Source organism: Variovorax sp. PBL-H6, from assembly GCF_901827155.1.
Lineage (GTDB): Bacteria > Pseudomonadota > Gammaproteobacteria > Burkholderiales > Burkholderiaceae_C > Variovorax.
The window spans coordinates 4611647-4724310 of sequence record NZ_LR594659.1 but is presented as its reverse complement, the minus strand read 5'-3'; the positions used below and the strand labels follow the sequence as shown (position 1 = coordinate 4724310).

The following is a 112664-nucleotide window of genomic DNA, read 5'->3' as shown; positions in this document are numbered from 1 at the left end:
TGATTGCATGGGTCAGGGTTTCGCTGGCGAAGGTGCCGCCGTAGATGCCGAAATGGCCGCTGGGATCGGGTTGGTCGTAGCTGTTCATGGTCTCGATCGGTGGGCGGGCCGCCGGACGATCGATGCCGGGCGACACGCTAGGTCAATGCATCGGCCGCCCGCACGGCGGCCACGAATTCGCGGATCTTCGCGGCGTCCTTGATGCCCTTGGCGGCCTCGACGCCGGAGCTCACGTCAACGGCCAGCGACTTCGCGGCCGTGCGCAACCGGCGAATGCCATCGCCCACGTTTGCAGGTGCGAGCCCACCACTCAAGACGAGGTGAGCGTTGACGGCGGGTGGAAGAAGTGACCAATCGAATGCCTTGCCGCCACCGCCATAGGCTTCGACATGGGCGTCGAGCAGGATGGCCAGGGCGCGAGAGTAATCGGAGGTGTATTTTACGAGGTCGAAGGCGGCGCCGGCAGCGCCGAGCGGAATGCGGGCCGCGCGCATGAAGCGGTGGGCACCGCCGCCGCTGGATTCCCAGCATTGCTCCGGCGATTCATCCCCGTGGAACTGGGCCATGGCGCCAGGCACGCCTCGCAGAGCCGCCAAGGCTGCAGCCGTGGGCGCGTTGACGAACAACAGGACCGGCGTGACGAAGGGTGGCAGCCGCGAGGCCAACTGGCTTGCGCGGTCCGCAGTCACCGCGCGCGGGCTGGCCGGGTAGAGCACGAAACCCACGGCATCGGCACCCGCCTCGACGGCTGCATCGACATCCTGCTCGCGCGTGAGTCCGCAGATCTTGATGCGAGTACGCCGGGCTTTGCTCATGGCGGACCATCATACGGAGCACCGCCTGCCTGCAGAGTGGCCTCGGGCGGAAGACCCCATCCGGCGTCGTACAGCGGTCCGAGGAAGTAAAGGCCGCTCGGCGAGAAGGTCGGCGCGGCGACGAGGCGGCTGCGCGCCTCCAGCACTTCGCGCATCCATTCCGGCGGGGCCTTGCCATTGCCGATACGGACCAGGCAACCCATGATGTTGCGGATCATGTGGTGCAGGAAGGCATCGGCCTCGAATTCGAAGTGCCAGCGGCAGCGGTCGTTCTCGCCCCTGCGCGTGATCTCGATGCGCCGCAGGTCCTTGATGGGCGACAGCGCCTGGCAGGCGGAGGCTCGAAAGGAGCTGAAGTCGTGCCGGCCCAGCAGCATGGCCGCGGCAGCGCGCATCGCGTTCCCATCGAGCGGGTAGATCGACCAGCCGACCCGGCCTGCGTCGAGGCTCGGGCGTACCGGCGATTGGGACAGCACGTAAAGGTAGCGCCGAGTCAGGGCGCTGGCGCGGCAATGGAACTGGCTCGGCACGGGCTGCGCCCATTGCACTGCGATGTCGTCGGGCAGGAAGCGATTGGTGCCGCGGACCCACGAGACGGGCTTGCGCTCGATCGAGGTGTCGAAGTGCACCACCTGCATCAGCGCGTGCACGCCGGCGTCGGTGCGCCCGGCGCACAAGGTCGAGATGGGCTGGTCGGCGAGACGGCCCAGCGCCGCCTCCAACTTGTCCTGGACGGTGCGGCCCGAAAGCTGGCTCTGCCAGCCTTCGTAGGCTTCGCCCTGATAGCGGACACCGAGGGCCAGTCTCACTGGGGGATCGGCGCCAGCGCCGCTCAGCGCAATTGGCCGAGCAGTTGCTTCGCTTCGGCCTTCACATCGCCCGAACCCTCGGCGGCCACTTCCTCGACCAGCGAGCGGGCTCCTTCGACATCACCGAGCGCCTTCAGTTCGCGCGCCAACGACAACTTGATGGCATGCGGGCTGTCGCCGCCTTCTTCGGCCAGGGGCTCCAGACGGCCGCGCTCGGTGTCGGCGGGTGCGCGCAAGCCGGCCAGGGAGCTCATGTCGAACTCGATAAAGCCCGAGTCGCCCGGCAGGCCGGCACGCAGGGTTGCCGGCTGGGTCATGTCTTCGTTCGAGGTCAAAGGGGCGCGCACCGTCGTCGGCTCGAGAAAGCCGGGGGCCGTGTCGAAATCGTTGTGCAGGTCGAGCTTGGCGCTCGGGGCGGCAGGCCCTGAATGGCTTCCATTCGTCAGCGTCGTACGCGGCGCCGGCGCGGGCACCTGGGCGTGCAATTGCGGCAAGCTGGCGCTGACGGGAGCGGGCGCAGGTGGCTTGCTCAGGTCCAGGTCGAAATCCAGCGGGGCGACCGAAGGCACGAAAGCCGGAGGCGGCGCGGCGACCACCGGAGCTGCCGCCGGTGCAGCAGATGGCGCTGCAGGCGCCGCCGTTGCGGCAGCCAGGGTGCCGGCGAAGGCGGCGGCTTCCGCCGAAGTGACGTTCCGGCCCTCGAATTCGTACAACGGATTGCCAGGATCCAGCTCCTTGCCCATGTCCGCCACCCGGTTCCAGTCGCTGCCGGTGCCGCCGGTCAGCTTGTGCACGTCCGACGCGAGTGCCTCGTAGGCGCGCAGATCGCGTCGCTTGGCGTGGATCTCGAGGAGCTTGAGGTGGATGGCGGTGCGCTCGGGCGTGACGCGCAGGGCTTCGCGCAGGATTTCCTCGGCCTGCAGGTCGCGGCCGTAGGCCAGGTAGACGTCGGCCTCGGCGACGGGATCGACATCGCCGGCGTCGAGCTGGCTCGGCGAATAAGACAGAGAGGAGACAACCGAATTGCCCCGGTTCTTCGTGTCCACAGACTCGCCGCCGCTGGCACCGAAGAACGAATCCCTGGGGATGCGGCTCTCGAGGAACACGCTTTCGCCGGCTTCGCGACGCTTGCGGCCGAGGACGCGGTACAACAGGAAGCCGACCAGCAGCGCAATCAGCGCGGCGCCGGCGAGGATCAGCGGGTTCGCGAGCAGTTCGTCGAAGAAACCGGGGGCGGGAGCAGGGGCTGGCGCTGGGCCCTTGGCAGCGGTCGACGCCGAGGCCGGAACCGCGGCAGGGGCGGGTGCTGCGGGTCCTGCTGCGGCGGCGGAAGCTGCTGCCCCGGGCGCGAGCGCAGGTGCGGCCGTGGGCGCCATCTGCGCGTTCGCTGCAGGTGCAAGCGCCGCCGGCAGCGCGGGCGCCACCGGACTCGCGGTGGCCGCCACGGCGCCAGGTGCCGGCGCTGGAGCCGGTGCCGGGGTGGCGGGTGCGGTCGAAGCGGCTGCAGGCGCAGCTCCTTGTGCCGTGCTTCCGGTAGCGGGCGGGCTGCCGCTTGCGGCTTGCAGCTTGTTCAGTTCGGCGATGTTCTTCGACAGTTCGGCAACGCGTGTGCTGCTGTCCTGGGCTTGGCGGCTCCGGGCCAACTGCTCCTCGGTTTGCCGGCCCGCACCACCCTGGGTGACGCGCAGCTTGTCGGCTGCGGCGTTTGCGGCGTTCCGGTCCTCGACATTGGCCTGCAATTGGCCTTTGGCCTGCCGGTCGGCCTCGGCGACCTGTGAACCCGGGGCATTTTCGGCCAAGCGGCGGCGGTAGTCGCCGAAATCGCGGCTTTGCGCCGTTACCGTGCGCTTGGCCTCGTCGCCGGGAACAGCGCCCGCCTGAGCTGCGCTCGGCACATCGAGCACGGCGCCGGCCTTCATTCGATTGACGTTGCCGCCAATGAAGGCACTGGGGTTGGCTCGCAGGAGGGCCACCAACATCTGATCCAGCGATACATCGGCCGGCTTGTAGATACCCGCGATCTTGCTCGCGGTATCGCCGGGCCGGACCGTCACCTGTTGGTCTCCTGAGCCGGTGCGCACGCTGCGCTCGCTCTCCAATGACGCTGCCGGAGCGGCTACGGCGGCAGCAGGCGCGCGGCGCGGAGACGGCTGCGTGACCACCGGGGCGCTGCGCGGTGCGGGGGCCACGCTGATTTGCGGTGCGGTGGGTGCAATGGGCGCGGTTGCGGTGGCGGTGCGGGTTCTTGGCGGATCCAGCAGCACCGTGTAATCGCGCACGATTCGGCCAGAATTCCAGTTGGCCTCGACCAGCAGGTCGATGAAGGGCTCGCTCAGCATGCGGCTGCTTGTGAGACGCACCACATAGCGCCCGTCGGCCCGCCGCTGCAGGCTGGTTCTCACATCGGCCAGCGCCGGGTTATAGGGCACGCCGGCGGCATTGAAGGCCGCGGCGGAGGCGATGCTGACCTTGAGCCCGTCGGCTTCGGCCGAAGTGATTTCGGTGACTTCGATCTCGGCCCGCAGCGGCTCGCCCAATGCCGACTGCACATTGAGCCGACCGAGCGCCAGCGCCGCGGCATCGACACTCACCAGCCCCAGCCCGAAAGCCACCGCCGTACTGAGAAGGGAGAGCTGGCCGCGGGCAGGAAAGCGCGAGGTCGGGCGACTGGCCGGGAGTCGAGCCGCAGGCAACTGGTGACGTGTCATGCTGGTAGGGGCGAGCGTGGCCCAAAAATGTAAGAGGACGTTAACATCATCACCCTGCACTGACAAGGCGACAGGCCTTCTCTACCCAGTGCGCGCCAACTTCGGCGCCTTTTTACCGTTGCAGTGTCGCAACGTTGGGCGCCCGGACCTCCCAGCGCCGCCTCAGGCGTCGAGCAGGATCCGCAGTATGCGACGCAGCGGTTCTGCGGCTCCCCATAGCAACTGATCGCCGATGGTGAAGGCGCCCAGGTATTCCGGCCCCATTGCAAGCTTGCGCAAGCGACCGACAGGGATATCCATCGTGCCGGTCACTGCGACTGGCGTCAGGTGCTGAATCGTGGCTTCGCGGGTATTAGGCACAACCTTGGCCCAGGGGTTGTCGTTGGCGATCAGCGCCTCGACGTCCGCCAACGGCACATTCTTCTTGAGCTTGAAGGTCAGCGCCTGGCTGTGGCAGCGCATCGCGCCGACGCGCACGCAGAAGCCGTCGACCGGTGTGGCGGCAGTTCCGAAGGCGGCGCCCTGGCCGAGAATCTTGTTGGTCTCGGCGCCGGCCTTCCATTCTTCCTTGCTGGTGCCGTCACCCAGGTCCTTGTCGATCCAGGGGATGAGACTGCCACCCAGCGGCACGCCGAAGTTGGCGGTCTCGCCGCGGCTCAGGGACTGCTGGCGGCCCAGCACCTTGCGGTCGATCTCGAGAATGGCCGACTTCGGGTCATCCAGCAGCGCGCGCACCTCGCCATGAAGGGTGCCGAACTGTGTAAGCAGTTCACGCATGTGCTGCGCACCGCCGCCCGAGGCGGCCTGGTAGGTCATGCTGGTCATCCACTCGACCAGCCCGGCCTTGTAAAGGGCGCCCACGCCCATCAGCATGCAGCTGACCGTGCAGTTGCCGCCGATCCAATTCTTGCCGCCCTTGGCGAGCGCCTTCTGGATCACCGGCAGGTTCACCGGGTCGAGCACGATGATGGCGTCATCGTTCATGCGCAAGGTGGAGGCCGCGTCGATCCAGTGGCCGTTCCAGCCCGCGGAGCGCAGCTTGGGGAAGACCGCGCTGGTGTAGTCGCCGCCCTGAGCCGTGATGACGATGTCGCACTTCCTGAGCGCCTCGATGTCGTTCGCGTCCTTCAGGGTGGTCTCGTTCTTCGCCATCGCCGGGGCCTTGCCGCCGGCATTGGAAGTGGAGAAGAACAGCGGCTCGATCAGGTCAAAGTCGCCTTCAGCCTGCATGCGGTCCATCAGGACCGAGCCGACCATGCCGCGCCAGCCGACGAGACCGACCAGAGGTTGAGTTGCGTTCGCCATTTTCAGTGTGCCCTTGTGAAAAAAAGAAAGTCGTCTTTTTTGGGCCCGGCTCGTCAGAGCCGGGAAGGGCATGACGAAACGGGCTGCGGTTAGCCGGTAATCGTCTTTTTGGTGATGGCTGCCACCACGGCGTCGCCCATCTCGCGCGTGCCGACCTTGGTCGTGCCCTCCGACCAGATGTCTGTGGTCCGCAGGCCCTGCGCCAGCACGTGCTTGACCGCCGACTCGATCCGGTCGGCAGCCTCGGCTTGGTTCAGGGAGAAGCGGAGCATCATGGCAGCGGACAGGATTGTAGCCAAAGGATTGGCGACCCCTTTGCCCGCAATGTCGGGTGCGCTGCCGTGGCTGGGCTCGTAGAGGCCCTGGTCGCTGGCATTGAGCGAGGCCGAGGGAAGCATTCCGATGGAGCCGGTCAGCATGGCCGCCTCGTCGGAGAGGATGTCGCCGAACATGTTGCCCGTGACCACCACGTCGAACTTCTTGGGCGCCTTGACCAGCTGCATCGCGGCGTTGTCCACGTACATGTGGTCGAGTTCGACGTCCGGGTATTCCTTGCCTACCTCGCTCACCACGTCCTTCCAGAGCTGGAAGGTCTCCAGCACGTTGGCCTTGTCCACGCTGGTCACCCGCTTGCTGCGCTTGCGTGCGGCCTGGAAGGCGACATGAGCGATGCGCTCGATCTCCGGTCGTGAATAGCGCATCGTGTCGAAGGCCTCCTCGGCGCCCGGGAAATGGCCGTCTGGCGCGGTGCGGCGGCCCCGAGGCTGGCCGAAGTAGATGTCGCCGGTGAGCTCGCGGATGATCAGGATGTCCAGGCCCGCGATCAGCTCGGGCTTGAGGCTGGAGGCGTCGACGAGTTGCTCGTAGCAGATCGCCGGGCGGAAGTTGGCAAACAGGCCCAGGTTCTTGCGCAGGCCGAGGATGGCCTGCTCGGGCCGCAGCGACCGCTCCAGCTTGTCGTATTTCCAGTCGCCGACGGCGCCGAACAACACCGCGTCAGCCTCCTTGGCCAGCTTGAGCGTGGATTCGGGCAGCGGATGCCCGTGGGCTTCATAGGCCGCGCCGCCGACCAGGGCTGTTTCCATCTCGAAGGACAGATCCAGCGTGTCCAGCACGCGGATGGCCTCGGCGACGATTTCGGTGCCGATGCCGTCACCGGGAAGTACTGCGATTTTCATGAGGTTGTTCTGGAAAGAATGGAAGAACGTCAGGCGATCAGCTGGTGCGCCAGCCAGGGCTTGCGGGCCAGGCGCTCCGCCTCGAAGGCCTGAATCTTGTCTTTGTGCCGCAAGGTCAGTCCGATGTCGTCCAGGCCGTTGATCAGGCAGTACTTGCGGAAGGCCTGGACCTCGAAGGCGATCTCGCTGCCGTCGGGCTTGATCACGACCTGACGATCGAGGTCGATGGTCAGGCTGTAGCCCGGGAAGGCGAAGGTCTCGTCGAAGAGCTGGGCCACCTGCGACTCGGACAACACGATCGGCAACAGCCCGTTCTTGAAGCTGTTGTTGAAGAAAATGTCCGCATAGCTTGGCGCGATGATGGCGCGAAAGCCGTACTGGTCGAGCGCCCACGGCGCGTGCTCGCGCGAGGAGCCGCAGCCGAAGTTCTGGCGGGCCAGCAGGATGGAGGCACCCGCATAGCGTGGCTGGTTGAGCACAAACTCGGGGTTGGGCTTGCGCGAAGCCGGGTCCTGGCCCGGCTCGCCCGGATCGAGGTAGCGCCAGGCGTCGAACAGGTTGGGCCCGAAGCCGGTCTTCCTGATCGACTTCAGGAACTGCTTGGGAATGATGGCGTCGGTGTCGACGTTTTCGCGGTCCATCGGTGCCACGAGACCCTTGTGGACGGTGAATTTCTGCATGATCTTGACTCCTCAGGCGAATTGGCGGACATCGACGAAGTGGCCGTGCACCGCGGCCGCAGCAGCCATGGCGGGACTCACGAGATGGGTTCGGCCGCCGGCGCCCTGCCGGCCTTCGAAGTTGCGATTGCTGGTCGAGGCGCAGCGCTCGCCGGGCTCCAGCCGATCGGCGTTCATCGCCAGGCACATGGAGCAGCCGGGCTCGCGCCATTCGAAGCCAGCGGCCTTGAAGATCTGATCCAGGCCCTCGCGCTCGGCCTGTTCCTTCACAAGGCCGGAGCCAGGCACGACCATCGCAAGCTTGACGTTCTTCGCGACCTTCTGGCCCAGCTTCTTGACCATGGCTGCGGCCTCGCGCATGTCCTCGATGCGGCTGTTGGTGCAGGAGCCGATGAAGACCTTGTCGATGAAGATGTCGTTCATCGCCTTGTTCGGCTCCAGGCCCATGTAGCTCAGGGCGCGCTCGATGGCGCCGCGCTTGCTGGCGTCCTTCTCCTTGTCGGGGTCCGGCACGCGGCCGTCCACCGGTACCACCATCTCGGGCGAGGTGCCCCAGGTGACCTGCGGCCTGATTTGCGTCGCGTCGAGCTCGACCACGGTGTCGAAGTGCGCGCCCGGGTCGGACTGCAGCGTCTTCCAGTATTCGACCGCCTGGTCCCATTCGACGCCGGCGGGCGCCATGGGCCGGCCCTTGACATAGGCGATGGTTTTCTCGTCCACCCCCACCAGGCCGGCGCGCGCGCCGGCCTCGATCGCCATGTTGCAGACCGTCATGCGGCCTTCCATGCTGAGATCGCGGATTGCCGAGCCGGCGAACTCGATGGTGTAGCCGGTGCCCCCCGCGGTGCCGATGCGGCCGATGATGGCCAGCACGATGTCCTTGGCGGTGCAGCCAGCTGCGAGCTTGCCCTCGACTTTCACGAGCAGGTTCTTGGCTTTCCTTGCCAACAGCGTCTGCGTGGCCATCACGTGCTCGACCTCGCTGGTGCCGATGCCGTGCGCCAGCGCACCGAACGCGCCGTGCGTCGAAGTGTGCGAATCGCCGCACACGACCGTCATGCCAGGCAGCGTGGCGCCCGACTCGGGTCCGATCACGTGGACGATGCCCTGACGCTTGCTCAGGAAGGGGAAGAAGGCGGCGGCGCCGAACTCCCGGATGTTGCTGTCGAGGGTGGTGATCTGTTCCTTGCTGATCGGGTCGGCAATGCCATCGTAGCCGCGCTCCCAATGCGTGGTGGGCGTGTTGTGGTCGGCAGTCGCGACCACAGAGCTGATGCGCCACAGCTTGCGACCTGCCTCGCGCAGCCCTTCGAAGGCCTGTGGGCTGGTCACTTCGTGGACCAGATGGCGATCGATGTACAGGATCGAGGTGCCGTCTTCCTCGGTATGGACGACGTGTTCGTCCCAAAGCTTGTCGTAGAGCGTGCGTGCCATGGTGATGGTCTCTTTCGTGGGGATGAAACTGTTTGTCGGCCGGCGTCAGGCCGCCAGCGGATCAGCTGCCGCCTCGGGCGCCTGCAGGTGCTTGACCAGGGTGCGGGCTGCGACGGGGAGTGTGGAGAAGTCGCGTGCCACGAGCCGGATCTCGCGTGCGGCCCAGGCATCCTCGAGCGCGATGCTGCGCAGGCCGCGACCGATCCCGCCCTGCATCAGCTCGAAGGCGCGTTGCGGCATCACGCCAACACCCAGGCCGTTCTCGATCATCCGGCACATCGCGTCCAGCCCGGTGACATGGATGCGCAGCTTGATGGTGCGGCCTGCGGCCAGCGCAGCCTGGTGCATCGCGACGTAGATCGAACTGTTGGTGTGCAAGCCCACGTGGTCGAAGGCGAGCGAATCGGCGAAGTCGATCGCGCCGCGACCCGCAAGCGGATGGCCTGCAGGCGCGATCAGCACCAGGGTGTCATGGCGATAGAGCAGGCTCTGCAACTCGTTCGTGCCCTCGGGCATGTGGCAGATGCCGAGATCGGCCGCGCCCTCGTGAACCGCGCGCACCACCTCGCTGCTGAGATGTTCTTCAAGGTCGATCTTGATTGCGTCGTGCTCGCGCGTGAAGGCGCCGAGGTCCTCGGGCAGGAATTGCACGATGGCCGAGATGTTGGCGTGCACGCGCACATGGCCGCGCACGCCGTCGGCGTATTCACTGAGCTCGCCCTGCATCTTCTCCAGGCTGTAGAGCACGGAGCGCGCATGGTGCAACAGGCTCTCACCGGCGGGCGTCAAGTCGACACCGCGCGCGTGGCGATAGAGCAGGGGGGTGCCGAGAGTGGTCTCCAGATCCGACAGTCGCTTGCTGATCGCGGAAGCGGCGATGAACTCGCGCTCCGCGGCGCGCCCAATGCTGCCGAGTTCGCAGACGGCCACGAACAATTGCAGCGACGTGAGGTCGATGCGGCGGGCGAAGCTTCGTTCGGACGAGGACATAAGGGGCATGCATCTCGTATGGAGATGGAGGCCCCTATTGTCCCTCTGTTTTTATTCCCTGGTCATCGCGAACTGCGATGACATGATTGCCGGTGTGCGATGCTTGTCCAGGTCGCTTATTGACGCTTCTTGGAGGAGTCTTCCATCTTTTCACCGGCCTTCTGCACGTCCTGGCCGGCGCCCCTCCAGGTGTTGCAGCCGTGGAGCGGAACGGCGAGGGTGAATGCGACGGCGATCAATGCGGCAAGCTTCTTCATAAAAGTACTCCTTCGTTAAAGTGCTTCGCAGCCTGCGCTCGCCGCCTGTACGCGTTTGTCAGCCAAAACGCAGAAAAGCTGCCCGAGGGCAGCTTTTCAGGCTGAGCGCCGCGAACGATCAGCGCTTGGCGAGGGGCTGCACGTCGCGCTTCGGCGAGCCTTCGAAGAGCTGGCGCGGGCGGCCGATCTTGTACTCCGGGTCGCCGATCATTTCATTGAGTTGGGCGATCCAGCCGACCGTGCGAGCGAGCGCGAAGATGGCGGTGAACAGTGGCACCGGAATCCCAATTGCCCGCTGCACGATGCCCGAGTAGAAGTCCACGTTGGGGTAGAGCTTGCGCGAGACGAAGTATTCGTCTTCCAGGGCGATCTTCTCGAGCGCCATGGCCAGTTTGAACAGCGGATCGTTCTCCAGGCCCAATTCGCCAAGCACCTCGCGGCAGGTTTCCTGCATCAGCTTGGCGCGCGGATCGTAGTTCTTGTACACGCGGTGTCCGAAGCCCATCAGCTTCACGTTCGAGCTCTTGTCCTTGACCTGCTTGATGAACTCGCCGATCTTGTCGACGCCGCCGGCCTTCTGGATGTCGTAGAGCATGTTGAGCGCCGCCTCGTTGGCGCCGCCGTGGGCCGGGCCCCAGAGGCAGGCCACGCCGGCCGCGATCGCCGCAAACGGGTTGGTACCCGATGATCCGCACAGGCGCACTGTGGAGGTGGAGGCGTTCTGCTCGTGATCGGCGTGCAGGATGAAGATGCGATCGAGCGCGCGCTCGAGGACCGGGCTCACCTTGTATTCCTCGCACGGCGTCGCAAACATCATGTGCAGGAAGTTGCCCGCATAGCTGAGATCGTTCTTCGGGTACATGTACGGCTGGCCGATGGTGTACTTGTAGGCCATGGCCACCAGCGTCGGCATCTTCGCGATCAGTCGGATCGCGGCAATTTCGCGGTGCTTCGGGTTGTTGATGTCCGTGCTGTCGTGATAGAAGGCCGACAGCGCGCCCACCAGGCCGGTCATGATGGCCATCGGGTGCGCATCGCGGCGGAAGCCGCGCAGGAAGAACTGCATCTGCTCGTTGACCATGGTGTGGTTGGTCACGAGCTTTGTGAACGCAGTCTTCTCGCCTTCGTTCGGCAGCTCGCCGTACAACAGCAGATGACAGGTCTCGAGGAAGTCGCAGTTGGTCGCGAGCTGCTCGATCGGGTAGCCGCGGTAGAGCAGTTCACCCTTGTCGCCGTCGATGTACGTGATGGCCGATTCGCACGAGGCCGTCGACATGAAGCCCGGGTCGTATGTGAACATGCCGGTCTGCGCATAGAGCTTGCGGATGTCGATCACTTCGGGACCCATCGTGCCCTTGTAGATCGGCAGCTCGACGCTTTGTCCGCCGTTGCTGAACGACAGGGTGGCTTTGGTGTCGGATGCTTTCATTGCGAGTGTCTTTCAAAAAATGATCAAGATGAGAGGGGGTGCGCGCCCTCGGTACGCATCAGCTGCAACAGTTCGATCACTTCGGCGCCGGCCCATCCGGGCTCGGGCTCCTTTCTTCGAAGCAAGAGGTCGAGCAGATCGTTGTCCGACAGGTCCATCAATGTCTCCATGGCCTGCGCCTGCCCGCAGGTCAGACCTTGCTCGTGCAGCTCGAAGAAACGGGCGATGAACAGGTCGTTTTCGAGCAAGCCGCGCCGGCAGCGCCACTTGAGCTTGCTCAGCGCGCGTTCGCTGATCGGCTGATCGAAGCTGGAGGCCGTTTGCATGGTGTCCGCAAATGGCTAGATGGCGCGGCGCACCATCAGTTCCTTGATCTTGCCGATGGCCTTGGTGGGATTCAGGCTCTTCGGGCACACGTCCACGCAGTTCATGATCGTGTGGCAGCGGAACAGGCGGTACGGGTCTTCCAGGTTGTCCAGGCGCTCGGCCGTTGCTTCGTCGCGGCTGTCTGCGATGAAGCGGTAGGCCTGCAGCAGGCCGGCGGGGCCCACGAACTTGTCCGGGTTCCACCAGAAGCTCGGGCAGCTGGTCGAGCAGCTCGCGCACAGGATGCACTCGTACAGGCCGTTGAGCTCATCGCGCTCCTCGGGCGACTGCAGGCGCTCCTTTTCGGGTGGCACGGTGTCATTCTGGAGGTAGGGCTTGATCGAGTTGTACTGCTTGAAGAACTGCGTCATGTCCACGATCAGGTCGCGGATCACCGGCAGGCCGGGCAGCGGCTTCAACACCACCGTGCCCTTGAGCGTGTTCATGTTGGTCAGGCAGGCCAGGCCGTTCTTGCCGTTGATGTTCATCGCGTCCGAGCCGCAGACGCCCTCGCGGCAGGAGCGGCGGAATGACAGCGATGGATCCTGCGCCTTGAGCTTCATGAGGGCGTCGAGCAGCATGCGCTCGTGGCCGTCGAGCTCGATCTCCACCGTCTGCATGTAGGGCTTGGCGTCCTTGTCCGGGTCGTAGCGGTAGATCTGGAATGTGCGCTTCATCGTGAAAACCTTGTGATGTGTTTTTAGAACGTGCGGACCTTGGGCGGCACGGAGTCGACCGTCAGCGGCTTCAGCTGGACGGGCTTGTACGACAGGCGGTTGTTCTCGCTGTACCACAGCGTGTGCTTCATCCAGTTCGCATCGTCGCGGCCGAGCGGCGCTACCGGATCGTCGGCTGGGCGCTCGTAGTCTTCGACCGTGTGGGCGCCGCGGCATTCCTTGCGTGCGGCCGCCGAGACCATCGTGGCCTGTGCCACCTCGATCAGGTTGTCGACTTCCAGCGCCTCGATGCGCGCCGTGTTGAAGATGCGCGACTTGTCCTTGAGCGTGACGTTGGCGACGCGCGCGCGCACGGCTGCGATCTTCTGGACGCCTTCGTCCATCGAGGCCTGGGTGCGGAACACGGCGGCGTGCTTCTGCATCACCGTGCGGATCTCGCCCGCCACATCCTGCGCATATTCGCCCGAGGTCGAGGCCTCGAGCTGGTTCAGGCGCTCCAGCGTGCGGTCGGCGGCGTCCGCAGGCAGGGGCTTGTGCTCGCGCTGCTTGTCGTTGAACTCGACGATGTGGTTGCCCGCCGCGCGGCCGAACACCAGCAGGTCGAGCAGCGAGTTCGTGCCCAGGCGATTGGCACCGTGCACGCTCACGCAGGAGCATTCACCCACAGCGTACAGGCCATTGATCACAGCGCTGTTGTCCTCGCCCCTCTGCACCACGACCTGGCCATTGATGTTGGTCGGGATGCCGCCCATCTGGTAGTGGATGGTCGGCACCACCGGGATCGGCTCCTTGGTGATGTCGACGTTGGCGAAGTTGACGCCGATCTCGTACACCGAAGGCAAGCGCTTGTGGATGGTCTCCGCTCCCAGGTGGTCCATCTTGAGCAGCACGTAGTCCTTGTTCGGGCCGCAGCCGCGGCCTTCCTTGATCTCCTGGTCCATCGAGCGCGAGACGAAATCGCGCGGCGCCAGGTCCTTCAGGGTCGGCGCGTAGCGTTCCATGAAGCGCTCACCGTTGCTGTTGATGAGGATTGCGCCCTCGCCGCGGCAGCCCTCGGTCAGCAGCACGCCGGCGCCGGCCACGCCGGTCGGGTGGAACTGCCAGAACTCCATGTCCTGCAGCGGAATGCCCGAGCGCGCCGCCATGCCGAGGCCGTCGCCGGTGTTGATGAAGGCATTGGTCGATGCGCCGAAGATGCGGCCCGCGCCGCCGGTCGCCAACAGCACGGTCTTGGCCTGCAGGATGTGCAGGTCGCCGGTTTCCATCTCCAGTGCGGTCACGCCCACCACGTCGCCCTCGGCGTCGCGGATCAGGTCGAGCGCCATCCACTCGACGAAGAACTGGGTGCGGGCTTCCACGTTCTTCTGGTAGAGCGTGTGCAGCATGGCGTGGCCGGTGCGGTCGGCGGCGGCGCAGGCCCGCTGCACCGGCTTCTCGCCATAGTTGGCCGTGTGACCGCCAAAGGGGCGCTGGTAGATGGTGCCGTCCGGGTTGCGGTCGAAAGGCATGCCGAAGTGCTCGAGCTCGTAGACCACCTTCGGGGCCTCGCGGCACATGAACTCGATCGCATCCTGGTCGCCGAGCCAATCGGAGCCCTTGATCGTGTCGTAGAAGTGGTAGTGCCAGTTGTCCTCGCTCATGTTGCCGAGTGAGGCGCCCACGCCGCCCTGGGCGGCGACGGTGTGCGAGCGGGTCGGGAAGACCTTCGAGAGTACGGCCACGTTCAGCCCCGCACGCGCCAGCTGCAGCGAGGCGCGCATGCCGGAGCCGCCGGCGCCGACGATGATGACGTCGAACTTGCGCTTCGTGATTTGTTCTTTGGTATAGGACATGGCGGTCAGACTCTCCAGAGCACTTGAATGGCCCAACCCGCGCACGCCACAAGCCAGACGATCGTGAAAACCTGCAAGACGAGACGGATGCCGACTGGCTGGACATAGTCCATCCAGATGTCGCGCATGCCGACCCACACGTGATAGAGCACCGAGGCGATCACCACGAAGGTGAGCACCTTCATCCATTGCGAGGCAAAGATGCCGGCCCACGCGTCGTAGCCGACCGGCCCGCGCATGAAGAGCACCTGCGCCAGCAGGATGATGGTGAAGAGCGCCATCAGGGCGCCGGTGATGCGCTGGCTGAGCCAGTCGCGCAGACCGTAGTGCGCGCCGACGACGATGCGCTTGGAGCCGTAGTTCACAGACATGAGTCAGTTTCCCAATCAGTTGGAGTCAGAGCCGAAGGTCTGGCCCTCAAAATCAATAAAGACCGAACAGCTTCGCGCCGAGCACGACGGTCAGCAGGATGCTGATGGCCAGCGTGGCGATGGCCGAGCTGTGCCCGAATTCCCTGCTCACTGCGGCATGGCTCACGTCCATCCACAGGTGGCGCAGCCCGGCGATGAAGTGATGCAGGTAGGACCAGATCAGCGCCAGCGCGACAAGCTTCAGGAACCAGCCCGGAACGAAACCAATGCCGCTGTTGAAGGCGGCCTTGAAGCGGACATAGGAGTATTCGGAAGATACCGACGTGTCGAACATCCAGATCACGAAGGGCAGGAGCAGGAACATCAGCGCGCCGCTCACACGGTGCAGGATCGACACGAGGCCGGCCGGCGGCAGCCGGTAGGTGGTGAGATCGGTAAAGGCGTTGATGTTGCGGAACTCGCGCCGCTGCGATCGGGGAGGTTTGGCCAGCTCTGTCATGTGGGCTTTCAGAATTTTTAGAGGGGGCGGCTTGTTCTTTGACGGAAATGCAAACAACGCAAAATTCTATTGCAATGCACCATCGGGCAGTTGAGGCCGAACTGTCACCGCAGCGCGGCGCTCGGATGTTGGCGAGTCGCCGCCTTGATGGGCTGCAGCGTGAAGGCGCTCAGCCGAGTTCATTGCGGTAGTGGTGCGTGTCGGTGCGGTAGAGGCCGCGGCGCAGTTCCATCGGCGTGTCGTGGTAGGTGTGGGCAAGGCGCTCCACGCTCAGGAGCGGCGTGGCGGTGCCGACACCAAGCAGGGCGGCCTGCGCCTCGTCGGGCAGCACGGCGCGGATCTTCTCTTCGGCACGTACCATGCGCACGCCGAACTCGGTCTCGAACATCGCGTACATCGGCCCGTGCCAGGCGGTCAGTCGCTCGGCCGTGAGGCCCTTGAAGGGCGCGCCGGGCAGCCAGAGGTCTTCCAGGATGGTGGGCGTGCCGCGATAGGTGAGCACGCGTCGTACCTGCAGCACCGCGTCGCCGGTGCGCAGCGCGAGCAGGCGCGCAACATCGGCGCTGGCGCGCAGCCGCCGGCAGTCGACGATCTCGCGCTCGGCCGGTCCCTCGCTGTCGACGTCGCCGCTGTCGGGGACCAGCTTCAGAAAGCGGTACTGCACATGCTGCTCGGCGTGGGTGGCGACAAAGGTGCCCTTGCCCTGGCGGCGCACCACCAGGTTCTCGGCCGCCAGTTCGTCGATGGCCTTGCGCACCGTGCCCTGGCTCACGCGGAAGCGCGAGGCCAGTTCGATCTCGCTCGGGATCGGTTCACCCGGCTTCCATTCGCCGGCGTGCAGACTCTGCAGGATCAGGGACTTGATCTGCTGGTAGAGCGGGCTGAACGAGGGCGTCGCCGGCTCGGCAAGCGCGATGGGGGAGGTGGTCATTGGCAGGGCGGGGTGCGCCACGGCGGCGTGTTCGGCGACATCTTATATAAGACACAAGACTGGCGCCATCCAAAGCGCAAATCGGCATAAAATCCGAGCCGGCCTATGCGACCGGGCGCCTCGCCCGGCACCGACCTCCGCGGCCGCAACCGCGACCGCGCACCGTTTTCACCTTTCCTGGAGTTTTTCCCATGAGCAAAAAGCCTGTTCGCGTTGCCGTCACCGGCGCCGCCGGCCAAATCGGTTACGCCCTGCTGTTCCGCATCGCCTCCGGCGAGATGCTCGGCAAGGACCAGCCGGTCATCCTGCAACTGCTCGAGATCCCGGACGAGAAAGCGCAGAAGGCGCTCAAGGGCGTGATCATGGAGCTCGAGGACTGCGCCTTCCCACTGCTGGCGGGCGTGATCCCCACCGGCGATCCGCTGGTCGCCTTCAAGGACGCGGACTATGCGCTGCTCGTCGGCGCCCGCCCGCGCGGCCCAGGCATGGAGCGCGCAGACCTGCTGGCTGCCAACGCCCAGATCTTCACCGCCCAGGGCAAGGCCCTGGACCAGGTCGCCAGCCGCAACGTCAAGGTGCTGGTGGTCGGCAACCCGGCCAACACCAACGCCTACATCGCGATGAAGAGCGCGCCCAGCCTGCCGCGCAAGAACTTCACCGCCATGCTGCGGCTGGACCACAACCGTGCCGCCAGCCAGATCGCCGCGAAGACCGGCACCGCCGTGGGCGACATCGAGAAGCTCACCGTCTGGGGCAACCACTCGCCCACCATGTACGCCGACTACCGCTTCGCAACGGTGAATGGCAAGAGCGTCAAGGATCTCATCAACGACCAGGTCTGGAACGCCGACGTCTTCCTGCCGACCGTGGGCAAGCGTGGCGCTGCCATCATCGAGGCACGCGGCCTTTCGTCGGCCGCTTCGGCAGCGAATGCCGCCATCGACCACATGCGCGACTGGGCGCTGGGCTCCAATGGCAAGTGGGTCACCATGGGCATCCCTTCCGATGGCCAGTACGGAATTCCGAAGGACGTGATCTTCGGCTTCCCCGTCACCACCGAGAACGGCGAATACAAGCTGGTCGAAGGCCTGGAGATCGACAAGTTCAGCCAGGAACGCATCGACAAGACCCTGAAGGAACTGCAGGACGAGCAGGCCGGCGTCGCCCACCTGCTCTGAGTTCGCCCTGTCAGTCACCAGCAATGCTCGACTGGAACCCCGCGCTCTATCGTCGCTACGAGGACGAGCGCACGCGCCCTGCGCAGGAACTGCTGGCGCGGGTTCCGCTGTCCTCGGCAACCCACGCGGTAGACCTGGGCTGCGGGCCAGGCAATTCCACCGAGCTGCTGGTGCATCGATTCCCCGGTGCCGATGTGATCGGCACCGACAACTCCGAAGCGATGCTGAAGAGTGCGCGCGAGCGCCTTCCGGTGGCTCGCTTCGAGCTCAGCGACATCGGGAGCTGGCGACCCGGGTCGCCGCCCGATCTCATCTACGCCAACGCGTCGCTGCAATGGGTGCCCGACCACGAGACGCTGATCCCCCGCCTGTTCGCCGCTCTGGCGCCCGGCGGGGTGCTCGCCATCCAGATGCCCGACAACCGCGAGGAGCCCACCCACCGCCTGATGCGCGAAGTCGCGGCCGAGGCGCCGTGGGCCGAGCCCATCGGCGATGCCGATCGGCTGCGCACCCCGCTGCTGCCCCTGGTCGGCTACTACGACCTGCTGGCTGCCGAGGCGGCGCAGGTCGATGTCTGGCGCACCGCCTACCAGCATCCCATGGCCTCGGCGGCCGCCATCGTCGAATGGGTGCGCGGCACAGGGCTCAAGCCCTTCGTCGATCGGCTGCCGGCCGAACTGCAGGCGAGCTATCTGGCTGCGTACGAGCGGCGCGTGGATGCCGCCTATCCTGCACGCGCCGATGGCAAACGGCTGCTGGCCTTCCCGCGCATGTTCATCGTTGCCCGACGGAAGCCATGAGCGGCATGGCGCGTCCGAAGGCGAATGGCGCACAACCGAAGGCGAAGGTATTCCAATGACCCAATCCGTCCACCCGCAGGAAGTGCTGCTCGGCGCTCAGGCCGGCGCCGTGGTGTTGCCGGTGTGCGACCACTACAGCGGCGTCGAGCCGCGCATGCGCAAGAGCCTCTCGTTGCAGGCCGAGATGGCGCAGGAGTTCGGTGCCTGCGTGTTCGACGTCACCCTCGATTGCGAGGACGGCGCCCCCGTCGGCGGCGAGGCCGAGCACGCCGCGCTGGTCACCGAGCTTGCCCTGGCCGCTGCGCCCGGCATGCGCGTGGGCGTGCGCGTCCATCCGGTCGACCATCCGGCCTTTGCCGGCGACATCGTCACCATCGCGGGCCGCGCCGGCCACCGCCTGAGCCACCTCATGGTGCCCAAGGTCGAGTCCGCCGAGGACGTGCGCGAGGCCGTGCAGGCGCTCAATGCCGCGGGCGCAGAGGCCTTGCCGCTCCACGTGTTGATCGAGTCGCCGCACGCCGTGCACCAGGCCTTCGAGATCGCGGCCCATCCGCGCGTGCAGTCGCTCAGCTTTGGCCTGATGGATTTTGTGTCGGCCCATGGCGGCGCGATTCCCGCCGAAGGCATGGGCGCGGCGGGCCAGTTCACGCATCCGCTGGTGGTGCGGGCCAAGCTCGAGATCGCCTCGGCCGCGCACGCGCACGGCAAGGTGCCTTCGCACTGCGTGGTGACCGAGTTCAACGACGTTCACGCAATGCGAGCCGCCGCCGGGAGAGCGTCCGGCGAGTTCGGCTACACGCGCATGTGGAGCATCCATCCGAACCAGATCCGCCCCATCCTCGAGGCCTTTGCGCCTGATGAGCGGCAGATTCAAATGGCTACAAAAATCATAGCGTCTGCCGCCGCTGCCGATTGGGCGCCGGTCAGTTTTGATGGCACATTGCACGACCGCGCAAGCTACCGTCATTTCTGGCATGTACTTTCGCGAGCGCATGCCACCGGCCGTGCGCTGCCGCCGGAGGCCCAAGCATGGTTTGCGGCGGCGTCCTCCTGAAAACCACACCTCCACAAAGGAACAGACACCCATGAAGAAGTTTGCCCTGATCGCCGCCGTCGCGCTCGCACTGCCGTTGTCGGCGCTGGCCCAGGATTCCACGGCCAAGCCGCCGCTCAAGGAGCGGGCCGCGAAGTCGGCCAAGAAAGTGACGCAGAAGGTGGTGCCCAAGCGCGTCATCAAGAAGATCGAAGAAGCCAAGCCCATCAGCGAAGAGTCCGACGTTGTCCTCTCGCCCGAAGACCTGGAGGTCTCCAAGCGCGTGCTCACCGGCACCATCAAGTGCGAACTCGGCGCCAGCGTGGCGATCGAGAGCAGCCAGAAGAAGCCCGGCTTCTTCGTCCTCACGCACGGGAGCACGAAGTACTTCATGCATCCCGTCAACAGCCGCACGGGCGCGATTCGCCTCGAAGATCCCAAGGCCGAGGCCATGTGGCTGCAGCTGGGCAACAAGTCGATGCTGATGAGCCAGAAGCAGGGCCTGCGGCTGGCCGACGAATGCCAGGCCAACGAGCAGACAGCCGTCGCCGAAGACATGAAGAAGAACCCGCCCAAGAGCCTGTTCGACGGCGCTGACGCTCCCAAGAAGTAAGCAAGACAAGGCGCCGGCGGCCCGCCTTTGCTTCGGCCGCCACACCGGTACCTGATTTCGGAAAAGAGAAGTAATGTTGCAAGCCTACGTTGACCATGTCGCCGAGCGCGCCGCGCTTGGCATCCCGCCGCTGCCCCTGTCGGCCAGGCAGACCAGCGAAGTCATCGAACTGATGAAGACCGCCACTGCCAAGGACGGCGAGTTCCTGCTGAACCTGATCACGCACCGCGTGCCGGCCGGCGTGGACGACGCGGCCAAGGTCAAGGCAAGCTACCTGGCGGCGGTCGCACATGGCACCGAAAAGAGCCTGCTGCTTTCGCGTGCGCACGCCACCGAACTGCTGGGCACCATGCTGGGCGGCTACAACATCGGCCCGCTGGTCGATCTGCTCGACGACGCCGAGGTCGGCGGCGTCGCGGCCGAGGGGCTGAAGAAGACCCTGCTGATGTTCGACCAGTTCCACGACGTCAAGGAAAAGGCCGACAAGGGCAACGCCCACGCCAAGGCCGTGCTGCAGAGCTGGGCCGATGCCGAGTGGTTCACCAGCCGTCCCGAGGTGCCGCAGAGCCTCACGGTCACTGTCTTCAAGGTGCCCGGCGAGACCAACACCGATGACCTCTCTCCCGCACCGGACGCCACCACGCGCCCGGACATTCCGATGCATGCGCTGGCCATGCTCAAGAACAAGCGCGAGGGCGCGCCCTTCGTGCCGGAAGAAGACGGCAAGCGCGGCCCGATCAAGTTCATCGACTCGCTGAAGGAGAAGGGGCACCAGGTTGCCTATGTGGGAGACGTGGTCGGCACCGGTTCGTCGCGCAAGAGCGCCACCAATTCGGTGCTCTGGTTCACCGGCCAGGACATCCCGTTCATCCCCAACAAGCGCTTCGGCGGCGTCTGCCTCGGCACCAAGATCGCGCCGATCTTCTACAACACGATGGAAGACGCCGGTGCGCTGCCCATCGAGCTCGACGTGAGCCAGATGGAGATGGGCGACGTGGTCGAACTGCGCCCCTATGAGGGCAAGGCGCTGAAGGACGGCAAGGTCATCGCCGAATTCAAGGTCAAGAGCGAGGTGCTGTTCGACGAGGTGCGTGCCGGTGGCCGCATTCCGCTGATCATCGGCCGCGGCCTCACCGCGAAGGCGCGTGAGGCGCTGGGTTTGCCCGCTTCCACGCTGTTCCGCCTGCCAGTCAGCCCCGTCGACACCAGGAAGGGCTTCTCGCTGGCCCAGAAGATGGTCGGCCGCGCCTGCGGCCTGCCCGAAGGTCAGGGCGTTCGCCCCGGCACCTATTGCGAGCCGAAGATGACTTCGGTCGGCAGCCAGGACACGACCGGCCCGATGACGCGCGACGAGCTCAAGGACCTGGCCTGCCTGGGCTTCAGCGCCGACCTCGTGATGCAGTCCTTCTGCCACACGGCGGCGTACCCGAAGAAGGTCGACGTGAAGATGCACCACGAGCTGCCTGACTTCATTTCGACGCGCGGGGGCGTCTCGCTGCGTCCGGGAGACGGCGTGATCCACAGCTGGCTCAACCGCCTGCTCACGCCCGACACCGTCGGCACCGGCGGCGACAGCCACACGCGCTTCCCGATCGGCATCAGCTTCCCGGCCGGTTCGGGCCTGGTGGCCTTCGCGGCTGCCACCGGCGTGATGCCGCTGGACATGCCCGAATCCGTGCTGGTGCGTTTCAAGGGCAAGATGCAGCCGGGCGTGACCCTGCGCGACCTGGTCAACGCGATTCCGCTCTACGCCATCAAGCAGGGCCTGCTGACCGTGGAGAAGAAGGGCAAGAAGAACGTCTTCTCCGGCCGCATCCTCGAGATCGAAGGCCTGCCGGACCTGAAGGTGGAACAGGCCTTCGAACTGAGCGACGCCTCGGCCGAGCGCTCGGCTGCCGGCTGTACGGTGCACCTGAACAAGGAACCGATCATCGAGTACATCAACAGCAACATCACGTTGATGCGCTGGATGATCGCCGAAGGCTATGCCGACGGCCGCACCCTCGCCCGGCGCATCGCGGCGCAGGAAGCCTGGTTGAAGGACCCGCAGCTGCTCAAGGGCGATGACGACGCCGAGTACGCTGCGGTCATCGAGATCGACCTCGCGGACGTCCACGAGCCGATCGTCGCCTGTCCCAACGATCCGGACGACGTGAAGACGCTGTCGGACGTGGCCGGCGCTCAGATCGACGAGGTCTTCATCGGCTCCTGCATGACCAACATCGGTCACTTCCGCGCCGCCTCGAAGCTGCTCGAAGGCAAGCGCGACATTCCCGTCAAGCTGTGGATCGCGCCGCCGACCAAGATGGATGCGCAGCAGCTGACAGAGGAAGGCCACTACGGCGTGTTCGGCAACGCGGGCGCGCGCACCGAGATGCCGGGCTGCTCGCTGTGCATGGGCAACCAGGCGCAGGTGCGCGAGGGCGCGACGGTGATGTCGACCAGCACGCGCAACTTCCCCAATCGTCTTGGCAAGAACACCAACGTGTACCTGGGCAGCGCCGAGCTGGCGGCCATCTGCTCTCGCCTGGGTCGCATCCCGACCAGGGACGAGTACATGGCCAGCACCGGTGTGCTCGACGCGTCGAGCGACCAGATCTACCAGTACCTCAACTTCGACAAGATCGAGGAGTACACGGAAGTCGCCGACAAGGTCGCCGCCTGACGCGTCGGCACGCCAGACCAGCCCGCCTGCCCAGGCGGGTTTTTTTTGCGTGTCCCGCGCCTGGCGTCAGCCGCCCCGGACCTTCTCGTGCTCCGCCATTTGCCTTGGCGGATTTCCGGTGACGGCCGAAGCGGCCATCTTCATGAGCTGGACCATCTTGCTGTCCTTCACGTCCCAATACTCGGCCTCGACGATGCTCACCGCGAGCAGACCGAGGTTGGGGTCGGTGGGGCCTTGCGGAAACCAGGCCTTGGACATGGTGTTGAAAAGTGCTTCCTTCCTGGCCTGATCCTCGACGAGCGTGGCCTGCCCGGCGACGGAGACGTAGCTGTCCTTGTCCGTGTTGGCGTAAGACACGTTGACCATTGGGTCGCTCGCGATGTGGCGGGCGATCTCGCCGTCTCTGGGAATGAAGAAGTAGAGCGTCCCCCCTTCCTCCAGGTTCTTGCTTTGGGTGGTGAGAGGGTGGCTGTGCAGCTGGCCATCGCCATGGCGGTGGGTCAGCATGCCGTAGCGCGTGTCCTTGATCAGGTCCCAGAGCTTGGCGTGCTGGTCGGTCGTGGGCATGGGCATCTCCGATGAAGTGAAAGACCGCCACGCTAGACCGCTGCGGGGTGCGAACCGCGACGCGAAAGGCCGCGTTCGCTTGTCGTCCGGCGCCGACCGTCGTCAGCCTGCAGCTTGCTGGGCCAGCGCAGCCAGCGCGGCGGCAGTCGAGGCATCCGCCGGAAAGAACGACTCCACTGCCAGCTCCTGCAGCGTGATGTCCACCGGCGTGCCGAAGATGGTGGTCGTGCTGATGAAGCTCAGCACCCCCTGTGGGGTCACGAACTGGAAGGGCACGGCCACGCCGGCGAGTTCGCTGTTGTTGGCCGGCGTGTCGTGGCTGACCCGCGGCGCGGGGTAGGCCGCGAGCTCGTCGTGCAGCGCGACCAGCGCTGCATCTCCGGTGGCCGCGATCTGCTGCTGCAGCCGCTCCAGCAAGTGGGCGCGCCATTGGCCCAGGTTGGCGATGCGCGGCGCCACCCCGTCGGGATGCAGGCTGAGCCGCAAGACGTTGACCGGCGCAGCCAGCAGCTCCGGCGCCGCGCCTTCCATCAGCAGGGGCACCAGTGCGTTGTGCGCCACCAGGTTCCAGTGGCGGTCGACGGCCAGTGCCGGGAAAGGCTCGTGCCCCTTGAGCACCAGGTCCACCGCTTGCCGGGCGGGCGCCAGCGCTGGGTCGTCCAGCGAACGCTGGCGGTACATCGGCGCATAGCCGGCCGCCACCAGCAAGGTGTTGCGCTCGCGCAGCGGCACCTCCAGCCGCTCGGCGAGGCGCAGCACCATCTCGCGGCTGGGCTCGGCGCGGCCGGTCTCGACATAGCTCAAGTGCCGGGTCGATACCTGGGCCTCGTGCGCCAGGTCGAGCTGGCTGAGTCGGCGGTGCTGGCGCCAGTGGCGCAGGTGGGTGCCGAAGGAATCGGCGGCGGTGGGCGGTGTCGAATGCAGGCTCATGGCCGTCATCGTAGTGAGGCTGCGCGTGGCCACCATGACCTGCGAGGTCATCATCCTTCGGGCCTGACCTCGTCATCGAACCCTGCTATCTTTGAGGTGCCTTCCACGAATCCAAAGGAGTTCCTCATGGCCAGAGAACCGGCGCACGCTTTCGCCCCCATGCTCAAGACCTTCAAGACGGCATCGGGCAAAGCCGGCAAATACTGGTCGCTCAAGGAACTCGCCAGGCAATACCCGAATGTCGACAAGCTGCCGGTCTCGATCCGCATCGTGCTCGAGTCGGTGCTGCGCAACTGCGACGGCAAGAAGGTCGCGCCCGAGCACGTCGAGCAGCTCGCCAACTGGGCGCCCAACGCGGATCGCACCGACGAGATCCCCTTCGTCGTGACCCGGGTGGTGCTGCAGGACTTCACCGGCGTGCCGCTGCTGGCCGACCTGGCCGCGATGCGCAGCGTGGCGCAGTCGCTCGGCAAGTCGCCCAAGACCATCGAGCCGCTGGTGCCGGTGGACCTGGTGGTCGACCACTCGGTCATGGTGGACTATTACGGCACGCCGAAGGCGCTCGACCTCAACATGAAGCTGGAATTCCAGCGCAACAACGAGCGCTACCAATTCATGAAGTGGGGCATGCAGGCCTTCGACACCTTCGGCGTGGTGCCGCCGGGCTTCGGGATCGTGCACCAGGTCAACCTCGAGTACTTCGCGCGCGGCGTCTACAAGAGCCCGCAGGACACGAGCGACACGCCGGTCTATTACCCCGATTCGCTGGTGGGCACCGACAGCCATACGACCATGATCAACGGCATCGGCGTCGTGGGGTGGGGCGTGGGCGGCATCGAGGCCGAGGCCGCCATGCTGGGCCAGCCGGTCTACATGCTCACGCCCGACGTGGTCGGATTCGAGCTCGGCGGCAAGCTGCGCGAGGGCGTGACGGCCACCGACCTGGTGCTCTACGTCACCAACATCCTGCGCAGCGAGAAGGTGGTGGGCAAGTTCGTCGAGTTCTTCGGGCCCGGCGCCGCCTCCATTCCCGTTCCCGATCGCGCGACCATTGGCAACATGGCGCCCGAGTACGGCGCCACCATGGGCTTCTTCCCCGTCGACGAGAGGACTGTCGAGTATTTCCGCGGCACCGGACGTACCGACAAGGAAATCGAGCGCTTCGAGGCCTACTACAAGGCGCAAGGCCTGTTCGGCATGCCGGCGCCCGGCGAGCTCAACTACACCAAGATCGTCAAGCTCGACCTCGGCACTGTCACGCCCAGCCTGGCCGGCCCCAAGCGCCCGCAGGATCGCATCGACCTCGGCCATCTCGCGACGAAGTTCTCCGAGCTCTACAGCAAGCCGAACGAGGCCAACGGCTTCAACCAGCCGGCTGAAAAGCTCAAGGCACGCTACCCGCTGTCGCAGCACGGCGAGACGGCCGAGGAGGCGCCCACCGAGCCTCGGCCCGGCGCGCCCGCGCCGGTTGTCGAGATGGTCGCCAACAAGCCGACCGCCGAGGCCGCGCATGTCGGCGCCACCACGGCCCATGCGCCGAACAACGCGGTGACCATCGGGAACGGCGACGTGCTGATCGCTGCCATCACTTCGTGCACCAACACCTCCAATCCCAGCGTGCTGCTGGCAGCGGGCCTGCTGGCCAAGAAGGCGGTGGAGGCGGGCCTGAAGGTCAAGCCGCACGTGAAGACCTCGCTGGCACCGGGTTCGCGCATCGTGACCGAGTACCTCGAGAAGGCGGGCCTCCTGCCTTACCTCGAGAAGCTGGGCTTCTACCTGGCGGGCTACGGGTGCACTACCTGCATCGGCAATGCAGGCGACCTGGCGCCCGAGATCAACGAGGTGATCACGAAGAACAACCTGGTGGCTGCCGCCGTGCTCTCGGGCAACCGCAACTTCGAGGCCCGCATTCATCCGAACCTCAAGGCCAACTTCCTGGCCTCGCCGCCGCTGGTGGTCGCCTACGCGATCGCCGGCAACGTGATGGTCGACCTGATGACTCAGCCGGTGGGCAAGGGCAAGAAGGGCAGGGACGTGTACCTCGGCGACATCTGGCCGAGTTCCAGGGAGATCGACGAGAACCTGCGCTACGCGATGAACGCCAAGGCCTTCCGCAGGAACTATGAGCAGATCCAGGAGAACCCCGGGAAGCTGTGGAGCAGCATCAAGGGCACCCCGGGCCAGGTTTACGACTGGCCGACGTCGACCTACATCGCCAAGCCGCCGTTCTTCGACGGCTTCAAGATGCAGCCGCACGCGTCGGATGCGGGCTTCAGCGGCGCGCGCATCATGGCCCTGTTCGGCGATTCGATCACCACCGACCACATCTCGCCCGCCGGCGCCATCAAGGAAAGCTCGCCGGCCGGCATCTGGCTCAAGGCGCATGGCGTTTCCAAGGCCGACTTCAACAGCTACGGCTCGCGCCGTGGGAACCACGAGGTGATGATGCGCGGCACCTTCGCCAACGTGCGCATCAAGAACCTCATGATCCCTCCCGGCCCGGACGGCTCGCGCGAGGAGGGCGGCGTGACCTTGTTCCAGCCCGGCGGCGAGAAGATGTTCATCTATGACGCGGCCATGAAGTACATCGAGCAGGGCACGCCCACGGTGATCTTCGGCGGCGAGGAGTACGGCACCGGCTCCTCGCGCGACTGGGCCGCGAAGGGCACGCAATTGCTCGGCATCCAGGCCGTCGTGGCGCGAAGCTTCGAGCGCATCCACCGCGCCAACCTGGTCGGCATGGGCGTGCTGCCGCTGCAGTTCCGCGGCGCCGATTCATGGGAGAGCCTGGGCCTCACCGGCGAGGAGAAGATCGACGTGGTGATCGGCGGCGAGCTCAAGCCGCAGATGGACGTGAAGATCGTCGTCCACCGCGCCGACGGCACGCACCAGGAGGTGACGGTGCGGCTGCGCATCGACACGCCGATCGAAGTCGACTACTACAAGCACGGCGGCATTCTCCCGTTCGTGCTGAGGCAACTGCTGGCCGCCTGAGCGCGCCGTTTTCCTTCAGTCGCTTCCGTGCCCGCTGCGATAGCCTGTCCAGCACGGGCCGGATGCCTTCGCCCCGGCGGAGCAGGGAGTGGGAGTAGCCGTCTTCCTTGTGCGCGGGAAGGGGCCGCTTTCATGGAAGTGCCGGGCGGCGGGCCGGATTGCGGGTCTGCCGTCAACCCGATGATGTCCGTCCGGCAGGGATACTTTGATTCCGATTCGCCCCAAGGTCCGTGTTTTCGAGAATAATTCTCATTTTGTCGATTTTGGATCTTCGGGTGACCACCATGAATCCGGCGGCGAAGGCCGCCATCAGCCTTGATCAGCTTCCCAGTCATGAATGGGCCACCGTGCTCGAGGTTGCGAGGTCCGAAGAAAAGGAAGCGCGCGACCTGGTGCTCCGGCTGACCGAGATCGGTTTCGTGCCTGGCGAGATGGTCCGCATCGTCGCCAGCGGGGTGCCCAATCGCGAGCCGCTGGCCGTGCGACTTGGCCACACCACTTTCGCGCTGCGGCGGCACGAGGCAGCGCTGGTGCGCGTGCTGCCCGGAGGCACGCAGCATGGCTGAGGCCACCCTCCACTTCCAACCCGGCGCCGCCGTCTCGTCCGCGCCGCCGGGGCGCATCGCACTGCTGGGCAATCCCAATTGCGGCAAGACGGCGCTCTTCAACCTGCTCACCGGCAGCCGACAGAAGGTCGCCAATTACGCCGGCGTGACGGTCGAGCGCAAGGAAGGCCTGCTGCGCACGCCGTCCGGCCGGCGCCTGGCCGTGCTCGACCTGCCCGGGGCCTACAGCCTCAATGCGCTGTCGGCCGACGAGGCCGTCACGCGCGACGTGGTGACCGGCAAGAGCGACGAGGCGCTGCCCGACCTGCTGGTGTGCGTGACCGACGCCACCAACCTGCGGCTCAACCTGCGCCTCGTGCTCGAGGCCCGGCGCCTGGGCCTGCCGATGGTGGTGGCGCTCAACATGACCGACATGGCGAAGAAGCAGGGCATCGAGATCGACGTGCCGCTGCTGGCGGCCGAGCTGGGCGTTCCGGTGATCGAGACGGTCGGTGTGCACGCGGGCGGCGCGCAGGGCCTGCTGGCGCAGCTGGATGCGCCGGTCGCGGTCGCCCAGGCTGCGCCGTGGCAAGCCCCAGCCCTGGACGACGTGCTCGCCACCCAGCGCGAGGTGCGCCGCATCCTGGCCGCGGCGGTGCGCGAGCCCGCGGGCAGCCTGGCCGCCAGCGACCGCATCGATCGGGTTGTGATGCATCCGCTGTGGGGCATGCTGGTCCTGGCGGGGACGCTGTTCCTGATGTTCCAGGCGGTTTTCAGCTGGGCCAACGTGCCGATGGATGCCATCAAGGACGCCACGGGCGCCCTCGGCGAGCTGATCAAGCAGTGGGTGCCCGAGGGCATGCTGCAGAGCCTGCTGGTGGACGGCATCATCGCTGGCGTGGGCGGCGTGATCGTCTTCCTGCCGCAAATCCTGATCCTGTTCCTGTTCATCCTGGCGCTCGAAGACTCGGGCTACCTGCCACGCGCCGCCTTCCTGCTTGACCGCGTGATGGGCACGGTGGGGCTGTCGGGCCGCTCCTTCATTCCGCTGCTGTCGAGCTTCGCCTGCGCCATCCCCGGCGTGATGGCCACGCGCACCATCAGCAACTGGCGCGATCGGCTCACGACCATCATGATCGCGCCGCTGATGACCTGCTCGGCGCGCCTGCCGGTCTATGCGCTGCTGATCGCGGCCTTCATCCCGGCGCGAACCGTGGGCGGGGTGTTCAACCTGCAGGGCGTGGTGCTGTTCGCGCTGTACGTCTTCGGCATCGTCTCGGCCATGGCCGTGGCGTGGGTGATGAAACGCTTCCGAGGCTCTCAGCAGCGCTCCCCGCTGATGATGGAACTGCCTGCCTATCGTTGGCCGAACCTGCGCAACCTGGCGCTGGGCCTGTACGAGCGCGGCTGGATCTTCATCCAGCGGGTGGGCACCATCATCCTGACATTGACGATCCTGCTGTGGTTCCTGTCCACTTTTCCGTCGCCGCCCGAGGGCGCGACGGGTCCGGCCATCCAGTACAGCCTGGCCGGCATCATCGGCCGCGGCCTGGAGCACCTCTTCGCGCCCATCGGCTTCAACTGGCAGATCTCCATCGCGCTGGTGCCCGGCATGGCGGCGCGCGAGGTGGCGGTGGGCGCGCTCGGCACGGTGTACGCGCTCTCGGCGACCGGCGACGATGTCGCGGGCCAGCTGGAGCCGCTGATTGCCGGCAGCTGGTCGCTCGCCACGGCGCTGTCGCTGCTGGTCTGGTATGTGTTCGCGCCCCAATGCATCTCGACGCTGGCGGCGGTGAAGCGCGAGACCGGATCGTGGCGCTATGTGTGGATCATGGCAGCCTACTTGTTTGCGCTCGCCTACGTCGCGTGCTGGATCACCTATCGTTTGGCCCTCGCACTCACAGGAGGATGAGATGACGCAACCCATCATCGTCGGACTGATCGTCGCGCTGGCTGCGATCTACGCCCTCTGGCGCTGGATGCCCGCCGGCTGGCGCCGCGCCGCGGCGGCTCGGCTCGCTTCGGGCTCGCAGCGCGCCGGCCTGGTCGATGCGCAGCGCGCACGCCGGCTCGCGGATTCGCTTTCCAGGACTTCGGGATGCGGCTCGTGCGACAGCTGCGGCAGCTGTGGCACCCCGGCCGGCTCCTCGGCGCAAGCAAGGCGCAGCAGCACCGCGCGCTGAGCGGGATGGCTGCCGCTCATATCCTGGTCGCGGGCGGCGGCATTGCGGGCCTTGCCAGCGCCCTCGCGTTGGCCCGACGCCGCCATCGCATCGACTTGTTCGAACAAGCCGTGGCCTTCGCGGAGGTCGGCGCGGGCATCCAGCTCGGGCCCAACGTCGCGCGCCGGCTCCAGATGCTGGAAGTATGGGAGCCGCTGATGCGCATTGCCGCCAAGCCCGAGGCGCTGGTCGTGCGCAGCGCGGTGCGCGGCGATGAAATCGCGCGCCTGCCGCTCGGCAACGCGATGTTGCGCAGCTATGGTGCGCCCTACCTCTGCGCCCATCGCGCCGACCTGCATGCGGTGCTGCTCGCAGCGGTGCGTGGCACCGGCGCCGTCACCCTCAACACCGCCGCGCGCATCACCGATGCCGTGGCGCGTGCGGGCGCGGTCTGCGTCGCGAGCACCGCGACCAGGGCTTGGGAAGGCGATGCGCTGGTCGGCGCCGACGGCCTTTGGAGCACGGTGCGCGCGCGCCTGGTGGAGGACGCATCGCCACCGCGCGCGACCGGCCATACGGCGTGGCGCGCGCTGATCGCGCAGTCCGCATTGCCAGCCGCGTTGCGCAGCACGCAGATCAGCGTCTGGCTCGGCCCACGCCTCCATGCGGTGGCCTACCCGGTTCGGCGTGGCGAGGCGCTCAACGTCGTGGTGTTGGCCGAGGCCGCGCCGACCGGGGATGCACGCGACTGGGACCAGGCCAGCAGCCTGGCCACCCTGCAGGCCGCGACCGGCCACATGCACACCGGCCTGCAGCGGCTGCTGGAGGCAATGCCGTCATGGCGGGCCTGGACGCTGTGCGACCGCCCGCCGCTCAGCGGTCCCGAGCAGATGGCCGGCGAGCGCGTGGCGCTGGTCGGCGATGCCGCGCACCCGATGCTGCCTTACCTCGCGCAAGGCGCCGGCATGGCGATCGAGGACGGCGTGGCGCTGGCCGAGGCGCTGGACGGCTGCGGCGCCGAGGAGGTGCCGCAGCGTCTCGCGCACTACGCGCAAGGGCGCTGGGAACGCAATGCGCAGGTGCAGGCGCGGGCGCGGCGCAACGGCGAGATCTTCCATGCGACCGGCCTGGTGCGCGTGGGCCGTGACGCAGCGCTGCGGCTGCTGGGCCCGCGCTTGCTCGACGTGCCCTGGCTCTACGGGGCGTGAAGGCTCAGAGGCTGAAGCTCTGCAGGTGATCGACGCGCTCCGCCAGGCCCTCGGCACCGAGATAGTGGCTGCGCTTGCCGGTGCGCACTTCGGCCAGCGAGCGCTCCAGGTCGGCCAGCATGTCCTGGCGCACCGTCTCGAAGGCAGCCGGCAGGTCCTCGTGTTGCTTCCGGTAGGCGTCGGCGATCACTCGCGCAGCGGCGGGCGCGCCGCAGGCCACGCATTCGGCGATCGCCGTGGCGCTGGGTTGGGCGCCGCGGTCCAGCAGAAGCGCTACCAGCTCGGGCGAGACTGCGCTGTCGATGGCGTCGAGCGCGTCGGGCGACACGGGCGCCCCCGCGCGCGCGAGCGCTTCCGCCGCATGGTGTGCGCCATGGGCAAGGGCCAGGTCGGTGGCCGGTGCGCTGCCCTGCAGCGGTCCGTCGAGCGGGACGCCGGTGGCGGCGAGGCGCTCGACCAGCGCCGGGTCGTCAGTGGCAACGGCGTGTCGCAGCGCAATGCGTGAGAGCACGGCGTCGCCACCCAGCGTGCCCGCGGCCAGCGGCGTGCGCCAGTCGACCACCGCGCGGCGGTAGAAGGCCACCAGCTTGTCCACCAGCTCGAGCGCAAGGCCGTGCGCCTGGTGCCGTTCGTCGAGGTATTCGAGCAGCGCCTGCCCCGTGAAGTAGTCGCCCGCGGGCTCGAGCGGGTCCTCGTCCAGGTGCAGCATGGCGAAGGCGGCAGGGAGGTCGTGCGCAATGGTGGTCATGCCATCCTCGTGCATCGCGTGCGCCCAGGCCTCGGGGAGGCCCTGCTTCCAGGCCAGGATGTGGCCGTAGTCGGCGCCTTGCTCGACCACCGCATAGACCCGGTCGCTGGACTCGAAGCCGCCGAAGGGCAGGGCAGTGAGCTTGCCATCCCACTGCTGCCCGCGGGTCGCGGCCGCCGCCTGCGCGTTCTGCTGTTCGTGTTCGATCCAGTCCTGGAGGTCATGGTCTGCGCCGCTGCCTTTCCAGAACAGCTCGGCCCAGCTGACGGCCTCTTCGTAGCCGTTGATACGCAGGTGCAGGTCGTAGTCGATTCGACCGCCGCCGGTGCGTTGCCACAGCGAGACCAGCTCGGGCGGGAGCGGCCCGGCGCAGCGCTCCTGCACGGCCGCGATCTGCTCGACTGTCATCGGGGGCTGCGCATCGAAGATCACCCGCTCGGCGAAGAGCACGATGCCGTGCTCGCGCAGAAGGGCCAGTTCGTCGTCGGCAAAGTGATCGCTCATGTCGTCGGTCTCCTGGTCGTGGTCGGCGTGCTCGAGGCAGGTCAGTCGAGCCATGAAAGGAGAGTATCAAGTTCTTCGGGCCTGGTGCACGCTCGTTCGGTGAAGGCACTCGGGATGCGGCTGCAGGGGAAGGCTTCAGGGCAGCGGGGACATTCCGTCAGAAGGAGCGCGCAGCGAACTGCGGCGGCTCGAACGCGGTCACCGGCGGTGGCGATCCGCATTTTTCGACCTGCACCAGGGCTGTCTGGACGACGGTCGATTGCGCCAGCTGCGACGTGCCGCCATCCAGGGTGACGACATTCGGATTGCCGTGCTTCTCGAGGGTGCCGGGCTCGCCGCCTTCGGCAGGGTCGTACCAGGCACCAGTCGAGATCTGGACGACCCCGGGACGAAGATCGTCCGCGACGACCAATCCACCGAGGAACGCGCCACGGTCATTGAAGACCCGCACGATGTCTCCCTGCGCGAGTCCGCGGGTTGTCGCGTCAACGGGATGCATGGCCAGCGCCTCTCGCCCAGCAACCTTCCTGCGGCGGCTCGCGGGAGCGTGGTCGTGTTGGCTGTGCAGTCGCGCTGCCGGTTGATTCGACAGAAGATGCAGTGGAAAACGCGACGCCGTTCGCGACCCCAGCCACTCCGCGGGCTCCAGCCATGTCGGATGCGGCGGGCAGTCCGCATAGCGGTAGCCGGCGATGGTGCTCGAGAAGATCTCGATCCGCCCAGACGGCGTGGACAGCCGGTGCCCGGCAGGATCGCGCCGGAAGTCCTCGAGCAGGACCTTGGCGTCTGGTGGCGGCGGAAACTCGAACACCCCTGCATCCCAGAAGGCCTGGAACTCCGGCGGTTCGAAGCCGAGGGCCCGCGCCTGTGTGCGGGCGCCTTCGTACATGTGCTTCAGCCATCCGAGCTCGTCGCGCCCCTCCGTGTAGGCGTGACCGAATCCCAGGCGGGTCGCCAGGCTCGCCATGATGTCGAAGTCGTTGCGTGCCTGGCCCACGGGCTCGATCACCTGCTTCATCGCGATCCAGAAGGGCGTGTACTCCTGCGCGAGGATGTCGTTGCGCTCCATCGTGGTGGTCGCCGGAAGCACGATGTCCGCGTGCTTGGCGGCCGGGTTCCACCAGGGCTCATGGACGATCACGGTGTCGAGTCGCTGCCAGGCCTCGAGGAACCGGTTGAGGTTGCCGTTGTGGTGGAAAGGGTTGCCTCCGATCGAGTACAGCAGTCTCGTCTCCGGATAGGTGATGGTCTTGCCGTCGTATTCGATCGTCGCGCCGGGGCGCAGCAGCATGTCGCCGACGCGTCCGACCGGCACATAGGTCTTCACGGGATTGGATCCGAGCGGCAGAGTCGGCCGCGGAATGCCCTCGTGGTGCGACCTCGTCGTGCCGTTGACCGCGCCGAAGCCCAGGCTGAAGCCGCGTCCGGGGAGCCCGATCTGGCCCAGCATGGCCGCCAGCGTGATCGTCATCCAGACCGGCTGCTCGCCGTGGTCGGCGCGCTGAATCGACCAGCTCGTCGTGACGAGGGTGCGCGACCGGGCCATTGTTCTCGCCAGACCTTCGATCACCTCTGCGGGCACCTCGGTGATGCGGCTTGCCCAGCGCGCATCCTTGGGTTGGCCATCCTCACGCCCCATGAGGTAGGCCTCGAAGCGCTCGTAGCCTTCGCTGTACGTCGCCAGAAAGGCCCGGTCGCACAGGCCTTCCTTCTCCAAGGTGTGCGCGATGCCCAGCATCAACGCGACGTCGGTGTTCGGCCGCAGCGGAATCCACTCCGCCTTCACCTCCGCTGGCAGGTCCTGGCGCGATGGGCTGATGTTGACGAAGCGGATGCCTGCCGCGGCCGCGCGCCGGAACCAGTCCGGGTTCTCGTGCGCCACGGCGCCGCCGGCATCGATCTGGGTATTCTTCAGCGACGCGCCGCCGAACATCACCACCAGCTCGGCGCACGCCACCAGGTCGGGCCAGGGCACCACCATTTCCGTGATGTCCGAGCGGCCGAGGATGTAGGGTGCGATCTGCAAGGCCGCCCCGAAGCTGTGGTTGCCACGCTTGTCGACGTAGCCCCCATGCAGGCCGAGGAAGCGCTTGAGGACGCTGGGGGAATGATGGAGCCGTCCGGCGCTTGCCCAGCCGTAGGAGCCGCCGTAGATGGCCTCGTTGCCGAACTCGGATTTGACGCGCGCCAACTCGCCGGCGACCAGGTCCAGCGCCTCGTCCCAGCCGATCGGGATGAATGGCTCGCCGCCGCGTTTGCGCGTCTTCTCGCGCTGCAGGTAGCCGGCGCGGACATGCGGCTGGTCGATGCGCAGCGGACTGCGAACCGTCTCCGGCAGGCTCGCCATGTAGCTCGGCGGATGGGGGTCGTACCTGAATGGCGTGGTCCGAACGATCTGGCCGCGTGGGTCGACTTCAACGTTGTAGACGCCCCAATGGGACGCCGTCTGGATCGTGCGATGGCCGCGTGGCATGTTCATGCTGACTCCTTCGTTGTCGCCCGCAGGCAGTCGCGCAGGAGCGCGGCGCATTCGCCGGCCGCTTCCATCGGCAAATGGACGGTGACCGTCGCGCCGTTGCGCACCAGCTCGATGCGGATGTGGCGCTCGCCTATCGGGGCGCCGTGCTTCGCGAGCGCGCGGAGCAGGCGTGGCCCCCAGCCGATCTTCTCCGACCGGAGCGGGGCGGCTTCAGCCCCGATGGCACTTGAGGGGCGTTCGGGCAGTCCCGGCTGCACCGCGCCCGGCTCGGCAAGGGGCAGGGCGGGCGGAGTCGGCGCGGTTTCGGGCGCAACGGGCTCGACCGGTGTTGCCTGCTGCGACTCGATGCGATCTGCCAGCTTCTGCCCGAACTCGTCCCACATGCGGTCCGCCTTGGTCTTCATGATGCTCAGCCCGAAGCTGCCGAGTCGCCCCAGCACGTCGACCCGCACCTTCACGCGCAGCTGAGTGCCGCCGTCCGCCTGTTCGGTCAGGAACATCTCGCTCTGCTGCTTGAGCGAACTGGCCACCGAGGCATCCTCGCCGGTGCCTTCGCAGCGCAGGTAGCAAGGCGCGCGTTGCTCGAGGATGGTCGTCCTCAGCCTGAACTTCGCGCTCACGAAGGCGATCTTCACCGCCATCAGCGCCTTGTATTCGGTGGGACTCACCACCTCGATCGACTGCATGCCAGGAACGCAACCGCCCATCACCTCGGGGTCCAGCAGCAGCGCCCAGATCCGTGTGGGCGGGGCGGCAAAGGCCAGGGTCTTCTCAATTTCCATGAATCTTCTCCGCGGCGTCCAGCACCGACTCAACGATCTGGCTGTAGCCGGTGCAGCGGCACAGGTTGCCGTCGAGGCCGTGGCGCACCTCGTGCTCCGAAGGCGCCGGGTTCTTCGCCAGCAGCGCGCACGAGGCGATCAGGAACCCCGGCGTGCAGTAGCCGCACTGGAGCCCACCGCAGCGCATGAACGCTTCCTGCAGAGGGTGCAGCCGGTCGTCCTGCGCCAGCCCTTCGACCGTGGTGACGGAACAGCCGTCGGCATGCACTGCCAGCGAGAGGCAGGACTTCACGACCTCGCCGTCGATCAGCACCGAGCAGGCGCCGCAGACGCCGGTCTCGCAGCCCCGCTTGGTGCCCGTCAGGTGCAGGTCGTCCCGCAGGAAGTCGGACAGCAGCCTGCGCGCGGGGACGTCCGCCTCCTGCCGTTCTCCGTTGACGACCAGGGCAATGGCGTGTTGGCTCATGGGTTCTCTCCTTGCAGGCCGAACAGGCCCGCGATGGTCCGGCGGCAGGCGACCCTCACCATGTCGCGTCGGAAAGTGGCGGTGCCGCGCGTGTCCGAGATGGGCTCGATGTCCGCTGCGACGATGTCGGCGGCCTCTGCTGCCGTGGCCTGCGTGATGGTCCTGCCGCGCAGGAATTCCTCTGCGCGGTTGACGCGGCCCGGAATGGCCACGGATGCGCCCACGACCAGCCTCGCCTCGCGGCACAGCATGCCCTCCTTCCGCGCCATCAGGGAGACGCTGGCGAGCGGCCGGTGCTCCGCGGCCGTGCGCAGGAAGCGCGTGTAGCGGCCCTCGGCGCCGGATGGCGGCGCCGGGACGCGGATCTCCACCAGCAGCTCGTCGGGCTCGAGAGCGGTCACGTAGTAGTCCACCAGGAATTCCTCGATCGAGAGCACGCGTTCGCCGCGCGCGCTGCCCAGCACCAGCTGCGCGCCGTGCGCCATCAGGCAGCCGGGCGGATCGGTGGCGGGGTCGGCATAGCAGAGGTTGCCGCCCAGCGTGCCCTGGTTGCGCACCTGCGGATTGGCGACCTGCGCGGCCATTGCCGCGAGCATGGGGTAGTGGCGCCGAACGACATCGGAGCGTGCCAGCTCGGCATGCTTCACCAGCGCGCCGATGCGCAAGCCTTGGCGCGCATCGAAGGAGATTGCGCGCAGCCCCTCGATCTGCATGGCCGAGACCACGTGCGACGGCGCCACCATGCGCTGGCGCATGGCCAACAGCAAGGCGGTGCCGCCGGCCATCACCCTGCATTCGTCGCCCAGGTCGGCAAGCATGCGGCTCGCCTCGGTCACGGTGCGCGGCTGCAGGAACTCGAACTCACGCATGGCGCGCCTCCTCTCGCCGGCGCAGCGCAGCCAGCAGCTTCTCGGGCGTGATCGGCAGGTCCGTGATGCGAACGCCCACCGCATCGAACACGGCGTTGGCGATCGCGGCGGGGCCGGGCAGGATCGCCGTTTCGCTCGCCCCCTTGGCGCCGTAGGGGCCATGGGGGTCGTTCGATTCCACGATCCCGCTGCGCAGCATGGGCAGCGCGTCCGGCGTCGGCATGGTGTAGTCGGCGAAGTTGCCGTTGGCGATGCGGCCGTCCTCCAGTTGCAGGCGCTCGTACAGCGTCCAGCCGATCGCCTGCGCGGCAGCGCCGTTGCTTTGCCCGTGGACCGCCTGCGGATTGAGGGCCCTTCCACAGTCGTCGGACACGAAGCTGTCGACCAGGGTGACCTGTCCCGTCTCGATATCGACTTCGACCTCGACCGCCTGCGCAGCGAAGGAGTAGGCCGGCGCGATGTTGCCCATGAGGCTCTTCTTGTCGAACATCTCGGTCCTGGCATCCCAGGTGCCGATGACCTGAATGCCTTCGCCCCCCTGGCGCCAGAGGCGCGCGCGCGCCAGCTCGGCCAGCGTGAGGCTGCGTTGCGGCATCGCGCGCACATGCACCGTGCCCCCCGCGCATTGCAGCTCGTCGACGGGTGCCTGCAGCATGGCGGCAGCTTGCTCGAGCAGCTTGTCCCGCGCGGCGCGCGCCGCCACGATGGCCGCATTGCCCGCCGCCATGGTGACGCGCGAGGCGAGCGAGCCGATGCACCAGGGCGAGCTGTCGGTGTCGGGCGGGGCGACGTGCACATGCGCGAGCGGGATGTCGAGCTCGTGCGCCACGACCTGCGACAGCATGGTCATGGCCCCCTGGCCCATGTCCGCCTCGCTGCTGTGCAGGACGACACGGCCGTCCTCGTCGATCTTCAGCATGACGGTGGAGCCGTCCCAGTCGCCGATGGTCCTGTTGCCGCTCACATGCATGGCCGCGGCCAGGCCGAGCCCGCGCCGCTTCGCGCCCTGCATGGCATCGTTGCGGCTGCGCCTGCCGCTCCAGCCGATCGCGTCGGCGCATTGCGCGAGGCACTCGGTCAGGCCGGTGCTGCCGATCTTCCAGCCATGCACCGAGGTTTCGCCGCGCTCGATCGCATTGAGCCGATGGACCTCCAGCGGATCGAGGTCCAGCCTGCGGGCCATGGTGTCGATGTGGCTGTTCAGTGCGAACAGCATCTGCGTGCCGCCGAACCCCCGAAAGGCCCCGTGCGGCGGCGTGTGTGTGTAGACCAGCGTGGCGTGCGAACGCACGTTGCCGTTGCGGTGCATGTTGTCGCTGCGCATCGCGCTGACATGCATGACCTCCGCCGACAGACCGCTGTAGGCGCCGCAGTCGGCCACGATGTGCACGTCCTTGGCGACGATCCGGCCCGCGCGATCCATGCCGAGCCTGAGCGTGATGCTTTCGGGCACGCTGGTCGCGCAGGCGAGGAAATCCTCCAGGCGGGTGTTGACGAGCCGTACCGGCCTGCCGGTGCGCAGCGCCAGCAGTCCGGCGATCAGGCTGTTGGCGTCCTCGATGATCTTGCCACCGAAGCCGCCGCCGGTGGTCGCCTGGATGACGCGCACCCGAGAGACCGGCAGCTCGAGCACCGCGGCCAGGCGGGCGCGCACCAGGAACGCGGATTGGGTCGAGGTCCACACCTGCAGGCGGCCGTCGGCATCGACCGCCGCCACGGAGGCCATCGGCTCCATATAGCCGGGGTATTGCGCATGCGTGGTGTACGTGGCTTCATGCACCAGGTGGGCTTGCGTGAAGGCCGCATCGACGTCGCCGCGCTCGAAGCGGATCTCGTGCGAGATGTTGCCGGCGCGACCGGGATGGACCGGCGTGGCCTGCGGAGCCAGCGCCTCGTCGGGCGTGAGGAGGGCTGGCAGTTCTTCGTACTCGACCCGGATCAGGTCCAGCGCGTCGCGTGCGATCTCTTCGCTCGTCGCGGCAACGGCGGCCACTTCCTCCCCGGCGAAGCGAACCACGTCGCGTGCCAGCGTGAGCCGTTCCTTGTGGTGGACGCCCCACGGCACCGGCGGCCCGTCGGCCCCCGTCACGACCGCCTTCACGCCGGGCAGCGCAAGCGCCTGCGTCACATCGATGTGCGCGATGCGGGCGTGCGGATAGGGGCTGCGCAGCACCTTGCCGTGCAGCATGCCGGGGAACTGGATGTCGCCGGCGTACAGGGCGCGCCCCGTGACCTTGGAGCGCGCATTGACCTGGGGCACCGAGAATCCCAGCGTGGATGCACTCATGGGAGCCCCGCCTCAGTCGGCCGTGATGGCCAACTCCTTGATCAGCTTGCCCATCACCTGGTATTCGGTTGCGTTGGTCTTCGCCAGCACCTCGGGTGCGCCGCCGACCGGCTGAGCGCCGAAGGTCGCCAGCTTGCTCACCACCTCGGGCGACTTGATGATCTCGTTGAGATGGACGTTGAGCAGGCGCACGACCTCGATCGGCGTGCCCTTGGGCGCGAAGAACCCGTTCCAGGCGCCGACCACGACGTCCTTGTAGCCCAGTTCGGAAAGCGTGGGCACCTGAGGCGCGAGCGGCGAGCGCCTGGCGTCGCCGATGGCCAGGGGGAGGAGCCGGTTCTGGCTGGTGTACTGGCTCACCACGCCGAGCGTCACCCAGGCTGTGTCGACATGGCCGGCAACGACGTCGTTGACCGACGGGGCGACGCCACGGTACGGCACATGCGTGATCTTCACGCCGGCAGTGCGGTTGAGCCACTCACCCGCGATGTGCATTGGCGAGCCGGCGCCCGGGGAGGCGTAGCTGAGCGTCTTGCCGGAGCGGGCCAGTGCGACCATCTCCGGCACCGACTTCGCGCCGACGCCAGGATGAGCCACCAGCACGAGGGGCTGGGTCGCGATCTGGATGATGGGCTCGAAGCCGTGAAGCACGTCATAGCTGGCGGCGGGCGACAGCCGCAGCACCATCGGCGCGGTGGTGAACGGGTTGGGCGTGAAAAGCAGCGTGTAGCCGTCGTGCGCGGCGCGGCTGACGAATGCGTTGCCGAGCGTGCCGCCCGCGCCCGGTTTGTTGTCCACGATCACCGGCTGATTCAGGCGCTGCGACAAGCGCTCGGCGAGCATGCGCGCGATCGAGTCGGTGTCGCTGCCGGGCGGATAGGAAACGATGATGGAAATCGGCTTCGCGGGATAGGTCGTCTGCGCCGTGGCAGGGGCGATGGCGAGGCCGCAGGCGAGCGCGAGGGCTCCGAGCGTGAGCTGACGTCGAAGGGATTTCATGGGGGTGTCTCCTGGGCTCGGGCCCGCTGTGATGGGATGAAGGAAGCGAGCGAATTCTGTGGGGCGGGTCCCGGCGCAGCCAGACATAATTTCACCCAATGAACCAATCGCGCCGCGACAGCTTCCGCAGCGCCGGGCCCGCGCCCGGCGTGAAGTCGATCACCGCGCTGCGCCGCGGGCTCGATGTGTTCTGGTCCATCCAGCAGTCGTCCGCCGCCACGTTGGCGGACCTGCACCGCCAGACCTCGCTGTCGAAGGCCACGCTGCTGCGCATCCTGAGGACGTTGCAGGAGGCCGGGTGGATCGAGCGCAACGAGATCGAGAACCGCTATGTGCCGGCGGCCAGCCCGGGTGACTCGGGATTGGCCGTGGAATGGCGCACTCGACTTTCAGCGCTCGCGACGCAGCCGCGGGAGCAGTTGCAGCGGGTGGTCCCCTGGCCGACCGACCTCGCCGTGCTGGATGGGCTGGCGATGCTGATCCTGGACACCCATCGGCCGATCAACGGACTCGCCGTCAACTACCGTGTGCTCGGCTTTCGCCCGCGGCTGCTGCTGTCCTCACTCGGGCGCTGCTATCTCGCCTTCTGCCCGGAAGCCGAACGGCGCAGCCTGCTGGCCGGACTGGCGCGTTCGCCCTACGAGGTCGACCGTGCCGCCTTGAAGGCGCATGGTGCCGCCGACTGGCCCGCGCGCTACCGGGCGCAGGGCTATGCATCGCGCGACCCGAGTCCGACGAGCCTGGATTCGCCGGAGCGATTCGGCGCCATTTCGGTGCCGATTCAGCTCGGTGATGTGGTGGTCGGGTGCATCAGTTGCGCGTGGCTGCCGGCAGTCGCGACCGAGCAGGAGATCGTGAAGCGCCATCTCGGCGATCTGAAGTCCGCCGTGCAGGCCGTCCAGAATCGGCTGACAGCGGCGAAGTTTCCAGCGGTGCCGCCGGGCCGATCGAGCCGGAACTAGAGATCCGTGCGCAGCTTCCAGATCTCCGGAAACAGCACCACGTCGAGCATCTTGCGCAAATAGCTCACGCCGCCCGTGCCACCGGTGCCACGCTTGAAGCCGATCACGCGCTCGACGGTGGTCACGTGGCGGAAGCGCCAGAGGCGGAAGGCGTCTTCCAGGTCGGTCAACTCCTCGCCCAGCTGGTAGAGGTCCCAGTGCTGCTTCGGATCGCGGTAGATGCTCAGCCAGACCTGCTCCACGCCATCGCTGGATTCGTACGGGCGGGTCCAGTCGCGCTCGACATGGTCGGCCGGGACGGGGAAGCCGCGGCGCGCCAGCAGGCGCAGCGCCTCGTCATAGAGCGAGGGCGCGCGCCAGGCCGCTTCGACCTCGGCCAGCAGCTCGGGCCGATGCTCGTGAGGCTTGAGCATGGCGGCATTCTTGTTGCCGAGCGCGAATTCGACACACCGGTACTGCCAGCTCTGGAAGCCGCTGGAGCTGCCGAGATAGGGGCGCATCGCGCTGTACTCGGGCGGCGTCATGGTGGCCAGCACATCCCAGGCATGCACCAGCTGTTCCATGATGCGCGAGACACGCGCGAGCATCTTGAAGGCACTGGCGAGTTCGTCCTGCGCGACGCAGCCGATGGCGGCGCGCAGCTCGTGCAGCATCAGCTTCATCCAAAGTTCGCTGGTCTGGTGCTGCACGATGAAAAGCATCTCGTCGTGCGCCGGCGAGCGTGGGTGCTGGGCGTTGAGGATGGCGTCGAGGCTCAGGTAGTCGCTGTAGCTCATCGAGGCGCTGAAGTCGAGCTGCGCCTTTTCTTCGTGGACGATTTTTTCGGTGCTCATTGAAAAACCTCCGCCCTGCGGGCCGTGCAATGCATGATGGGCTTCCCTCAGGTCACGGCGAGCTTCTGGTTGAACTCGGGGCGCTTCCATTCCTCGCGCTCCAGCACCTGCACCAGGTGCTCGACGGCGTTCCAGACATCCTCGAAGCCAAGGTACAGCGGCGTGAAGCCGAAACGCAGGATGTCGGGCATCTGGCTGTCGCCGGCGCGGAAGTCGCCGATCACGCCGCGGGCGATCAGTGCCTGAACGATGGCGTAGGCGCCGGGGCCGTTGTCGGCGAGCGCCAGGCAGACCTGCGAACCTCGCCGGGCATGCTCGCGCGGCGTGACCAGCGTGAAACGGCCCGGGCAGCGTTCCTCGACCAGGGCGATGAAGGCATCGGTCAGTGCCAGCGACTTGGCGCGCAGTGCCGCCATGCCGCCTTGATCGCCGTTAAAGGGCTCGGACGCAAGTACGGTGTCGAGTCCGCATTCGAGGGCGGACAGGGCCAGGACTGGCTGGGTACCGCAGAGATACCGCGTGACCCCGGGCGCGGGCCGGTAGTGCGGCGTGAATTCGAAGGGTGCCGCATGGCCGAACCAACCCGACAAGGGCTGCTCGAAGCGGCTGGCATGCCGCTCATGCACCCAGACGAAGGCCGGCGCGCCCGGGCCGCCATTGAGGTACTTGTAGCCGCATCCGATCGCGAAGTCAGCCCCGCAGTCGTTGAGCGCCACCGGCACGGCGCCCGCGCTGTGCGCGAGGTCCCAGACCGTGAGCGCGCCGGCGGCGTGGGCCGCGGCGGTGAGCGCCTTCATGTCGTGCATCGCGCCGGTGCGGTAGTTGACGTGCGTCAACATCAGCACCGCGACGTGCTCGTCCAGCACGGCGGGCAGCTCGCTTTCGTCGATCAGCTTCAGCGTGAAGCCGCGCTCGCGGCACAGCGATTCGGCGATGTACAGGTCGGTCGGGAAGTTGCTGCGTTCGCTGACCACGACGCGCCGGCCGCTGGGCTTCATCTGCGAGAGGGCGGCGAACAGCACCTTGTAGAGATTGACCGAGGTGCCGTCGGTGCAGACCACCTCGCCCGGGGCAGCGCCGATCAGCCGGGCCACCTTGTCGCCCAGGCGCTGTGGCAGGTCGATCCAGCGGGCGCTGTTCCAGGAGCGGATGAGGCCTTCGCCCCACTCCTGCGCGACCACTTCGGCAATGCGCGCAGGCGCGGCCCTTGGCAGCACGCCGAGCGAATTGCCGTCGAGGTAGATCACGCCCTCGGGCAGGATGAATTGGCCGCGCAGTGGTGCAAGGGGGTCTTCGGCATCGAGGCGCCGGCAGTCGTCGAGAGTCATGGTCGTGGGGCGGTGAGTTGGCGCAGGACCGCGCGAACAGGGGAAGCGTCGGCCGTCACCAGCTTGAGCGGCAGCGCGATCAGTTCGTAGTCGCCTTCCGGCACCGCGTCGAGCACAAGGTTCTCGAGCACGCGCAGGCCCAGGCGGCGGATCGCCTGGTGACTGTCGAGGGCCTTGCTGTCGGCAGGGTCGATGCTGGCAGTGTCGATGCCGATGAGCTTCACGCCCAGCGCCGCGAGACGCTCTATGGTGGCGGGTGCGTAGGCCGCGAGCGCACCGTCCCACCGATCGACAGGGGCGCGTTCATAGGTGCGGACCAGCACGCGCGGCGGCAGCTGGTGCACGGCATGCGCGATGTGCACCCACTCGATCAACGGGCCGCGCGCGATCGCGTGGATCACCCGGCAGGGGCCGAGGTAGGGAGAGAGGTCCACCTCGCCGATGGTGGCGCCTTCCGGGTCGTAGTGCAGCGGCGCATCGGCATGCGCACCGACGTGCGGCGAAAGCGTGATCTCGCTGACATTGACGGGGCAGCCCGGCGCGATGGTCGCGGCCCAACGCTGGCGGTACGGTGTGTCGCCGGGAAAGACCGGCGCGCCTTCATGCACCGGCGGTGAGATGTCCCAGATGCGTTGGTTCATGGCGCGAAGTTAGCGCCGTGCACAGCGTCGTGGTGTCGGTTATTTCCAACAGAATGCAAACATGGGCAATGGCGCCGATCACCGAATCAGGCGGGCTGCCGCCCGAGCAGGAGGAACTCCATCAGCGCCTTCTGCGCGTGAAGGCGGTTCTCGGCCTCATCCCAGACCACCGACTGTGGGCCGTCGATGACCTCGGCCTCCACTTCCTCGCCGCGATGGGCAGGCAGGCAGTGCATGAAGAGGGCGTCGGGCTGTGCCGCGCGCATCATGTCCTCGTCCACGCACCAGTCGGCGAAGGCGGCGCGGCGGGCTTCGTTCTCGGCCTCGTAGCCCATGCTGGTCCACACGTCGGTAGTCACCAGGTCGGCGCCGCGGCAGGCTTCCATGGGGTCCTTGAAGACTTGGTAGCTGTCGGCCGAGCGGATGCCGGCGATCGACTGGTCGACCTCGTAGCCGCTCGGCGTGCTCACGTGCACCTTGAAGCCCAGGATCTCGCTGGCCTGGAGCCAGGTATTGGCCATGTTGTTGCCGTCGCCGACCCAGGCCACCGTCCTTCCCTTGATCGAGCCGCGGTGCTCGATGTAGGTGAAGATGTCCGCCAGGATCTGGCAGGGGTGGAACTCGTTCGTGAGGCCGTTGATGACCGGCACGCGCGAGTGGGCGGCGAAGGCCTCGATCTTGGTCTGCTCGAAGGTGCGAATCATCACCAGGTCGACCATGCGGCTGATGACCTTGGCGCTGTCCTCGATGGGCTCGGCGCGGCCCAGCTGGCTGTCGCCGGTGGTCAGGTGCACCACGCTGCCCCCCAGCTGGTACATGCCGGCCTCGAAGCTCACGCGGGTGCGCGTCGAGGCCTTCTCGAAGATCATGGCGAGGGTGCGATCGGTGAGCGGCTGGTGCTTCTCGTAGGCCTTGAACTTCTTCTTGATCAGCGCGGCACGCTCGAAGACATAGGCGTAATCGTCGGTCGTGAAGTCCGAGAACTGGAGGTAGTGGCGCAGCGCCGGAACCGGACCCGTCGTCATGGCGTGGCCTCCGCGAGGAAGGTCTTCACGAGGGGCGCGAGGATGGCGACGATCTCGTCCGCTTCCGCCACGCTGAGGATCAGCGGCGGCACCAGGCGGATCACGCTGTCGGCGGTCACGCTCAGCAGCAGGCCGGCCTCGCAGGCACGGTTCAGGATCACGCCGCAGGGACGATCGAGCTCGATGCCAAGCATCAGCCCCTGGCCGCGGATTTCCTTCACGCCGGCCAGACCGCCGAGCTCGCGCTCCAGCGCGGCCTTGAGGTGCGCGCCCACATTGGCGGCGTTGTCGAGCAGCTTGTGCTCTTCCATGATGCGGATGGTCTCGATGCCGGCGCGCATCGCGAGCGGATTGCCGCCGAAGGTGGTGCCGTGGTTGCCGGGGGCGAAGAGGTTGGCGGCGCGCGGGCCGGCCACCACCGCTCCGACCGGCACGCCCGAGCCCAGGCCCTTGGCCAGCGGCATCACGTCCGGCTTGATGCCGGCCCATTGGTGTGCAAACCACTTGCCGGTGCGGCCCATGCCGCACTGCACCTCGTCGATCATCATCAGCCAGTCGCGCTCGTCGCACAGCTCGCGTACCGCGCGCAGGTACTCCCAGCGCATGGGGTGGATGCCGCCTTCGCCCTGGATGGTCTCGAAGAACACCGCCACCACGTTCGGGTTGCCCTCGGTCGCTTTCTTCAGCGCCTCGATGTCATTGAGCGGCACACGGATGAAGCCCTCGACCAGCGGCCCGAAGCCCTGCTGCACCTTCGGGTTTCCCGTGGCCGACAAGGTGGCGATGCTGCGGCCGTGGAACGCGGCCTCGTAGACCACGATCTCGGGGCGCTCGATGCCCTTGTCGTGGCCGAACTTGCGTGCCAGCTTCAGCGCGGCCTCGTTGGCTTCGAGGCCGGTGCAGCAGAAGAACGCATTGGTGAGGCCCGAGAGCTCCGTGAGCTTCGCGGCCAGCTGCTCCTGGCCTGGCACGTGGTAGTAGTTGGAACTGTGGATCAGCTTGGCGATCTGCTCCTGCAGCGCAGGCACCAGCTCGGGATGGTTGTGGCCCAGGGTGTTGACCGCGATGCCGCCCAGGCCGTCGAGGTAGGCGCGGCCCTCGGTGTCCCACACTCGGCAGCCTTGGCCGTGCGACAGCGCGATCGGAAGGCGGCCGTAGGTGTTCATGACATGGGGCGAGGAGGGGGCGGCATTGGCGCTCATACGATCTCCGAAAAAGGAAAAGGGATTCTAGGGTTGCGTTCGGACAGGGTCATTGAGGATTGCGCATCACAGCAATGCTCTGCACCGAGTCGCTCGCGGGACCCGCCCGGATAGAATCCATTGTGCGGCGCAGCACTCTCCTGCGTCCTCCGCGCAATCCATGGCTTCCCCCATCCCCAAACAAGTTTTCATTCAGGGCATCACCCAAGATGGCCGGACCTTTCGCCCGAGCGATTGGGCGGAGCGGCTGGCGGGCGTGATGTGCTCGTTCCGCCCGGGTGGCCCTCAGCCTGACAGCCACCTGAGCTATTCGCCCTGGTGCGTGCCAACGGTGGTCAATGGGGTCAAGTGCGTGGTGGTGAGCGCTGAATTGCGTGAGGCCGAAGTGATGGCCTGGGACTTCGTGATGAACTTCGCTCGCGATAACAACCTGCAGGTCGCCGAGGCCTGCCTTGTGCCGGACGCTGGGCCCGCCTCAGGCAAGCGCAAGTAAGAAGTACCCGCCCATGAAAAAACCGCCCGAAGGCGGTTTTTTCACTTTGCTGCAGCGCACCCAGATCAAACGGCGGACTGGCGCGATGCCCGTCCGGGCTTGCCTGAAGACGTCAGGCGGCGGCCTTTTCGGCGAGCGCCAGGGTCTTGACCTTGGCTGCCAGGCGGCTCTTGTCGCGAGCTGCCTTGTTCTTGTGGAAGATGCCCTTGTCGGCGATGGTGTCGACGATGCTCTGGGCCTTTGCAAAGAGTTCTGCCGCCTTGGTCTTGTCGCCGGCCACGACGGCCTTCTCGACATTCTTCACAGCGGTGCGGTACTTGGAGCGCAGCGAGGTGTTCGCGGCGTTGAGCTTGGTGTCCTGGCGGACGCGCTTGCGGCCCGACGCGAGGCGCGGGTTCTTTTTCTTGGGCTTGGTGGATGCCATGATGGATGTTCCTTACGGTGTCTGCGGATGATGCGGCAAAGCCCTCCATTATAGGGCCTGGGCGACCGCCCGTCCCGGCCGCCAGGGAGAGCTCGCGCAGCCACATACACTTCCGGCCGTGTCGCTCTTCAAATCCGCCTCCACCGTCTCCCTGCTGACGCTTGCTTCCCGCATCACGGGGCTCATCCGCGACGTGCTCATGACCTCGGTGTTCGGCGTCAGCGCGATGACGGACGCGTTCTACGTCGCCTTTCGCATTCCCAACCTGTTTCGGCGCGTATTCGGCGAGGGCGCCTTCAGCCAGGCCTTCGTGCCGGTGCTGGCGGCCAACAAGACCGAGCACGGCGAAACGGGCGCCAAGGCTCTGGTGGACCACGTGGGGACGCTGCTGACCTGGACCCTCGTCCTCTTGTGCGTAGCCGGCGTGATCGGGGCGCCGCTGATGGTCTGGGCCATGGCCAGCGGCCTGCAGAAGGACCCGCAGAGCTTCGAGGCCGCCGTCGTCATGACGCGCTGGATGTTCCCCTACATCGGCTTCATGTCGCTGGTGGCGCTGGCCGGCGGCATCCTCAACACCTGGCGCAAGTTCGCCGTGCCGGCCGCCGCGCCGGTGCTGCTGAACGTGGCGCTGATCCTCTCCATCGTGGTCGGCGCGCCATGGTTCCGGCGCCTTGGCATCGAGCCGATCTACGCGCAATGCGCAGGCGTGATGGTGGGCGGGCTGCTCCAGCTGGCGCTGCAGATTCCAGCGCTGCGGGGGCTCGGGATGATGCCGCGCATCGGCCTCGGCCTGGGCGCGATGCGCGCCGCCTGGGCCGACCCGGGCACGCGCCGCGTGGCCCGCCTGATGCTGCCCGCGCTGATCGGCGTCAGCGTGGCGCAGATTTCGTTGCTGATCAATACGCAGATCGCCTCGCACCTCGCGACCGGCAGCGTGAGCTGGATCACCAATGCCGACCGGCTGATGGAGTTCCCCACCGCGCTGCTGGGGGTGGCGCTCGGGGTGGTGCTGATGCCGCAGCTCGCCGGTGCGCGCGCGGCCCACGACGACGCGCGCTACTCGGCCATGCTTGACTGGGGCCTCCGCCTGGTGGTGCTGCTGTCGGTGCCCTGCGCCCTGGCCCTGCTGGTCTTTTCGAGACCGCTGGTGGCCGTGCTGTTCCATAACGGCGCCTTCACCGAATTCCATGTGCAGCGCACCAGCCTGGCGTTGATGGGCTACGGCGTCGGGCTGGTCGGCCTTGTCGCGGTCAAGGTGCTCGCGCCGGGCTACTACGCCAAGCACGACACGCGCACGCCGATGCTGATCGCGGTGGCCGTGCTGGTGCTGACGCAGCTGCTCAACGTCGCCCTGGTGCCGCTGCTTCAGCATGCGGCGCTGACGCTCACCATCGCCATCGGCGCGATGATCAATGCGCTCTGGCTGCTCGTCGGCCTGCTTCGTCGCGGCAGCTACCGCCCCGAGCCGGGCTGGGGCCGCTTCCTGCTGCAGGTGCTGGCGGGTACTGCCGCACTGACCGCCTTGCTGGTCTGGGGCAACCAGCACTTCGACTGGATCGGGCTGCAGGCGCAGCGCCTGCACCGCATCGGCCTGCTGGCAGCGCTGGTGATCGGCGGGGCCGTGCTGTACTTCGCTGTGCTGGCGCTCGCGGGTGTCAAGCTGCGCACACTGGTGCGTCGCTGATCCACGGCGCAAGCCCTGCCTTGACGCTCGGCGCGGGCTCCTCTACAAAGACACATGACGTTCAGCTTCCAGGCGCCCACCGCACTCGAGTACTTCGAGTCGCTTGTCAAGAGCGACGACCACTTCCCGCTCCTCGAAGCCGCTGCCAGCCTCGCCCAGGACGAATACCCCGATCTCGATGTTCAGCAGGTGCTGGGCGACGTCGACCAGCTGCTTGCCCGCCTCAAGCGCAGGCTGCCCGCGGATGCTGCGCCGCTGCAGCGGCTGCGCGCCCTCAACCAGTTCTTCTTTCACGACCTGAGTTTCGGCGGCAACGTCAACGACTACTACGACCCCGACAACAGCTATCTCAATGCGGTGCTGCGCACGCGCCGCGGCATCCCCATCTCGCTGGCCGTGCTGTGGATCGAGCTGGCGCAGGGCCTGGGACTGCAGGCGCGCGGCGTTGGCTTTCCGGGGCATTTCATGCTCAAGATCACGCTTCCCAAGGGGCAGGTTGTGATCGATCCCTTCACAGGAAAATCGCTCTCGCGCGAGGAGCTCAGCGAGCGCCTCGAGCCCTACAAGCGCAGCAGCGGGTTGGTCGGCGACTTCGACGTGCCTCTGGGCCTGTACCTGCAGCCGACCTCACCGCGCGAGATCATCGGGCGCATGCTGCGCAACCTGAAGGAAATCCACCGGGCGCAGGAAGACTGGCAGCGCGCGATCGCGGTGCAGGACCGCCTGGTCACGCTCTTTCCCGAAGCATGGGGCGAGCACCGCGACCGCGGGTTGGCTCATGCGGAGCAGGGCAACACCGCACGTGCGGTGCGTGACCTGGAGACCTACCTGATGCATGCCGAGGATGCGCTCGACATCGATGCCATCGCCGAGCGCGTCGCCGCCTTGCGCCGGGCGGAGAACTGATGGCGCAGGAGAGCAAGACCGCGGCCGCCGACCTCGGCACGCTGCACGAATTCCACGGGGTGCAGCCGGTGCTGCCGGTCGCCGATGCGGCCCGCGCCGCGCGCTATTTCTGCGATGTACTCGGCTTCGAGCTCGACTTCATCGCCGGCGAGCCGCCCAGCTACGCGCGGGTGAAGAAGGGCGACCGCAGCTATGGCGACCCGGTCTACATCCGCCTGTGGCAATGCCGCCGAGGCGAGGCCCAGGCGTGGCGCGGCGAAATCGTGATTCACGTGGGCCAGGACGTCGACGGCCTGCATGCCGCCTATGCGAAGCGCGGCGTCAACGTGGTCGAACCGCCAACCTCGCAGCCATGGGGCCTGCGCGAATTCGCGATTCGCGAGCCCGACGGGCATGTGCTGCGCTTCTGCGGCTATCTTTGAGCGCCGCTCGCAATCTCGCTTCGCGGCTCTTCAAGCGTCACATCTTCAGCGACAGCGTGACCGGTGACGGGCCCTCCTGCGAGTCGATGAATGCAACCACCCGCTCGCCCAGGCGCTGAAAGCTCAGGTCCAACTTTTGGGTGCCGAGCTGCAGATGCCGGACCTGCAGATGGTCGATGCCATCCGGCAATCGGGGTTGCTCGACACGAATGAGGCTGCGGTGGGCATCGAGCTGCAGGCCCAGGGAAGCCTGCAGCAGCATGAAGACCGAGCCCGCCGCCCACGCCTGCGGCAGGCAGGCGACCGGGTAGGCGATGGGCGCTTCGCCCGGGGCGCGCTCGAATCCGCAGAACAGTTCGGGCAGCCGCATGCCGAAGTGGGTGGCGGCCTCGAACAGGCCATTCAGGAGCCGCACCAGTCCGTCGCGTTCGCCATAGCGCGCCAATCCGGCGCCGCAGAGGACGACGTCATGGGGCCAGACGGAGCCATTGTGGTAGGACATCGGATTGAAGCGCAGCGTCTCGGGCGGCAGCGTGCGAATGCCCCAGCCGGAATTGAACGCGCGCGACAGCAGTTGCGCCGCGACCGCCCGTCCGCGCTCGGCACGCGGAAGGCCGGTGTACAGCAGATGCCCGACGTTCGATGCCCGTACCCGGCAGGGCTGGCCTTGGCCGTCCAGCGCCAGCGCGTAGAACTGCATGTCTTCCTGCCAGAAATGCTGTTCGACTGCGGCCTGCAGTGCCACGGCGCTGTGCTCCCAGTGGCGGGCCGCGTCCGCATCGCCGCGCAGGCGCGACAGTTCGGCCATGACGGCGTAGGCGCGGTAGGCGTAGCCCTGGACTTCGATCAAGGCGATCGGCCCCTCCGGCGTACTTCCATCGGCATGGAACACGGAGTCGTTGCTGTCTTTCCACCCCTGGTTGGCCAGCCCCGTCAACTCGCCGCGCGCGTAGCTCAGGAAACCCGTGGGGTGCCCGGCCGCGTTCCGCTCGATCCAGCGTGCCGCGGCCTCGAGCGCAGGCCAGAAGGCATCCAGCGCACGGACGTTGCCCATCCGCTGCGCGTAAGCGCCCGCGAGCATGACGAACAGCGGCGTGGTGTCGACACCGCCGTAGTACTTGGCAAAGGGAAGCTCGTTGACCGCCGCCATTTCGCCCTTGCGCGTCTCGTGCATGATCTTGCCCGGCTCGGAGTCGCGGAAGGTCGAGGTCTGCTGCGCCTGATTGTGCGCGAGGAAAGACAGCACGCCGTGCGCCAGGCCTGGATCGAGCCACAGCGTCTGCAATGCAGTGACGATCGCATCCCGCCCGAACGGGGTCGAGAACCAGGGGATGCCGGCATAGGGGTAGGGGCCGGTGGGCAGGTCGGTCGTGAGCAGGGCCAGGTCGGCACGCGACTTGTCGAGCCACGACTGGAACAATCGGCCCGAGGCCAGCACGCGTGCGCCGCGCCGCTGGCGCGTGCGCATGCTGCGGCGGGCAGCGGCAGCGGCAGCTCGATAGCGCGAGCAGCCAGCGTCGGTGGGGCAGGGCCCGATTTCTGCATGCAGGGTCCAACGCTGGTGCGGCTCGAGTTGCACGATGAACGCGGCGTGCCGTTCGTCCAGGCCCTGCGGTTGCTCGGAGAATTCGATGCACATGCTGCGGCGCAGGCCATCGAGGCCTTGATAGCGCAGCTCCACGCCGCGCTCCTTCAGGAGCGACGGCTCGCGGGCGCCACGCTGCTGCCGACGCTGGCCGCGCACCTCGAACATGTCGTGGAAATCGGCGGCGAAGTGCAGCGTCAGTGGGGCCTGTACGCGCTGGTCGCCATAGTTCAGCACGCTGATGCGCTCGAAGATGCGGTTATCCCAGAGGAAGCGTTTGCGCTCCAGATGGATCACCCCTTCCGGCGTGGCCGGATTGCCGAGCAGCGGCAGCGGGTGATTGGTCATGTTCGCCGTGAAGAACAGGTTGTCCTGGCTCACGGCGCCAGACAGCAGCGACGGCCTGCGGCCACCCATCTGCAAGAGGAAGGTCGACAGCATGCGCGTGTCGTTGTGAAACAACCCGTCGGCTTCTCCTGTGATGTCGCCATAGACGTCGGCCACCAAGAAAGTGTCGCCTTCCTTCAGGACAAAAAGCCGCTGGGGATTGCGCTCGAGCACCGCCTCTACATCGAGCTCCGCGAGCGGCGGTTCAGTCGTCATGCCTTGACTCATGCTCAAGCCGCCTGGGGGTAGGAAGTGTCGTCTTTGCCGTGTGCCGGGAGCCGACGATACAGCTCCACGTAGGACTTGGCCATCGTTGCTGCAGAAAAACGCCGCTCGAAGGTGGCGCGGACCTCGTTGCGATCGAGTGCGCCGATCTGGTGGACGGCTGCAATCGCCTCGACCTCGTCGTCGACGATCAGGCCGCTGACGCCGTGATCTACCACCTCGGGCACCGAGCCGCAGCGCCAGGCGATGACCGGCGTCCCGCAAGCCATGGCCTCGATCAGCACGAGGCCGAAAGGCTCGGGCCAGTCGATGGGGAACAGCAGGGCGCGCGCGCCGCCAAGGAAGGCAGGCTTCTCGGCATCGCCGATCTCGCCGATGTATTCCACCAACGGGTGGTCGAGCAGCGGCTGGATCCGCTCGCGAAAGTATTCCTTGTCCGCCGCGTCGACCTTGGCGGCAATTTTCAGCGGCAGCCCCGCGCGAGTGGCAATCGCGATCGCCCGGTCGGGCCTTTTCTCGGGCGAGATGCGGCCCAGGAAGGCGAGGTAGCCGCCCGTTGCCTTCGCCTGGAAAGGGTAGAGCGCCGGGTCGAGCCCATGATGGACGGTGCCGTGCCAGCGTGCGAAAGGCAGCGGGCTGCGCTGGTGCCTGGAAATGGAGGCGAGCGGGAAGTGCTTCCACTCCGCGTAGGCCTCGGGCAGGTCCTTGAGGTCCAGGCGGCCGTGCAAGGTGGTGAGCGTGCGATCGGCCATGTCCGCGAAAAAGGGGAAGTGGAGCAGATCAATGTGGAAATGCAGCACGTCGAAGTCGCCCGCGCGGCGTCGGACTTCCTGCAGCATGACCATGTGGGTGGCGAGGTCGGATTTCAGTGGCGCCGGGTCCAGGCGCAGCGCCTGTTCGCGCATCGGCACCAACCGCGCACGCGTGCGGGTCTCCGCAGAGGCGAACAGGGTGACTTCGTGTCCCTGGCTCACCAGGGCATTGCAGAGATGGGCAACGACGCGTTCGGTCCCGCCGTACAACCGGGGCGGTACCGATTCGTACATCGGGGAGATCTGGGCGATTTTCATGAGGAAGTCACCGACGAAGCAAAACCGGTAGAAGAGCATTGGTCCCGAGCGCGCCGCGCCGGACGAAGGCGATTTTCAGATAGGACGAATCGCACAAGCCGCAGGGTGCGACGCCTGCGTGCTCGACGAACAAGCGCGTCAGGTGACGTGACGAGGTACGGGCCACCTGGGCCATGCGCGGCACGCTCCAGTCGTCTTGCGGCGCCTCACTCACCGCGTCCTGCACGCGGTGGAGTGCAGGATGCAGGTGGTTGCGGTATGCCAGGAAGGGCGAGGGCTGTTCGGCAGCAGCACGAGCACGACGCGAATGCGCGGCGCGCTGCTCATCCGAAGTTCTCGCCTCAGGCCGTAGCCAGCACGCCGGCGCGCTCCAGCGCCTGCTCCACGGTGCACAGGGTCGCGAAACGGCCTTCCAGCACGGTCGCCGTGCGGGCCTTGATGTCGTCCGCCGGCAGGGGCCTGCCATCGGGCTGAGTCATGTCGAAGGTCAGCGTGGCGTCCGTGACGAAATCGACTGCCCAGCCCAGGTCGGAGGCATGGCGCGCCGTGGTCTCGCAGCATTGTTCGGTGCGGATACCGCTGACGATCAGCCGGCCGATGCCGTTCTGCGTCAGCCACACATCCAGCCCTGTACCGACCAGGGCACTGTGGCGGTGCTTGGTGTACGTGGCGGCTGCTTCGAAGGGCGTGAGCTCGGCCAGCGGCCGGACGTGGCCGGATTCGATCGCAAAGGGGTTGTCGGCGCGGGCGGGACCGTCAACGTGGAAGATGCGCACCATCGGGACGCCGGCAGCCCGGCAGCCTTCGATCAGCGCGTTCTGGGCGGACGCATAGGCCGACAGGTCACGCGGGGTGAAATAGGGGCGATGGCGGAAGGATTCCTGGGCATCGATCACTATCAGACAAGATTTCATGGCGGCAACCTCGAGGGTGGGTGGATGATGCGCCCTATTCTTCCTGCGCATCTGGCATCCGTCTGCCTTCGGCAGGACAGGAATCGGTCAATTCAGGACATTCCTTCAAACCAGCCGTGCCGCCTGCAGTTCCTTCTTGAGGTAGGCGTAGAAGAGCGGTGCGGCCACGAGCCCGGCCGGACCGAACACGGCTTCGGCCACGAACATCACGGACAGCAGCTCCCAGACCCCCATCTGCGTACGGGCGCCGACCACCTTGGCATTGATGAAGTACTCGGCCTTGTGAATAAGGATCAGGAAGGCCAGGCAGGCCAGTGCAGTCACCGGCGATACCGACAGGCCCACGAGCGTGATCACCGTGTTGCACAGCAGGTTGCCGACGATCGGCACCAGGCCGGCGACGAAGGTCAAGGTGATCAGCGCCGTCGCGTAGGGCAAGTGCAGATCCCACCGCGGCAGCAGGAACAGCAGGAAGATCGCAGTCAGCAGCGTGTTGAACGCTGCAATCCAGAACTGCGCGGCGACGATCTGGCCGAAGGCCTCGCCGAACAAGATGATGCGCTGCCTGAGCAGCTCGGCGAGCGGGCGGCCGGTAGAAGGGTGCTGTGCCACGGCCGCCAATGTGCCGACGATCAGGCCGACGTAGGCGAACAGCAGGCCGCCCAGCCAGGCGCGGCCGGTCAGCGCGAGCATGCCTGCCTGGGCGCGCAGGTAGCCGGCGATGACCCGCTGCACCTCGGCCGTCCCCTCGGGCAGGTAAGCCCCGATGTCGGGCGGCAGCTTGAGCCGCAACTCAAGCACCGTGCGCGCGATGTAGTCGAGCAGTTCCTGGTATTGCTCCGGTGCGTTGAGCACGAACTCGCGCGCTTCCGAGAAGGCCAGTATTCCCAGGCCGATCGGCGCCAGCGACACCAGGGTTGCGGCGACGATGCGCGACCAGGACGATTGCGCGTCCGGCACCTGTTGGCGCGACCTCGCAGGCAGCAGCCGGGCCAGTCCGGTGTCGAGCAAGCGTGCGAGCCGGCGCGTGCCGAGAAAGCCGATGCAGACGCAGAGCAATCCCGGGAGCAGCCCCTGCCACATGATCAGCAGCAGGGCGCCGGCGATGAGCAGGTAGCTCGCCGTGACCAGCTTGCGCGACGGGATAGGTGCGACGATGCTCACGCGGCGGGGCCTTCTCAGGCCACGACCACGGCCGCGCCGGCGCCGAGCGGCGCGATGACGCCGATCTCGTGCACCGTCTCGCCCTCGGTGCGCAGCGTGGCGACGCAGGCCGCCGCCTCGGCGGCGTCGATCACCACCACCATGCCGATGCCGTTGTTGAAGGTGCGGTTCATTTCCAGGTCGTCGATGCCCGCCACCTTCTGCAGCCAGGCGAAGAGCTCGCTTTGCGGCCAACTGCCCTTCTTCAAGTGCGCTGCCGTGCCCTCGGGCAGCACGCGCGGGATGTTCTCCAGCAGCCCGCCTCCCGTGATGTGGGCCAGCGCCTTGATCGGGTGCCTGGCCAATGCGGCCAGCACCGGCTTGACGTAGAGCCGGGTCGGCGCCATCACGGCCTGGCGGAAGGGTTGGCCGTCGAGGGTGGCAGGCAGATCGGCGCCCGCGCGCTCGATCACTTTGCGCACCAGGCTGAAGCCGTTGGAATGCACGCCCGCCGAGGCCAGGCCAAGGACCACGTCGCCCGGCTGGACGTCCCGACCCGTGAGGATCCTGGACTTCTCGACCGCGCCCACCGCGAAGCCGGCCAGGTCGTACTCGCCGGCCGGGTACATGCCGGGCATCTCGGCGGTCTCGCCGCCGATCAGTGCGCAGCCGCTCTGCTCGCAACCGCGGGCGATGCCGCCGACCACTGCCGCGGCCGTGTCCACATCGAGCTTGCCGCACGCGAAGTAGTCGAGGAAGAACAGGGGCTCGGCTCCCTGCACCAGCACGTCGTTGACGCTCATGGCCACCAGATCGATGCCGACGGTGTCGTGCATGTTCCACTCGAAGGCCAGCTTGAGCTTGGTGCCTACCCCGTCAGTGCCGCTCACCAGCACCGGCTCCTTGTAGCGCTTGGGCACCTCGAACAGGGCGCCGAAGCCGCCGATGCCGGCCAGCACGCCTTCCCGCATCGTCTTTCTGGCCAGCGGCTTGATGCGGTCGACCAGCGCGTCGCCAGCATCGATGTCGACGCCTGCATCCTTGTAGCTGAGCGGGGTAAGCGGAGTGGAGTTCATGGGGCGGGCCGGACGAAAAGAAGGGACGGTCGAAGGGAGGAGGAGAATGACGCCGGCAACCGGGGCGGTCGGGCCGATAGAATTCCTCACGATTTTAAGGGCCCCATTGCCCCGCGCCCTCGGCCGGTCGCACAGCGCTTCTGCCTGTCTCATGAATCAACGTACCGCGTCATTTGCGCCATTCCAGCCGCCCCCCGTGGCATCGGCATGAAGCAGCTCGCGCTCGATATCGGCATTGCCTCCGGCCCGACGCTGGCGGGCTTCTTTGCCGGCCCCAACGAACCCGCACTGCGGCACTTGCGGCTTTGGGTCGGCGATGCGCGTTCGAACACGCTCCATTCGCCGGTTCCGACCTACCTCTGGGGCGAGAGCGGCAGCGGCAAGACGCATCTGCTCGAAGCAGTGCGCTGCGCCTTGCGCGAGCAGGGCGCGAGCGTGGGATGGCTGCATGCAGGGCTCTCGGACCCGCCCGACTTCGACGAGCATTGGAGCGCGGTGCTGCTCGACGACGTGCATCTCTATACCGCAGTCCAGCAGCACGCCGCTTTCAACTGGTTCGTCAACGCGCAGAGCCTGCAGCGCGGGGTGGTGGCAGCCGGCGCGGTACCGCCTGCCGACCTGCCGCTGCGCGAGGACCTGCGCACGCGCCTGGGTTGGGGCCATGTGTTCCACTTGCAGGTGCTGAATGAACCGGAGCGGCGCGCGGTGCTGCGCCAGTCCGCCGACAGCCGCGGCGTGATGCTGACCGACGAAGTGCTGGACTACATGCTGCACCGCTTCAGCCGCGATCTGGGCAGCCTGATGGAGCTCCTGCTGCAGCTCGACGGCTATGCCTTGCAGACCCAGCGCGCGATCACGATCCCGCTGATCCGGGCGATGCTCGAAAATGAATGAGGGCGCGTCCCGCGCCGAAGCTTTCCAATGATCAAGAAATTCATCGACAAACTCCTGGGCAAGACCGGCGCCGCCGGCTCCGGCGGCAAGAACCGCTTCGGCAAGCGCCAGGAGGTGCCGGCCTCCGTGCACGGCATCGACCCGCAACTGGTCGACGAGCGCGCCAGGAACGTCGTCACCACGCTGCAGGACGCCGGCTACGAGGCCTACGTGGTCGGCGGCGCGGTGCGCGACCTGCTGCTGGGCCTGCGGCCGAAGGACTTCGACGTGGCCACCAACGCCACCCCGGAGCAGGTCAAGAGCCTGTTCCGGCGTGCCTTCATCATCGGCCGGCGCTTCCGCATCGTGCACGTCGTGTACGGCCGTGGGCGCGAGCACGAGGTGATCGAGGTCTCGACCTTCCGTGCCTACATGGATAGCGCGGGCGCCGAGCAGGTGGCGGGCAACGAGCGCACCAGCAAGGGCGAACTCGCCGGCATGAAGCACGCAGTGGACGCCAGCGGCCGCGTGCTGCGCGACAACGTCTGGGGCCCGCAGGAGGAAGACGCCGCGCGGCGCGACTTCACCATCAACGCTATGTACTACGACCCGGCCAGCCAGATCGTGGTCGACTACCACAACGGCATCAAGGACGCCAAGAAGCTCACGTTGCGCATGATCGGCGACCCGGTCACGCGCTACCGCGAGGACCCGGTCCGCATCATCCGTGCGATCCGCTTCTCGGCCAAGCTGGCCGCACTCGGTTTCTCGCTGGAGCCCAAGACCGGCACGCCGCTGGTCGAATCCAGCAAGCTGCTGGCCGATGTGCCCCAGAGTCGCCTGTTCGACGAGATGCTCAAGCTGCTGCAGACCGGCCATGCAATCGCGACTATGGCGCAGCTGCGCAAGCTGGGGCTGGCGACCGGCATCTACCCGCTGCTCGACGTCATCGTCGAGCGTGCCGACCAGGCCTTCGTCAAGGCCGCGCTGCAGGACACCGACCGCCGTGTCGGCGAAGGCAAGCCCGTGGCGCCGAGCTTTCTGCTGGCATGTGTGTTGTGGGCCGATGTGCGCGACGGCTGGGCGCAACGCGTCGAGGGACGCCATGGCCAGCGCCCGCAGGCCTCCTTCCCGGCCCTGCAAGACGCCATCGACGACGTGTTCAACGCGCGCATCGGGGACGTCTCGGGGCGCGGCAAGCTGGCAGCCGACATGCGCGAGATCTGGATGATGCAGCCGCGCTTCGACAAGCGCAGCGGCGCCACCCCCTACAGCCTGGTCGAGCAGGCGCGCTTTCGTGCGGCCTTCGACTTCATGCGCCTGCGCGCCGACGTTGGCGAGGTGAGCGAGGCGATCGCCGAATGGTGGCAGGAGTTCAGCAGCACTTCCGACGACCTGCGTCGCCAGGACCTGCTCGATCAGGTGCGCGACGAGCAGCACAAGAGAAGCCGGCAGCGCAGCCCGGCGCGCAGCGCGGCACCTGCGACTGCACAGGCGGACGGCGATGCCGAGCAGCCACAGTCGCAGCCGCCCGAGGGCGAGCTCGCGCCAGCCGCACCACGCAAGCGCCGCCGCCGGCGCAAGCCGCGCACCGGCGGCGAGGCCGGCAGCAGCATCTCGGCCGAATGACGTGAGCGCAACGCCCGCCTACGTCGCCATCGGCGCCAATCTCGGCGACTCGCAGGCAACAGTGAGGCGGGCGATGGACCACCTCGCTGCCCTGCCGGGCACGCGGCTCGTCGCGCGCTCGTCTCTCTATCGCAGCGCGCCCTTCGAGGCCCAGGGGCCCGATTTCATCAACGCCGTGGTCGAGCTGCGCACCGGCCTGGCGCCGCTGGCCCTGCTGGCCGAACTGCAGCGACTCGAAGCCGACGCGGGCCGCGAGCGGCCTTACCGTAACGCACCGCGTACCCTCGACCTCGATCTTCTGCGGCACGGCGACACCACGATGCGAAGCGCTGTGCTGACGCTGCCGCATCCGCGCCTGGGCGAGCGCGCCTTCGTGCTCCTGCCGCTCGCCGAGATTGCGCCGGCCCTGGTCTCGGCAGCCCAGCTGGAGCGGGTGGCCGGCCAGCGCATCGAGCGGCTCTGAGCCCGTCCCGGCGAGGCTTGCCCATTACACTTGCCAGGTTTTTTCATGATGGCGTCACGGGTGGGTGATAGCCGAGAACCCAGGAGATCGCCATGTTTGGCAAGCTGCTGCCCCGTGAGGGGAATTTCTTCGAGATGTTCAATCAGCATGCCGATCGCATCGTCGAAGCCGCGCGTGCCTTCGAGCAACTGGTGGGCAACTACAACGACCTGCACTTGCGCGAGCAGTACAACCGCGACGTGGACAATGCCGAACGTGCCGCCGACCGAGTGACGCATGACGTCAACAGGCTCATTCACAAGACTTTCATCACACCCATCGACCGCGAGCAGATCCACAAGCTGATCAACACGATGGACGATGTGGCCGACCTGATCCAGGACTCGGCCGAAACCATGGCGCTGTACGACGTGCGCCACATGACCGATGAGATCACCCGCCTCACCGCCCTGAGCACGAAATGCTGCGAACGGGTGAAGGATGCTGTCAAGCTCCTCGGCAGGGTGAGCGAGCCGGCGACGGCCGAAGCCGCGCTCAAGACCTGCGAGGAGATCGACCGCCTCGAATCCGACGCCGACCGCGTGCTGCGCAGCGCCATGAGCAAGCTGTTTCGCGAGGAGCCGGATGTGCGCGAGGTCATCAAGCTGAAGGCGATCTACGAACTGCTCGAGCGGATCACCGACAAGTGCGAGGACGTGGCCAATGTGATCGAGGGCATCGTCCTCGAGAACTCCTGAGCGCGGCGCCGAATGGAATCGGTCCAGGTCGCCCTCTGGGTGGTGGTGCTGCTGGTCGTGCTGGCCATCGCATTCGACTTCATGAACGGCTTCCACGACGCGGCGAACTCGATTGCCACGGTCGTGTCCACCGGCGTGCTCAAGCCCGGGCACGCGGTGGTGTTCGCCGCCTTCTTCAACCTGGTCGCGGTCTTCGTCTTCCACCTCAGCGTGGCGGCGACCGTCGGGAAGGGCATCGTGCAACCCGGGGTGGTCGACGTGCACGTGGTCTTCGGGGCGCTGATGGGCGCCATCAGCTGGAATTTCGTCACCTGGTACTACGGCATTCCCAGCAGCTCCTCGCATGCGCTGATCGGCGGCATCGTCGGCGCGGTGATGTCGAAGGCGGGTGCCGGCTCGCTCGTCGCGGCCGGAATCTGGAAGACGGTCGCTTTCATCTTCGTGTCGCCGTTGCTGGGATTCCTGCTCGGCTCGATGATGATGGTGCTCGTCGCCTGGCTCTTCCGCCGCTCGACGCCATCGCGCGTGGACCGGTGGTTTCGTACGCTGCAACTGGTCTCGGCCGGCGCATACAGCCTGGGTCACGGCGGCAACGATGCGCAGAAGACCATCGGCATCATCTGGATGCTTCTGATCGCAACCGGCCACGCGGCCGCCAACGCTGACGCGCCCCCGGCCTGGACCATTGCTACCTGTTACGCGGCGATTGCGCTGGGCACCATGTTCGGCGGCTGGCGCATCGTCAAGACCATGGGCCAGAAGATCACGAAGCTGAAACCAGTGGGCGGCTTCTGCGCCGAGACGGGCGGGGCGCTGACGCTGTTCCTCGCCACGGCGCTGGGTATCCCCGTGTCAACCACGCACACCATCACCGGTGCGATCGTCGGCGTGGGCTCGACGCAGCGCGCCAGCGCGGTGCGCTGGGGCGTGGCCGGCAATATCGTCTGGGCCTGGATCTTCACGATCCCGGCGTCAGCCTTCGTGGCAGCCGTCGCCTACTGGATCGGCTTGCAGATTTTCTGATTGCGCCTACTGTGAGATCCGGCGCCCCTCTTCGATCTGGTGCTCGAAGAAGCGCTGGAAGCTGAAGGCGATGCTGGCCATCAGGATGGTGCTGCCGAAGAACAAGGCCAGGACGACGGCGCCGATGGTGAGCCAATTGCTGCGTCCGGGCATGGCATCCGGCGCGGCTCCGGCGTTGTAGCGCGCATTCCATTTCTCCGGCGCCATCAATCCGTACACGATCGCAGTGAGGGCGCAGCCCGCGATCGTAAAGCCCAGCAGCGGTAACAGAAGCCAGCTCCAGGCGTCGTCCACCCCGTAGAAGCGGACGCGCTCGATGCCGTAAAGCCCGAGGGCGGTCGGGATGGGGAGCAGCCAGCCGAGCGTGCTACCGAAGCCACGCAGGTAGAAGCAGTGCAGGCCCAGCGGTCCGCCGAGGAAGGCGAGCCAGGCGGCCACGGTCTTGTTCTTCATTCGGGACTCGTCGCGCTGCCTTGGCCCAGCACCTTGTCCATCAAGACCACATCGCGCCACTGGCCGAACTTCCAGCCGCAGTCCTTCAGCACGCCCACGTGCTCAAAGCCCAACGTGCGGTGCACGCCGATCGAGCCGGCGTTGGCCGAGTCGCCGATGACAGCGATCAGCTTGCGCACGCCAGCGGATTCGGCGGCCTCGATCAATGCAGCAAGTAGCCTGGCGCCGAGCCCCTGGCCGCGCGCGGCCTCGGCCAGGTAGATCGAGTCCTCGGCGGAGAAGCGATAGGCGGGGCGCGGCTTGAACCAGTTGCAGTAGGCAAAGCCCAGCAGTTCGCCGTCGCGCTCGGCCACCAGGTAGGGAAGGTTCCTGTCCAGCACGTCGGCTCGCCGTGCCGCCATGTCGGCGGCCGTGGGCGGCTCGGTCTCGAAGGTGCCGGTGCCGTGCAGCACGTGGTGCGCGTAGATGGCTGTGATCGCCGCAATGTCTTGGTCGAGGCTGGGGCGGATAGCGGTCATTCGGAAGGCCCGGCACAGGCCGGGAAAGGTGGGGAATATCACTCGGGCTATAATCGCGGGCTTTTCAGCGTGCGCTGGCCGGGTGGCTATGTCGCGTGTCTCGACGCTGAAAGAACTCCGTGGGCGAACCGTTTCAGTGTTCGTTGCACCACCCGAAGGATAAATCATGGTCGTGATCCGACTCTCCCGCGGCGGCTCCAAAGGTCGTCCGTTCTTCAACATCGTCGTGTCGGACAAGCGCGTGCGCCGCGATGGCCGATTCATCGAGCGCCTGGGCTTCTACAACCCCACGGCCAAGGACAACGAGGAAGGCATCCGCATCGCGCAGGATCGCCTGGCCTATTGGCAGGGTGTCGGCGCGCAGGCCTCCCCAACGGTCACCCGCCTGATCAAGCAAGCCGCCGCCGCGGCACCCAAGGCGGCCGCCTAAGCCGCCCGCTCCGGCGATGCTGCCCACGCTCGAAGCCGCCGAACTGCCGGCGGATGCAATCGAAGTGGCGCGCATCGCCGATGCATGGGGTATCAAGGGCTGGTTCAAGGTCCTGCCCCACAGCGCCAAGCCTGAGGCGCTTTTCTCCTCCAAGCGTTGGTTCCTGCAGCCGCCTGGCAAGACCACCGGCGCATTCCGGTTGGCCATCCGCGAGGCCAAGGAACATTCCGACTGCATCGTCGCCTCCTCCGAGGATGTGCCCGACCGCAACGCGGCCGAGGCGCTGCGCGGCGCGCGCGTGTTCGTGGCACGCTCGAGCTTTCCCACGGCCGCGGAAGACGAGTACTACTGGGTCGATCTGATCGGCCTTTCCGTGGTGAACCGGGAGGGCGCCGCGCTCGGCACGGTTCGCGAGATGCTCGCCAGCGGCCCGCAGACCACGCTGGTGCTGGAGGCCCTGGAGGGCGGCAAGCCGGTTGAGCGGATGATTCCCTTCGTCTCGGCCTTCGTCGACAGGGTGGACCTGGCGGGCCGGCTGATTACGGTCGACTGGCAGCCCGACTACTAGGAAAGCCGAGCCGCACCGACTCCGGCGCCCCCATGCGCTTCGACGTCATCACTCTGTTCCCCGAGCTGTTCGCGCCCTTCCTCGCGACCGGCGTGACGCGGCGTGCCTTCGAGACCGGACAGGTCGAGGTTGTGCTGTGGAGCCCGCGCGATTTCGCCGAGGGCAACTACCGCCGCGTGGACGACCGGCCGTTCGGCGGCGGGCCCGGCATGGTCATGATGGCCGAGCCGTTGTCGGCTTGCCTGGATGCCGCACTCGCCGCGCGCGGGGGCGAGGCGCCTGTCGTCATGTTCTCGCCGACCGGAGAAGTCCTGCAGCACCGGGCCGTCGAGCACTGGGCTGCGGGCGAGGGTGCGGTCCTGGTATGCGGCCGCTATGAAGGCATAGACCAGCGGTTCATCGACGCCCGGGTGACGCATCAGCTCAGCCTGGGCGACTTCGTGCTCTCGGGCGGCGAGATTCCTGCCATGGCCCTGCTGGACGCGGTAGCGCGGCTGCAGCCCGGGGTGTTGGGCGACGAGGCGAGCCACATCCAGGACAGCTTCAACCCGGCACTGGATGGCTTGCTCGACTGTCCCCACTACACCCGCCCCGAGCAATGGAAAGGGCAAGGGGTGCCGTCGGTTCTGCTCTCGGGACACCATGAGCAGATCGAGCGTTGGCGCCGCGACCAGCGACTCGCGATCACGCTGCAGAAGCGTCCGGAGTTGATCGATGCGGCGCGCGCGTCGGGCCGCCTGAATGCGGCGGACGAGAAGGCGCTTGGGAAAAAGCTATAATCTTGGGCTCCCCGATCCTCTGCCGGCCGCGTCGGCCCAGGCCCTCAGCCTGCAAGACGCCCCTTGTGTAGCGCGTGCACGATCGAATTCAGGAAAGCCATGAACCTCATCCAGATCCTCGAGCAGGAAGAAATTGCCCGGCTCGGCAAGAAGATTCCCGATTTCATGCCTGGCGACACAGTCATTGTCAGCGTCAACGTCGTCGAAGGCAGCCGCAAGCGCGTCCAGGCCTACGAAGGCGTCGTGATCGCCAAGCGCAATCGTGGCCTCAACAGCGGCTTCACAGTGCGCAAGATCTCCAGCGGTGAAGGCGTCGAGCGTACTTTCCAGACGTACAGCCCGCTGATCGCCGGCATCGAAGTCAAGCGCCGCGGCGATGTGCGCCGCGCCAAGCTGTACTACCTGCGCGAGCGCAGCGGCCGTTCGGCACGCATCAAGGAAAAGCTGCCCGGCAAGTCCTCCGCAGCAGCAGCTCAGTAAAGAGTGCCTCTTGCCTGCAAAAAGCCGCCACTCTGGGCGGCTTTTTTGCGTTGTTGCCCTGAAGAAACGAAGCGATCGTGATTTTTGTCGTGGCGCCGCTTGTCCCCACGGCGCCGTTTAGCGTTTTACTCTCCAGGTCCCGACTTGACCGCTCCGCCACCCGCCATGCCCACCGCCCCCGCCGAAGAGACCGTCAACGCCGTTTTGCCTTCGGCACTGCGTTCCTTCGATCCGCGCCAGGTGCCGGTGGTCGGCGTCGACACCACGCTTGCCGCTGTTCCGCACACGCGTTTCGATGCGCAAGCGCTGCGTGCTCGCTTCGCCGCCCCGCCTGCCTGGGCGCCCGAACTGCGGAGCGAGCCGCGCCTGACGAGCCGCTTGCCGGCCGCAGCCGCAGTGCTGGTGCCGATCGTGCTGCGCGAGGTGCCCACCGTGCTCCTCACCGAGCGGACCGCCAACCTGTCCACCCATTCGGGCCAAGTGGCCTTTCCCGGCGGGCGGGTCGACCCTGAGGATGCCAACGTCGCGGCCGCCGCCCTTCGCGAAGCATGGGAAGAGGTTGGCCTCTCGGCCGAGTACATCGAGGTACTGGGGACGCTACCCACCTACACGACGGTCACCTCCTTTGTGGTGACGCCGGTGGTCGGTCTCGTGCACCCGGACTTCGAGCTGACCCTCAATCCCTTTGAGGTCGCGCAGGCCTTCGAGGTCCCGCTCGCCTACCTGATGAACCCGGCGAACCACCGCCGCCACGCCCTGGTCGACGACGAGCTCCAGTCGCGCGAATGGTTCTCGATGCCCTACCAAGATGGTGCGCACGAGCGCTATGTCTGGGGTGCGACGGCCGGCATGCTGCGCAACCTCTACCGCTTCCTCTCGGCCTGACGGCACGATGCCGGCGCCTGGCGCGACGCCGGGGACCACTCGCTATCATCGACGAATGAGCTTCTTTGCGATCTTGTGCGCCTTGCTGATCGAGCAGGTGCGGCCGCTCGCATATCACAACCCGGTGTATGGCGGCGTCCTGGCATGGACGCGTTGGACCAGCCGCAACTTCGACGCCGGCAAGCCGCATCACGGCTGGGTCGCCTGGGCGCTCGCGGTGCTGGTGCCCACGGCGCTTGCGCTGGGCGTGCACTGGCTGCTGGCGCTCACGCTCGGCCTGCCCTTCGCCGTGCTGTGGAGCGTGGCGGTGCTCTACGTCACGCTCGGATTCAGGCAGTTCAGCCACCACTTCACCGGCATTCGCGACGCCCTCGACGTGGGCGACGAGGCATTGGCCCGCTCACTGCTGGCTCACTGGCAGCGCGTGGATGCGGCGGACCTGCCCCGCAGCGAGATCGTGCGCCATGTGATCGAGCATTCCGTGATCGCGGCGCACCGCCATGTGTTCGGCGTCCTGGCTTGGTTCTCGATCCTTGCCGCGTTCGGGCTGGGGCCGGCCGGGGCGGTGTTCTACCGCATGAGCGAGTTCGTCGCGCGCTACTGGGCGCACAAGAACAACGCCTCGGTCCAACCCTCCAGCATCTGGGTCCAGCAAGCGGCCGACCATGCTTGGGCGCTGATCGACTGGCTGCCTGCCCGCATCACGGCCATCGGCTTCGCCGTGGTCGGCAGCTTCGAGGAGGCGATCGACTGCTGGCGCAATGACGCCCGCCGCTTTCCCAACGAGAACGACGGTGTGATCCTGGCCGCGACCTCGGGTGCGGTCAATGTGCGACTCGGCGGTGGCGTGCTCAGCTCGGTGCCGCTGCCTGATCCGCTGTCGCGGGCGCAGGCGGGCGACACGCTCGCTGGCGCGCGCGACCTGGACAGCGGCAGCACCCCGGGGCGCGAGCCCGAGCCTGCGCATCTGCGCAGCGTGGTGGGCCTGGTCTGGCGCTCGGTCGTCATGTGGATGGTGCTGCTGGCGCTGCTCACGCTGGCGCGCCTGTTGGGTTGAGCCCATCGGATCGATCCCCTTGAACACCACGCCCAGCTTCTGGAGCCCGCGCGTCGCGGCCCTCGAGCCCTATGTGCCGGGCGAGCAGCCGAGCATCGCGAAGCTGGTCAAGCTCAACACCAACGAGAACGCCTTCGGGCCTTCGCCCCATGTGCTCGAAGCCATCGAGGCTGCGGCTTCCGAGGGGCTCGAGCGCTATCCCGACCCTGAATCGGTGGCGCTGCGCGAAGCCGTTGCCGCACGCCATGGACTGGATAGCTCGCAGGTCTTCGCTGGCAATGGGTCCGACGAGGTGCTGGCCCACGCCTTCTTCGCCTTCTTCCAGCAGGCCGAGCCACTGTTGATCCCGGACGTCACCTACAGCTTCTATCGCGTCTATGCGCAGCTGTACGGCATTGCTTGCGAGCTGCAGCCGGTGGACGCCGGGCTGCGCATCGATGTTCCCGCAATGGCCGCGCGCGCCGCAGCCGGCTGTGGCGGCATCGTGATCGCCAATCCCAATGCGCCGACGGGCACTGGCCTGCCGCTCGGCAGCATTCAACGCCTGCTCGAAGCGTGCCCGCGGCGCGTGGTGCTGGTGGATGAGGCCTACGTGGATTTCGGCGGCGAGAGCGCGCTGCCGCTGATCGAGCGGCATCCGAATCTGCTGGTGGTGCAGACCCTGTCCAAGTCGCGGTCGCTCGCCGGGTTGCGCGTAGGTTTTGCCTGCGCACAGGCGCATTTGATCGAGGCGCTGCAGCGGGTCAAGAACAGTTTCAACTCCTACCCGATCGATCGCCTCGCAAGTGCAGGCGCTATCGCAGCGCTCGCGGATGAGGACTGGTTCGCCCATACGCGGCATCAGGTCATGGACATCCGCGAGGGCTTGACCCTGCAACTCGAAGACCTTGGCTTCGAGGTCCTGCCCTCGCAGGCCAATTTCCTGTTCTTGCGTCACCCCGCGCACGATGCCGCGGCACTGGCATCGGCGCTGCGAGCGCATGCGGTGCTGGTGCGGCATTTCGACCAGCCGCGCATCGCGCAGTACCTGCGCATCAGCATCGGCACGCGCGAGCAGTGCAGCGCGCTGGTCGACGCGCTCACCGACATTCTGGGCTGAAGCCGGGCAGGGCGCTCAGGCCTTGCGAGCGATGCCTGAGAGCATCTCGATGTACTGGCCGACGAGGCGTCTGGGTGCGAAGCTCCCGGCGCGCTCACGTGCCTTCGCCGCCTGTGTGGCGCGCAGGGCCGGATCGTCCAGCACGCGCTGCATCTGGGCGGCCAGGGCTTCGTCGTCACCATTCGGAAAAGTCAGCCCGGCATCGCCCACGCATTCGGCCAGTCCGCCCTGGGCCGACACGATGAGGCTCTTGCCCGCGGCCAGCAGTTCCACTGCGACGCCCCCCATGGGCTCGTACCACACCGAGGGGATCACGCCGATCATGCCCTTCGCCACCCAGTCGACCAGGCCCTCCCCGGATTGCGCGCCGACGAAGCGCACCGAGGACCCGATGCCCAGCTCTGCGACCAGACGCTCGATCTGTGCTCGTGCGCTGCCGTCCCCGATCAGCAGCAGGCGCGGTTGGCCGGGGTGGCGCTCATGCACCTTCGCGAAGGCGCGGACCAGGACGTCCACGCCTTTCTCCTGCACCAGCCTGCCCATGTAGAAGAACTCGTACTCGGCTTCCTTGCGGTCCGCTGCGCGGAATCGCTCGATTGGAAAAGGGTTGTAGATCTGCACCTGCCGTGGCAGCGGCAAGGCTTGGTTCATCCATTCGGTGATGGCGACGTTGCGCGTCACGCCGAACTTGGCGACGGCGCGGCGCAGCAGGAGCTTCAGGCCCTCCTTCAAGCCGTTTGCGTAGCCGCTGCGGCGCACATGAAAGAGAAAGGAAGCGAAAGGGGACAGCGGCGCCGGCTTGCCGTCGACCCAACCCGCGCCGTCGATGCAGCTAGCCTGATAGCCCACATGCACCCAGACGAAGGGCTTGCGGTAAAGCAGAACCCAGGGCTGCAGCGCCATGGTAGCGCCGTTGAACAGCACCACGTCGGCCCAGCGCAGAAGCTCCCGTACATGCCGGCTCGAGGGCTGGCGGATCACCTCGAAAGGAAAGACCTCGACCTCCTGACTCGCCGTCTGCGTGACGACCCTGCACTCGACCCCGCGGGCCACGAAGCCTTCGACCAGTGCCCGCGACACGGTCTCGACACCGCCGACCGAAGGATGGAAGACATGGGAGTACAGCAGCACTTTCATCGGTGGCGAGGCTGGCTCAATTCGGCGAACAGCTCGCCATAAATACGGTAGCGCGAGGGGCTGATCGAGCCCGGGTGGCCCGGCGAGGTCACGTGCGGGATCACGCCGCAGCCCGGCTCGTGCAGGTGCGTGCAGTTGTAGAACTTGCACTCGCCGGCGTGCTCGGCGATGTCGGGCATCAGCGACGCGAGCTGCATCGGCTCGATGTGGTTCAGACCGAATTCCTGGAAGCCCGGTGAATCGATCAGCGCCGTGCTGCGCGCCTCGTCCACCCAGTACCAGGTGGTGCTGGTGGTGGTGTGCTTGCCCGAATTCAGCGCCTGCGAGATCTCTGCCGTCGTAGCGCGCGCGCTGGGCACCAGCAGGTTGGTCAGCGTGCTCTTGCCTACGCCGGAGGGGCCGAGCACCAGCGTGGTCTTGCCCGCCAGCAGCTTCATCAGGGTGGCGCGATCCACTTCGGGCGAGGCCTTGAGCGACAGCGGCAGCACGCCGTGGTGCATGCGGCGATAGGGCGCCAGCCGCTCCCAGGCCCGCTCGAAAGGCGCCACGACGTCGCTCTTGTTGAGCGCGATGATGGAGGCGATGCGCTCGGCTGCCGCCGCGATCAGCGAGCGCGCCAGCTGCGTTTCCGAAAACTCGGGCTCGGCCGCGATCAGGATCAGCACCTGGTCGAGGTTGGCTGCGAAGGACTTGGTGCGGATCTCGTCCTGCCGGTAGAACAGGTTCCTGCGCGCCTGCACCTCCTCGATGGTGCCTTCGTCCTCGCTTGCCTGCCAGCGCACCCGGTCGCCGACCAGGGCCTGGCTCTTCTTGCCGCGCGGATGGCAGATGACGCGCTCGCCCTCCGGCGTCTCGACCACGCAATGGCGGCCGTGACTCGCGATGACGAGGCCGTCGCGCCGCGCCATGTGCCCGTCGGAATCGCCGCGCGGCCGGGGGCGCGCGAGCTTAGCCAAGAGTGCGGTCCATCGGCTCAGGCGGCCAGCAGCGCATCCGCCTGCGCTGCGCAGTCGAAGTCCGTGGCAGAGAGGCCAGCCACGTCGTGCGTGTTGAAGCGCACCACGCATCGGTTGTAGTGCACCGAGAGGTCGGGATGGTGGTCCTGTTTGTGCGCGACAAGCGCAAGCGCGTTCACGAAGGCGATTGTCTCGAAGTAGTTCGCGAAGCTGAAGGTCTTCTCGATCGCGACATCGGCACCATCGCCGGTGAGCTTCCATCCGTCCACCCGAGCGAGGTGGGACACGATCTCCGTCGCGCTCAGCGCTCGCCGCGCCTTCGTCTTCCAGTCGATGGGTTTCAACATGCTGCTCATGATCGTCTCTTCCCAGGGTCAGGCCGCCATCCGCGCGAGGCGCTCGGACGCGGGCGGGTGCGAGTAGTAGAACTTGACGAACACCGGATCCGGCGTGAGCGTCGAGGCGTTGTCCTGATAGAGCTTGAGCAGCGCCCGCGACAGGTCGGCCCGGCTGGCTTGGGCCATCGCATAGGCATCGGCCTCGAACTCGTGCCGGCGCGAGATCAGAGCTGGCAGCGGTGCGACGAAAAAGCCGAACACCGGCACGGCAAGCATGAACAGCAGAATCGCCAGCGCATCGTTGGGTGCGGCCATGTTGGGCTGCACGCCCAGCCCGGTGTAGAACCACGCAAGCCCGGAGAGCCAGCCCAGAAGCGCGAAGCCGGCCAGGCTCAGCGCGAACATCGCGGCGATGCGCTTGAGCACATGCCGGTGCTTGAAGTGCCCCAGCTCGTGCGCGAGCACCGCCTCGACCTCGCCTGCATCGAGCTGGCGTAGCAGCGTGTCGTAGAAGACCACGCGCTTGCTGGCGCCGAAACCGGTGAAGTACGCGTTGGCATGCGCGCTGCGCCTGCTGCCGTCCATCACGAACAGACCCTTGGCCGCGAAGCCGCAGCGCTGCATCAGCGCAGTGACGCGGGCCTTGAGCGTGGCATCGTCCAGCGGCTGGAACTTGTTGAAGAGCGGCGCGATGAACGTCGGGTAGACCAACATCAGCAGGAGGTTGAAACCCATCCACGCGCCCCAGCCCCAGAGCCACCACAAGCGGCCAGCCGCCCCCATCAACCAGAGGATCAATGCCGCGATCGGCAGGCCGATCAGTGCGCCCAGCAGCAGCGCCTTGAAGCCGTCGGCCAGCCAGAGTTGCCAGGTCATCTTGTTGAAGCCGAAGCGCTCCTCCAGCCGGAAGGTCTGCCACAAGGTGAAAGGCAGCTCGAGCAGCCCGCCGATAAGGGCAAAGGCGGCGAGCAGCGCGAGCTGCTGCCACATACCGCCGCCCAGCGCGTCGAGGAGCAGCTCGTTGAGCAGGTTGAGCCCGCCCAACAGCGTCCAGCCCAGCAGCACCATCGCGCCCCAGACCATCTCGAGCAAGCCGAAGCGGGTCTTTGCGATCGTGTAGTCGGCCGCCTTCTGGTGCGCGGCAAGCGTGATGGCCTGCGCGAAGGCAGCCGGCACTGCGTCGCGGTGGCTTGCCACGTGTCGGATCTGCCGCGTGGCCAGCCAGAATTTCACGATCAGGCCCGCGACCAGCGCGAGTGCGAAGGCGAGGGTGAGCAACAGCGAAGCGGGCAGGGGAGCAACCATGGCGCAGCGAGTTTAGCCCGCAGGCATGCCCACTCGGGCTCAAGGTCATCGACGACAATCGGCGGATGCCCGATTCCATCGCCACGACCGCAGCCGCGCCCGCCACCACACTCAAGAAGAGTGACCAGAACCTCGTCTGGCTGGATTGCGAAATGAGCGGTCTGGACCCCGAGAAGGAACGCTTGCTCGAGATCGCAGTGGTCGTGACCGGCCCCGACCTCACCCCCCGCATCGACGGCCCGGTACTCGTGATCCACCAGAACGACGCGGTACTCGACGGCATGGACTCCTGGAACAAAGGTACGCACGGTCGCAGCGGGCTGATCGACAAGGTCAAGGCTTCCACGCTGGACGAGGCGGCGGCCGAGCTGCAGCTGCTCGAATTCGTGGCGCGCTACATCCCGAAGCACGGCTCGCCCATGTGCGGCAACACCATCGGTCAGGACCGTCGCTTCCTGGTCAGGTTCATGCCCAGGCTGGAGGCGTATTTCCACTACCGCAACCTGGACGTCAGCACGCTCAAGGAGCTCGCCAAGCGCTGGAAGCCAGCCGCCTACAACGCCTTCAAGAAGCAGCAGGCCCATACCGCGCTGGCCGACGTGCACGAGTCGATCGAGGAGCTGGCGCACTACCGCGATACCTTCCTGCGTCTGCAGGATTAGGTGAAAACTTCAGAGCCATGCGATAATCGATAGCTTCGCTTTCGGGCAGTCCTTTCAAAGAAGGTGCCCAGAGCGCTTCTTGCATCTCCCTATCTTGCACACCGCGCCCACATGAATGGGCCGCAGCCTCGGCGAAAGCCTAGGCTGATATGTCGTTGGATGGTTGATGTTTTCGCCACCCGACGGGGTGCCGCTCACGGCGGTGCCCGCACTTGGATTTTTCAATGACCGACGCTTTTGAAGCGCAGGGCGACTTCGCGCCTGTGCAATCCGATGACTTCGCTGCTGTTCGCGGCGAATCGCCTTCCGTTCCCCACACCGAGGCTTCCGAAGTGCTCGAGGCACTCGACGCCGTCGCACCTGCCGAGCCGGCGCAGCCCAACGGCTTCGTCCAAATGGGCTTGGCGAGCGAACTGATCGCTGCTGTCCAAGACCTTGGCTTCACCCAGCCCACTGCCGTGCAGGCGCAGGCGATTCCCCGCGCCATGGGCGCCAGCGGCGGAGCCGACGGTGCAGCCCGCTTCGTCGACCTGATGGTCTCCAGCCAGACCGGCAGCGGCAAGACCGCCGCTTTCCTGCTGCCTGTGCTGCACACCCTGCTGCAGCGCCAGGCCGAAGCCGCTGCCGCGGCCAAGGCCGAGCACCAGCGCCAAGCCGCTGAGGCCGCCGCCCGCGGCGAAGCGCAGCCCAAGAAGAGCAAGCGCAAGGACCCGACCAACCCACGCCACTTCAAGGCCGCCACCCCCGGCGCGTTGATCCTGTGCCCCACGCGCGAGCTGGCCCAGCAGGTCGCGCACGACGCGATCGACCTGGTGAAGCACTGCCGCGGCCTGCGTATCGCCAATGTGGTGGGCGGCATGCCCTATCAGTTGCAGATCGCCCGGCTGCAGAACGCCGACCTCGTGGTCGCCACGCCCGGCCGGCTGCTGGACCTGCAGCGCTCGATGCAGATCAAGCTCGACCAAGTCAAGTTCCTGGTGGTCGACGAGGCCGACCGGATGCTCGACCTCGGCTTTGCCGACGACCTGGCCGAGATCAACCAGCTCACCATCGAGCGCCAGCAGACCATGATGTTCAGCGCCACTTTCGCGCCGCGCATCCAGCAACTGGCACAGCGCGTGATGCGCGAGCCGCAGCGCGTGACCATCGATAACCCCCAGGAGAAGCACGCCAACATCAAGCAGGTGCTGTTCTGGAGCGACAACGCCCAGCACAAGCGCAAGCTGCTCGACCATTGGCTGCGCGACACCAGCATCAACCAGGCCATCGTCTTCTGCAGCACGCAGGTGGAATGCGACGGCCTCGCTGCTGACCTGCAACAGGGCGGCTTCAGCGCAGTGGCGCTGCACGGTGCGCTGAGCCAGGGCCTGCGCAACCGCCGGCTGATGGCGCTGCGCCAGGGTCAGGTGCAGATCCTGGTGGCCACCGACGTGGCCGCGCGCGGCATCGACGTGCCGACCATCACCCACGTCTTCAACTTCGGCCTGCCGATGAAGGCGGAGGACTACACGCACCGTATCGGCCGCACCGGCCGGGCCGGACGCGACGGCCTGGCCGTGACCTTTGCCGAGTTCCGCGATCGCCGCAAGATCTTCGACATCGAGGCCTACAGCCGCCAGCCCTTCACGGCCGAGGTGATCCCCGGCCTGGAGCCGCAGCAGCGCTTCCCGCAGGGCCGTCCGCAGGGAGACTTCGGCGGCGGCCGCGGTCGCGAGAACCGCGAAAACCATTCGCGCGACCGCAAGTTCGGCGGCCCGCGCGCCGGCTATGCCAATGCCAGCGGCTTCAACGACCGCGGCCCGGCGCCGCGCGGCCACGCGCCTTCACGCGGCTTCCAGGGCCAGGGCCCGGGCCAAGCGCAGGGGAGGGGCCGTGACGAGGCCGGTAGCTACGGCCGCAAGCCCGGCTGGGGCGACAGCGCGCCGCGCGCCAGCGCTGGCGCTGGCGCTGGTGGCCCTCGCGGACACGGCGGCGCGCATGGGGGCGCCAAGGCCTTCGTGCCGCGCGAAGGGCAGCGCCGCGCCTTCAAGCCGACCCGTTGAAGCGTCGATCTCTCTGCAAAGCCCGCCTTCCCCGAGGCGGGCTTTTTTGCGTCCGCGAAGCCCAGGCCTCCATGTGGAGCCCGGGCGCGAGGGGTTTTGTCCCACTCGTGGAGGCGACCCGCCGCGTCGGGCGACAATGGCGCACGGGACGGCCTCGCGCCCGCTCCCGTCCGAATCCGGCATCAACATCCCCCCCTGAAAGAACCCAAGGACCGACATGAGCACATCGACCTACGTTGACACCCGCCTGCTGATCAATGGCGAATGGTGCGACGCCGCGAGCGGCAAGACCCTGGACGTCGTCAACCCGGCCACCGGCAAGTCCATCGGCAAGGTCGCGCACGCCGGCATCGCCGACCTGGACCGCGCGCTGGAGGCCGCGCAGCGTGGCTTCCAGGCCTGGCGAAAGATCCCCGCCAACGAACGCGCGGCCACCATGCGCAAGGCCGCCGGTCTGCTGCGCGAGCGCGCACCCGAGATCGCCCGCCTGCTGACGCTGGAGCAGGGCAAGCCCTTCGCAGAGGCGCGCGTCGAGGTGCTCGCAGGCGCCGACATCATCGAATGGTTCGCCGACGAAGGCCGCCGCGTCTACGGGCGCATCGTGCCTTCGCGCAATCTGGCGGCGCAGCAACTGGTGATCAAGGAGCCGGTCGGCCCAGTGGCCGCCTTCACGCCCTGGAACTTCCCGATCAACCAGGTCGTGCGCAAGCTGGGTGCCGCGCTGGCCACCGGCTGCTCCTTCCTGGCGAAGGCGCCCGAAGAGACACCAGCCTCGCCCGCGGCCCTGCTGCAGGCCTTCGTCGACGCCGGTGTGCCGCCCGGCACGGTGGGCCTGGTGTTCGGCAACCCCGCCGAGATCTCCAGCTACCTGATCGCGCATCCGATCATCCGCAAGGTCACCTTCACGGGCTCCACCCCGGTGGGCAAGCAGCTCGCCGCCCTGGCCGGCCAGCACATGAAGCGCGCCACGATGGAACTGGGCGGCCACGCGCCGGTGATCGTCGCCGACGATGCCGACGTTGCCCTTGCCGTCAAGGCCGCGGGCGGCGCCAAGTTCCGCAACGCGGGGCAGGTGTGCATCTCGCCGACGCGCTTCCTGGTGCACAACAGCATCAAGGCCGAATTCGCGCAAGCGCTGGTCAAACATGCCGAAGGCCTCAAGCTGGGCGACGGCCTGACCGAGGGCACGACCCTCGGGCCGCTGGCCAATGCACGCCGCCTCACGGCCATGGCCCAGGTCCTGGACGATGCACGGAGCAAGGGCGCGAAAGTCGCGACCGGCGGCGAGCGCATCGGCTCGGTCGGCAACTTCTTCGCCCCCACCGTGCTGACTGACGTGCCCCTCGAAGCCGACGTGTTCAACAACGAGCCCTTCGGGCCGGTCGCCGCCATCCGCGGCTTCGACGCGCTCGAGGAAGCCATTGCCGAGGCCAACCGCCTGCCATTCGGCCTGGCGGGCTATGCCTTCACGCGCTCGTTCAAGAACACGCACCTGCTGTCGCAGCAGCTCGAAGTCGGCATGCTGTGGATCAACCAGCCGGCCGCGCCTTCGCCGGAAATGCCCTTCGGCGGCGTCAAGGACTCGGGCTACGGTTCCGAGGGCGGGCCGGAGGCGATGGAGGCCTATCTCAACACCAAGGCCGTGTCGATCATGGCGGCCTGAGGCCGGCTGCGGCCGGACGGAAGACGCGGGCGCATCGCCCGCGTTTTTTTTTACTGCGCGCTGGTGCGCCTGTGAAAGTCCGTCCGAAACCACCTCCAAAGAAAAAAGCCCGCCATCTTCGGATGGCGGGCTTTTCAGCGTTGGTGCGGTAATTTTGGTGGGCCCTGAGTGACTCGAACACTCGACCTACGGATTAAGAGTCCGCTGCTCTACCAACTGAGCTAAGAGCCCCTGATCGACATTGCTGTCATTCAGGCAATCCAAAGATTATAGCAACAATGAATGCGTCCTCGTCTCACGCGCGCTCGAAGATGCAGGCGATGCCCTGGCCGCCGCCGATGCACATGGTCACCAGCGCATAGCGGCCCTGGATGCGCTCCAGCTCGTAGAGCGCCTTGACGGTAATCAGCGCGCCGGTGGCGCCGATCGGATGGCCGAGGGAGATGCCGGAGCCGTTGGGGTTCACCTTCGCGGGGTCCAGACCGAGGTCCTGACTGACCGCGCAAGCCTGTGCGGCAAAGGCCTCGTTGGCCTCGACCACGTCCATGTCCGAAGCTTTGAGGCCCGCCTTCTCCAGCGCCTTGCGCGAGGCCGGCACCGGCCCGATGCCCATGTAATTCGGGTCCACGCCAGCGAAGGCGTAGGCCACGATCCGCGCCATCGGCTTCAGGCCGCGGCGCGCCGCCTCTTCCTTCTCCATCAGCACCACGGCCGCGGCGGCGTCGTTGATGCCGGAGGCATTGCCGGCCGTCACCGTGCCGTTCTCCTTCAGGAAGGCGGGCTTGAGCTTGGCCATGTCTTCCATCTTGGCGTCGAAGCGCACATGCTCGTCGGTGTCGAACTGCGTCGGGCCCTTGCGGCTCTGCAGCGGCACCGGGATGATCTGGCTCTTGAAGTAGCCGCTCTCGATCGCCTTCTGCGCACGCTGGTGGCTGGTCAGCGCGGTCTGGTCCTGCGTCTCACGGCTGATGTTCCACTTCTTGGCCACGTTCTCGGCCGTCACGCCCATGTGGATGTTCTCGAAGGGGTCGTGCAGCGCGCCGATCATCATGTCCACCAGTTTCATGTCGCCCATGCGCACGCCCCAGCGCGCGGTGAGCGAGGACAGCGGGGCGCGGCTCATGCTCTCGGCGCCACCGCCGACGGCCACCTTCGCGTCGCCGAGCTGGATGCTCTGCGCCGCGCTCACGATCGCCTGCAGGCCGGAGCCGCAGAGGCGGTTGACCGTGAGCGCAGGCGTTTCCTGGGCGCAGCCGCCCTCGATGGCGGCCACGCGGGCCATGTACATGTCGCGCGGCTCGGTATTGACCACGTGGCCGAAGACCACATGGCCCACGTCCTTGCCGTCGACTTTGGCGCGCGCGAGCGCTTCCTGGGTCACCAGCGCGGCGAGGCGCGTGGGCGGCACGTCCTTGAGCGCGCCGCCGAAGGTACCGATCGCCGTGCGAACGCCGCTGACAACAACTACTTCTTTCATGACAAGTCTCCGAGTGCAGTTGAAAGGGGGAGGGGAGGGGAAAGGGACAATGATGCACGTTTCCTGCGTGACCTCGGCGTTACGATGCCTGCCCGAACAAGGAGCCGCGAAATGATCGACCCCAACACCTCCCGCCATGTCGTGGTCACAGGCGCTGCCGGCGCCTTGGGCCGCGCCGTCGTGCAGCACTTCCTCGACCAGGGCGCCCGCATCGCCCTGCTCGACCACCGGATGGAACACATCGTCAACGTCTTCCCGGGACTGGACAACTCACAACACCTGTTGCTCGAGGCTGACGTGACTTCCGGGGAGAGCATGGGGGATGCGGCTGGTCGCATCCTTGCAGCCTTCAAGCATGTGGATGCGCTGGTGCACATCGCCGGCGGCTTCGAGATGGGCGAAGAGGTGCACGCGCTGAGCCGCCCGGCCTGGGACCGAATGATGAACCTGAACGCATGGTCCTTCGTCGCAGTCTCGCAGGCGCTGGTGCCCTCGATGATCGAGCGCAAGTCCGGCAGCGTGATTGCTGTCACGGCCAAGGGCGCCGCGCGCGGCGCCGCAGCCATGGCCGCCTACATCGCGTCGAAGAGCGCGCTGCAGCGCCTCGTCGAAGCCTCGGCTGCCGAACTGGCGCCGCATGGGATCACAGTGAACAGCATTGCGCCCAGCACGCTGGACACGCCGGCCAACCGCCAGGCCATGCCCAACGCCAAGCCTGAGAGCTGGGTCTCGACGACGGTGGCGGCCCAGACCATCGGCTTCCTGGCCTCGCCCGCGGCTGCGGCGCTGCACGGCCAGCACCTGACGCTGGACGCCTGAAAACCCTGAAAGCAAAAAGGCCCCGGCGAATGCCGAGGCCGCATGAGAAGAGTTGGTGGAGAGGATGAGGATCGAACTCACGACCTCCGCATTGCGAACGCGGCGCTCTCCCAGCTGAGCTACCCCCCCAACGCAGCGCAAATTCTAACCAGAATCGAGCGACCCCGGCGCCACTCGCGTCTTACATCAGCAGGTGCTCGCCCGCGTTGTCGCCGCCCAGCGTGACGTAGTTGACCTTGCGGATATCCATGAGCTTGCGCCCGCCCGAGTAGCTGATGGAACTCTGGATGTCCTGTTCCATCTCGACCAGCGTGTCGGCCAGCTTGCCCTTGATCGGCTCGAGGATGCGCTTGCCCTCGACGTGCTTGTACTCGCCCTTGTTGAAGTCGCTGGCCGAGCCGTAGTACTCTTTGAAGAGCGCTCCGTCGACTTCCACCGTCCTGCCCGGGGAGTCCTCGTGGCCGGCGAACAGCGAACCGATCATCACCATCGACGCGCCGAAGCGGATGCTCTTGGCGATGTCGCCGTGGTCGCGGATGCCGCCGTCGGCGATGATGGGCTTGGTGGCCACTCGCGCGCACCACTTGAGCGCCGACAGCTGCCAGCCGCCGGTGCCGAAGCCGGTCTTGAGCTTCGTGATGCAGACCTTGCCCGGGCCGATGCCGACCTTGGTGGCGTCGGCGCCCCAGTTCTCGAGGTCGATCACCGCCTCGGGCGTGCCCACGTTGCCTGCGATCACGAAGGCCTTCGGCAGCTTCTTCTTGAGGTAGGCGATCATGTTCTTCACCGTGTCGGCGTGGCCGTGTGCGATGTCGATGGTGATGTACTCGGGCGCCAAGCCCTCGGCGGCCAGGCGGTCCACCGTCTCGTAGTCCGGCTTCTTGACGCCCAGCGAGATGGAGGCGAAGACGCCCTTGGCGTGCATGTCCTTCACGAACAGGACGTTGTCGAGGTCGAAGCGGTGCATCACGTAGAAGTAGCCGTTCTGCGCCAGCCAGGTGCAGATGGTCTCGTCGACCACCGTTTTCATGTTCGCGGGCACGGTCGGGATGCGGAAGGTGCGGCCGCCCAGCGTGACACTGGCGTCACACTCGGAGCGGCTTTCCACCACGCATTTGCGCGGCAGCAGGAGGATGTTGTCGTAGTCGAAGATCTGCATGGAACCAAGCTCCTGAAGAGGTCGTTGAAGAACGAATGAGCGCTTGGTCTGGCCGGTCTTGGCGCGCGCTTCGCAAAGAAGACGCGCACAAAAAACCGGGCGCAAGAAGCTTGGGCCCGGTGAGTGATTCTAGTAGTGAGGCGGCGCGTGTGCAGACCGATGTGCAAATACCGTCCATGCAAGGGGGCGAATGAACCAATCGTCGCGCCGCTTGCACTGGTTGCGTCAAACCTCGATCAGTTGATTGGCAGGAGGTTCGAGGATCAGCTCGCGCGCAGCGAACAATTCAGCGGGACTCTGATTCGCATAGGACTTGATCGACGGGTGCTCGAGCACGTCCGTGAGCGAAGGCCGCCTGGAGGGATTCGGATCAAGCATCTGGATGATGAGCTGGTGCAATGGCAACGGGTTGTCGGGGTCAAATCCAAGCTGCTGGAGTCGACCGCGCTCATCTTTTGTGATGAAGTCGTTGATTAGGTTGACGGTGACTGTATTGAATCCCTGGTGTGGGAACGGCAGAAGGCGTCTAGGGTCGTCGGTCGAGTCTTGGCCATCGAACCGTGGCGAATTAAATTGGTACAAAACCACTCCCAATGACCAGATGTCGGCCTCAAAGGTGATAGTTCCTGCGTTGTTGAGTCCGTTAATCAGTTCTGGGGCACTGAACTCGGGTGAGTCGGTCGGGCTCAACATGGTCTTGGCGAGCGTCGCGCGTGAAGTGCCGAAGTCGATAAGTAAAGGCGCACCGTTCTCATCGAGAGCGTAGTTCTCGGGTTTGAGATCAAGATGCATAACACCCTGGGCATGGGCGTTCTTCGCCCCCGTGACCATGTTCGCGAACATGGTCATGAGCGAATGCGACGCGCGCGCGCTGCCAAGTTTCTGCAGCTTCAATAGAGCCTTGTTGGCATCACCGTTTGGTGCATGCTGGAGAACCATCATCGGTCCGGCTTCGGGCGTTTGTACGATTCCCAGGAGCCCCACGATGTGCTCGGGCTTGCCCATCGTTACGTGGGCGTGTACCCGAGCTTCCCGCAGGGCTTGGGGCGCCTTTTCTTTGTCGTCATGGTGCAACGACTTCACGACAACGGTCCTAGTGCCGCACCTGTAGATATATGGGCCATTTTTACAGATGGGGGTGTCATCACGCACGAACTCGGCCGTGCCGTGGATGAGCTTTTTCTCGTCGACCCATTTGAATTGGTCCAAGTCTTGCCTGTCGGCGCCATTCATTTTCATATCGCCGTTGCGTATCAGGCTGACGAGGTGATCAATGAGATATGTGGCTTTTGGGCTTCCGAGCGCGGCCTTGGGCGTAGCGTTGGCCCAGATCTCGGCGAACTCCCAGGCTGTCTTGATCTCTTCGTGGGCAATCGGATTCGTTCCGAGAGCGTCTACATCGAGAGCAGCCATTCTCTTGGCGAAGTTCAGAAAATCGTCAATGGATTTCTGGGTGAACGTAGTAGGAGACACATTTTTGGACGGCAACGCTTTGAGGAAATAGTGAGTCCTCTGCGTCTTTATCAATTTGTCGGCGACGACCTTCATGTTCGCATTGAATTTCCGTTGCTGTTCGGCATGGGCTTGCTCCGCCTTGGGGATAATGTCCAGCAGCGCGTGCAGATCTTTCGCGACAACGGAGTCCGATTCCTTGATCTGGGCCCGTACCACATCCAGCTTTTCTTGCACGAGAGGGTTCCTTGAAACGCCTCTGTTGTCGACATCTTTTTCGAGCCGATCTAGGACAGCTCTTGCTGAATTCTTGCTGTTTTTAGAACGGCCGCTCGCTGCCTCCCATAGACGCTTGGCACGCTTAGGCTCTGCCCACGTCTTTGCATAAATGACCGTGCCCCGGCCCTCGAACCCGATGCGCTCCTTGGAGTGTTTATTTAAGCCCAGTTGTTTAACGGTGTCGGTGGGTGTGCGCGATACCTGCGCTGGACTACTCTCGGCCTTCGGTGTTACTTCGTAGAACTTGACTTCGGGTTTGATGGTTGCGGTGGTTGATCGCATAAGTGAGATCTGAAGAGCTCAGAGTGACAATTCGCAGAAATATTCATCTGCCATGAAAAACCGAAGTAGTCAGTCAACGAGACAGTCGGGACGGCGCTTCCTGCTATGCGACATCCTGTGCAAGATAAGTAACGAATGGCCGGAAACGATTCCATCTTTCCTACGAGGGCGCGTGATGGTGTGCAGTTGAATCGTGCAAAACTGCACTTCCTACAATGCGCCATGCAGTCCGACACCCCCGCGCCCGCCTCCCCTTTGTTGCAAAACCTCAACCCCGAGCAGCTCGCCGCCGTCACGCTGCCCGTCGGCAACGCCCTGATCCTGGCCGGCGCCGGCTCCGGCAAGACTCGCGTCCTGACCACCCGCATCGCCTGGCTGCTGCAGACCGGCCAGGTCTCGCCTGGCGGCATCCTGGCCGTCACCTTCACCAACAAGGCAGCCAAGGAAATGATGGCGCGGCTCACTGCCATGCTGCCCGTCAACGCCCGCGGCATGTGGATCGGCACCTTCCACGGCCTGTGCAACCGTTTCCTGCGCGCGCACTGGAAGCTGGCCGGGCTACCGTCAACCTTCCAGATCCTCGACACCCAGGACCAGCTCTCGGCCATCAAGCGGCTGATGAAGCAGTACAACGTCGACGAAGAGCGCTTCCCGGCCAAGCAGACCCAGTGGTTCATCGCCGGCGCCAAGGAAGACGGCCTGCGGCCGCGCGATGTCGAGGCCCGCAGCGAGGACGACCGCAAGAAGGTCGAGCTCTACCAGCTCTACGAGGAGCAGTGCCAGCGCGAAGGCGTGGTCGATTTCGGCGAGCTGATGCTGCGCAGCTACGAGCTGCTGCGCGACAACGACCCGGTGCGCGAGCACTACCAGCGGCGCTTCCGCCATATCCTCATCGACGAATTCCAGGACACCAACCGCCTGCAGTACGCCTGGATCAAGATGCTCGCCGGCCACACAGTGGAGGGTCGCTTCGTCCCCGGCGACAACAGCGTGCTCGCGGTGGGCGACGACGACCAGAGCATCTACGCCTTCCGCGGGGCGCGAGTGGGCAACATGGCGGATTTCGTGCAGGAGTTCAACGTCACGCACCAGATCAAGCTGGAACAGAACTACCGCAGCTACAGCAACATCCTCGACTCGGCCAACGCGCTGATCAGCCATAACAAGAAGCGGCTGGGCAAGAACCTGCGCACCGACCAGGGGCCCGGCGAGCCGGTGCGCGTCTACGAATCCACCAGCGACTTCGCCGAGGCGCAGTGGATGGTCGAGGAGATGCGGCAGCTGGTGCGCGACGGCATCGAGCGCAAGGAAATGGCGGTGCTCTACCGCAGCAACGCACAGAGCCGCGTGATCGAGACCGCGCTCTTCAATGCCGCGGTACCTTACCGCGTCTACGGCGGACTGCGCTTCTTCGAGCGCGCCGAGATCAAGCATGCGCTGGCCTACCTGCGGCTGCTCGAGAACAAGGACGACGACACCAGCTTCCTGCGCATCGTCAACTTCCCGCCGCGCGGCATCGGCGCGCGCAGCATCGAGCAATTACAGGATGCGGCCCGTGCCGCGAGCCAATCCATGCACGATGCGGTCGCCGCCGTCGGTGGCAAGGCCGGCGCCAACCTGTCGGCCTTCGTCGCCAAGATCGACGTGCTGCGCGAGCAGACCCAAGGCCAGTCCCTGCGCGAGATCATCGAGCTGGTGCTGCAACACAGCGGCCTGATCGAGCACTACCGCAGCGAGCGCGAAGGCGCCGACCGCATCGAGAACCTGGAGGAACTGGTCAATGCAGCCGAGAGCTTCGTCACGCAGGAGGGCTTCGGCCGCGATGCGGTGGCGATGCCGGTCGACGAACTGCGCCAGTCGCCGGCCAGCCAGGGCCTCGACCCCAACCTGCCGATCACCGACGAGCCGCTCGCGCCCGACGCCGAAACCGGCGAGACCATGAGCCCGCTCGCCGCCTTCCTGACCCACGCCGCTCTGGAGTCGGGCGACAACCAGGCGCAGGCCGGGCAGGACGCGGTGCAGCTGATGACGGTTCACGCAGCCAAGGGCCTGGAGTTCGATTGCGTGTTCATCACCGGCATGGAGGAGGGCCTCTTTCCACACGAGAACTCGCTGTCGGATTTCGAAAGCCTGGAAGAGGAGCGGCGGCTGATGTACGTGGCCATCACGCGCGCCCGAAAGCGCCTCTACCTGAGCCACTCGCAGACGCGCATGCTGCACGGCCAGACCCGCTACAACCTCAAGAGCCGCTTCTTCGACGAGCTGCCGGAGACCGCGCTCAAGTGGCTGACGCCGAAGAACCAGGGCTTCACGCCTTCGGCTTTCGGCTACGGCGGCGGCTACGCGAGCACGCGCGGCGGCAGCTACGGCAGCAAGGAAAGCTTCGCCAGCCCACCCGTGCCACCGCAAAAGGCCGCGCCTTCGCATGGGTTGCGTTCGGGCATGCAGGTCTTCCACAACAAGTTCGGCGAGGGCACCGTGCTCGCGCTGGAGGGCAGCGGTGACGATGCACGCGCGCAGATCAACTTTCCGCGCCACGGCATCAAGTGGCTGGCGCTGTCGGTGGCGAAGCTGACGCCGGTCTGAGCGCTGCGTCCGGTTCCGGTTCCCGGATCAGTCCGCCCGGAAGCTGTCCCTGAAAGTGAACCAGGTCGAGCTCAGCGACATGGCCGCCAGCACCAGGGCGCTGCCGATCATCAGCGCGCTGCCGATGGCGGAGGCGCCGCCGCCCATGCCGATGGCGCCGACACCCACCAGCACCGTAGCCAGCAGCCCGATGGCGATGCCGGCGACGAGGAACACGCCGAACCAGGAGAGGCAGAACATCGCGTAGGCGCCGAAGTTGCGGAACAACGCGACCAGGCTGAAGAACAGGCTCTTCACCGGTTCCACGTGATGCCAGTGCACCAGCGCCGGCGCATGCCACATGGCCAGTGACAGCGGCAGGTTGAGGACCATGACGAACATGCGCGCGGCCTGGAACTCGCTGCTGGCCATCACCTCGGGCGCGAGCGTCTCGTCGAGCAGGTAGGCGCGCGCCAGCTGCCCGCCGTCCAGCAGGGCCGAGGCGCCGACGGCCAGGACGAAGTAGGCGGCCGAGATCAGGCCCAGCACGATCATCGGCCGCCACTCGCTGCGCACCGCTTCGGCCGCGGACGCGAACATGGCTGGCGCGGCCGGCTTCTGCCGGTCGTTGGCGTAGGCGACCGAGGTCGCGACCATCAGCCCCAGCGTCATGAAGGGCAGCAGGATCGGCGCCAGCACGCTGCCGATCAACGGCAGCTGCGAGGCGATCGAGATCGAGGCCATGAACAGGAAGAAGAGCGAGATGAAGGCCAGCGGCTGCCGCCAGAAAGTCTTGAGCCCGATGCGGACCCATTCGGCGCCGGTGCGTGCCGGCACGAGGTTCAGTTTCATGAGGGGTGCGCCGAGACTCAGGCGGCCTGCGGCTCGCCGAGGGCATTGCAAGAAGACAAAGGTGTGGCCGGTGCCCGCGAGCGTTCGCGCAGCACGCGCTCGAAGTGGGTCGGGTCATGAGCCTTGAGCAGGCTCGCCTCGCGCGGCAGGTGGAAGTCCCAGAGCCGCGAGATCCAGAAGCGCAGGGCCGCGGCGCGCAGCATTGCGGGCAGCAGGGCTCGCTCGGCCCCGGTGAGTGGCCGCACGGTGCCGTACGCGGCCAGCAGGGCGTCGGCGCGTACCGGGTCGTGCCGACCTGTAGGCAAGTCGATCGCCCAGTCGTTGAGGCACACCGCCAGGTCGAACAGCCAGGTGTCGGTGCCGGCGAAGTAGAAGTCGAACACGCCGGTCAGGCGCGGCGAGTCGCCGTCTGCCGCGAACATGGCGTTGTCGCGGAACAGGTCGGCATGCACCGGGCCGCGCGGCAGCGCCGCGTAGGCCGAGGATTGCGCGACGTGGTTCTGGTAGGCAAGCTCGCTCTTCAACAGTGCCGCCTGCGGCGCTTCGAGGTGGGGCAGCACCACGGGTGCGGTGTCATTCCACCAGTCCAGGCCCCGCAGGTTGGGCTGGATGCGGGGGAAGTCGCGTGCCGCCTGATGCATGCGCGCGAGGAGACGGCCCAGCTCGGCGCAATGCGCGGCGGTCGGGGCCAGCTCGCTCTTGCCTTCGAGCCGCTGCACCAGCGCGGCCGGCTTGTCCGCGACCCGATGCAGGAATTCGCATGGCGCATTCGCCGGAATGGAGAGGGCGTGCCCGCCTGGCGGCTCGACCGCCGGGTCGGCAACCGGCTCAGGCACCGGAATGCCACGCGAGGCCAGATGCTTCATCAGGCACAGGTAATAGGGCAGTTGCTGCGGCCCCAGGCGCTCGAACAGCGTCAGGACGAATTCGCCCGATGCGGTGCTGGCGAAAAAGTTGGTGTTCTCGATGCCGCCTTCGATGCCTCGCAGTGCGGTGAGCGGGCCCAGGCCGAGGCGCTGAACCAGCGCATCGGCTTCGTCGAACCCGACTTCGGTGAAAACCGCCACGGCCGCCGGCGCTCAGAACTTGAGCACGTTCCAGACCCGCGCGCCGTTGCCGTTGCCGCTGCCGCCGCCGGCGTCCGTGGGACCCTGCCGATCGAGCCCGCTGTTGTTGGGCAGCACCTCGTAGGAGGGCACGTTCGCCTTGGGCTGGACCGTGATGCTCTGGGTCCGGCCGCCGTACCGCACCTCGTCGACGCGCGCACCGGCATCCTCGACGTGGATGTGCTCGATCTTCTGGTTGCGGCGCGGCGATTCGGGCGTGGCCTGGGCCTCGGCGGGCGGCGGCGCGCTCTGGGCATGAACGGCGGCCAGCGGTGCGGCACCGGCCAGCGCGCTCAGCAGGACGGCGCGGGCAAGCAGAAGGGGAGTGGAGGACATGGGCGGATTGTAGGCGGCAGTCCCGTGCGCCGTTGTCAGCCGGTGGCGACGTTCTCCGTCGTGCGGGCGCTCGGACGCGGCGCGGCAAAATGGGCCGGATGACCGACAAGAAAACATTGCTGCTCGTGGATGGTTCGAGCTACCTCTACCGCGCTTTCCACGCGATGCCCGATCTGCGCGCGGTGCCGGGCGATCCCCGCAGCCCGGCGACAGGCGCCATCCGCGGCATGATCAACATGCTGCAGGTGCTGCGCCGCGAGGTGCGCGCCGACTACGCCGCCTGCGTCTTCGACGCGCCCGGCAAGACCTTCAGGGATGATTGGTATCCCGAGTACAAGGCCAACCGCTCCCCGATGCCCGACGACCTGCGCAGCCAGGTCGAGCCTATTCACGAAGTCGTCAAGCTCCTGGGATGGCCGGTGCTGTGCGTGCCCGACATCGAGGCCGACGACGTGATCGGCACGCTGGCGCGCACCGCGGCGAACCAGGGCGTCGAGGTGATCGTCTCCAGCGGAGACAAGGACCTGAGCCAACTGGTCGACCAGCACGTCACCATCATCGACACCATGAACGGCAAGAAGCGCGACGTGGCCGGCGTCACGGCCGAGTTCGGCGTGCCGCCCCGCCTGATGGTCGACTACCAGACGCTGGTGGGCGACAGCGTCGACAACGTGCCCGGGGTCGACAAGGTGGGCCCGAAGACGGCCGCCAAGTGGCTGCTGGAGTACGGCTCGCTCGATGCGCTGATCGCCCGCGCCGGCGAGGTCAAGGGCCAGGCCGGCGAGAACCTGCGAAAGGCGCTCGACTGGCTGCCGCAGGGCAGGCGCCTGGTGACCATCCGCACCGATTGCGAGCTCGATGGCCATGTGCCGGGGCTGCCCGCGCTCGACGGCATCGCCATCGGCCCGCAGCAGGTCGACGCACTGAAGAGCTTCTATGAGAGGTATGGCTTCAAGAGCCTGGTGAAGACGCTGGAGGCGCACGAAGTCCCGCCCGAGCTCATCGAGGAGAACAAGGCGATGCGCGGCCCGGAGGGCGGCACCGGCCTGCTCGAGGAGCCGGCCGCCGATGCCGCGGCCAAGGCCAGCAACCTGGTCTACGACACGGTCCTCGACTGGGCACTCTTCGAAGCCTGGCTGGCGAAGGTCGAGGCCGCCGAGCTGGTCGCGCTGGACACCGAGACCACCTCGCTGGACGAGGTCCATGCCGAGATCGTGGGCATCAGCTTCAGCGTCAAGCCGGGCGAGGCGGCCTACATCCCGGTGGCGCACAACTACGGCGACGCGCCGGTGCAACTGCCGCGCGACGAGGTGCTCGCCAAACTCAAGCCCTGGCTCCAGGACGGCACGAAGAAGAAGCTGGGGCAGCACGTCAAGTACGACCGCCATGTGTTCGCCAACCACGGCATCGAGGTGCAGGGCTATGCGCACGACACCATGCTGCAGAGCTACGTGCTGGAAGTGCACAAGCCGCACGGCCTGGCCAGCCTGGCCGAGCGCCACCTGGGCCGCAGCGGCATCGACTACGAAGACCTGTGCGGCAAGGGCGCGCACCAGATCCCGTTCAGCCAGGTGTCGATCGACAAGGCTGCCGAGTACGCCTGCGAGGACTCCGACCAGACGCTGGACGTGCACCTCGCGCTCTGGCCCAGACTGCAGGCCGACGACAAGCTTCGCTTCATCTACGAACTGGAGATGGCCTCCAGCGAGGCGCTCTACCGGGTCGAGCGCAATGGCGTGCTGATCGACGCGCCCACACTGGCGGCGCAGAGCAACGAACTGGGCAAGCGCATCATGGCGCTGGAGCAGGAGGCGTATGAGCTCGCGGGCCAACCCTTCAACCTGGGCTCGCCGAAGCAGATCGGCGAGGTCTTCTTCACCAAGCTGGGGCTGCCGGTGGTCAAGAAGACGCCGAGCGGCGCCCCGAGCACCGACGAGGAGGTGCTGGAGAAACTGGCCGAGGACTTCCCGCTGCCGGCCAAGATCCTCGAGCACCGCGGCCTGTCCAAGCTCAAGGGCACCTACACCGACAAGCTGGGCCAGCTGGCGCATCCGCGCTCGGGCCGCGTGCACACGCACTACGCACAGGCCGTGGCGGTGACGGGGCGGCTGTCCAGCAACGACCCCAACCTGCAGAACATCCCCATCCGCACCCCTGAAGGACGGCGCGTGCGCGAGGCTTTCGTGGCACCCGCGGGCAGTGTGATCGCGAGTTCCGACTACTCGCAGATCGAGCTGCGCATCATGGCCCACATCAGTGGCGACGCGTCGCTGCTGCGCGCATTCACCGAAGGCATCGACGTGCACCGCGCGACCGCTGCCGAGGTGTTCGGCGTGGCGGTGGACCAGGTGTCGAACGAGCAGCGCCGCTACGCCAAGGTGATCAACTTCGGGCTGATCTACGGCATGAGCAGCTTCGGCCTGGCGCGCAACCTCGGCATCGAGACCAAGGCCGCTGCCTCCTACATCGACCGTTACTTCGCCCGCTATCCGGGCGTGAAGATCTACATGGACGAGACCAAGGCGTCGGCCAAGGAAATGGGATACGTCGAGACAGTTTTCGGCCGGCGCCTCTACCTGCCCGAAATCAGGTCGCCCAACGGGCCTCGTCGCGGTGCAGCCGAGCGCGCCGCCATCAACGCGCCGATGCAGGGCACGGCGGCCGACCTGATCAAGCTCAGCATGGTCAAGGTGCAGGAGGTGCTCGACGCCGAGCAGCGCCGTACCAAGATGATCATGCAGGTGCACGACGAACTGGTGTTCGAGGTGCCCGAGGATGAAGTCGACTGGGTTCGCGGCGAGATCCCGCGGATCATGGCGGGCGTGGCGGAACTCAAGGTCCCGCTCCTGGCCGAGATCGGCTTCGGCCCGAACTGGGACAAGGCCCACTGAAGGACGAAGAGAAAGAAGACGGACCCGAGAAAGAAAGGAAAGACAAGAAAGATGAAGCTCCCGCATTCCCTCCGCGCCTTCGCGCTCGGCGCCCTCTGCGCCGCCTGGCTCGGCATCGCCTCGGCCGCGCCCGATGAGCGCATCGCCGCGCTGGCCGCCAAGGAAAAGCCCGCCCTGCTCGATACCTTGAAGCAGCTGGTCTCCATCGAATCGGGCAGCCGCGACCTCGAAGGGCTGGACAAGATCGCCAACCTGATCGCCGAGCGGCTCAAGGCGATGGGCGGCCAGGTCGAGCTGGTCGACCCGACGGCCGAGGCCTACCGCATGGAGGACACGCCGGAGAAGATCGGCAAGGCAGTACGCGCCACCTTCAAGGGCACGGGCAGCAAGAAGATCATGCTGATCGCCCACATGGACACGGTCTATCGAATCGGCATGCTGAACAAGCAGCCGTTCCGCATCGAAGGCGACAAGGCTTACGGCCTCGGCATTGCCGACGACAAGCAGGGTGTCGCCGTCATCCTGCACGCCGTGGCGCTGCTGAAGGCGCTGGACTTCAACGAGTACGGCACGCTCACGGTGCTGATCAACGGCGACGAGGAAATCAGCTCGCCCGGCTCGCGCGCGCTCATCAGCCGGCTCGGCGCGGAGCACGACGCGGTGATGTCGTACGAGGGCGCCTCGATCAAGGAAGACAAGCTCTCGCTGGCCACCGCCGGCATCGCCTCGGTGTCGCTCAACGTCAGCGGCAAGGCCTCGCATGCGGGCTCGGCGCCGGAGCTGGGTGTGAACGCGCTCTACGAGCTCTCGCACCAGATCCTGCAGATGCGCGACCTGTCCGATCCGGCAACCGGCCTCAAGATGAACTGGACCATCGCGAAGGCGGGCACCAATCGCAACGTGATCCCGGCGTCGGCCAGCGCCGGAGCCGACGTGCGTGTGCTCAAGGTCAGCGACTACGACCGCATCGAGAAGCAGGTGCAGGAGCGCGTGAAGAAGCAGCTGATCCCCGAGGCCAGGGTCGAGATGAAGTTCGAGCGACGCCGGCCGCCGCTGGAGGCGACCGACGCCTCGCGCACGCTCGCCTCGCATGCACAGGCGGTCTACAAGGAACTGGGTCGCGATCTCGGCGCGGACGACAAGGTGGCCGGTGGCGGCACCGATGCGGCCTTTGCGGCGCTGCAGACCAAGGCGCCCGTGGTGGAGCGCTTCGGCTTGCAGGGCTTCGGCGCGCACTCGGCGGATGCCGAGTACGTGTTGATCGACTCCATCGAGCCGCGGCTCTACCTGGCGGCGCGGATGGTGATGGACATCTCGCGCGGCAAGGTCGATCCGAAGTAGTTGCTCGATGCGCCTGCGCCACATCGAGGTCTTCAACGCCATCATGCTCACCGGCAGCGTGAGCGCGGCGGCCAGGCTCATCAACATCACGCAGCCGGCCGTCAGCCGCACGCTGCAGCATGCGGAGCTCCAGTTGGGATTTCCGCTGTTCCAGCGCGCCAAGGGGCGCCTCACCCCCACGACCGAGGCGCAGGCGCTGTATCCGCACATCGAGCGCCTGTTCGCTCAGCTCGACGAGGTACAGCGGCTGGCAGCCCACCTGCGCACGGGCAGCGATGCGGGCGAGCTGCGCATCCTCACGGTGCTGGCGTTGAGCTATGAAGTGCTGCCGCGTGCGCTCAAGGCCTTTCGGCAGAAGCACCCGGGAATTGCCGTCACCGTGGAATCGCTGCATTCGCCGCAGATCATGTCCGCGCTGCTTCGGCAAGAGGCGGATGTCGGCTTCGCCTTCAGTCCGGCGGTGCATCCCTCGCTCACCCAGGAGGCGCTGGCCGACAGCCGAATGGTGTGCATCGCACCCAAGGGGATGTTGCCGCGCGTGCTGGTTCGCAATGGCTCGGCGGCGCTGCACGATCTGGTCAAGGTCCCGGTGGTGGGGCTCGACAGCCGCGACCCCGTGGGCACGACCCTGAGCCAGGCTTGCAGGCAGGCCGGCGTGGGTTTTCAAGAGGCGATCGTCACGGTGCAGACCTACCATGCCGCGCTTGCCATGGCGCACCATGGCTTGGGCGTGGCGCTGGTCGACGGCTGCACCGCCAGCTCGGCCGATCGCGACAAGGTGGATGTGCTGGCGCTCGAGCCGCGCATCCCGGTGCCGATCCGTGCCTTGCGATTTGCCGAGCGGCCCGATTCGGTGGCGGTCCGCGGCATCACGCGCTGCATGCGCGATGCGATCGAGGAGATGGCCTAGCCAGCCAATTGCCGCGCCACGCGCTCTGCCGACCCGAAGGCCAGCGTGAAACCCAGCGCGCCATGGCCGGTGTTGAACAACATGTTCGACGGCGCACCGGCCACGCGACCGATGATCGGAACGCCTGTCGGTGTGGCCGGGCGCATGCCGGTCCAGGGATGGAGCGCCTGCATGCGGCTGGCCTGCGGAAACACGGCGCGCGTCGCCGCCGCCAGCGTCTCGATGCGCGTGGCCGGTATGCTCGCATCGTGCCCCACCAACTCGGCCATTCCGGCCACCCGCAGGCGCGAGCCGATGCGCGCGAACACCACCTTGCGCGCGCTGTCGGTCACGCTGACGCGCGGCGCGGCGTCGGGTGCGCCATCCACATCGACCGTGATGCTGTATCCCTTGAGCGGATAGACCGGCAAGTAGCTGCCGAGCTGGCGACCCAGCCGGTGCGAGGCGGTGCCGAGGGCCATGACGAAGGCGTCGGCCTCCAGGTCGCCCGCGCTGGTGCGCACCGCAGCCAGACGGCCATCACCGCGTTCGAAGCCCTGCACCTCGCAGTCGAGCAGGAAGCGCACGCCGCGCGCCCTCAATGCACCTTCGAGCGCGATGCAGAGCTTGAGACAGTCGGCAGCGCATTCGCTGGGCGTGTGGATGGCGCCCGCCATCTGGTCGCGATATGCCGTCAGTGCCGGTTCGATTGCGATGCATTCGTCGGGCGTGACCAGGCGCTGCTCGCTGCCCATCGTGCGCTGAAGCGCGAGTTGACGGCCGGCGCCATGCAGCGAGGCGGCGCTCGCATACAGAACCAACTTGCCTGTGCTGGAGAAATCGCAGTCGGGTTCGAGCTCGGCGAGCATGGCATCGAACGCGGTGCGGCTCTCGGCAGCCAATCCCAGCAGTCGAGCCGTGGTCTCGCGCGAGGTGCGCGCGTTGCATGCCGCGAGAAAGGCCAGCCCCCAACGCCACTGCAGCGGATCGAGCTGGGGCCGCAGCTTGAGCGGGGAGGAGGGCGAGAACAGCAACTTCGGCAGCTGCTTCCAGATGGAGGGATCCGCCAGCGGCTGCACGTAGGAATAGCTCAGCTGCGCGCCATTGCCGCCGCTCGCGCCGGACCCGGGCACCGCGCGATCAACCACGCTCACCTGGCAGCCCCGCCGGCTCAACTGCCAGGCCGTGGCCAAGCCGACGATGCCCGCACCCAGCACACCCACATGCATGACGCCTTCTTCCTGTCGCTTTCATTGGAATGTGCCGACTCTAGGCGGTGGCCGCCGGTGCGTGAAATGCCAAAAGCGCGGCGGCCCATAGCCAAAGCTCATGCCCTCGAGCGCCCAAGTCATAACTTTTGATCATGGCCATGCCCGCAAAAGGAATTGTGACGACGGAGTGAATCGTTCCTACACTCCGCAACACATTTCAATCCGACCGAAAGGGCTCGCATGAAGATTTCCGTATTGGTGGCCGCCGTGTCGCTCGCTGCTGCCGCAACCGGCGCGCAGGCTGCCGACACCCTGGCCAAGATCGCCGCCTCCGGCAAGATCACGCTCGCCTACCGCGAGTCCTCGGTGCCCTTCAGCTACCTGGATGGAGGCAAGCCGATCGGCTTCTCGGTCGAGCTCTCCAACGCGGTGGTCGAGGCCGTCAAGAAGAAGCTCAACAAGCCCAACCTGGAGGTGGCGATGATGGCCGTGACCTCGCAGAACCGCATCCCGCTGCTGAGCAACGGCACCATCGACCTCGAGTGCGGCTCTACCACGAACAACAGCGCACGGGCCAAGGACGTGAGCTTTGCCGTCAACCACTTCTACACGGGTACGCGCCTGCTGGTGAAGAAGTCGTCGAACATCAAGGACTACGCCGACCTCGCGAAGAAGACAGTCACCAGCACCACCGGCACCACCAACGCGCTGGTCATGCGCAAGTACAACGCCGAGAAGAACCTCGACATGGACCTCGTGCTGGCCAAGGACCATGCGGATGCCTTCCTGCTGGTCGAGAGCGGCCGCGCGGCGGCCTTCGCAATGGACGACATCCTGCTGTACGGACTCATGGCCAACGCGAAGAACCCGGCCGAGTTCGAGGTGGTTGGCGAGGCGCTGCAGGTCGAGCCCTATGCCTGCATGCTGGCCAAGGACGACACCGCTTTCAAGAAAGTGGTGGACGATACCTTCATCGGACTGATGAAGAGCGGGGAGTTCGAGAAGCTGTACAACAAGTGGTTCATGCAGCCGATCCCGCCCAAGAACGTGCCGCTGAACCTGCCGATGAGCCCGCAGCTGCGAGACAACATCAAGTCTCCCACTGATAAACCGGCCACATAAGCTCTCCCCGAGGCTTCGCGCACTTCGTGTCGCTTTCGCCAACCCCCTTCCGGGGGCGACACCAGCGGCCCGGCAAAGCCGGTTCCGCGGTGTCTCTGGAATGAAGCCAGGCTCATCGGAAAACTCGATCCGTGACAAACGTTGTTGGCATTCTCGGCGGCATGGGGCCGGCGGCCGGCGCCGACTTCGTGCGCCTCTTCGTCGAAGCCTGTGCCCGGCTCATGCGTGCGCGCGGCGAGCCGGTGCGGGACCAGGCCTTTCCCGAGCACTGGCTGGCGCAGGTGCCGGTGCCCGACCGCAGCGGCGCAATCGAATCCAACGCGCTCGGCGCCCATCAGCCGCTCGAGCCCATGCTGCAGGCGCTGGGCCGGCTGGCCGCCCTTGGCAGCCGCGCCGTGGCGATCGCGTGCAACACGGCCCATGCCTGGCACGCGACGCTGCAGGCGCGCTTTCCGCAGGTCGAGGTGTTGCATGTGGCGCGCGAGGTCTCGGCCCAGCTGGCGGCCGAGGGCGTGCGCGGCACGGCGCTGATGGCGACCGAGGGCACGTACCGCGTGGGCCTTTACGAGCAGGCGCTCGCCGATGCGGGCCTGGCGTGCCACTTGCCGCTTGCAGAGGAGCGCAGCCTGCTGATGCGCGGCATCTACGAAGGCGTGAAAGCCGGTGACATGCGTTTGGCGGAGCATTGCTTCAGCCAGGTCGCACTGCAACTGGCGCAGCGGCATGGGCCTGTGGCCATCGTCATGGGCTGCACGGAGATCCCGCTGGGGCTGCAAGGCTCGGCCGCCGTTGCCGGGCTGCGGCTGGTCGATCCGGCACGGGTCCTGGCTTCGGCGCTTGCCTTGCGGGCCTATGACGGGGTTTCCCAGCGGATTCATGCTTGATCGCCTACAGTGCCGCCTTTGCGCTCCAAGCGGGCCTCCGTCCCTGTGGCGGCAAGGACCAGGGCATCCCTTGACACGGTTGATAAGATGAAAGCGGCTCTTGCCACCGGCTCGCCGGCGGCCAAGCCTCGCAGTTCGTCGTGTACCCCGAAGCGGGCCACGCCTTCCACGCCGACTACCGGCCGAGCTACGTCGCGGGCCCGGCCGAGGACGGCTGAAAGCGAAGGCGGGCCTGGTCAAGACTCACGGCGTCGACTGAGGCGCCTCGCTTTCTGCTGAAAGCCGTCCGATGGGCGGCTTTTGTTTTTCTCGTGAAGCCGACATGAACCTGTTCGTCATCATCGCCGCCACCCTGGTTGCCGGCATCGGAAGTGTCTGGGTCGCCGCGCTGCTGCTGCGCGTGGGCGTGCGCCGCGGCGGCGGCGTCGATCCGCAGCACCTCCTGAGCCTGGCCGCCGGTGCGCTGCTGGCCACGGCCTTCATGCATCTGCTGCCCGAGGCGTTCGAGAGCCGCATCGAACCGGGACTGCTGTTCGGCGTGCTGCTGGGTGGGCTGGTGCTGTTCTTCCTGCTCGACAAGGCCGAACTCTGGCACCACGGCCATGAGCATCATCATGGCGAGGAGGCGCAGCACCGACATGTACATGGGCACGGACACGGACACGCGCATTCACAAGGCCACGAGCCTGTGCGCAAGGGTGGCGGCTGGGCCGTGCTCACCGGCGACAGCGTGCATTGCTTCGGCGACGGCATCCTGATCGCCTCGGCCTTCATCGCCGACCTGCGCCTGGGGCTGGTCGCGGCGCTTGCGGTGTTGGCGCACGAAGTGCCGCATCACATCGGCGACCTGGTCGTGCTGCGCCAGAGCTCGCCCGATGCGCGTGCGGCGTTGGTCAAGGTGTCGCTTGCCGGCACCATGACCGCGCTGGGCGGCTTGGCTGGTTGGTGGCTGGTTGACCAGCTCCATGGCTGGCTGCCTTACTTCCTGGTGCTGGCTTCCAGCAGTTTTGTCTACGTCGCGCTGGCTGACCTGATCCCACAGTTGCAGAAGCGTCTGACCGCACGCGAGACCGCGTGGCAGGTCGCCTGGCTTGCCGCGGGTCTCCTGCTGGTGATGGGCGTTAGCCGGCTGGCCCATGGTCCGCACGGGCATGCCCATGAGCATGCCGAGCCTGCCCACGAGGAACACGGACACACGCCCTGAAGGCCGCGAACGCGCTAATTTCCGACACGCCGGCCGTTCGGCCGGTTGCAAACTCGGGCTACCCAAGTCGGGCGAGGAGGCTCACACTTGGGGCTCGCCAACGCGAGCCATAACAGCCTAGGAGCCGAACATGAACCGCGCCGATCCACCGCTGCGCTCCGTCGATCCCATCGACGATCCAACGGAAGAAGAACTAGAGGACGACGAGCTGTCCGCAGACGAAGCTCTGGACGAAACCGAGGTGTCCGACGAGCTTTCCGAAACGGGCATCGACCTGAGCGACGCCAGCGAGCTCGATGCCGACAACGTGCCGGCCGACGAGGAATTCGATCGCGTCATGCAAGCGCCGGACTGAGAAGGTCCCTACCGGGGCCTTTCTTCAGTCCTCGAGGGTGAAGCCCACTTTCAGCGTGACCTGCCAATGCGCGATCTTGCCGTCCTGCACGTGGCCACGGGTTTCGGTGACCTCGAACCACTGGATGTTGCGCACCGACTCGCTGGCCTTCGCGATCGCACACTGCACGGCATCGTCGCTGCTCGTGGGCGAGGAGCCGGTGAGTTCGAGGATCTTGTAGACGTGATTGGACATGGAGCGCTCCTTGGGTAGTGGGACCAGGTGCGCTGCCGTGAAAGGGCAGCGTCCCGTTCATCATAGGCGCGGGCCCTGCAGCTGTCCGCTACTTCGCGCCGCTGGTGTACTTGGTGACGGTCTCCGCCGTCACGTGGTAGCCGCTTACGCCCATCATCGAATCGTTGCGCAGGGTCTGGAGCTTGCCGGTGATCCACACCGTGTCCATGGCGCGGAACTTCGCGCCATGGCGTGGGCGCACATGCACGATCTGGTTGGCCGGCGGCGGCGGGGTGTGGATGCAGGCGCCGAAGTAAGGCACCAGCAGGAACTCCGTGACCTCGCCCTTGTTCTCTTCCAGCGGCACGATGAAGCCCGGCAGCTTGATCTCGATGCCGTTCATTGCCGGGTTGGTCGGCGCGTTGTTCGACGCTTCCTGCATCTTCATCAGCAGCTCGTTGGCGCGCGGATCGCCGTCCTCGAGCTTGCTCAGGTCCATGCCCTTGAATTCCTTCATCGGGTCCCAGTCCTTGGGCACCAGTTCTTCCCAGGCGATCAGCCGCGGCTGGCCCGCGGCGGGCTTGGCGCCGGCGTCCTTGCCGCCTAGGGGATTCGCGGGCGAGGTCGACTGCGGCGCGGGGTCGGCTGCAAAGGCCGTCACGGTCGCGGCGCACAGCGCAAGGAGCAGGGGACGCAAGGTCTTCTTCATCATGTTCAGGTCCTTGGAGAGAGGCCGTCGGCGAGCGAGAGACGGTAGGCGCGCACGCCCGGCAGCAGGCTCGCCAGCCAGCCCGCCGCCAGCAGGGCAGCGAGCAGGGCCCATTCATCGAGTGTAGGTTCGGACAGCGAGAGTGCCAGCCCGAACCGGGCCTGCAGCCATGGCGAAAGCAGGGCGATGCCCAGCGCCGCGGTCACGAGGCCCAGCACCACGCCCAGCAGCGTGACGATTGCGCCTTCGAGCGCCAGCAATGCCAGCACATGGCGCAGGCTGGCGCCCACCGCGCGCAGCACCGCGAGCTCGCGGCGCCGCTCGTTCAGACCGGCCATCACCACCGACACCAGCCCCGCGAGGCTCACCAGTGCGACCAATGCGGACATCAGCAGCAGCGCGTTCTCGCCGACGCCGATCACGCTCCACAGCTCGTCGAGCGCCACGCCGGGCAGGATGGCCATCAGCGCTTCGGGCTGGTAGGTTGAAACCCAGCGCTGCACCGAGAACACTGCCGCCCGGTTCTTGAGCCCCACGAGCGCGGCCGTCACGGTCTTCGGCTTGAGATCGAACTTGCGCACCTGCTCGGCCGGGATGTGCACGCCCGGCAGCGGCGCCCCGCCGCGCCATTCGAGGTGCAGGGCCTCCATCGCTTCGAGGCCGATATGGACCGTGCGATCGACCGGCGTGCCCGTGCGCGCGAGAACGCCCGCCACGACGAAGGGCTTGTCGGAGTGCTCGGCCACGTTGAGCTCGCCGCTGCCGTGCGCCAGGGTGATGCGCTGGCCGACTTGGTAGCCCAGGCGATCCGCCACCTCGGCGCCGATCACCGTGTCGAAGAGTTCGGCGAACGGCTTGCCCTCGCGCAGGCGCAGCGGCTGGCGATTGCCGTAGCGGAAATGCTTGAAGTAGTCCGGCGAGGTCGCGAGCACCGCGAAGCCGCGGTGTGAATCGCCCAAGGACAGCGGCACCACCCAGTCCACGCCCGGATGCGCGGCCAGCGCCTGCACGCTCTGCCACTGCATGTTGTTCGTGGCGGCGCCGATGCGGAACACCGAGTACAGCAGCAATTGCGATGAGCCGGTGCGCGCGCCGACGATCAGGTCGGTGCCCGAGACCGATGCGGAGAAGTTGTCACGCAGCTCGGTGCGTATGCGCTCGACGCCCAACAGCAGGAAGGTGGACAGCGCGATCGACAACACCGTGAGTGCGAGCGTGAAGCGGCGGTTCCAGGCGCTCTTCCACGCGATGGCGATGAGCGTCCTCATGGCTGTGCAAGCTGCGCCGCGCGGTTGATCTCGGGCAAGAGCAGATGCCGGCCGAAACGGGCGGCGATGCGCTGGTCGTGGCTCACGAACACCAGCGCGCTGTGGTTCGTGCGGCAGGCCTCGACGAGCACGTCGAGGAAAGCCTCGCGGCGGTCCTCGTCGAGTGCCGAGGTGGGCTCGTCGGCGATCACGACCTCGGGATGCCCGATGAGCGCGCGTGCCGCCGCCACGCGCTGCTGCTGTCCGACCGACAGCTGCAGCGCCTCGCGCTTCCACATCGTTTGCGGCAGGCCCATCGCTTCGAGCAGTTGGCCCGCCTGTGCGCGGGCGCCGCCTTCGCGCCCGGCCTGCTCGCGGCGTCGCGCCGAGAAGCGGCAGGGCAACAGTACATTGTCGAGCACGCTCAGGTAGGGCAGCAGGTTGAACTGCTGGAAGATGTAGCCCACGTGCGCCACGCGCTGGCGGTCGCGCGCGGCGCCCGAGAGCGCGGCCCAGTCCTGGCCCAGCAAGGTGACGCGGCCAGCATCCGCTACCAGCACGCCGGCCAGCAGCGACAGCAGCGTGCTCTTGCCGCAGCCGCTCGGCCCGTGCAGGAACACGGCCTCGCCGGCCTCGATGTCGAGATGTTCGATGTCGATGCAGGGGGCAGTGGCGCCAGGCCAGGCGAAGCGCAGCGCTTTGGCCGAAAGGACCGCACTCACCGCAGCAACGTCACTTGCCGCCCCACGTCAGACGCGTGGCGGGCCGTTTGAGCGTGCGCTTGAACTGGCCGTCGGGCGCGACGATCTGCACGTCAATCTGCCGCACGGCCTTGAAGGCGTTGAACAACGCAAGTTCGATGAACTTCGTTTCCGTGGCCTTGGTGCAATTGAACGCGAAAGTGCCATCGAGATCCGCATGGCCTTCGCCCGCGCCGGTCTCGGCCTTGCCCACGCCCAGCGCCGCCGAACGGAGCGTGACGGGACCCAGCTTGCAATTGGCGGCAGGGTCGATCTTGAACAGCTGGTCGGCCGCGCGCAGCTGCGCAACGACGTCGTCGGCCATCTTCTTCTCGGGCTCGGTCTTGGGCGCGTGCTCGAAGCCGACAAAGTTCTCGAGCGGCGATTCCATCTCGATCACCACGGTCGGGCCCTCGATGGCGATGTCCAGCTTGAGCTGGCCGTGGACATGCGCGCGCGGCTGTGCCAGCGCGGCCAGCGGGGCTGCCGCGACCAGGCCCGTGAACGCCAAAGTCCAGAGAGGGCGTTGAAGGTTCATGCATCCGCACCTTGCCGGGTCGGCAGTCCCGGGGTGTTGCTCCATTCGCTCCAGCTGCCGGCATAGAGCGCGGTCGGTCCGAGCCCCGCAACCTGCATCGCCAGCACGTTCGGCACCGCGCTTACGCCGCTGCCGCAGTGGTGGACCACCGTGGCGGGGTCGCGGCCCTGCAGCAGCGCTTCGAACTCGGCGCGCAGCTGCGCGGCAGGCTTGAACTTGCCCTCGGGGCCGAGGTTCTCGCTGAAGGGCCGGTTCAGAGCGCCGGGGATGTGACCGGCGATCGGGTCCAGAGGTTCCACCTCGCCGCGATAGCGTGCGGCGGCGCGCGCGTCGATCAGCGTCTGGTCGGCTGTCTCGAGCCGCGCGGCGACGGTGCGTGTGTCGACCAGCGGCACGAGCGGTTCGCCAAGGACAAAGTTCGATTGGAAGCGCGCCGGCTCCTCGCCCTCGTGGGTCGCGCCGCCCGCCGCCTGCCAGGCCTGCAGGCCGCCGTCGAGCACGGCCACGGCGTCGTGGCCCATCCACTTCAGCATCCACCAGAGCCGGCCGCAGTAGTTGGCGCCGTTGCGGTCGTAGACCACGGCCTGCATGTTGTTCGCAAAACCGATGCCGGAGAGCCAGGCCGCGAACTTCTCGCGGCTGGGCAGCGGATGCCGGCCGCCCGAAGCGGGCAGGCCCTCGTCGGCCTGCGTCACCACGACCTCACCGTTGGCGCCGGGAACGCCATGCTTCGCGCTCAGGTCGGTGTCGAGGTTCGCGTAGATCGCTCCAGGGATGTGGGCCGCCAGGTACTGCTCGAGGCCGGCCTCGGGCTTCATCAGGTCGAAGCTGCAGTCGAACACCATCTGCGGGGCCCCGCTGCGCTGCAGGTCCATGAACTGGTCGACGGAAATCAGGGTCTGGTACATGGCAGTCCTTTCTTGCTCAATGCTCTTCGGCGGGCGCTTTGGGCAGCGAGCGCTGGCGCAGGACGGTAGCCGCGATGCCGCTGCCGACGATCAGCACCATGCCGGCCCAGCCGGCCGCATCGATGCGGTCGCCGAACAGAAGCACACTGTAGACGGCCGCGAAGACGATGCCGGAATATTGCAGGTTGGCCACGACGAGCGTGCCGCTTTGGGTTTTGGCGCTGGCATAAGCGCGCGTCATGCACAGCTGGCCCAGGGCTGCGAGCACGCCGACCGGCAGCAGCCATGCCGCGTGCGCCCAGGTCCATCGCTCCCATGGCGTGAAGCTGCCCAGCACCGTGACGAGGCCACCGGCAACCGCCGAGCCGACCGCAAAATAGAAAACCGTGCGCGACTCGGGCTCGCCTACGCGCGAGAGCGCGACCACCTGCATGTAGGCGAAGGCGGCGGTCAGCCCCGACAGCAGGCCCACCAGCCCCGCGAAGCCCTGGCTCTCGCCCACGCTGGGCCTGAGCATCAGCACCACGCCGCCGAACCCAGCCAGCACGGTCAGCACCAGCGGCCCTTGCAGCGGTGGCCGCGCCACTCGCCCGTCGCGGCCCGGCACGGGCACCCAGGCGAGCAGGGCCCCGCCGACCAGGAACGCGGCAATCCAGACACTGCTCATGTAGTTGAGCGTCATGGCGGTCGCCAGCGGCAGGTGGGCGATCGCGTAGAACCATGCGCCCATCGAGAACACGCCGATCAGGCTGCGCCACGCGTGCATGCCGGGATAAGGCGTGGCGAGCGTGATGCCGCGCTGGCGCGCCAGCGCCCACAGGAACAGCATGCCGATGAGGCCGCGATAGAGCACCAGCTCGGCGCTCGTGAACCAGGCCGAGGCGATCTTCACGCACACGCCCATGGTGGCGAAGATCAGTGCGGCCAGCACCATCCAGAGAGCTTGCACTTAGGGATTCGTCTCGCTCATCTCGCGGCGATACCACTCATGGAACTGCTGCATCCCGTCTTCCATCGGGCTCTGGTAGGGGCCGCTTTCATCGTCCCCGCGCAGCATCAGCGCGCGGCGTCCGGCGTCCATGCGCTCGGCGATCTCGTCGTCCTCCACGCAGGTCTCCATGTAGGCGGCCTGCTGCGCCTCGACGAACTCGCGCTCGAAGGCGACGATCTCCTCGGGGTAGAAGAACTCCACCATGTTGAGCGTCTTCTGCGGGCCCATCGGGTGAAGCGTCGACACGGTGAGAACGTGCGGATACCACTCGATCATCACGTGCGGGTAGTAGGTGAGCCAGATCGCCCCGTACTTGGGCGGCTTGCCCTCGCGGTACTTCAGCAACTGCTCCTGCCACTTCTGGTAGACGGGGCTGCCGGCGCGGCCCAGCCGGTTGGCAACGCCCACGGTCTGCACCGAGTGGTGATGGCCGAATTCCCAGCGCAGGTCTTCGCAGGTCACGAAGCTGCCAAGGCCGGGATGAAAGGGCCCGACGTGGTAGTCCTCGAGGTAGACCTCGATGAAGGTCTTCCAGTTGTAGTTGCACTCGTGCAGCTCGACGCGGTCGAGCGCATAGCCTTCGAAGTCGAGGTCCTCGCGCGGACCGAGCCGGGCCAGGTCGGCGGCGACATCGCGCCCCACGCCCTGCGGGCTCCGCTCGAACAGCAGGCCGTTCCATTCGGTCAACGGATAGTTTTGCAGGTCCAGGCAGGGATCTTGCGTGAAATGCGGCGCGCCGATCAGCTTGCCGGTGGTGCGCGCGTCGGCGGCGGCGTAGGTCCAGCGGTGCAAGGGGCACACGATGTTGCCGCCGCCGGCCTGCTGATCGAGCGTGCCTCGGCCCTGCAGGATCAGCGCCTGGCGATGCCGGCATACATTGGAGATCAGCTCCACGCCCTTGGGCGTGTGCACCAGCGCACGACCCTGCTGCTCCTGCGGCAGGGCGTGATAGTTGCCCGGTTCGGGCACTGCGAGTCGATGGCCGACGTAGCGCGGACCGCCGGCGAAAAGGGTTTGCAGCTCGCGGGCATAGAGCGCCTCGTCGAAGTACGCGGAAACCGGGAGTTGGCTGGAAGCCTGCTGCAGTCGAAGACTTAAATCAGACATGGGTGACCTGACCAAGCTCCCCACAGGGAGGAAAGAACCAAAACGAGCTGCCGCTGAGGGTGGGCGGCCCGAAGAAAATCGCCGGCTGGGGCCGGCGCGAGAGCGGGTGATTGTACCCCGGGAAAAATACGCATGCTGCTGTTTTGCCCTCTGTCGGGAAGGGCCTGGGTAGCCTGGTGGTGGCGCCGAGCGGCGGGCCATGATGCCCTGCGCCCTAAAATGCCTCGTTTCACCCCCGTCGCTGCATGCCCAAGGTGTCCCCTCCGTCCCCGCCAGCTTCTTCCTCCGCTCCCGATGCCGGGACCCTGCCCGCAACCTACGAAGCCGGGCTTCAGGAGCTCGAACAACTGGTGGCCGAGCTCGAATCGGGGCAACTGCCGCTCGACCAACTGCTCGGCAGCTACCAGCGGGGCGCCGCGCTGCTGGCCTTTTGCCGCGACAAGCTGCAGGCAGTCGAAGATCAGATCAAGGTGCTCGATGCAAACGGCCTGAAGGTCTGGAACGCCGAATGAGGGCCGCCGATACCCCGCGCTGGGACGCACAGCGCCTTGCGGCGTGGAGCGAACCGCTGCTCGCGCATGTCGAGGCCGCGCTGTCGCGGTGGGTAGGCGTCGATGCGCCGGTCCTGTTGGGCGATGCGATGCGCTACGCCGTGCTCGACGGCGGCAAGCGGCTGCGGCCGTTGCTGGTCTTCGCCGCCAGCGAGTCGGTGGGCGGCCAGGCCGAGGCCGCGCTGCGCGCCGCCTGTGCGGCCGAGCTGATCCATGCCTATTCGCTCGTGCACGACGACCTGCCCTGCATGGACAACGACGTGCTGCGCCGTGGCAAGCCCACCGTGCATGTGAAGTTCGGCGAGGCCGATGCGCTGCTGGCCGGCGATGCCTTGCAGGCCCTGGCTTTCGAGCTGCTCACGCCCGAAGACGAAGGCATCGCGCCCGCGGTGCAGGCCCGGCTGTGCCGCCTGCTGGCGCGCGCGGCCGGCAGCCAAGGCATGGCCGGCGGCCAGGCAATCGACCTGGCCAGCGTCGGCCTCGCGCTCGACGAGGCCGAACTGCGCGAGATGCATCGCCTGAAGACCGGCGCCCTGCTGCAGGGCAGCGTCGAGATGGGCGCCGCCTGCGGCAGCATCGATGCCCAGGCGCTCGATGCGCTGCGTGCCTACGGCGCCGCGATCGGCCTGGCCTTCCAGGTGGTGGACGACATCCTCGACGTCACGGCCGACTCGCAGACCCTCGGCAAGACCGCGGGCAAGGACGCGGCGAGCGACAAGCCCACGTATGTTTCGCTGCTCGGCCTCGACGGCGCGCGTGCGCAGGCGCGCGAGCTGCTGGTCGACGCGCTGCAGGCGCTCGAGCGCAGTGGGCTGGCCGATACCGGCGCGTTGCGCGCGCTGGCCTACATGGTCGTGGACCGCGATCGATAGAGAACTACAAACCCATGGCCCCGCTGCTCCCCACCCTCCACGATCCCTCCGCTCTGCGTCATTTCGACCGCGGGCAGCTCAAGCAGCTGGCCGACGAGGTGCGCAGCTGCGTGCTCGACAACGTCTCGCGTACCGGCGGTCACCTGAGCTCGAACCTCGGCACGGTCGAGCTCACGGTGGCGCTGCACCACGTGTTCAACACGCCTCACGACCGGCTGGTGTGGGACGTGGGCCACCAGACCTATCCGCACAAGATCCTCACCGGCCGGCGCGAGCGCATGCCCAGCCTGCGCCAGATCGGCGGCATCTCCGGCTTTCCGCAGCGCAGCGAAAGCGAGTACGACACCTTCGGCACCGCGCATTCCTCCACCAGCATCTCGGCTGCGCTCGGCATGGCATTGGCGGCCAGGCAGAAGGGCGAGGACCGGCACGCGGTCGCGATCATCGGCGACGGCGCGATGACCGCCGGCATGGCCTTCGAGGCGCTCAACAACGCGGGCGTGTACGACGACTGCAAGCTGCTGGTGATCCTGAACGACAACGACATGTCGATCAGCCCGCCCGTTGGTGCGCTCAACCGCTATCTTGCGCAGTTGATGAGCGGCAATTTCTACGCCGCTGCCAAGAACGTGGGCAAGAGCGTGCTGCGCGCCGCGCCGCCGCTCTTCGAACTGGCCAAGCGGCTCGAGCAGCATGCCAAGGGCATGGTGGTGCCGGCCACGCTCTTCGAGCAGTTCGGCTTCAACTATGTGGGCCCGATCGACGGACACGACCTCGACTCGCTGGTGCCCACGCTCGAGAACCTCAAGCACCTGCAGGGCCCGCAGTTCCTGCACGTGGTCACGAAGAAGGGGCAGGGCTACAAGCTGGCGGAGGCCGACCCGGTCGCTTACCACGGGCCCGCCAAGTTCGATCCGGCCATCGGCCTGGTCAAGCCCGCCACCGCGCCCAAGCAGACCTTCACGCAGGTCTTCGGTCAATGGCTGTGCGACATGGCGGCACACGACAAGCGACTGGTCGGCATCACGCCGGCGATGCGCGAGGGCTCGGGCCTGGTCGAGTTCGAGCAGCGCTTCCCCGAGCGTTACTTCGACGTCGGCATCGCCGAGCAGCACGCCGTCACCTTCGCCGCGGGCCTGGCCTGCGAAGGACTCAAGCCGGTGGTCGCGATCTACTCGACCTTCCTGCAGCGCGCCTACGACCAGATGATCCACGACGTGGCGATCCAGAACCTGCCGGTCGTCTTCGCGCTCGACCGCGCGGGACTGGTGGGTGCCGACGGCGCCACCCACGCGGGCGCCTATGACGTCGCCTTCATCCGCTGCATCCCCAACATGAGCCTCGCCTGCCCGGCCGACGAGGCCGAGTGCAGGCAGCTGCTCTCCACCGCCTTCGCGCAGGATCATCCGGTGGCTGTGCGCTATCCGCGCGGCGCTGGCGCCGGCGTCGCGACCCCGCCGGGGCTGGACGCGCTGCCCTTCGGCAAGGGCGAGCTGCGCCGCTCGGGCCAGCGCATCGCGATCGTGGTCTTCGGCACGTTGCTGTACCCGGCGCTCAAGGCCGCCGAGGCGCTCGATGCAACCGTGCTCAACATGCGCTGGGTCAAGCCGCTCGACGTCGAGCTGCTGCTGAAGACCGTGGCCACGCACGAGTGCATCGTGACCCTCGAGGAAGGCGCCGTCATGGGCGGCGCGGGCAGTGCGGTCATCGAGGCGCTGCAGGCGGCCGATGTGCAGCGGCCAGTGCTGCAGCTCGGGCTGCCCGACCGCTTCATCGAGCACGGCGATCCGGGCAAGCTGCTCGCGAGCATCGGCCTCGACGCGGCCGGCATCGAGCAATCGATACGCGAGCGCTTCGGCGCGAGCGAGCCCGCAGGGAAAACCCGACCCGGGGCCATGTAAGCACTTTTTACAATCTTGCTGCCTCGACAGCAAAGTCGGCAACGCGGCCACGAGCCGCGTTCTTGTTTTTTCCAAGTACTCGGAGTCAACCTCAAATGGATCGTCGTTCCCTTATCAAAAACGCAGGCATCGCCGGCGTCCTCGCTGCCGGCATCGCGCCCGCAGTCCACGCGCAGGCGGCGGTGCGCTGGCGCCTGGCCTCGAGCTTTCCCAAGTCGCTGGACACAATCTACGGAACGGCCGAGGTGTTCGCCAAGCAGGTGAGCGACGCAACCAGCGGCAAATTCCAGATCTCCGTGCATGCGGGCGGCGAGCTCATGCCGGCTTTCGGCGTGGTGGATGGTGTGCAGAACGCCTCGGTCGAGATGGCGCATACCGCGCCGTACTACTTCTACGGCAAGGACCCGACCTTCTGCCTCGGCTGCGCGGTGCCCTTCGGCATGAACACGCGACAGATGAACGCCTGGATGTACGAAGGCAACGGCCTCAAGCTGATGCGTGCCTTCTACGCCAAGTACAACATCTTCAACCTGCCCGGTGGCAACACGGGCGCGCAGATGGGCGGCTGGTTCCGCAAGGAGATCAAGTCGGTCGCCGACCTGAAGGGCCTGAAGTTCCGCACCAACCCCTTTGCGGGCAGGGTGCTCGAGCCCTTCGGCATGATCCCGCAGTCCATCCCCGGCGCCGACCTGTACCCTGCGCTCGAGAAGGGCACGCTGGACGCGCTCGAATGGGTCGGCCCTTACGACGACCAGAAGCTGGGCTTCAACAAGGTCGCGAAGTTCTACTACTACCCCGGGTGGTGGGAAGGCGGCCCGCAGCTGGACTTCTACATCAACACCAAGGCCTGGGAAGGCCTCTCGGCCGAGTACAAGGCCATCGTCGAAGCGGCGGCCGCGCAGGCCAACATCACGATGACCGCGAAGTACGACGCGCGCAATCCCATTGCACTGAAGCAGCTGGTCGGCTCGGGCACGGTGCTCAAGCCCTTCACGCACGACGTGATGAACGCCGCCTTCAAGTCGGCCCAGCAGATCTACTCCGAGCTGAACAACACCAACCCGGAGTGGAAGAAGATCTACGGCGACTGGGCCAAGTTCCTGGCCGACCAGAACGCCTGGTTCCGCTTTACCGAAGGCACCTTCGATCGATTCATGCAGCAGCAGAAGCTGTGATCGGGTAATCCGTTTCCTGATCCTGAAGCGAAAAGCCCCGCCAGTGATGGCGGGGCTTTTTTCTTGGGCACGCAGCATCGGCGAGCCTTGGTGCAAGTCCGGGCTCCTCTGTTCCAAGACGTCAGAATTCATCAGGTTCATCTGGCCTTTTTTCTCGCAGAATCACGCGCGGCCGCGTGGTCGCACGCAGATTCAAGGGACGGAATGGACAAGAAAAATGAAGCGGGGGCCGCCGTGCGTGCTGCCGTTCCCCGCATTGGCGCACCGCCACGAAAACCAGAGCGCAACGTGAGGGCCGATCGGTCAACGCTGTTCGACCCCGTCGTTTCCTGGCCGGTATCGCATGGCATCGCGGGTGCGCTTCTTGCCAGCTCCGTGGTTCACCTGCTGCTGCTGATCCCGACCCTCATCACGCTACAGATCTACGACCGGGTGTTGACCAGCCGAAGCAGCGAAACCCTGCTCATGCTGCTGGCCGCCGCGGCGCTGTCGCTGGCAGCATGGTGGATGACCGACACCTCGCGCGTGCGCTGGCATGCGGCATGCGCGGCGGGGTTGGAAGCACGGCTGACGCGCGCGCTGATCCCGTTGATGCTTCATGTTCCTGCTTCGCAGGCGGGCGCGATGGCCGAGCAACTGTGGCGGGACGTCGCATCGCTGAGGGGATTCGTCGGCGGCCCGGCGCTCCTTGCGGCGATCGACCTGCCCTGGAGCCTGATCTACCTGCTTGTCATCGCCGCCTTCCATCCATTGCTGGGCGCCGTGGCGCTGGCCGGAACGCTGATGCTCATCGGGCTGGCCTGGCTCACCGAATGGCGATTGCGAGGCGCCGTGGACTTGGCCGGGCAGGCCCGGACGCAGGCGCAGCGCAGAACCAGCGAGATCGCAGACTTCGCCGAAGTACTGCAAGCGCATGGCCAACAAGGCCAGGTGGGCGCAGCGCTGGGCACCATCAAGGACCGCGCATCGAGCGCGCAGCTTGCCGCCGATCTTCCGGGCCACAGCCTCAAGGGCTGGGGCAAGCTGCTGCGCCAGGTCTTGCAGTTGGCGATGCTTGCCACCGGTGCATGGCTGGTGCTCCACGACCGGGCCACTGGCGGCGTGATGATCGCGGGCAGCATCCTGCTCGGCAAGGGCTTGATGCCGCTGGAAGTGCTGATCGGCAGCTGGAAGCAGCAACTGGAAGCTCGAAAGGCATGGGCTCGGCTGCGCCATGGCTTGGCATCCCAGGGTCGGGCCGCCAGTCTCTTGCCGGAAACCGTCCTGCCGCCCAGCCGCGGCGAGCTGCGCATCGCGCATCTGGGCGTCAGGCCCTCGTGCGATGTGGCCAGCATCCTGCACAACCTCGACTTCGAGTTGCCTTCGGGTGCGCTGCTCGCCGTGCTGGGAGACAGCGGCAGCGGCAAGAGCACCCTGGCGCGCGTATTGGCCGGCGTGCAGGCAGCCAGCCAGGGTGAGGTGGCGCTCGATGGCGCCGCGCTGCATCAATACAGCCCACAGGCCCGCGGCCAGGCCACCGGCTACTTGCCACAGGATGTGCAATTGCACAGCGGCAGCGTGGCCCACAACATCGCTCGCCTGTGGCAGCCGACCAAGCCCCTCACGCCCGAACAAAGCGAGGCCGTGATCAAGGCCGCGAAACGCGCCGGAGCCCATGAGCTGATCACTTCGCTACTCAAGGGTTACGACACGCTTCTCGGCCACGATCCCGGGGCGCAGGCCCTCTCGGGCGGCCAGCGCCAGCGCATCGCCTTGGCCCGCGCAATCTACGCCACGCCGGGCTCCGGCGAGCCGAGCTTGGTCATCCTCGACGAACCCAACAGTCATCTCGACGCCGATGGTGAGGCAGCCCTGGAGCGCTGCCTCCACGGTCTGCACCGACAGGGAACCACGGTTGTGGTGATCACCCACCGTCCACACCTGATCGGCCTGGCCAGCCATGTGCTGATGCTGGGCCAGGGTACGGTCGAGCAGTTCGGTCCGCGCGAGCAGGTGCGGCAATGGATGATCAAGCGCAACCAGGCCATGTTGGCGAAGCAGGGGGACCGGACATGAGCGCCGATCACACCCCTTCGCCACCCTGGCAGCAGGAAATGCGCCGCGCCCTGCGCGCGGGCCTGTGCGGTACCTTGCTCGGCATCCTTGCGCTGAGCGCCTGGGCGGCGCTGGCGCCACTGGCCGCCGCTGTGGTCGCAGAGGGCACGGTCAAGTCGGTGGGCAACCGCAAGACTGTGCAGCATGCCGAAGGCGGCATCGTCGCCGCCATCCACGTGAAGGACGGCGATCGGGTCGTGCAGGGCCAGCCGCTCATCACCCTGGCCGATGAGCGCGTGGCTGCTGGCGCACAGGCGCTGCGCGAGCAGTGGATGATGAGCATGCTGAAGGCGCAGCGGCTCGAAGCCGAGACCGCCGGCAATCGGTTCGCGCCGGACCTCAAGGCTCTGGACGAGCGCATCGCTGCAAGCGGCGAGATGGGCGACCTGCCGCAGTGGACGGTGCTCGCCCAGCGCGAGCAGGGACTGTTTGTCGCCCGTGCCCACCAGCAGGCCGAGCAGGCGCGTTGGCTGAGCGAGCAGCTGTCGCAGATCCAGCGCGAGATCGCGACCCAGGGCGAACTGATCGCCACGACCGAGTCGGCCTCGAAACTCGCCCAGAGCGACCTTGCCGCCAACGAGAAGCTCAAGGCCGATGGATTCATCAGCGACGCGAGACTGAGCGAACTGCAGCGCGTCGTGGTCGACTACCGCGCCCGCGTGCAGGCCAGCCAGGGCCAAATGGCACAGGCGCGCCAGAAGGAGGCGGACATCCGTCTCAAGCTCTCGGCGCAGAAGACGGAATTCGCGCGAGCCGCGGCCGACGAGCTGAAAGACGTAACCGCCCAACTCGCGCAGATCGAACAGGCGCTGCGCCCGGCGCTCGATGCACAGACGCGGCAGCGGCTCGTGGCGCCGGTCGCCGGAGAAGTGGTGGACCTGAAGGCACACACCGTCGGCGCCGCCATCGGGCCGCGCGAGCCGGTGATGGACATCGTGCCCACCGGCTCGGAGCTGATCATCGAGGCGCGCATCGCGCCGGCCGATATCCGTGACGTGCAGCGTGTGCAGGCCAACACGGGCGTTGCGCACGTGATGCTCACCGCGTACCGCGCCCGCGCCACGCCGCAGGTCGAGGGGCTGCTCAGCTATGTGGGCGCCGACCGGGTGACCGATCCTCGTTCGGCCAACCCAGGTGCGCCCTACTACGTCGCGCATGTCACCGTGAGTCAGGAAGCGCTGCAGGCTGCCAGCAAGCTGGCGGGCCAGCCGCTGGTGCTGTCGCCCGGCATGCAGGCAGAGGTGTTCATTCCCACGGGGGAGCGCAGTGCGTGGCGCTATCTGTTCGATCCGGTGCTCGATGGGATTCGGCGAAGCATGCGGGAACGGTGAGGCAGGAGACAGGGAGTCGATCGATGCAACATCTCACAAAGAATGATCTGAAAGCCTGGGTCACCGCCGTGACCCATCCGCTCGCTTCGGCCGACAGCCTGACTGCATGGCTCGAAGGGCCGCTGCGAAAGTTCTTCCCGTTCAAGGGTGTCGTGCTCGGGCACGGAGAGCTCGTTGCGGGGCAACTCAATGTCACGCACATGCTTGCCACAGGCCACGACGATGCTTACCTGCGTCAGCTTCCGACCACCTTCGAGCTGAACCAGCGCGGGTCCTTGAGGTGGTGGTTCTCGAGCCGGCAACCCTTCCACATCAACCCGAAGAATCCATCCGAGCATGCAAGCGCCTTCGAGCTCGACGAGATCGAGCGCTTCGGCTTCGGCAATGTGGCGGGGCACGGTGTGCTCAACGTCAAGGCCAATGCGGGAATCTATTTCGGCTTTGCTGGCGTCAGGGAGCCGCTGGGCGACTGGCACCTCGAAGCGCTGACGCTGATTGCGCCGGTGCTCAATGACCTGATGCTGTCCCACATCGCGCTGACGCTGCCTGCAGTGGCGAGTGGGCTCGATGGATTGACGCCGAGGCAAAAGGAAATCGTGCGGCAACTGGCCGCCGGCAAGAGCAACAAGGGCATCGCGCAGTCGATCGGGGGGATCACCGAAAAGAGCGTTCGCAATCAGCTGGCGAAGGTTTATGCGCGCGTGGGCGTGTGCAAGAGGACAGAGCTCATTGCTTTGCTTAGATAGAAGGACAACGAGGGTTTGGGAGGGACATTTGTCATCTATGCGCGGAGCAGGAATTGCGAGAGCATCGCCCACTTTGTCGATGTCAGGGGAAGAATCAAATGGACTCAGGGATCGGAGGGCGTTGCAGCAATCTTGTCGGGCAAGGGGGCATGAGGTGAACTGGCTCGGGCCATCGCGGATTCTGCGTGTGCTGGCTGCGGCAGGAGCAACCGCGCTTGCTCCGGACGCTTGGGGTCAAGCAATCGGGCCGCCTGGTGTTGAAACGCCGGCGTCGGGAGCTGCGACTTTCGAGGGCAGGAGCATCGCAACTGAATTACCTCTTGAACTCCAGCAAATGATCGATGCTGCCAGGCACTTGCATGAGGTGCCTGGGCTGATCCTCAACAGAGAGTCGATCGAGAAGACATTGGGTGCGAGGCTGATCGTCTCGAAGCCAACATCAAACAGCCGGGGCGATCGAATTCTGGTTGAACCGTTTGTCAAGGAGGGGCCATTGACAGGCACCTTCTGGAAAGGACGCTTGGCTTACTTTGAATACAAGGAGTCCGGCACCTGGAGCATGACGATCGAGTTGGGCTACGCGCAAAGCCGCGATGATCCCGGAATCATGTGTTATCCGTCGCGCCTGCTGGAGGCGTACTGGGGAAAGCCATTCAGGTATCGGCCACAGGACGTCCATGCGCAGTTGCGAGAGTGGACATTGCCACCGGGCGTTCCGCCAACCGGCCCACATGATGGACGCCCCTACACCGCAGAGTTTCGCGCGCCGCACAAGAGCAGCGGGAGCGTGAGCTTCCATCTCGGCCGCGGCGGTTGTTTAGACAGCATTTCGATAGGCAATTTGTTCATGCTTAGGGAGTACAAAGATGACCGCATTTACCACGAGTGACCTGATCTTCGATCGAATCAAGTCTGCTGAGGGAGCGGATTTGACGGCGCTACAGAACTTTGTGAATGCACTCAACCGAGATACTTACGCCAACGCACAGGTCAGTGCAATGGTCAGTCGAGGTGATGCTGTATTTGAGCTGGTCAGTCACGCCAGACTTGAGGAGAACCGGGCCGCGGCGATGTATGACTCTGGTCGTGACTCGGATCTTTTCGTGCGCCGTGGCGGCAAGTTCGCCGTCCAACTCGATCAAGACTGGTTCGTCAACCGCACCACAACAGTCGATGGCCACGCTGTTGTCATCCAAGCTGCGGCCTGGGCTACCTCCATCGGTGCATCCACCCGCATGGGCCTCACGGTCCACGAGGTCCAGCACAACGCCAGCCAGAACTGGTACGACGAAGCCTACCGCCTTCGCGATACCAGCCCCGCCACCTACCACCCCGCGTTAACGGGCGCAGGGCGTGCGGCCGCTTCTGTCGAACTGATGATGAGGGCCGAAGCGGCCGGCTGGTATGCCGACCTGCAGACGTTGCGCTCGCTGCGCGATTCCGGCGAGATGACACCTACCGAGTACCACATGCGCACACAGGAAGGTACCATCTACGCAAACCTGATGGACGCGGAGCTGAGCGGCAGGGCGATGGGCTATTCCGGCACGGCGCTCGCAAGCTATGTGGCCGAGCATGCGCAGGGCTCATTGCCCTCGAACTACGTGGCCAACTACACCAGCGACGAGGTCATCCGAGACTATGACTCCTCCGGTCGCCTGATCCAGGTCATCGAGACCGATGGAGCGCACAACGATGCCGGCTACGGCACCCGCGTCACCACCTACGACGTTCAGGGCCGCATAGATTCGATCGACGTACGTCGCGACGACGGCACCCGCGACACGACC

At 66.6% G+C, this 112664-nt stretch carries 106 protein-coding genes, 2 tRNA genes and 2 pseudogenes (2 of these 110 running past the window's edge); 49 read left to right on the top strand and 61 right to left on the bottom strand.

The window, feature by feature from the left end:
* The 17 genes from trpB to G3W89_RS22295 all read right to left on the bottom strand — a co-directional run.
* Nucleotides 1-88 carry the start of a tryptophan synthase subunit beta gene (gene trpB, locus G3W89_RS22375; RefSeq protein WP_162576228.1) on the bottom strand. The gene continues 1190 nt to the left of window position 1, outside the view, so only the first 88 of its 1278 coding nucleotides appear in the window; it begins with the start codon at nt 86-88; its stop codon lies beyond the left edge, outside the window.
* Between the two features lie 49 nt (nt 89-137).
* The gene (locus G3W89_RS22370) at nt 138-815 is read right to left on the bottom strand and encodes a phosphoribosylanthranilate isomerase (protein ID WP_162576227.1); all 678 of its coding nucleotides are present in this window, start codon (nt 813-815) and stop codon (nt 138-140) included.
* Complete coding sequence (gene truA, locus G3W89_RS22365; RefSeq protein WP_162576226.1) at nt 812-1624, bottom strand: tRNA pseudouridine(38-40) synthase TruA; 813 nt, start codon at nt 1622-1624, stop codon at nt 812-814. Before truA ends, G3W89_RS22370 begins: the two co-directional genes overlap by 4 nt.
* A 23-nt stretch (nt 1625-1647) precedes the next feature.
* Nucleotides 1648-4332, bottom strand: a complete 2685-nt coding sequence (locus tag G3W89_RS22360) for a FimV/HubP family polar landmark protein (RefSeq protein ID WP_162576225.1) — start codon at nt 4330-4332, stop codon at nt 1648-1650.
* Nucleotides 4333-4494: 162 nt separating this feature from the next.
* A complete protein-coding gene (gene asd / locus G3W89_RS22355; RefSeq protein ID WP_162576224.1) occupies nt 4495-5637 on the bottom strand; it encodes an aspartate-semialdehyde dehydrogenase in 1143 nt (380 codons plus the stop codon).
* 89 nt (nt 5638-5726) lie between these two features.
* Nucleotides 5727-6815 (bottom strand): 3-isopropylmalate dehydrogenase, encoded by a 1089-nt coding sequence (gene leuB / locus G3W89_RS22350; protein ID WP_162576223.1) that lies wholly within the window; start codon nt 6813-6815, stop codon nt 5727-5729.
* A 29-nt stretch (nt 6816-6844) separates the two neighbouring features.
* Nucleotides 6845-7495: a 3-isopropylmalate dehydratase small subunit gene (gene leuD / locus G3W89_RS22345; protein ID WP_162576222.1), complete on the bottom strand. Its 651-nt coding sequence runs from the start codon at nt 7493-7495 to the stop codon at nt 6845-6847.
* A gap of 12 nt (nt 7496-7507) precedes the next feature.
* The gene (gene leuC / locus G3W89_RS22340) at nt 7508-8929 is read right to left on the bottom strand and encodes a 3-isopropylmalate dehydratase large subunit (RefSeq protein ID WP_162576221.1); all 1422 of its coding nucleotides are present in this window, start codon (nt 8927-8929) and stop codon (nt 7508-7510) included.
* Nucleotides 8930-8974: 45 nt separating this feature from the next.
* Nucleotides 8975-9919, bottom strand: coding sequence for a LysR substrate-binding domain-containing protein (locus tag G3W89_RS22335; protein ID WP_162577605.1), 945 nt, complete (start codon nt 9917-9919; stop codon nt 8975-8977).
* A 116-nt stretch (nt 9920-10035) separates the two neighbouring features.
* Nucleotides 10036-10176 carry an entericidin A/B family lipoprotein gene (locus G3W89_RS22330; protein ID WP_162576220.1) on the bottom strand — a complete coding sequence of 47 codons (141 nt, stop codon included), beginning with the start codon at nt 10174-10176 and terminating at the stop codon, nt 10036-10038.
* Between the two features lie 118 nt (nt 10177-10294).
* Complete coding sequence (gene gltA, locus G3W89_RS22325; RefSeq protein ID WP_162576219.1) at nt 10295-11605, bottom strand: citrate synthase; 1311 nt, start codon at nt 11603-11605, stop codon at nt 10295-10297.
* A 23-nt stretch (nt 11606-11628) separates the two neighbouring features.
* A complete protein-coding gene (locus G3W89_RS22320; protein WP_162576218.1) occupies nt 11629-11931 on the bottom strand; it encodes an FAD assembly factor SdhE in 303 nt (100 codons plus the stop codon).
* Between the two features lie 15 nt (nt 11932-11946).
* A complete protein-coding gene (locus G3W89_RS22315) occupies nt 11947-12648 on the bottom strand; it encodes a succinate dehydrogenase iron-sulfur subunit (RefSeq protein WP_162576217.1) in 702 nt (233 codons plus the stop codon).
* 23 nt (nt 12649-12671) lie between these two features.
* Entirely contained in the window at nt 12672-14480 is a 1809-nt protein-coding gene (gene sdhA, locus G3W89_RS22310) for a succinate dehydrogenase flavoprotein subunit (protein WP_162576216.1), read from the bottom strand.
* A gap of 5 nt (nt 14481-14485) precedes the next feature.
* Nucleotides 14486-14851 carry a succinate dehydrogenase, hydrophobic membrane anchor protein gene (gene sdhD, locus G3W89_RS22305; RefSeq protein WP_162576215.1) on the bottom strand — a complete coding sequence of 122 codons (366 nt, stop codon included), beginning with the start codon at nt 14849-14851 and terminating at the stop codon, nt 14486-14488.
* Between the two features lie 52 nt (nt 14852-14903).
* Nucleotides 14904-15350 carry a succinate dehydrogenase, cytochrome b556 subunit gene (sdhC, locus tag G3W89_RS22300; protein ID WP_162576214.1) on the bottom strand — a complete coding sequence of 149 codons (447 nt, stop codon included), beginning with the start codon at nt 15348-15350 and terminating at the stop codon, nt 14904-14906.
* A gap of 169 nt (nt 15351-15519) precedes the next feature.
* Nucleotides 15520-16281: a GntR family transcriptional regulator gene (locus G3W89_RS22295; RefSeq protein ID WP_162576213.1), complete on the bottom strand. Its 762-nt coding sequence runs from the start codon at nt 16279-16281 to the stop codon at nt 15520-15522.
* Between the two features lie 191 nt (nt 16282-16472).
* Here G3W89_RS22295 and G3W89_RS22290 point away from each other — a divergent pair, with 191 nt between their 5' ends.
* From G3W89_RS22290 to G3W89_RS22270, 5 genes are all read left to right on the top strand, one after another.
* Entirely contained in the window at nt 16473-17459 is a 987-nt protein-coding gene (locus tag G3W89_RS22290; protein WP_162576212.1) for a malate dehydrogenase, read from the top strand.
* A 23-nt stretch (nt 17460-17482) separates the two neighbouring features.
* Entirely contained in the window at nt 17483-18259 is a 777-nt protein-coding gene (gene tam / locus G3W89_RS22285) for a trans-aconitate 2-methyltransferase (RefSeq protein ID WP_162576211.1), read from the top strand.
* Between the two features lie 55 nt (nt 18260-18314).
* Nucleotides 18315-19313: an HpcH/HpaI aldolase/citrate lyase family protein gene (locus tag G3W89_RS22280; RefSeq protein WP_162576210.1), complete on the top strand. Its 999-nt coding sequence runs from the start codon at nt 18315-18317 to the stop codon at nt 19311-19313.
* A 31-nt stretch (nt 19314-19344) separates the two neighbouring features.
* Nucleotides 19345-19905, top strand: a complete 561-nt coding sequence (locus G3W89_RS22275; protein WP_162576209.1) for a hypothetical protein — start codon at nt 19345-19347, stop codon at nt 19903-19905.
* Nucleotides 19906-19978: 73 nt separating this feature from the next.
* Entirely contained in the window at nt 19979-22570 is a 2592-nt protein-coding gene (locus tag G3W89_RS22270; RefSeq protein WP_162576208.1) for a bifunctional aconitate hydratase 2/2-methylisocitrate dehydratase, read from the top strand.
* 66 nt (nt 22571-22636) lie between these two features.
* On the opposite strand, the gene G3W89_RS22265 is transcribed toward G3W89_RS22270, so the two are convergent.
* A complete protein-coding gene (locus G3W89_RS22265) occupies nt 22637-23137 on the bottom strand; it encodes a pyridoxamine 5'-phosphate oxidase family protein (protein WP_174258277.1) in 501 nt (166 codons plus the stop codon).
* Between the two features lie 102 nt (nt 23138-23239).
* Nucleotides 23240-24067, bottom strand: a complete 828-nt coding sequence (locus G3W89_RS22260) for a helix-turn-helix domain-containing protein (RefSeq protein ID WP_162577604.1) — start codon at nt 24065-24067, stop codon at nt 23240-23242.
* A 126-nt stretch (nt 24068-24193) separates the two neighbouring features.
* Between G3W89_RS22260 and G3W89_RS22255 the strand changes: the two genes are divergently transcribed.
* The 5 genes from G3W89_RS22255 (at nt 24194) to G3W89_RS22235 (ending at nt 30976) form a co-directional block, all read left to right on the top strand.
* Nucleotides 24194-27061 (top strand): aconitate hydratase, encoded by a 2868-nt coding sequence (locus G3W89_RS22255; RefSeq protein ID WP_162576206.1) that lies wholly within the window; start codon nt 24194-24196, stop codon nt 27059-27061.
* Nucleotides 27062-27345: 284 nt separating this feature from the next.
* Nucleotides 27346-27627 carry a FeoA family protein gene (locus G3W89_RS22250; RefSeq protein ID WP_162577603.1) on the top strand — a complete coding sequence of 94 codons (282 nt, stop codon included), beginning with the start codon at nt 27346-27348 and terminating at the stop codon, nt 27625-27627.
* On the top strand, nt 27620-29518 hold the full coding sequence (feoB, locus tag G3W89_RS22245; protein ID WP_162576205.1) for a ferrous iron transport protein B: 1899 nt from the start codon (nt 27620-27622) through the stop codon (nt 29516-29518). The genes G3W89_RS22250 and feoB overlap by 8 nt, the downstream gene beginning before the upstream one ends.
* A 1-nt stretch (nt 29519) precedes the next feature.
* Nucleotides 29520-29789 (top strand): DUF6587 family protein, encoded by a 270-nt coding sequence (locus G3W89_RS22240; protein ID WP_162576204.1) that lies wholly within the window; start codon nt 29520-29522, stop codon nt 29787-29789.
* 5 nt (nt 29790-29794) lie between these two features.
* On the top strand, nt 29795-30976 hold the full coding sequence (locus G3W89_RS22235; protein ID WP_162577602.1) for an FAD-dependent monooxygenase: 1182 nt from the start codon (nt 29795-29797) through the stop codon (nt 30974-30976).
* A gap of 4 nt (nt 30977-30980) precedes the next feature.
* Here G3W89_RS22235 and G3W89_RS22230 read toward each other — a convergent pair whose 3' ends face one another.
* From G3W89_RS22230 to G3W89_RS22200, 7 genes are all read right to left on the bottom strand, one after another.
* A complete protein-coding gene (locus G3W89_RS22230) occupies nt 30981-32282 on the bottom strand; it encodes an SMI1/KNR4 family protein (RefSeq protein ID WP_332107452.1) in 1302 nt (433 codons plus the stop codon).
* 103 nt (nt 32283-32385) lie between these two features.
* Complete coding sequence (locus G3W89_RS22225) at nt 32386-34707, bottom strand: molybdopterin-dependent oxidoreductase (protein WP_232076682.1); 2322 nt, start codon at nt 34705-34707, stop codon at nt 32386-32388.
* The gene (locus tag G3W89_RS22220; RefSeq protein ID WP_162576203.1) at nt 34704-35489 is read right to left on the bottom strand and encodes a CoxG family protein; all 786 of its coding nucleotides are present in this window, start codon (nt 35487-35489) and stop codon (nt 34704-34706) included. Before G3W89_RS22220 ends, G3W89_RS22225 begins: the two co-directional genes overlap by 4 nt.
* Nucleotides 35479-35955, bottom strand: a complete 477-nt coding sequence (locus G3W89_RS22215) for a (2Fe-2S)-binding protein (RefSeq protein WP_162576202.1) — start codon at nt 35953-35955, stop codon at nt 35479-35481. Before G3W89_RS22215 ends, G3W89_RS22220 begins: the two co-directional genes overlap by 11 nt.
* On the bottom strand, nt 35952-36824 hold the full coding sequence (locus G3W89_RS22210; protein ID WP_162576201.1) for an FAD binding domain-containing protein: 873 nt from the start codon (nt 36822-36824) through the stop codon (nt 35952-35954). Before G3W89_RS22210 ends, G3W89_RS22215 begins: the two co-directional genes overlap by 4 nt.
* Nucleotides 36817-39111: a xanthine dehydrogenase family protein molybdopterin-binding subunit gene (locus tag G3W89_RS22205; protein WP_162576200.1), complete on the bottom strand. Its 2295-nt coding sequence runs from the start codon at nt 39109-39111 to the stop codon at nt 36817-36819. The genes G3W89_RS22210 and G3W89_RS22205 overlap by 8 nt, the downstream gene beginning before the upstream one ends.
* Nucleotides 39112-39123: 12 nt before the next feature.
* Nucleotides 39124-40110, bottom strand: a complete 987-nt coding sequence (locus tag G3W89_RS22200) for a Bug family tripartite tricarboxylate transporter substrate binding protein (RefSeq protein ID WP_162576199.1) — start codon at nt 40108-40110, stop codon at nt 39124-39126.
* A 98-nt stretch (nt 40111-40208) separates the two neighbouring features.
* On the opposite strand from G3W89_RS22200, the gene G3W89_RS22195 reads away from it, so the two are divergent.
* Nucleotides 40209-41072, top strand: a complete 864-nt coding sequence (locus tag G3W89_RS22195; RefSeq protein ID WP_162576198.1) for a helix-turn-helix domain-containing protein — start codon at nt 40209-40211, stop codon at nt 41070-41072.
* On the opposite strand, the gene kynA is transcribed toward G3W89_RS22195, so the two are convergent.
* The 5 genes from kynA to G3W89_RS22170 all read right to left on the bottom strand — a co-directional run bounded on the left by kynA (nt 41069) and on the right by G3W89_RS22170 (nt 46101).
* A complete protein-coding gene (gene kynA, locus G3W89_RS22190) occupies nt 41069-41905 on the bottom strand; it encodes a tryptophan 2,3-dioxygenase (protein WP_162576197.1) in 837 nt (278 codons plus the stop codon). The genes G3W89_RS22195 and kynA overlap by 4 nt on opposite strands.
* Before the next feature lie 47 nt (nt 41906-41952).
* A complete protein-coding gene (gene kynU / locus G3W89_RS22185) occupies nt 41953-43233 on the bottom strand; it encodes a kynureninase (protein WP_162576196.1) in 1281 nt (426 codons plus the stop codon).
* Entirely contained in the window at nt 43230-43874 is a 645-nt protein-coding gene (gene kynB / locus G3W89_RS22180; protein ID WP_162576195.1) for an arylformamidase, read from the bottom strand. The genes kynU and kynB overlap by 4 nt, the downstream gene beginning before the upstream one ends.
* A gap of 86 nt (nt 43875-43960) precedes the next feature.
* A complete protein-coding gene (gene argF, locus G3W89_RS22175; protein ID WP_162576194.1) occupies nt 43961-44899 on the bottom strand; it encodes an ornithine carbamoyltransferase in 939 nt (312 codons plus the stop codon).
* Nucleotides 44896-46101, bottom strand: coding sequence for an aspartate aminotransferase family protein (locus G3W89_RS22170; protein WP_162576193.1), 1206 nt, complete (start codon nt 46099-46101; stop codon nt 44896-44898). The genes argF and G3W89_RS22170 overlap by 4 nt, the downstream gene beginning before the upstream one ends.
* A 160-nt stretch (nt 46102-46261) precedes the next feature.
* On the opposite strand from G3W89_RS22170, the gene G3W89_RS22165 reads away from it, so the two are divergent.
* Entirely contained in the window at nt 46262-46594 is a 333-nt protein-coding gene (locus tag G3W89_RS22165; protein WP_162576192.1) for a DUF3579 domain-containing protein, read from the top strand.
* Between the two features lie 112 nt (nt 46595-46706).
* Here the strand turns inward: G3W89_RS22165 and rpsT are convergent, their stop codons facing one another.
* Complete coding sequence (gene rpsT / locus G3W89_RS22160; RefSeq protein WP_068676180.1) at nt 46707-47018, bottom strand: 30S ribosomal protein S20; 312 nt, start codon at nt 47016-47018, stop codon at nt 46707-46709.
* Between the two features lie 118 nt (nt 47019-47136).
* On the opposite strand from rpsT, the gene murJ reads away from it, so the two are divergent.
* Genes murJ through G3W89_RS22145 form a run of 3 tightly spaced genes read left to right on the top strand, consistent with a single transcriptional unit; the run spans nt 47137 to nt 50030 of the window.
* A complete protein-coding gene (murJ, locus tag G3W89_RS22155) occupies nt 47137-48702 on the top strand; it encodes a murein biosynthesis integral membrane protein MurJ (RefSeq protein WP_162576191.1) in 1566 nt (521 codons plus the stop codon).
* Between the two features lie 54 nt (nt 48703-48756).
* Nucleotides 48757-49608 carry a SirB1 family protein gene (locus G3W89_RS22150; RefSeq protein WP_162576190.1) on the top strand — a complete coding sequence of 284 codons (852 nt, stop codon included), beginning with the start codon at nt 48757-48759 and terminating at the stop codon, nt 49606-49608.
* Nucleotides 49608-50030, top strand: a complete 423-nt coding sequence (locus G3W89_RS22145) for a bleomycin resistance protein (RefSeq protein WP_162576189.1) — start codon at nt 49608-49610, stop codon at nt 50028-50030. Before G3W89_RS22150 ends, G3W89_RS22145 begins: the two co-directional genes overlap by 1 nt.
* Before the next feature lie 37 nt (nt 50031-50067).
* On the opposite strand, the gene G3W89_RS22140 is transcribed toward G3W89_RS22145, so the two are convergent.
* The 6 genes and pseudogenes from G3W89_RS22140 to purM all read right to left on the bottom strand — a co-directional run bounded on the left by G3W89_RS22140 (nt 50068) and on the right by purM (nt 56430).
* Nucleotides 50068-52218, bottom strand: a complete 2151-nt coding sequence (locus tag G3W89_RS22140; protein ID WP_162576188.1) for an amylo-alpha-1,6-glucosidase — start codon at nt 52216-52218, stop codon at nt 50068-50070.
* Between the two features lie 14 nt (nt 52219-52232).
* Complete coding sequence (locus G3W89_RS22135; RefSeq protein ID WP_162576187.1) at nt 52233-53297, bottom strand: glycosyltransferase family 4 protein; 1065 nt, start codon at nt 53295-53297, stop codon at nt 52233-52235.
* Nucleotides 53298-53400: 103 nt separating this feature from the next.
* Nucleotides 53401-53571: pseudogene (locus G3W89_RS33385) on the bottom strand (AraC family transcriptional regulator); the annotation flags it as partial.
* 67 nt (nt 53572-53638) lie between these two features.
* On the bottom strand, nt 53639-54211 hold the full coding sequence (locus G3W89_RS22130; RefSeq protein WP_162576186.1) for an isochorismatase family protein: 573 nt from the start codon (nt 54209-54211) through the stop codon (nt 53639-53641).
* Nucleotides 54212-54316: 105 nt separating this feature from the next.
* Nucleotides 54317-55375 carry an AI-2E family transporter gene (locus G3W89_RS22125; protein WP_232076680.1) on the bottom strand — a complete coding sequence of 353 codons (1059 nt, stop codon included), beginning with the start codon at nt 55373-55375 and terminating at the stop codon, nt 54317-54319.
* Nucleotides 55376-55389: 14 nt separating this feature from the next.
* Complete coding sequence (purM, locus tag G3W89_RS22120; RefSeq protein ID WP_162576185.1) at nt 55390-56430, bottom strand: phosphoribosylformylglycinamidine cyclo-ligase; 1041 nt, start codon at nt 56428-56430, stop codon at nt 55390-55392.
* A gap of 207 nt (nt 56431-56637) precedes the next feature.
* Here purM and hda point away from each other — a divergent pair, with 207 nt between their 5' ends.
* From hda to G3W89_RS22095, 5 genes are all read left to right on the top strand, one after another.
* The gene (gene hda / locus G3W89_RS22115) at nt 56638-57324 is read left to right on the top strand and encodes a DnaA regulatory inactivator Hda (RefSeq protein ID WP_162576184.1); all 687 of its coding nucleotides are present in this window, start codon (nt 56638-56640) and stop codon (nt 57322-57324) included.
* Nucleotides 57325-57351: 27 nt separating this feature from the next.
* Nucleotides 57352-58932: a polynucleotide adenylyltransferase PcnB gene (gene pcnB, locus G3W89_RS22110; RefSeq protein WP_162576183.1), complete on the top strand. Its 1581-nt coding sequence runs from the start codon at nt 57352-57354 to the stop codon at nt 58930-58932.
* A 1-nt stretch (nt 58933) separates the two neighbouring features.
* Complete coding sequence (gene folK / locus G3W89_RS22105; RefSeq protein ID WP_162576182.1) at nt 58934-59395, top strand: 2-amino-4-hydroxy-6-hydroxymethyldihydropteridine diphosphokinase; 462 nt, start codon at nt 58934-58936, stop codon at nt 59393-59395.
* A gap of 92 nt (nt 59396-59487) precedes the next feature.
* Nucleotides 59488-60132 carry a DUF47 domain-containing protein gene (locus G3W89_RS22100; RefSeq protein ID WP_162576181.1) on the top strand — a complete coding sequence of 215 codons (645 nt, stop codon included), beginning with the start codon at nt 59488-59490 and terminating at the stop codon, nt 60130-60132.
* A 12-nt stretch (nt 60133-60144) separates the two neighbouring features.
* Entirely contained in the window at nt 60145-61155 is a 1011-nt protein-coding gene (locus G3W89_RS22095) for an inorganic phosphate transporter (protein WP_162576180.1), read from the top strand.
* Between the two features lie 6 nt (nt 61156-61161).
* Here the strand turns inward: G3W89_RS22095 and G3W89_RS22090 are convergent, their stop codons facing one another.
* Nucleotides 61162-61608 (bottom strand): hypothetical protein, encoded by a 447-nt coding sequence (locus tag G3W89_RS22090; RefSeq protein WP_162576179.1) that lies wholly within the window; start codon nt 61606-61608, stop codon nt 61162-61164.
* Nucleotides 61605-62126: a GNAT family N-acetyltransferase gene (locus tag G3W89_RS22085; RefSeq protein ID WP_162576178.1), complete on the bottom strand. Its 522-nt coding sequence runs from the start codon at nt 62124-62126 to the stop codon at nt 61605-61607. Before G3W89_RS22085 ends, G3W89_RS22090 begins: the two co-directional genes overlap by 4 nt.
* A 166-nt stretch (nt 62127-62292) precedes the next feature.
* Here G3W89_RS22085 and rpsP point away from each other — a divergent pair, with 166 nt between their 5' ends.
* From rpsP to hisC, 7 genes are all read left to right on the top strand, one after another.
* A complete protein-coding gene (gene rpsP, locus G3W89_RS22080) occupies nt 62293-62556 on the top strand; it encodes a 30S ribosomal protein S16 (protein ID WP_068676152.1) in 264 nt (87 codons plus the stop codon).
* Nucleotides 62557-62572: 16 nt separating this feature from the next.
* Nucleotides 62573-63124: a ribosome maturation factor RimM gene (gene rimM / locus G3W89_RS22075; protein WP_162576177.1), complete on the top strand. Its 552-nt coding sequence runs from the start codon at nt 62573-62575 to the stop codon at nt 63122-63124.
* A gap of 32 nt (nt 63125-63156) precedes the next feature.
* The gene (gene trmD, locus G3W89_RS22070; RefSeq protein ID WP_162576176.1) at nt 63157-63903 is read left to right on the top strand and encodes a tRNA (guanosine(37)-N1)-methyltransferase TrmD; all 747 of its coding nucleotides are present in this window, start codon (nt 63157-63159) and stop codon (nt 63901-63903) included.
* Between the two features lie 99 nt (nt 63904-64002).
* On the top strand, nt 64003-64383 hold the full coding sequence (gene rplS / locus G3W89_RS22065; protein WP_162576175.1) for a 50S ribosomal protein L19: 381 nt from the start codon (nt 64003-64005) through the stop codon (nt 64381-64383).
* Nucleotides 64384-64548: 165 nt separating this feature from the next.
* Nucleotides 64549-65268: a CoA pyrophosphatase gene (locus G3W89_RS22060; protein WP_162576174.1), complete on the top strand. Its 720-nt coding sequence runs from the start codon at nt 64549-64551 to the stop codon at nt 65266-65268.
* Between the two features lie 55 nt (nt 65269-65323).
* Nucleotides 65324-66325 (top strand): CobD/CbiB family protein, encoded by a 1002-nt coding sequence (locus G3W89_RS22055; RefSeq protein WP_162576173.1) that lies wholly within the window; start codon nt 65324-65326, stop codon nt 66323-66325.
* A 19-nt stretch (nt 66326-66344) separates the two neighbouring features.
* Nucleotides 66345-67424: a histidinol-phosphate transaminase gene (gene hisC / locus G3W89_RS22050; protein WP_162576172.1), complete on the top strand. Its 1080-nt coding sequence runs from the start codon at nt 66345-66347 to the stop codon at nt 67422-67424.
* A 15-nt stretch (nt 67425-67439) separates the two neighbouring features.
* Here the strand turns inward: hisC and G3W89_RS22045 are convergent, their stop codons facing one another.
* The 4 genes from G3W89_RS22045 to G3W89_RS22030 form a co-directional block, all read right to left on the bottom strand.
* Nucleotides 67440-68561 carry a glycosyltransferase family 4 protein gene (locus G3W89_RS22045; protein WP_162576171.1) on the bottom strand — a complete coding sequence of 374 codons (1122 nt, stop codon included), beginning with the start codon at nt 68559-68561 and terminating at the stop codon, nt 67440-67442.
* The gene (gene rsgA, locus G3W89_RS22040; protein WP_162577598.1) at nt 68558-69469 is read right to left on the bottom strand and encodes a ribosome small subunit-dependent GTPase A; all 912 of its coding nucleotides are present in this window, start codon (nt 69467-69469) and stop codon (nt 68558-68560) included. The genes G3W89_RS22045 and rsgA overlap by 4 nt, the downstream gene beginning before the upstream one ends.
* Nucleotides 69470-69534: 65 nt before the next feature.
* The gene (locus tag G3W89_RS22035; protein ID WP_162576170.1) at nt 69535-69873 is read right to left on the bottom strand and encodes a 4a-hydroxytetrahydrobiopterin dehydratase; all 339 of its coding nucleotides are present in this window, start codon (nt 69871-69873) and stop codon (nt 69535-69537) included.
* Nucleotides 69874-69891: 18 nt separating this feature from the next.
* The gene (locus G3W89_RS22030) at nt 69892-71160 is read right to left on the bottom strand and encodes a M48 family metallopeptidase (RefSeq protein ID WP_232076678.1); all 1269 of its coding nucleotides are present in this window, start codon (nt 71158-71160) and stop codon (nt 69892-69894) included.
* A gap of 65 nt (nt 71161-71225) precedes the next feature.
* Between G3W89_RS22030 and orn the strand changes: the two genes are divergently transcribed.
* The 3 genes from orn to G3W89_RS22015 all read left to right on the top strand — a co-directional run bounded on the left by orn (nt 71226) and on the right by G3W89_RS22015 (nt 75527).
* A complete protein-coding gene (gene orn / locus G3W89_RS22025; RefSeq protein ID WP_162576169.1) occupies nt 71226-71822 on the top strand; it encodes an oligoribonuclease in 597 nt (198 codons plus the stop codon).
* 224 nt (nt 71823-72046) lie between these two features.
* On the top strand, nt 72047-73864 hold the full coding sequence (locus G3W89_RS22020; RefSeq protein ID WP_162576168.1) for a DEAD/DEAH box helicase: 1818 nt from the start codon (nt 72047-72049) through the stop codon (nt 73862-73864).
* Nucleotides 73865-74081: 217 nt separating this feature from the next.
* Nucleotides 74082-75527 (top strand): NAD-dependent succinate-semialdehyde dehydrogenase, encoded by a 1446-nt coding sequence (locus G3W89_RS22015; protein ID WP_162576167.1) that lies wholly within the window; start codon nt 74082-74084, stop codon nt 75525-75527.
* Between the two features lie 155 nt (nt 75528-75682).
* On the opposite strand, the gene G3W89_RS22010 is transcribed toward G3W89_RS22015, so the two are convergent.
* Nucleotides 75683-75758, bottom strand: a tRNA-Lys gene (locus G3W89_RS22010).
* Nucleotides 75759-75822: 64 nt separating this feature from the next.
* Nucleotides 75823-77004 (bottom strand): beta-ketothiolase BktB, encoded by a 1182-nt coding sequence (gene bktB, locus G3W89_RS22005; RefSeq protein ID WP_162576166.1) that lies wholly within the window; start codon nt 77002-77004, stop codon nt 75823-75825.
* Nucleotides 77005-77115: 111 nt separating this feature from the next.
* Between bktB and G3W89_RS22000 the strand changes: the two genes are divergently transcribed.
* On the top strand, nt 77116-77823 hold the full coding sequence (locus G3W89_RS22000) for an SDR family NAD(P)-dependent oxidoreductase (protein WP_162576165.1): 708 nt from the start codon (nt 77116-77118) through the stop codon (nt 77821-77823).
* A 53-nt stretch (nt 77824-77876) separates the two neighbouring features.
* Here G3W89_RS22000 and G3W89_RS21995 read toward each other — a convergent pair.
* The 3 genes from G3W89_RS21995 to G3W89_RS21985 form a co-directional block, all read right to left on the bottom strand.
* Nucleotides 77877-77952 (bottom strand) — tRNA-Ala (locus G3W89_RS21995).
* A 52-nt stretch (nt 77953-78004) separates the two neighbouring features.
* Nucleotides 78005-78982, bottom strand: coding sequence for a GMP reductase (locus G3W89_RS21990; protein WP_162576164.1), 978 nt, complete (start codon nt 78980-78982; stop codon nt 78005-78007).
* A gap of 225 nt (nt 78983-79207) precedes the next feature.
* A complete protein-coding gene (locus G3W89_RS21985) occupies nt 79208-80995 on the bottom strand; it encodes a protein kinase domain-containing protein (RefSeq protein ID WP_162576163.1) in 1788 nt (595 codons plus the stop codon).
* 222 nt (nt 80996-81217) lie between these two features.
* Between G3W89_RS21985 and G3W89_RS21980 the strand changes: the two genes are divergently transcribed.
* Entirely contained in the window at nt 81218-83581 is a 2364-nt protein-coding gene (locus G3W89_RS21980) for a UvrD-helicase domain-containing protein (RefSeq protein ID WP_162576162.1), read from the top strand.
* A 27-nt stretch (nt 83582-83608) separates the two neighbouring features.
* Here the strand turns inward: G3W89_RS21980 and G3W89_RS21975 are convergent, their stop codons facing one another.
* The 3 genes from G3W89_RS21975 to G3W89_RS21965 are packed head-to-tail and all read right to left on the bottom strand — an operon-like array spanning nt 83609 to nt 85854.
* A complete protein-coding gene (locus G3W89_RS21975) occupies nt 83609-84412 on the bottom strand; it encodes a BPSS1780 family membrane protein (RefSeq protein ID WP_162576161.1) in 804 nt (267 codons plus the stop codon).
* Nucleotides 84413-84429: 17 nt separating this feature from the next.
* A complete protein-coding gene (locus tag G3W89_RS21970) occupies nt 84430-85479 on the bottom strand; it encodes a homoserine kinase (RefSeq protein WP_162576160.1) in 1050 nt (349 codons plus the stop codon).
* 12 nt (nt 85480-85491) lie between these two features.
* Entirely contained in the window at nt 85492-85854 is a 363-nt protein-coding gene (locus G3W89_RS21965) for a hypothetical protein (RefSeq protein WP_162576159.1), read from the bottom strand.
* A 98-nt stretch (nt 85855-85952) separates the two neighbouring features.
* On the opposite strand from G3W89_RS21965, the gene polA reads away from it, so the two are divergent.
* The 3 genes from polA to G3W89_RS21950 are packed head-to-tail and all read left to right on the top strand — an operon-like array spanning nt 85953 to nt 90996.
* Nucleotides 85953-88745 (top strand): DNA polymerase I, encoded by a 2793-nt coding sequence (gene polA / locus G3W89_RS21960; RefSeq protein ID WP_162576158.1) that lies wholly within the window; start codon nt 85953-85955, stop codon nt 88743-88745.
* 51 nt (nt 88746-88796) lie between these two features.
* Nucleotides 88797-90086, top strand: coding sequence for a M20/M25/M40 family metallo-hydrolase (locus tag G3W89_RS21955; protein WP_162576157.1), 1290 nt, complete (start codon nt 88797-88799; stop codon nt 90084-90086).
* A 7-nt stretch (nt 90087-90093) separates the two neighbouring features.
* Nucleotides 90094-90996, top strand: coding sequence for a LysR family transcriptional regulator (locus G3W89_RS21950; RefSeq protein WP_162576156.1), 903 nt, complete (start codon nt 90094-90096; stop codon nt 90994-90996).
* Here G3W89_RS21950 and G3W89_RS21945 read toward each other — a convergent pair.
* Nucleotides 90993-92204: a D-amino acid dehydrogenase gene (locus G3W89_RS21945; protein ID WP_162576155.1), complete on the bottom strand. Its 1212-nt coding sequence runs from the start codon at nt 92202-92204 to the stop codon at nt 90993-90995. The genes G3W89_RS21950 and G3W89_RS21945 overlap by 4 nt on opposite strands.
* Before the next feature lie 222 nt (nt 92205-92426).
* Here G3W89_RS21945 and G3W89_RS21940 point away from each other — a divergent pair, with 222 nt between their 5' ends.
* From G3W89_RS21940 to G3W89_RS21920, 5 genes and pseudogenes are all read left to right on the top strand, one after another.
* The gene (locus G3W89_RS21940; RefSeq protein WP_162576154.1) at nt 92427-93308 is read left to right on the top strand and encodes a transporter substrate-binding domain-containing protein; all 882 of its coding nucleotides are present in this window, start codon (nt 92427-92429) and stop codon (nt 93306-93308) included.
* Between the two features lie 131 nt (nt 93309-93439).
* Nucleotides 93440-94192: an aspartate/glutamate racemase family protein gene (locus tag G3W89_RS21935; protein WP_269474983.1), complete on the top strand. Its 753-nt coding sequence runs from the start codon at nt 93440-93442 to the stop codon at nt 94190-94192.
* Between the two features lie 47 nt (nt 94193-94239).
* Nucleotides 94240-94410, top strand: a pseudogene (locus tag G3W89_RS33725) (dienelactone hydrolase family protein); the annotation flags it as partial.
* Nucleotides 94411-94514: 104 nt separating this feature from the next.
* The gene (locus tag G3W89_RS21925; RefSeq protein ID WP_162576153.1) at nt 94515-95396 is read left to right on the top strand and encodes a ZIP family metal transporter; all 882 of its coding nucleotides are present in this window, start codon (nt 94515-94517) and stop codon (nt 95394-95396) included.
* A 130-nt stretch (nt 95397-95526) separates the two neighbouring features.
* Entirely contained in the window at nt 95527-95751 is a 225-nt protein-coding gene (locus G3W89_RS21920) for a hypothetical protein (protein ID WP_232076676.1), read from the top strand.
* A gap of 24 nt (nt 95752-95775) precedes the next feature.
* Here the strand turns inward: G3W89_RS21920 and G3W89_RS21915 are convergent, their stop codons facing one another.
* From G3W89_RS21915 to G3W89_RS21880, 8 genes are all read right to left on the bottom strand, one after another.
* On the bottom strand, nt 95776-95985 hold the full coding sequence (locus G3W89_RS21915) for a dodecin (protein ID WP_162576152.1): 210 nt from the start codon (nt 95983-95985) through the stop codon (nt 95776-95778).
* An 88-nt stretch (nt 95986-96073) separates the two neighbouring features.
* Nucleotides 96074-96673: a DUF3299 domain-containing protein gene (locus G3W89_RS21910; RefSeq protein WP_443083214.1), complete on the bottom strand. Its 600-nt coding sequence runs from the start codon at nt 96671-96673 to the stop codon at nt 96074-96076.
* 5 nt (nt 96674-96678) lie between these two features.
* Nucleotides 96679-97941: an ABC transporter permease gene (locus G3W89_RS21905; protein WP_162576150.1), complete on the bottom strand. Its 1263-nt coding sequence runs from the start codon at nt 97939-97941 to the stop codon at nt 96679-96681.
* Complete coding sequence (locus G3W89_RS21900; protein ID WP_162576149.1) at nt 97938-98642, bottom strand: ABC transporter ATP-binding protein; 705 nt, start codon at nt 98640-98642, stop codon at nt 97938-97940. The genes G3W89_RS21905 and G3W89_RS21900 overlap by 4 nt, the downstream gene beginning before the upstream one ends.
* A gap of 10 nt (nt 98643-98652) precedes the next feature.
* Nucleotides 98653-99198 carry a DUF2796 domain-containing protein gene (locus G3W89_RS21895; RefSeq protein ID WP_162576148.1) on the bottom strand — a complete coding sequence of 182 codons (546 nt, stop codon included), beginning with the start codon at nt 99196-99198 and terminating at the stop codon, nt 98653-98655.
* Complete coding sequence (locus G3W89_RS21890) at nt 99195-100106, bottom strand: sulfurtransferase (protein ID WP_162576147.1); 912 nt, start codon at nt 100104-100106, stop codon at nt 99195-99197. Before G3W89_RS21890 ends, G3W89_RS21895 begins: the two co-directional genes overlap by 4 nt.
* Nucleotides 100107-100122: 16 nt before the next feature.
* On the bottom strand, nt 100123-101040 hold the full coding sequence (locus tag G3W89_RS21885) for a DMT family transporter (RefSeq protein ID WP_162577594.1): 918 nt from the start codon (nt 101038-101040) through the stop codon (nt 100123-100125).
* Between the two features lie 15 nt (nt 101041-101055).
* Complete coding sequence (locus G3W89_RS21880; RefSeq protein ID WP_162576146.1) at nt 101056-102204, bottom strand: aromatic ring-hydroxylating oxygenase subunit alpha; 1149 nt, start codon at nt 102202-102204, stop codon at nt 101056-101058.
* 245 nt (nt 102205-102449) lie between these two features.
* Between G3W89_RS21880 and xseB the strand changes: the two genes are divergently transcribed.
* From xseB to G3W89_RS21835, 9 genes are all read left to right on the top strand, one after another.
* Nucleotides 102450-102716 (top strand): exodeoxyribonuclease VII small subunit, encoded by a 267-nt coding sequence (gene xseB / locus G3W89_RS21875; RefSeq protein ID WP_162576145.1) that lies wholly within the window; start codon nt 102450-102452, stop codon nt 102714-102716.
* Entirely contained in the window at nt 102713-103627 is a 915-nt protein-coding gene (locus G3W89_RS21870; RefSeq protein WP_162576144.1) for a polyprenyl synthetase family protein, read from the top strand. The genes xseB and G3W89_RS21870 overlap by 4 nt, the downstream gene beginning before the upstream one ends.
* Before the next feature lie 14 nt (nt 103628-103641).
* Nucleotides 103642-105528, top strand: a complete 1887-nt coding sequence (dxs, locus tag G3W89_RS21865) for a 1-deoxy-D-xylulose-5-phosphate synthase (protein WP_162576143.1) — start codon at nt 103642-103644, stop codon at nt 105526-105528.
* A 95-nt stretch (nt 105529-105623) separates the two neighbouring features.
* Complete coding sequence (locus G3W89_RS21860) at nt 105624-106703, top strand: TRAP transporter substrate-binding protein (RefSeq protein WP_162576142.1); 1080 nt, start codon at nt 105624-105626, stop codon at nt 106701-106703.
* Between the two features lie 204 nt (nt 106704-106907).
* Nucleotides 106908-108758 carry a type I secretion system permease/ATPase gene (locus G3W89_RS21855; RefSeq protein WP_162576141.1) on the top strand — a complete coding sequence of 617 codons (1851 nt, stop codon included), beginning with the start codon at nt 106908-106910 and terminating at the stop codon, nt 108756-108758.
* Nucleotides 108755-110128, top strand: coding sequence for an HlyD family type I secretion periplasmic adaptor subunit (locus G3W89_RS21850; RefSeq protein ID WP_162576140.1), 1374 nt, complete (start codon nt 108755-108757; stop codon nt 110126-110128). Before G3W89_RS21855 ends, G3W89_RS21850 begins: the two co-directional genes overlap by 4 nt.
* A gap of 23 nt (nt 110129-110151) precedes the next feature.
* Complete coding sequence (locus G3W89_RS21845) at nt 110152-110874, top strand: helix-turn-helix transcriptional regulator (RefSeq protein ID WP_162576139.1); 723 nt, start codon at nt 110152-110154, stop codon at nt 110872-110874.
* A 334-nt stretch (nt 110875-111208) separates the two neighbouring features.
* Nucleotides 111209-111763, top strand: coding sequence for a hypothetical protein (locus tag G3W89_RS21840; protein ID WP_162576138.1), 555 nt, complete (start codon nt 111209-111211; stop codon nt 111761-111763).
* Nucleotides 111741-112664, top strand: partial view of a hypothetical protein gene (locus G3W89_RS21835; RefSeq protein ID WP_162576137.1) — the start only. The gene runs 1707 nt beyond the window's last position; the window shows 924 of its 2631 coding nt (coding positions 1-924); its start codon is at nt 111741-111743; its stop codon lies off the right edge, out of view. Before G3W89_RS21840 ends, G3W89_RS21835 begins: the two co-directional genes overlap by 23 nt.

Coding starts and splice junctions, on each gene's coding strand:
- G3W89_RS22030 (WP_232076678.1), bottom strand. CDS start 71,160: ATGGTTGCTCCCCTGCCCGCTTCGCTGTTGCTCACCCTCGCCTTCGCA.
- G3W89_RS22135 (WP_162576187.1), bottom strand. CDS start 53,297: ATGAAAATCGCCCAGATCTCCCCGATGTACGAATCGGTACCGCCCCGG.
- kynU (WP_162576196.1), bottom strand. CDS start 43,233: ATGACTCTCGACGACTGCCGGCGCCTCGATGCCGAAGACCCCCTTGCA.
- rimM (WP_162576177.1), top strand. CDS start 62,573: ATGCTGCCCACGCTCGAAGCCGCCGAACTGCCGGCGGATGCAATCGAA.
- G3W89_RS21920 (WP_232076676.1), top strand. CDS start 95,527: ATGAACCGCGCCGATCCACCGCTGCGCTCCGTCGATCCCATCGACGAT.
- leuD (WP_162576222.1), bottom strand. CDS start 7,495: ATGCAGAAATTCACCGTCCACAAGGGTCTCGTGGCACCGATGGACCGC.
- G3W89_RS22090 (WP_162576179.1), bottom strand. CDS start 61,608: ATGAAGAACAAGACCGTGGCCGCCTGGCTCGCCTTCCTCGGCGGACCG.
- feoB (WP_162576205.1), top strand. CDS start 27,620: ATGGCTGAGGCCACCCTCCACTTCCAACCCGGCGCCGCCGTCTCGTCC.
- G3W89_RS21925 (WP_162576153.1), top strand. CDS start 94,515: ATGAACCTGTTCGTCATCATCGCCGCCACCCTGGTTGCCGGCATCGGA.
- trmD (WP_162576176.1), top strand. CDS start 63,157: ATGCGCTTCGACGTCATCACTCTGTTCCCCGAGCTGTTCGCGCCCTTC.
- asd (WP_162576224.1), bottom strand. CDS start 5,637: ATGGCGAACGCAACTCAACCTCTGGTCGGTCTCGTCGGCTGGCGCGGC.
- G3W89_RS21840 (WP_162576138.1), top strand. CDS start 111,209: ATGATCGATGCTGCCAGGCACTTGCATGAGGTGCCTGGGCTGATCCTC.
- G3W89_RS22295 (WP_162576213.1), bottom strand. CDS start 16,281: ATGACCACCTCCCCCATCGCGCTTGCCGAGCCGGCGACGCCCTCGTTC.
- G3W89_RS21965 (WP_162576159.1), bottom strand. CDS start 85,854: ATGTCCTCCACTCCCCTTCTGCTTGCCCGCGCCGTCCTGCTGAGCGCG.
- G3W89_RS22095 (WP_162576180.1), top strand. CDS start 60,145: ATGGAATCGGTCCAGGTCGCCCTCTGGGTGGTGGTGCTGCTGGTCGTG.
- G3W89_RS22335 (WP_162577605.1), bottom strand. CDS start 9,919: ATGTCCTCGTCCGAACGAAGCTTCGCCCGCCGCATCGACCTCACGTCG.
- G3W89_RS22260 (WP_162577604.1), bottom strand. CDS start 24,067: ATGAGCCTGCATTCGACACCGCCCACCGCCGCCGATTCCTTCGGCACC.
- G3W89_RS22370 (WP_162576227.1), bottom strand. CDS start 815: ATGAGCAAAGCCCGGCGTACTCGCATCAAGATCTGCGGACTCACGCGC.
- G3W89_RS22015 (WP_162576167.1), top strand. CDS start 74,082: ATGAGCACATCGACCTACGTTGACACCCGCCTGCTGATCAATGGCGAA.
- G3W89_RS21910 (WP_443083214.1), bottom strand. CDS start 96,673: ATGAAGAAGACCTTGCGTCCCCTGCTCCTTGCGCTGTGCGCCGCGACC.
- G3W89_RS22240 (WP_162576204.1), top strand. CDS start 29,520: ATGACGCAACCCATCATCGTCGGACTGATCGTCGCGCTGGCTGCGATC.
- G3W89_RS22060 (WP_162576174.1), top strand. CDS start 64,549: ATGCCCACCGCCCCCGCCGAAGAGACCGTCAACGCCGTTTTGCCTTCG.
- gltA (WP_162576219.1), bottom strand. CDS start 11,605: ATGAAAGCATCCGACACCAAAGCCACCCTGTCGTTCAGCAACGGCGGA.
- leuC (WP_162576221.1), bottom strand. CDS start 8,929: ATGGCACGCACGCTCTACGACAAGCTTTGGGACGAACACGTCGTCCAT.
- sdhD (WP_162576215.1), bottom strand. CDS start 14,851: ATGTCTGTGAACTACGGCTCCAAGCGCATCGTCGTCGGCGCGCACTAC.
- G3W89_RS22250 (WP_162577603.1), top strand. CDS start 27,346: ATGAATCCGGCGGCGAAGGCCGCCATCAGCCTTGATCAGCTTCCCAGT.
- G3W89_RS22085 (WP_162576178.1), bottom strand. CDS start 62,126: ATGACCGCTATCCGCCCCAGCCTCGACCAAGACATTGCGGCGATCACA.
- purM (WP_162576185.1), bottom strand. CDS start 56,430: ATGAACTCCACTCCGCTTACCCCGCTCAGCTACAAGGATGCAGGCGTC.
- G3W89_RS22145 (WP_162576189.1), top strand. CDS start 49,608: ATGGCGCAGGAGAGCAAGACCGCGGCCGCCGACCTCGGCACGCTGCAC.
- G3W89_RS21980 (WP_162576162.1), top strand. CDS start 81,218: ATGCAGTCCGACACCCCCGCGCCCGCCTCCCCTTTGTTGCAAAACCTC.
- G3W89_RS22195 (WP_162576198.1), top strand. CDS start 40,209: ATGAACCAATCGCGCCGCGACAGCTTCCGCAGCGCCGGGCCCGCGCCC.
- sdhC (WP_162576214.1), bottom strand. CDS start 15,350: ATGACAGAGCTGGCCAAACCTCCCCGATCGCAGCGGCGCGAGTTCCGC.
- G3W89_RS22275 (WP_162576209.1), top strand. CDS start 19,345: ATGAAGAAGTTTGCCCTGATCGCCGCCGTCGCGCTCGCACTGCCGTTG.
- argF (WP_162576194.1), bottom strand. CDS start 44,899: ATGACGACGGGTCCGGTTCCGGCGCTGCGCCACTACCTCCAGTTCTCG.
- kynB (WP_162576195.1), bottom strand. CDS start 43,874: ATGAACCAACGCATCTGGGACATCTCACCGCCGGTGCATGAAGGCGCG.
- G3W89_RS21855 (WP_162576141.1), top strand. CDS start 106,908: ATGGACAAGAAAAATGAAGCGGGGGCCGCCGTGCGTGCTGCCGTTCCC.
- dxs (WP_162576143.1), top strand. CDS start 103,642: ATGGCCCCGCTGCTCCCCACCCTCCACGATCCCTCCGCTCTGCGTCAT.
- G3W89_RS21895 (WP_162576148.1), bottom strand. CDS start 99,198: ATGAACCTTCAACGCCCTCTCTGGACTTTGGCGTTCACGGGCCTGGTC.
- G3W89_RS21860 (WP_162576142.1), top strand. CDS start 105,624: ATGGATCGTCGTTCCCTTATCAAAAACGCAGGCATCGCCGGCGTCCTC.
- G3W89_RS21985 (WP_162576163.1), bottom strand. CDS start 80,995: ATGCGATCAACCACCGCAACCATCAAACCCGAAGTCAAGTTCTACGAA.
- G3W89_RS21950 (WP_162576156.1), top strand. CDS start 90,094: ATGCGCCTGCGCCACATCGAGGTCTTCAACGCCATCATGCTCACCGGC.
- G3W89_RS22130 (WP_162576186.1), bottom strand. CDS start 54,211: ATGAAATCTTGTCTGATAGTGATCGATGCCCAGGAATCCTTCCGCCAT.
- G3W89_RS22200 (WP_162576199.1), bottom strand. CDS start 40,110: ATGAAATCCCTTCGACGTCAGCTCACGCTCGGAGCCCTCGCGCTCGCC.
- G3W89_RS22210 (WP_162576201.1), bottom strand. CDS start 36,824: ATGCGTGAGTTCGAGTTCCTGCAGCCGCGCACCGTGACCGAGGCGAGC.
- tam (WP_162576211.1), top strand. CDS start 17,483: ATGCTCGACTGGAACCCCGCGCTCTATCGTCGCTACGAGGACGAGCGC.
- G3W89_RS22055 (WP_162576173.1), top strand. CDS start 65,324: ATGAGCTTCTTTGCGATCTTGTGCGCCTTGCTGATCGAGCAGGTGCGG.
- G3W89_RS22330 (WP_162576220.1), bottom strand. CDS start 10,176: ATGAAGAAGCTTGCCGCATTGATCGCCGTCGCATTCACCCTCGCCGTT.
- G3W89_RS22280 (WP_162576210.1), top strand. CDS start 18,315: ATGACCCAATCCGTCCACCCGCAGGAAGTGCTGCTCGGCGCTCAGGCC.
- G3W89_RS22205 (WP_162576200.1), bottom strand. CDS start 39,111: ATGAGTGCATCCACGCTGGGATTCTCGGTGCCCCAGGTCAATGCGCGC.
- bktB (WP_162576166.1), bottom strand. CDS start 77,004: ATGAAAGAAGTAGTTGTTGTCAGCGGCGTTCGCACGGCGATCGGTACC.
- G3W89_RS21940 (WP_162576154.1), top strand. CDS start 92,427: ATGAAGATTTCCGTATTGGTGGCCGCCGTGTCGCTCGCTGCTGCCGCA.
- G3W89_RS22150 (WP_162576190.1), top strand. CDS start 48,757: ATGACGTTCAGCTTCCAGGCGCCCACCGCACTCGAGTACTTCGAGTCG.
- polA (WP_162576158.1), top strand. CDS start 85,953: ATGACCGACAAGAAAACATTGCTGCTCGTGGATGGTTCGAGCTACCTC.
- G3W89_RS22255 (WP_162576206.1), top strand. CDS start 24,194: ATGGCCAGAGAACCGGCGCACGCTTTCGCCCCCATGCTCAAGACCTTC.
- G3W89_RS22215 (WP_162576202.1), bottom strand. CDS start 35,955: ATGAGCCAACACGCCATTGCCCTGGTCGTCAACGGAGAACGGCAGGAG.
- G3W89_RS21880 (WP_162576146.1), bottom strand. CDS start 102,204: ATGTCTGATTTAAGTCTTCGACTGCAGCAGGCTTCCAGCCAACTCCCG.
- G3W89_RS22235 (WP_162577602.1), top strand. CDS start 29,795: ATGGCTGCCGCTCATATCCTGGTCGCGGGCGGCGGCATTGCGGGCCTT.
- G3W89_RS22290 (WP_162576212.1), top strand. CDS start 16,473: ATGAGCAAAAAGCCTGTTCGCGTTGCCGTCACCGGCGCCGCCGGCCAA.
- rsgA (WP_162577598.1), bottom strand. CDS start 69,469: ATGGCGCGGCGCGACGGCCTCGTCATCGCGAGTCACGGCCGCCATTGC.
- G3W89_RS21870 (WP_162576144.1), top strand. CDS start 102,713: ATGAGGGCCGCCGATACCCCGCGCTGGGACGCACAGCGCCTTGCGGCG.
- G3W89_RS21885 (WP_162577594.1), bottom strand. CDS start 101,040: ATGGTGCTGGCCGCACTGATCTTCGCCACCATGGGCGTGTGCGTGAAG.
- G3W89_RS22100 (WP_162576181.1), top strand. CDS start 59,488: ATGTTTGGCAAGCTGCTGCCCCGTGAGGGGAATTTCTTCGAGATGTTC.
- G3W89_RS22230 (WP_332107452.1), bottom strand. CDS start 32,282: ATGGCTCGACTGACCTGCCTCGAGCACGCCGACCACGACCAGGAGACC.
- G3W89_RS22140 (WP_162576188.1), bottom strand. CDS start 52,218: ATGACGACTGAACCGCCGCTCGCGGAGCTCGATGTAGAGGCGGTGCTC.
- G3W89_RS22020 (WP_162576168.1), top strand. CDS start 72,047: ATGACCGACGCTTTTGAAGCGCAGGGCGACTTCGCGCCTGTGCAATCC.
- G3W89_RS21915 (WP_162576152.1), bottom strand. CDS start 95,985: ATGTCCAATCACGTCTACAAGATCCTCGAACTCACCGGCTCCTCGCCC.
- leuB (WP_162576223.1), bottom strand. CDS start 6,815: ATGAAAATCGCAGTACTTCCCGGTGACGGCATCGGCACCGAAATCGTC.
- rplS (WP_162576175.1), top strand. CDS start 64,003: ATGAACCTCATCCAGATCCTCGAGCAGGAAGAAATTGCCCGGCTCGGC.
- pcnB (WP_162576183.1), top strand. CDS start 57,352: ATGATCAAGAAATTCATCGACAAACTCCTGGGCAAGACCGGCGCCGCC.
- orn (WP_162576169.1), top strand. CDS start 71,226: ATGCCCGATTCCATCGCCACGACCGCAGCCGCGCCCGCCACCACACTC.
- G3W89_RS22170 (WP_162576193.1), bottom strand. CDS start 46,101: ATGAGCGCCAATGCCGCCCCCTCCTCGCCCCATGTCATGAACACCTAC.
- G3W89_RS21905 (WP_162576150.1), bottom strand. CDS start 97,941: ATGAGGACGCTCATCGCCATCGCGTGGAAGAGCGCCTGGAACCGCCGC.
- G3W89_RS21945 (WP_162576155.1), bottom strand. CDS start 92,204: ATGCATGTGGGTGTGCTGGGTGCGGGCATCGTCGGCTTGGCCACGGCC.
- kynA (WP_162576197.1), bottom strand. CDS start 41,905: ATGAGCACCGAAAAAATCGTCCACGAAGAAAAGGCGCAGCTCGACTTC.
- G3W89_RS22360 (WP_162576225.1), bottom strand. CDS start 4,332: ATGACACGTCACCAGTTGCCTGCGGCTCGACTCCCGGCCAGTCGCCCG.
- rpsT (WP_068676180.1), bottom strand. CDS start 47,018: ATGGCATCCACCAAGCCCAAGAAAAAGAACCCGCGCCTCGCGTCGGGC.
- xseB (WP_162576145.1), top strand. CDS start 102,450: ATGCCCAAGGTGTCCCCTCCGTCCCCGCCAGCTTCTTCCTCCGCTCCC.
- G3W89_RS22225 (WP_232076682.1), bottom strand. CDS start 34,707: ATGAACATGCCACGCGGCCATCGCACGATCCAGACGGCGTCCCATTGG.
- G3W89_RS22270 (WP_162576208.1), top strand. CDS start 19,979: ATGTTGCAAGCCTACGTTGACCATGTCGCCGAGCGCGCCGCGCTTGGC.
- G3W89_RS21975 (WP_162576161.1), bottom strand. CDS start 84,412: ATGAAACTGAACCTCGTGCCGGCACGCACCGGCGCCGAATGGGTCCGC.
- G3W89_RS21850 (WP_162576140.1), top strand. CDS start 108,755: ATGAGCGCCGATCACACCCCTTCGCCACCCTGGCAGCAGGAAATGCGC.
- G3W89_RS21845 (WP_162576139.1), top strand. CDS start 110,152: ATGCAACATCTCACAAAGAATGATCTGAAAGCCTGGGTCACCGCCGTG.
- G3W89_RS22165 (WP_162576192.1), top strand. CDS start 46,262: ATGGCTTCCCCCATCCCCAAACAAGTTTTCATTCAGGGCATCACCCAA.
- G3W89_RS21890 (WP_162576147.1), bottom strand. CDS start 100,106: ATGTACCAGACCCTGATTTCCGTCGACCAGTTCATGGACCTGCAGCGC.
- G3W89_RS22035 (WP_162576170.1), bottom strand. CDS start 69,873: ATGAGCAGCATGTTGAAACCCATCGACTGGAAGACGAAGGCGCGGCGA.
- rpsP (WP_068676152.1), top strand. CDS start 62,293: ATGGTCGTGATCCGACTCTCCCGCGGCGGCTCCAAAGGTCGTCCGTTC.
- G3W89_RS22000 (WP_162576165.1), top strand. CDS start 77,116: ATGATCGACCCCAACACCTCCCGCCATGTCGTGGTCACAGGCGCTGCC.
- G3W89_RS22320 (WP_162576218.1), bottom strand. CDS start 11,931: ATGCAAACGGCCTCCAGCTTCGATCAGCCGATCAGCGAACGCGCGCTG.
- G3W89_RS21990 (WP_162576164.1), bottom strand. CDS start 78,982: ATGCAGATCTTCGACTACGACAACATCCTCCTGCTGCCGCGCAAATGC.
- hda (WP_162576184.1), top strand. CDS start 56,638: ATGAAGCAGCTCGCGCTCGATATCGGCATTGCCTCCGGCCCGACGCTG.
- G3W89_RS22045 (WP_162576171.1), bottom strand. CDS start 68,561: ATGAAAGTGCTGCTGTACTCCCATGTCTTCCATCCTTCGGTCGGCGGT.
- G3W89_RS22315 (WP_162576217.1), bottom strand. CDS start 12,648: ATGAAGCGCACATTCCAGATCTACCGCTACGACCCGGACAAGGACGCC.
- G3W89_RS21955 (WP_162576157.1), top strand. CDS start 88,797: ATGAAGCTCCCGCATTCCCTCCGCGCCTTCGCGCTCGGCGCCCTCTGC.
- G3W89_RS22265 (WP_174258277.1), bottom strand. CDS start 23,137: ATGCCCACGACCGACCAGCACGCCAAGCTCTGGGACCTGATCAAGGAC.
- G3W89_RS22220 (WP_162576203.1), bottom strand. CDS start 35,489: ATGGAAATTGAGAAGACCCTGGCCTTTGCCGCCCCGCCCACACGGATC.
- sdhA (WP_162576216.1), bottom strand. CDS start 14,480: ATGTCCTATACCAAAGAACAAATCACGAAGCGCAAGTTCGACGTCATC.